Source organism: Bizionia sediminis, from assembly GCF_042684585.1.
Taxonomy (GTDB): Bacteria; Bacteroidota; Bacteroidia; order Flavobacteriales; family Flavobacteriaceae; genus Algorimicrobium; species Algorimicrobium sediminis.
The window spans coordinates 26,570-116,030 of sequence record NZ_JBHULS010000005.1; the positions used below are offsets into that span (position 1 = coordinate 26,570).

At 35.9% G+C, this 89,461-nt stretch carries 77 protein-coding genes and 2 tRNA genes; 40 read left to right on the forward strand and 39 right to left on the reverse strand.

What is annotated here, in order from left to right; all coding sequences use genetic code 11:
* The first annotated feature begins 331 nt into the window (after positions 1-331).
* The 11 genes from ACFSQP_RS11050 to ACFSQP_RS11100 all read left to right on the forward strand — a co-directional run bounded on the left by ACFSQP_RS11050 (position 332) and on the right by ACFSQP_RS11100 (position 12,945).
* Positions 332-1,543, forward strand: a complete 1,212-nt coding sequence (locus ACFSQP_RS11050) for a polysaccharide biosynthesis protein (protein WP_449252219.1) — start codon at positions 332-334, stop codon at positions 1,541-1,543.
* Between the two features lie 490 nt (positions 1,544-2,033).
* Positions 2,034-2,474, forward strand: a complete 441-nt coding sequence (locus ACFSQP_RS11055) for a four helix bundle protein (protein WP_376894401.1) — start codon at positions 2,034-2,036, stop codon at positions 2,472-2,474.
* 300 nt (positions 2,475-2,774) lie between these two features.
* On the forward strand, positions 2,775-3,497 hold the full coding sequence (locus ACFSQP_RS11060; RefSeq protein WP_376894404.1) for a sugar transferase: 723 nt from the start codon (positions 2,775-2,777) through the stop codon (positions 3,495-3,497).
* A gap of 550 nt (positions 3,498-4,047) precedes the next feature.
* Positions 4,048-4,761 carry a sugar transferase gene (locus ACFSQP_RS11065; RefSeq protein WP_376894407.1) on the forward strand — a complete coding sequence of 238 codons (714 nt, stop codon included), beginning with the start codon at positions 4,048-4,050 and terminating at the stop codon, positions 4,759-4,761.
* Between the two features lie 35 nt (positions 4,762-4,796).
* Positions 4,797-5,579 (forward strand): polysaccharide biosynthesis/export family protein, encoded by a 783-nt coding sequence (locus ACFSQP_RS11070; protein ID WP_376894410.1) that lies wholly within the window; start codon positions 4,797-4,799, stop codon positions 5,577-5,579.
* A gap of 11 nt (positions 5,580-5,590) precedes the next feature.
* Positions 5,591-7,951 (forward strand): GumC family protein, encoded by a 2,361-nt coding sequence (locus ACFSQP_RS11075; protein ID WP_376894413.1) that lies wholly within the window; start codon positions 5,591-5,593, stop codon positions 7,949-7,951.
* Positions 7,952-8,105: 154 nt separating this feature from the next.
* The gene (locus ACFSQP_RS11080) at positions 8,106-8,675 is read left to right on the forward strand and encodes an outer membrane beta-barrel protein (protein WP_376894416.1); all 570 of its coding nucleotides are present in this window, start codon (positions 8,106-8,108) and stop codon (positions 8,673-8,675) included.
* A 96-nt stretch (positions 8,676-8,771) separates the two neighbouring features.
* The gene (locus ACFSQP_RS11085; RefSeq protein WP_376894419.1) at positions 8,772-9,386 is read left to right on the forward strand and encodes a DUF3575 domain-containing protein; all 615 of its coding nucleotides are present in this window, start codon (positions 8,772-8,774) and stop codon (positions 9,384-9,386) included.
* A 189-nt stretch (positions 9,387-9,575) separates the two neighbouring features.
* A complete protein-coding gene (locus tag ACFSQP_RS11090; RefSeq protein WP_376894422.1) occupies positions 9,576-9,977 on the forward strand; it encodes an HYC_CC_PP family protein in 402 nt (133 codons plus the stop codon).
* Positions 9,978-10,288: 311 nt separating this feature from the next.
* A complete protein-coding gene (locus ACFSQP_RS11095) occupies positions 10,289-12,529 on the forward strand; it encodes a TonB-dependent receptor (protein ID WP_376894425.1) in 2,241 nt (746 codons plus the stop codon).
* A gap of 59 nt (positions 12,530-12,588) precedes the next feature.
* A complete protein-coding gene (locus tag ACFSQP_RS11100) occupies positions 12,589-12,945 on the forward strand; it encodes a heavy-metal-associated domain-containing protein (protein ID WP_376894428.1) in 357 nt (118 codons plus the stop codon).
* Between the two features lie 233 nt (positions 12,946-13,178).
* On the opposite strand, the gene groL is transcribed toward ACFSQP_RS11100, so the two are convergent.
* The 7 genes from groL to miaB form a co-directional block, all read right to left on the reverse strand.
* Positions 13,179-14,810: a chaperonin GroEL gene (groL, locus tag ACFSQP_RS11105; RefSeq protein ID WP_376894430.1), complete on the reverse strand. Its 1,632-nt coding sequence runs from the start codon at positions 14,808-14,810 to the stop codon at positions 13,179-13,181.
* Positions 14,811-14,946: 136 nt separating this feature from the next.
* Entirely contained in the window at positions 14,947-15,222 is a 276-nt protein-coding gene (locus ACFSQP_RS11110; RefSeq protein WP_376894433.1) for a co-chaperone GroES, read from the reverse strand.
* A 153-nt stretch (positions 15,223-15,375) separates the two neighbouring features.
* A complete protein-coding gene (secG, locus tag ACFSQP_RS11115; RefSeq protein ID WP_376894436.1) occupies positions 15,376-15,729 on the reverse strand; it encodes a preprotein translocase subunit SecG in 354 nt (117 codons plus the stop codon).
* A gap of 3 nt (positions 15,730-15,732) precedes the next feature.
* Positions 15,733-16,752: a hypothetical protein gene (locus ACFSQP_RS11120; RefSeq protein WP_376894439.1), complete on the reverse strand. Its 1,020-nt coding sequence runs from the start codon at positions 16,750-16,752 to the stop codon at positions 15,733-15,735.
* A gap of 4 nt (positions 16,753-16,756) precedes the next feature.
* On the reverse strand, positions 16,757-17,263 hold the full coding sequence (locus tag ACFSQP_RS11125) for an LptE family protein (protein ID WP_376894442.1): 507 nt from the start codon (positions 17,261-17,263) through the stop codon (positions 16,757-16,759).
* Between the two features lie 17 nt (positions 17,264-17,280).
* On the reverse strand, positions 17,281-18,549 hold the full coding sequence (locus ACFSQP_RS11130) for a sigma-54 interaction domain-containing protein (protein ID WP_376894444.1): 1,269 nt from the start codon (positions 18,547-18,549) through the stop codon (positions 17,281-17,283).
* A gap of 76 nt (positions 18,550-18,625) precedes the next feature.
* Positions 18,626-20,065 carry a tRNA (N6-isopentenyl adenosine(37)-C2)-methylthiotransferase MiaB gene (gene miaB / locus ACFSQP_RS11135; RefSeq protein WP_376894447.1) on the reverse strand — a complete coding sequence of 480 codons (1,440 nt, stop codon included), beginning with the start codon at positions 20,063-20,065 and terminating at the stop codon, positions 18,626-18,628.
* A gap of 149 nt (positions 20,066-20,214) precedes the next feature.
* On the opposite strand from miaB, the gene ACFSQP_RS11140 reads away from it, so the two are divergent.
* The 8 genes from ACFSQP_RS11140 (at position 20,215) to ACFSQP_RS11175 (ending at position 30,773) form a co-directional block, all read left to right on the forward strand.
* Positions 20,215-20,979, forward strand: a complete 765-nt coding sequence (locus ACFSQP_RS11140; RefSeq protein ID WP_376894450.1) for a hypothetical protein — start codon at positions 20,215-20,217, stop codon at positions 20,977-20,979.
* Between the two features lie 137 nt (positions 20,980-21,116).
* Positions 21,117-23,663 carry a type I DNA topoisomerase gene (gene topA, locus ACFSQP_RS11145; protein WP_376894453.1) on the forward strand — a complete coding sequence of 849 codons (2,547 nt, stop codon included), beginning with the start codon at positions 21,117-21,119 and terminating at the stop codon, positions 23,661-23,663.
* A 5-nt stretch (positions 23,664-23,668) separates the two neighbouring features.
* Entirely contained in the window at positions 23,669-24,835 is a 1,167-nt protein-coding gene (locus ACFSQP_RS11150; RefSeq protein ID WP_376894456.1) for a formimidoylglutamase, read from the forward strand.
* Positions 24,836-24,999: 164 nt separating this feature from the next.
* The gene (gene porK / locus ACFSQP_RS11155; protein ID WP_376894595.1) at positions 25,000-26,373 is read left to right on the forward strand and encodes a T9SS ring complex lipoprotein PorK/GldK; all 1,374 of its coding nucleotides are present in this window, start codon (positions 25,000-25,002) and stop codon (positions 26,371-26,373) included.
* A 62-nt stretch (positions 26,374-26,435) separates the two neighbouring features.
* On the forward strand, positions 26,436-27,086 hold the full coding sequence (gene porL, locus ACFSQP_RS11160; protein WP_376894458.1) for a type IX secretion system motor protein PorL/GldL: 651 nt from the start codon (positions 26,436-26,438) through the stop codon (positions 27,084-27,086).
* A gap of 51 nt (positions 27,087-27,137) precedes the next feature.
* Positions 27,138-28,688 carry a type IX secretion system motor protein PorM/GldM gene (porM, locus tag ACFSQP_RS11165; protein ID WP_376894461.1) on the forward strand — a complete coding sequence of 517 codons (1,551 nt, stop codon included), beginning with the start codon at positions 27,138-27,140 and terminating at the stop codon, positions 28,686-28,688.
* Between the two features lie 49 nt (positions 28,689-28,737).
* Positions 28,738-29,637: a type IX secretion system ring subunit PorN/GldN gene (gene porN, locus ACFSQP_RS11170; RefSeq protein ID WP_376894464.1), complete on the forward strand. Its 900-nt coding sequence runs from the start codon at positions 28,738-28,740 to the stop codon at positions 29,635-29,637.
* 98 nt (positions 29,638-29,735) lie between these two features.
* A complete protein-coding gene (locus ACFSQP_RS11175; protein WP_376894467.1) occupies positions 29,736-30,773 on the forward strand; it encodes an NAD(P)/FAD-dependent oxidoreductase in 1,038 nt (345 codons plus the stop codon).
* Here ACFSQP_RS11175 and ACFSQP_RS11180 read toward each other — a convergent pair.
* Complete coding sequence (locus ACFSQP_RS11180) at positions 30,770-31,153, reverse strand: DUF983 domain-containing protein (protein WP_376894470.1); 384 nt, start codon at positions 31,151-31,153, stop codon at positions 30,770-30,772. The genes ACFSQP_RS11175 and ACFSQP_RS11180 overlap by 4 nt on opposite strands.
* A 123-nt stretch (positions 31,154-31,276) precedes the next feature.
* Here ACFSQP_RS11180 and ACFSQP_RS11185 point away from each other — a divergent pair, with 123 nt between their 5' ends.
* From ACFSQP_RS11185 to ACFSQP_RS11225, 9 genes are all read left to right on the forward strand, one after another.
* Positions 31,277-33,196 (forward strand): ABC-F family ATP-binding cassette domain-containing protein, encoded by a 1,920-nt coding sequence (locus ACFSQP_RS11185; RefSeq protein ID WP_376894472.1) that lies wholly within the window; start codon positions 31,277-31,279, stop codon positions 33,194-33,196.
* Positions 33,197-33,296: 100 nt separating this feature from the next.
* A complete protein-coding gene (locus ACFSQP_RS11190; RefSeq protein WP_376894474.1) occupies positions 33,297-34,037 on the forward strand; it encodes a leucine-rich repeat domain-containing protein in 741 nt (246 codons plus the stop codon).
* 70 nt (positions 34,038-34,107) lie between these two features.
* The gene (locus ACFSQP_RS11195) at positions 34,108-34,290 is read left to right on the forward strand and encodes a CPXCG motif-containing cysteine-rich protein (protein ID WP_376894477.1); all 183 of its coding nucleotides are present in this window, start codon (positions 34,108-34,110) and stop codon (positions 34,288-34,290) included.
* Positions 34,291-34,411: 121 nt separating this feature from the next.
* Positions 34,412-34,484: transfer RNA gene (locus ACFSQP_RS11200), tRNA-Met, on the forward strand.
* A gap of 186 nt (positions 34,485-34,670) precedes the next feature.
* Positions 34,671-35,882 carry a site-specific integrase gene (locus ACFSQP_RS11205; RefSeq protein WP_376894479.1) on the forward strand — a complete coding sequence of 404 codons (1,212 nt, stop codon included), beginning with the start codon at positions 34,671-34,673 and terminating at the stop codon, positions 35,880-35,882.
* A 48-nt stretch (positions 35,883-35,930) separates the two neighbouring features.
* The gene (locus tag ACFSQP_RS11210) at positions 35,931-38,363 is read left to right on the forward strand and encodes a DEAD/DEAH box helicase (protein ID WP_376894482.1); all 2,433 of its coding nucleotides are present in this window, start codon (positions 35,931-35,933) and stop codon (positions 38,361-38,363) included.
* A 169-nt stretch (positions 38,364-38,532) separates the two neighbouring features.
* Positions 38,533-39,396, forward strand: a complete 864-nt coding sequence (locus ACFSQP_RS11215) for an AAA family ATPase (protein WP_376894485.1) — start codon at positions 38,533-38,535, stop codon at positions 39,394-39,396.
* Complete coding sequence (locus tag ACFSQP_RS11220; protein WP_376894487.1) at positions 39,368-40,402, forward strand: DUF3871 family protein; 1,035 nt, start codon at positions 39,368-39,370, stop codon at positions 40,400-40,402. The genes ACFSQP_RS11215 and ACFSQP_RS11220 overlap by 29 nt, the downstream gene beginning before the upstream one ends.
* 76 nt (positions 40,403-40,478) lie before the next feature.
* Positions 40,479-43,703 carry a hypothetical protein gene (locus tag ACFSQP_RS11225; protein WP_376894490.1) on the forward strand — a complete coding sequence of 1,075 codons (3,225 nt, stop codon included), beginning with the start codon at positions 40,479-40,481 and terminating at the stop codon, positions 43,701-43,703.
* A 25-nt stretch (positions 43,704-43,728) separates the two neighbouring features.
* On the opposite strand, the gene ACFSQP_RS11230 is transcribed toward ACFSQP_RS11225, so the two are convergent.
* Genes ACFSQP_RS11230 through ACFSQP_RS11245 form a run of 4 tightly spaced genes read right to left on the reverse strand, consistent with a single transcriptional unit; the run spans position 43,729 to position 49,124 of the window.
* Positions 43,729-46,410, reverse strand: coding sequence for a DEAD/DEAH box helicase (locus ACFSQP_RS11230; RefSeq protein ID WP_376894492.1), 2,682 nt, complete (start codon positions 46,408-46,410; stop codon positions 43,729-43,731).
* A gap of 9 nt (positions 46,411-46,419) precedes the next feature.
* A complete protein-coding gene (locus tag ACFSQP_RS11235) occupies positions 46,420-47,253 on the reverse strand; it encodes a hypothetical protein (RefSeq protein WP_147678667.1) in 834 nt (277 codons plus the stop codon).
* Positions 47,254-47,260: 7 nt separating this feature from the next.
* Complete coding sequence (locus ACFSQP_RS11240; protein WP_147678668.1) at positions 47,261-48,826, reverse strand: site-specific DNA-methyltransferase; 1,566 nt, start codon at positions 48,824-48,826, stop codon at positions 47,261-47,263.
* A gap of 4 nt (positions 48,827-48,830) precedes the next feature.
* On the reverse strand, positions 48,831-49,124 hold the full coding sequence (locus ACFSQP_RS11245) for a helix-turn-helix domain-containing protein (RefSeq protein ID WP_376894496.1): 294 nt from the start codon (positions 49,122-49,124) through the stop codon (positions 48,831-48,833).
* Positions 49,125-49,329: 205 nt separating this feature from the next.
* Between ACFSQP_RS11245 and ACFSQP_RS11250 the strand changes: the two genes are divergently transcribed.
* On the forward strand, positions 49,330-49,800 hold the full coding sequence (locus ACFSQP_RS11250; protein WP_376894499.1) for a hypothetical protein: 471 nt from the start codon (positions 49,330-49,332) through the stop codon (positions 49,798-49,800).
* Between the two features lie 388 nt (positions 49,801-50,188).
* Positions 50,189-50,626, forward strand: coding sequence for a JAB domain-containing protein (locus tag ACFSQP_RS11255; RefSeq protein WP_376894502.1), 438 nt, complete (start codon positions 50,189-50,191; stop codon positions 50,624-50,626).
* 147 nt (positions 50,627-50,773) lie between these two features.
* Here ACFSQP_RS11255 and ACFSQP_RS11260 read toward each other — a convergent pair whose 3' ends face one another.
* Positions 50,774-51,004 carry a helix-turn-helix domain-containing protein gene (locus ACFSQP_RS11260; protein ID WP_147678672.1) on the reverse strand — a complete coding sequence of 77 codons (231 nt, stop codon included), beginning with the start codon at positions 51,002-51,004 and terminating at the stop codon, positions 50,774-50,776.
* Positions 51,005-51,110: 106 nt separating this feature from the next.
* Between ACFSQP_RS11260 and ACFSQP_RS11265 the strand changes: the two genes are divergently transcribed.
* The 6 genes from ACFSQP_RS11265 (at position 51,111) to ACFSQP_RS11290 (ending at position 53,303) form a co-directional block, all read left to right on the forward strand.
* The gene (locus ACFSQP_RS11265; RefSeq protein ID WP_376894505.1) at positions 51,111-51,704 is read left to right on the forward strand and encodes a hypothetical protein; all 594 of its coding nucleotides are present in this window, start codon (positions 51,111-51,113) and stop codon (positions 51,702-51,704) included.
* 1 nt (position 51,705) lies between these two features.
* Positions 51,706-52,065 (forward strand): hypothetical protein, encoded by a 360-nt coding sequence (locus ACFSQP_RS11270; protein WP_376894507.1) that lies wholly within the window; start codon positions 51,706-51,708, stop codon positions 52,063-52,065.
* Positions 52,013-52,372, forward strand: a complete 360-nt coding sequence (locus ACFSQP_RS11275) for a DUF3127 domain-containing protein (RefSeq protein ID WP_376894510.1) — start codon at positions 52,013-52,015, stop codon at positions 52,370-52,372. Before ACFSQP_RS11270 ends, ACFSQP_RS11275 begins: the two co-directional genes overlap by 53 nt.
* Before the next feature lie 33 nt (positions 52,373-52,405).
* Positions 52,406-52,795, forward strand: coding sequence for a hypothetical protein (locus ACFSQP_RS11280; RefSeq protein ID WP_376894513.1), 390 nt, complete (start codon positions 52,406-52,408; stop codon positions 52,793-52,795).
* Positions 52,796-52,798: 3 nt separating this feature from the next.
* On the forward strand, positions 52,799-53,143 hold the full coding sequence (locus ACFSQP_RS11285; RefSeq protein ID WP_376894516.1) for a hypothetical protein: 345 nt from the start codon (positions 52,799-52,801) through the stop codon (positions 53,141-53,143).
* A gap of 87 nt (positions 53,144-53,230) precedes the next feature.
* Positions 53,231-53,303, forward strand: a tRNA-Met gene (locus tag ACFSQP_RS11290).
* Between the two features lie 301 nt (positions 53,304-53,604).
* Here the strand turns inward: ACFSQP_RS11290 and ACFSQP_RS11295 are convergent.
* The 15 genes from ACFSQP_RS11295 to ACFSQP_RS11365 all read right to left on the reverse strand — a co-directional run bounded on the left by ACFSQP_RS11295 (position 53,605) and on the right by ACFSQP_RS11365 (position 70,225).
* Entirely contained in the window at positions 53,605-54,537 is a 933-nt protein-coding gene (locus tag ACFSQP_RS11295) for a DsbA family protein (protein WP_376894519.1), read from the reverse strand.
* 283 nt (positions 54,538-54,820) lie between these two features.
* Complete coding sequence (locus ACFSQP_RS11300) at positions 54,821-55,639, reverse strand: universal stress protein (RefSeq protein ID WP_376894522.1); 819 nt, start codon at positions 55,637-55,639, stop codon at positions 54,821-54,823.
* Between the two features lie 95 nt (positions 55,640-55,734).
* A complete protein-coding gene (locus tag ACFSQP_RS11305; RefSeq protein ID WP_376894524.1) occupies positions 55,735-56,823 on the reverse strand; it encodes a mechanosensitive ion channel family protein in 1,089 nt (362 codons plus the stop codon).
* Between the two features lie 405 nt (positions 56,824-57,228).
* A complete protein-coding gene (locus ACFSQP_RS11310; protein WP_376894527.1) occupies positions 57,229-58,041 on the reverse strand; it encodes an SDR family oxidoreductase in 813 nt (270 codons plus the stop codon).
* Between the two features lie 22 nt (positions 58,042-58,063).
* Positions 58,064-59,143, reverse strand: coding sequence for an AOC03_06830 family ribosome hibernation factor (locus ACFSQP_RS11315; RefSeq protein ID WP_449252221.1), 1,080 nt, complete (start codon positions 59,141-59,143; stop codon positions 58,064-58,066).
* A 345-nt stretch (positions 59,144-59,488) separates the two neighbouring features.
* Positions 59,489-60,067: a 4'-phosphopantetheinyl transferase superfamily protein gene (locus ACFSQP_RS11320; protein WP_376894532.1), complete on the reverse strand. Its 579-nt coding sequence runs from the start codon at positions 60,065-60,067 to the stop codon at positions 59,489-59,491.
* The gene (locus ACFSQP_RS11325) at positions 60,064-60,318 is read right to left on the reverse strand and encodes an acyl carrier protein (RefSeq protein ID WP_376894534.1); all 255 of its coding nucleotides are present in this window, start codon (positions 60,316-60,318) and stop codon (positions 60,064-60,066) included. Before ACFSQP_RS11325 ends, ACFSQP_RS11320 begins: the two co-directional genes overlap by 4 nt.
* A 2-nt stretch (positions 60,319-60,320) precedes the next feature.
* Entirely contained in the window at positions 60,321-61,595 is a 1,275-nt protein-coding gene (locus ACFSQP_RS11330; RefSeq protein WP_376894536.1) for a beta-ketoacyl-[acyl-carrier-protein] synthase family protein, read from the reverse strand.
* Complete coding sequence (locus ACFSQP_RS11335) at positions 61,585-62,037, reverse strand: 3-hydroxyacyl-ACP dehydratase FabZ family protein (protein ID WP_376894538.1); 453 nt, start codon at positions 62,035-62,037, stop codon at positions 61,585-61,587. The genes ACFSQP_RS11330 and ACFSQP_RS11335 overlap by 11 nt, the downstream gene beginning before the upstream one ends.
* Positions 62,038-62,082: 45 nt before the next feature.
* The gene (locus tag ACFSQP_RS11340; RefSeq protein WP_376894540.1) at positions 62,083-62,880 is read right to left on the reverse strand and encodes an SDR family oxidoreductase; all 798 of its coding nucleotides are present in this window, start codon (positions 62,878-62,880) and stop codon (positions 62,083-62,085) included.
* On the reverse strand, positions 62,874-63,926 hold the full coding sequence (locus tag ACFSQP_RS11345; RefSeq protein WP_376894543.1) for a type III polyketide synthase: 1,053 nt from the start codon (positions 63,924-63,926) through the stop codon (positions 62,874-62,876). The genes ACFSQP_RS11340 and ACFSQP_RS11345 overlap by 7 nt, the downstream gene beginning before the upstream one ends.
* The gene (locus tag ACFSQP_RS11350; RefSeq protein ID WP_376894546.1) at positions 63,926-64,639 is read right to left on the reverse strand and encodes a methyltransferase domain-containing protein; all 714 of its coding nucleotides are present in this window, start codon (positions 64,637-64,639) and stop codon (positions 63,926-63,928) included. The genes ACFSQP_RS11345 and ACFSQP_RS11350 overlap by 1 nt, the downstream gene beginning before the upstream one ends.
* Positions 64,639-65,781 (reverse strand): NAD(P)/FAD-dependent oxidoreductase, encoded by a 1,143-nt coding sequence (locus ACFSQP_RS11355; protein WP_376894548.1) that lies wholly within the window; start codon positions 65,779-65,781, stop codon positions 64,639-64,641. Before ACFSQP_RS11355 ends, ACFSQP_RS11350 begins: the two co-directional genes overlap by 1 nt.
* Before the next feature lie 329 nt (positions 65,782-66,110).
* Complete coding sequence (gene katG, locus ACFSQP_RS11360; protein ID WP_376894550.1) at positions 66,111-68,366, reverse strand: catalase/peroxidase HPI; 2,256 nt, start codon at positions 68,364-68,366, stop codon at positions 66,111-66,113.
* Between the two features lie 380 nt (positions 68,367-68,746).
* The gene (locus tag ACFSQP_RS11365) at positions 68,747-70,225 is read right to left on the reverse strand and encodes an FAD-dependent oxidoreductase (protein WP_376894552.1); all 1,479 of its coding nucleotides are present in this window, start codon (positions 70,223-70,225) and stop codon (positions 68,747-68,749) included.
* A 294-nt stretch (positions 70,226-70,519) separates the two neighbouring features.
* Between ACFSQP_RS11365 and ACFSQP_RS11370 the strand changes: the two genes are divergently transcribed.
* Positions 70,520-72,292 (forward strand): ABC transporter ATP-binding protein, encoded by a 1,773-nt coding sequence (locus tag ACFSQP_RS11370; protein ID WP_376894555.1) that lies wholly within the window; start codon positions 70,520-70,522, stop codon positions 72,290-72,292.
* Between the two features lie 44 nt (positions 72,293-72,336).
* Here ACFSQP_RS11370 and ACFSQP_RS11375 read toward each other — a convergent pair whose 3' ends face one another.
* Both ACFSQP_RS11375 and ACFSQP_RS11380 read right to left on the reverse strand, forming a co-directional pair.
* On the reverse strand, positions 72,337-73,665 hold the full coding sequence (locus tag ACFSQP_RS11375) for an exonuclease domain-containing protein (protein WP_376894558.1): 1,329 nt from the start codon (positions 73,663-73,665) through the stop codon (positions 72,337-72,339).
* Positions 73,662-74,435: an XRE family transcriptional regulator gene (locus ACFSQP_RS11380; RefSeq protein ID WP_376894560.1), complete on the reverse strand. Its 774-nt coding sequence runs from the start codon at positions 74,433-74,435 to the stop codon at positions 73,662-73,664. The genes ACFSQP_RS11375 and ACFSQP_RS11380 overlap by 4 nt, the downstream gene beginning before the upstream one ends.
* Positions 74,436-74,582: 147 nt before the next feature.
* On the opposite strand from ACFSQP_RS11380, the gene dinB reads away from it, so the two are divergent.
* Together dinB and ACFSQP_RS11390 are read left to right on the forward strand one after the other, a co-directional pair.
* Positions 74,583-75,797, forward strand: coding sequence for a DNA polymerase IV (gene dinB, locus ACFSQP_RS11385; protein ID WP_376894563.1), 1,215 nt, complete (start codon positions 74,583-74,585; stop codon positions 75,795-75,797).
* Positions 75,797-78,754 carry a DNA polymerase III subunit alpha gene (locus tag ACFSQP_RS11390; protein ID WP_376894565.1) on the forward strand — a complete coding sequence of 986 codons (2,958 nt, stop codon included), beginning with the start codon at positions 75,797-75,799 and terminating at the stop codon, positions 78,752-78,754. The genes dinB and ACFSQP_RS11390 overlap by 1 nt, the downstream gene beginning before the upstream one ends.
* A 39-nt stretch (positions 78,755-78,793) precedes the next feature.
* On the opposite strand, the gene ACFSQP_RS11395 is transcribed toward ACFSQP_RS11390, so the two are convergent.
* The 4 genes from ACFSQP_RS11395 to ACFSQP_RS11410 all read right to left on the reverse strand — a co-directional run bounded on the left by ACFSQP_RS11395 (position 78,794) and on the right by ACFSQP_RS11410 (position 82,237).
* On the reverse strand, positions 78,794-79,750 hold the full coding sequence (locus tag ACFSQP_RS11395; RefSeq protein ID WP_376894567.1) for an L-threonylcarbamoyladenylate synthase: 957 nt from the start codon (positions 79,748-79,750) through the stop codon (positions 78,794-78,796).
* A 70-nt stretch (positions 79,751-79,820) separates the two neighbouring features.
* The gene (locus tag ACFSQP_RS11400; protein WP_376894569.1) at positions 79,821-80,771 is read right to left on the reverse strand and encodes a tRNA dihydrouridine synthase; all 951 of its coding nucleotides are present in this window, start codon (positions 80,769-80,771) and stop codon (positions 79,821-79,823) included.
* Positions 80,772-80,888: 117 nt separating this feature from the next.
* Positions 80,889-81,665 carry a patatin-like phospholipase family protein gene (locus tag ACFSQP_RS11405; protein WP_376894571.1) on the reverse strand — a complete coding sequence of 259 codons (777 nt, stop codon included), beginning with the start codon at positions 81,663-81,665 and terminating at the stop codon, positions 80,889-80,891.
* A 104-nt stretch (positions 81,666-81,769) separates the two neighbouring features.
* Entirely contained in the window at positions 81,770-82,237 is a 468-nt protein-coding gene (locus ACFSQP_RS11410; RefSeq protein ID WP_376894574.1) for a pyridoxamine 5'-phosphate oxidase family protein, read from the reverse strand.
* A 193-nt stretch (positions 82,238-82,430) separates the two neighbouring features.
* On the opposite strand from ACFSQP_RS11410, the gene ACFSQP_RS11415 reads away from it, so the two are divergent.
* The gene (locus ACFSQP_RS11415) at positions 82,431-83,660 is read left to right on the forward strand and encodes a metallophosphoesterase (protein WP_376894576.1); all 1,230 of its coding nucleotides are present in this window, start codon (positions 82,431-82,433) and stop codon (positions 83,658-83,660) included.
* A 263-nt stretch (positions 83,661-83,923) separates the two neighbouring features.
* Here ACFSQP_RS11415 and ACFSQP_RS11420 read toward each other — a convergent pair whose 3' ends face one another.
* The 5 genes from ACFSQP_RS11420 to ACFSQP_RS11440 all read right to left on the reverse strand — a co-directional run bounded on the left by ACFSQP_RS11420 (position 83,924) and on the right by ACFSQP_RS11440 (position 89,241).
* A complete protein-coding gene (locus ACFSQP_RS11420) occupies positions 83,924-84,937 on the reverse strand; it encodes a serine hydrolase domain-containing protein (protein WP_376894579.1) in 1,014 nt (337 codons plus the stop codon).
* 466 nt (positions 84,938-85,403) lie between these two features.
* Positions 85,404-85,940: an HD domain-containing protein gene (locus ACFSQP_RS11425; protein WP_376894582.1), complete on the reverse strand. Its 537-nt coding sequence runs from the start codon at positions 85,938-85,940 to the stop codon at positions 85,404-85,406.
* A 447-nt stretch (positions 85,941-86,387) separates the two neighbouring features.
* The gene (locus ACFSQP_RS11430) at positions 86,388-87,059 is read right to left on the reverse strand and encodes a hypothetical protein (RefSeq protein ID WP_376894584.1); all 672 of its coding nucleotides are present in this window, start codon (positions 87,057-87,059) and stop codon (positions 86,388-86,390) included.
* Positions 87,060-87,224: 165 nt separating this feature from the next.
* Complete coding sequence (locus ACFSQP_RS11435; protein WP_376894587.1) at positions 87,225-88,352, reverse strand: acyltransferase family protein; 1,128 nt, start codon at positions 88,350-88,352, stop codon at positions 87,225-87,227.
* A 163-nt stretch (positions 88,353-88,515) separates the two neighbouring features.
* On the reverse strand, positions 88,516-89,241 hold the full coding sequence (locus ACFSQP_RS11440) for a TlpA family protein disulfide reductase (RefSeq protein WP_376894589.1): 726 nt from the start codon (positions 89,239-89,241) through the stop codon (positions 88,516-88,518).
* Positions 89,242-89,461: the final 220 nt, after the last annotated feature.

Genomic DNA, 89,461 nt, shown 5'->3' on the forward strand with positions numbered 1-89,461 from the left:
CTTCGAGTGATTCCGAAGCATGAGGAATTGTATCGAGAAGCAAATTTACAATCAATCATATATGAAACTAAATCTTATAAAGGTTCTCGATACAACGCTTCTTCGTCGCGCCACTCGAACTGACATATAGCGCAAAGACTGTCACTTCGAGTGATTCCGAAGTATGAGGAATTGTATCGAGACGTATTCTAACTTAAATTAACATTTGTAAAACCATTGACAATCCCACTTAAAAATTGAAATTAAAATAAGTATTTTGCCTATGACGCAGGTAGCATACAAACAAAAGAAAACAAAACACCACACAACACAACGCACAAAACATAAAATAATGAACATCATAGATATACCAAACTTTATAAAAACCCACATTACCAAACGCCAAGAGAGTCTGTTTGCTTCAGATATTGCTGCGCATGCAGACCTATTACATCAAAAAATAGCGGGGAAATCGGTTTTAGTTATTGGTGGTGCCGGCACGATAGGCTCGTCATATATTAAGGCCATTTTACAATTTAAGCCTGGCAAACTGTATGTGGTAGATACCAATGAAAATGGGTTAACCGAGTTAACGCGCCAATTGCGCTCCGATGCCACCATGTATGTGCCCGACAATTTTAAAACCTATCCCATGAATTTTGGCGATCCGGTGTTTCAGAAACTCTTTTTGGCAGAAGAGCGGTTTCATATTGTAGCTAATTTTGCGGCACATAAACATGTGCGCAGCGAGAAGGATAAATATTCTATTGAAGCCATGCTGGATAATAACGTGTTTAAAGCCAAAGCCTTTTTAGATTTATTGCTTCAGAAAAAACCAGAACATTTCTTTTGTGTATCCACCGATAAAGCGGCGAATCCTGTAAATGTTATGGGCGCCAGTAAAAAACTAATGGAAGAAGTTATTATGGCTTATTCCGGCGCCTTGCAAATTACCACTGCCCGTTTTGCCAATGTGGCCTTTTCAAACGGGTCTTTGTTGGCGGGTTATATAGAACGTTTGTTTCAAAACCAACCTATTTCTTGTCCCTCCGATGTGAAGCGCTTTTTTGTGTCGCCCGAGGAAAGTGGCCAAATTTGTATGTTAGCCTGTATGTTAGGCCATTCGGGCGATATCTTTTTCCCGAAGTTAGCAGCCGAAGACATGACGTATTTTAAAGCGATTACAATCGATTTCTTTAAAGCATCCAACCGACCAATTTTAGAGTGCGAGTCTGAAGAGGCAGCCAAGCAAGCGGCGCTTCATACCACCGAAACAGATCCTTATCCGGTCTATTTTTTCAATACCGATACCTCTGGCGAGAAACTATACGAGGAATTTTACACGGATACAGATGAGGTAGATCAAAATACGTTTTCGAGTTTGGGTGTCATAAAAAATGCGCGAAAATTGCCACAGGAAACCATTAGTAATACCATTCAAGAATTACAAGACCTTATGGCCTCGGGTAACTACACTAAAAGCACCATAGTTGGTTTGTTAAAAAAACACCTACCAGATTTTGAGCATATTGAAACCGGAAAAAGTTTAGACCAGAAAATGTAGCAAAAACTAACAGGTTGAAAGGCCGTTAAAAGCTTCAGAATATAGCAAATACGTGACATATTAATAGGAGTTAATTGTTAAATTATTATCTTGTTAAGCAAATAAATAAGCAGTCCATGAAACCATCAATCATTAAATCCTTGAATTTTTCAATCTCACACCACACGAATCCGTCAATCATTGAGTCCTTGAATCCAAGAATCATTGAATTTTTCAATCTTTGAATCATTAAATCCTTCAATCCATGAATCTTTCAGTCCAAGAATCCTTAAATCCTTCAATCTTTCAATCTTTGAATAAAACAATCCTTGAATTTTTCAATCCTTCAATCCTTCAATCTTTGAATAACAGAATCCTTCAATCTTTGAATCATTCAATCCTTCAATCTTTGAATAACAGAATCCTTCGATCTTTGAATAACAGAATCCTTCAATCTTTCAATCTTTGAATAACAGAATCCTTCAATCATTGAATTAAAAAATCAAGTACCATGTCTAAAATAAGCACTTTCGAGGACCTGAACGTTTGGGTTATGAGTAGGGAATTAAACAAGACCATGTTTACGATGCTTGCTGATAAGGACGACAAGCTTTACGGATTTTTAATAAACCATCTTTTTAAAACAAGTGGCAGCGTTATGGATAACATTGCAGAAGGGTTTGAGCGCGGGGGCAACAAGGAATTTATACTGTTTTTATCTTATTCCAAGGGTAGTGCAGGCGAATTAAGGTCGCAGTTTTATCGTGCATTAGATATGGCTGTTATAAATAAATCGGAATTTGATATTTTACAAGCTTTAGTTTCCGATATTTCAAAACAATTAAGTTTATTTATGAACTACTTAAAAAACTCCAATTACAAAGGTTCCAAGTTTAAAGAACCATCAGCTATTTACGGTAACCGTGCACCTAAAGACAAAAATAATCCATGAATATCAGAATCATTCAATCCTTGAATCTTTGAATCTTTCAATCTTTGAATAACAGAATCCTTCAATCTTTCAATCTTTGAATAACAGAATCCTTCAATCTTTGAATCTTTCAATCCTTGAATCCTTGAATCCTTCAATCTTTGAATCTTTGAATCCTTCAATCTTTGAATATCAGAATCCTTCAATCTTTGAATATCAGAATCTTTCAATCTTTGAATCCCTCAATCCAAGAATCATTCAATCTTTGAATCCTTCAATCCTTCAATCTTTGAATAACAGAATCCTTCAATCCTTCAATCTTTGAATAACAAAATCCTTCAATCCTTAAATAAACCAACCAGTAACAACCCCATGTACAAAGCCTTTAAAAGACTCGCAGATATAGTTGTTTCTGGAATAGCGCTACTAATTTTAGCCCCTTTACTAATTCCCATTATAATTGGGCTAAAACTTACAGGCGAGGGCTATGTGTGGTACAAGCAAGAACGCGTGGGGTATAAAAACAAACCCTTTTTAATCTGGAAATTTGCGACCATGCTAAAGGACAGTCCCAATATGACAGGCGGTATCATGACCACCAAAAAAGATCCCCGAATTACACCCATGGGTGGGTTTTTACGGAAAAGTAAACTAAACGAATTACCACAACTGATAAATATTTTTAAAGGCGATATGAGTGTGGTAGGGCCGCGGCCACTTACCAAGGTGTTTTTTAAGCTATATTCAGAAACTGTACAAGCCGAAATTTATACCATTAAACCAGGTTTAACAGGTATTGGCTCCATTATTTTTCGAGATGAAGAAGACCTCATTACGCAGGTAAAAAACGCCGGAGAAGATCCCTGGGTGTTTTATGCCGAAAAAATACATCCGTTTAAAGGCGAAGTCGAAAAATGGTATCAAAAGCACGAATCGTTTTTAGTGGATGTAAAAATTATAGTATTAACAGCTTGGGTTATTGTAAATCCAACAAGTGAAGCCGTTTACAACTGGTTTAAGGACATTCCGAAGCGCCCGTTTTAGTAGCTATTATATTTACACGATTGCTTCTGACTAGTTGTTGTATGTACAAATTTATGGCAGTTGGTAAAGCGCCTTAACAGTCCAAACCCAAATTAATTCCAGTGCCATGCTAGGCGTTTTAAAGTGAATGAGCTAATTAAAACCAGCAAATCGCAATCCCTTTTTTTAAAACTTTAAAAACCCAAAAAGTCCTGCAACACGGGCAAAAAATTAAATAAAATATCAAAATTTGTGGGAACAAACAAGTCATTGCTCGTTTTCAGGTTAGCGCATACATTTAAATAAACACCGGTTGTTTTACCAAATCAACACCCTACAAATGAAACCCAAAATACCGATAGCCTACAAAACTTTGAAACAGATATCCCACACTTCCGTAGTTTTATATTCAGAAAAACCCCCAAGTACTAAATCAAATACAGAAAGCTAATAAAAAACGCGTAGAAAGGTTGTGGCATAGTAATTTGTTCTTATTTTTGCTACTTTGTGGCATACTAAAAAACCAATAAAAAAAGAATAAGCCCCTGTGCTAGAACCGAAGTCCCAAAGCATGATTACCAAAGAATTGGAGTACATAAAGCAACCTGCCAAGCAGCCTGTAAATACAGCTGCAACACCTGCCGCTGCTTTTGTGGTAAATACGCCATTGGATACTACCGCAACAGCGCTTTTAAAAGCCAGTTTTGAATGGCTTTTTGCGCTTTTGGTGTCTGTATTTGTGGTGTCGTGGTTGGTGCCTATTTTAGGTTTGTGCATTGTTATCGATTCCAAAGGCCCTATTTTTTTTAAACAGCGCAGGAGTGGTTTGCGCGGCCGTGAATTTAACTGTATCAAATTGCGTAGCATGAGGCCCCACAAACACGCTAACGATTTTAATACCGGCCCCGATAAATCGCAAATGACGCGTTTTGGTGCTTGGTTACGGCGTACCAATTTGGACGAATTGCCGCAATTTTGGCACGTATTAACCGGCCAGATGGCTGTAGTGGGTCCGCGGCCACACATGTTGGAGCACGATAAATACTATGCCCAAACCATACCAAACTACAACCTACGGTACACGGTAAAACCGGGTATAACGGGCTGGGCGCAAATTAATGGCTACCGTGGCGATATTACCATTTCTGGTGGGATGCTACCACGAATTCAGCATGATTTGTACTACATTCAAAATTACAGTTTTTGGTTAGATCTTAAAATTATGATAATGACAGCCTGCTGCAAAAATTACTATGCAACGAAACGGGCTAAAAATAAAGGCTAATAGCTGGCGCTATAGCTAAAAAAATAAAAGAGTATATGATTAAAATTTGCCTAAACAAAGGCGCACTTTGGGGGCTTATAGGCTTGCTGTTAAGCAGCTGCGTTAGTAACAAGGAAATCTTGTATTTTCAGGATGCCGATAACTACAGCGAAACGGCTATTACCTATCGCGAAAACACCTTTCAACCTAACGATATTGTGTCGGTTACCATTAGTGCGGCCATACCGGAAACCGCCATACCGTATAACCGAAATGCAGGTTCTAACGCCTTGGTAAACAACAGTAATTTAGAGGTGCTTAAATTACAAGGCTATTTAGTAAGTCCAGAGGGATTTATTTCCTTGCCTATTTTAGGTAAAGTGGCTGTAACCGGCCAAACAAGTACCGAAGTGGAAAACATGGTTGCCAATATGTTAGAAACAGGCGGCCATTTAATAGACCCGGTTGTTACCGTGCGATTACTTAATGCCAAAGTAACGGTTTTAGGAGAAGTAAGCCGACCAGGAACTTTTAGCTTCACCGAACAATATGTTACCGTGCCGCAAGCGCTTGGCTATGCAGGCGATTTAACCATAAACGGACGCCGAGACGAGGTGTTGCTAATTAGAGAGCTGGATGGTACACGCCGCATTACCCACATAAATTTAACAACAGCCGATTGGATGCAAAATCCGGAATACATGATTATGCCCAACGATGTGTTGGTTGTTCAGCCTAACAAAGCCAAAGTAAAAACAGCAGGGTATGTAGGTAACGTGTCTACTATTGTGGCCATTGCCTCGTTATTGTTAAGTGCAACCATATTAATTACGCGTTAAGTTATTTTTAAATGAACAAATCACAAATAGAATTCGATTCGGATAACGAACAAATAGATATTCAGGCAGTTGTTTACCGCTACCTGGCTTATTGGCCTTGGATTTTGGTGAGCATTGTGGTTATGGTATTAGCTGCGTTTTTGTATTTGCGATATACGCCAAATAGCTACAATACGGCCGCTAAAGTAAAAATTTTAACAGATAAAGAGGCCACCGATTTAGCCTTGGACCTTGATAAAATTTTAGGAAAGGGGAATGTTAATCTGGAAAATGAACGGGCGGTACTGAATTCCTTTCGCCTAAACCGCCAAGTGGTAGAGCGCCTAAACTTGCAGGTTAAATACTTTCAAACAGGACGCGTTAACGAGCGCCAAGTGTATTCGGCGCCATTTATAGCTAAATACATTCCCGAAACAGATACCAAAAACACCTTATTGGAATTCGATATTACCCTGCAACCACAGGGCTATAAAATGGTTAATTTGGAAACAGGGGCTACCCAAGAAACCACCACATTTTTTTGGGATACGCCAACAGCCGATTTCCCGTTTACCTTACAACCTAAAGATGCCAGCGCGCTAGAACCTGGAGATAATCCTAATTATACCCTGCGTATAGACAGCGAAACAAAGGCAACCCAAGGATTGCTTAACGCTATAAAAATTACGCCAGATGGTAAGGATAGCGATATTTTGGTGTTAAGCTTGGATGCCACAAACAAAAATGAAGCCCAAGCCATTTTAAATACGCTTATTGAGGTGTACACCGAAGATGGCATTCTAGACCGCCAGGAGGTTTCCAAACGAACCATTTCGTTTATAGACGAACGCTTTGAATTTTTGGCAACCGAATTAGATTCTATTGAAATAGCCAAAGGTGCCTACAAACAAAATAATAATTTAAGTATTTTTCAAGCCGATGCAGCGTCTATTATTGAAAAACGCTCAATTAAAGATGAACAACTTTTTGAGGCAGAAACGCAACTGCTGCTTGCTAATGAGTTGGAGAAAAGTGTTATTAAAATTGACGAATTCGAGCTGCTTCCAACTAATATAGGCTTAAATAGTGCGGCTATAAATAATTTGGTAGCCGATTATAACAAGGCGCTTTTAGAATACAATAAATGGAAAACAGGTGCCGGCGATAGCAATCCGCAAGTAAAAATATTAAAGCAAAGTATTTTAGATTTAAATGCCAATATAGCGAGTTCCCTAGCTGGATATAAAAGTCAGTTAGAACAAACTTTAAAGCAAAATGCACGCGCGCAAAGCTTGGCACAACAGTCCTTTAGTGCGTTGCCGAACAAAGAAAAAATTCTGCGTAGTATTGAACGCGAACAGTTGCTAAAAGAAAATTTATATTTGCTTTTACTCCAAAAACGCGAAGAGGCAGCTATTAATATGGCAGTAACCTCCGCCAATGTAAAAGTTATAGATTACGCCATTACAAACGCCATACCCGTGGCGCCTAAACGGCAAATTATTTTACTTGGAGCCTTTTTATTAGGCGTGCTTGTTCCTGTTGGAATATTGTATGTGAAGTTTTTACTAGACACTAAAATTTACACCCACAACGACGTGGAGGCCTTAAATCCGGATGCACCGGTATTGGGTGAAATTCCGGTAATGACTGCCACGGAAAAAGATGGCGGCGCAGCGCGTAGCAACTCACAAACGCAAGAGGCGTTTCGTACGTTGGCGCATAATTTAAACTTTATGCAGAGTTCGCAGCCCGATGGTTTGGGGCAGGTTATTGCCGTTACCTCTTCCATTAAGGGTGAAGGTAAAACAACCGTATCGTATAACACCGCCGAAACCTATTACCAACTAAAAAAACGGGTGCTGTTGGTTGGAGCCGATTTAAGAAATCCGCAGTTGCACCCCTTCATTAATGCGCCAAAAACAACAGCAGGACTTTCCAATTATTTAAGCGATCCGGACAGCAATTGGACCGATTTACTGGTGCATATCGATTCGCAAAAACAGCGATTTGATTTGTTGCTTTCTGGCGATATTCCACCAATGCCAAGCGTGTTATTAGCAAGTAATCGCTTTAAAGAGCTTATTGCCGAAGCGCGTAAGCAATACGATTATATTATTATCGATACGGCGCCAACATTGCTGGTAGCCGATACGCTTACCTTTACCAAATATGTCGATTTCACGCTGTATGTGGTGCGATCTGGCTTTACAGACAAGCAGTTAATTACCTATTCTAAAAAATTAGTCGATCAAAAGAAATTGGCTGCTATGGGGTATGTTATTAACGATATGAACCATAAAGGAACCTATGGCTATGGCTATAATTATGGCTATGGCTATGGCTATCACGCCGATGGTAAGAAAAAGCCATGGTATCAATTTTGGAACTAAAAAAAGTTTTTTATCTTGTAGGAACATACACCAGCAGGTCGCGAATAAAGCGCTGCAAAATAAACAGTTAATACCAATTAACACTTAAAATCACGCATAACCTAAATACAAACATAAAGTAGAGTAGTTTACTAATTTTTAAATCCCCATTCGTATGACACTTAAACAAACCTTTTTCATCATGGCTTTGGCCTGTCTGTTTAGCGCCCAAATACAGGCGCAAGAAACGCCTCATTTTAAAGTGGCTTTTGGCCTAAATATAATTGATAATAGTAACGAAACCACGCAAGCACCTTGGGGTATAAAAGATGCCTCGTTTTCTATGCCAATTTACATTGGTGTGGCATACCAATTTAACGAAAGGTGGGAGTTAGGCCTTAATGGTACGTTTAATGAAATGAAGGTACCTGCCTTATTGCCAGGTGCATTTGGCGATAAAATAGAATCCAATTTCTTCGCTTTAAATATTGATGCCAACTACTATATTATTGCAAGCGATTCCCGAAACTTCATAGACTTTTACGGTATTTTGGGTTCTGGTTTTTATTCAGCCTTCGATGGCACGGCCATGACCATTCAACCAGGTTTAGGTTTTAACTACTGGTTTACCGATAATTTGGGCGCTAATGTAACAGCAAAAGCGAACTTCGATTTAGGCAAAGACATACCAGAGGTGTCAAACTTTTATAAATATACCATTGGTTTAATTTACCGATTTTACTAAAATCAATTTCGTAAGGTCATGCCATGCACCTGCTTGTTAGGCTGCAGAACATGCCTATACAAATAGCTGTAAAAAAGGTGAATAAAGGATACTAATATGAATAGATCTCATCTTTTTTCGGTTTTTGGCATGGCAATATTTTTATGGAGCCAGTCCCTACAGGCCCAAACGGAACTCAAGTTTAATGTGGCCTCTGCAGCGCTTTTAATTCCTAATGTGGGTATAGAAATAGCCGTAAGCAAGCACAGCAGCGTGCAGTTGGATGTGCTGGCTTCTTTTTGGGATAGTTTTAACGGTAAGCCCTTACAAATAATACAGGTTTTTCCGGAGTATCGGTATTATTTTCAGGCCGAGCGCCAAGGTTTTTTTCTAGGGGCTCATGTAGGATTTGGCATGTTTACCATGCAAAAACCGGGTTTTGCTGTTATTTACGATCAGTACCAAGACCCAAGCACCTATACCAACCCCGATGGGAGCTACCAATCTGGTAGAGCCACCTTTTACGGCCTAACAGCAGGTTTTAAGAAACGATTTAGTAGCCGGTGGGGACTGGAACTTTTCTTGGGTGCCGGCTTGGCCCAATCCAATTACAAAGGGTATAACAAATTTCAGCGCACCGATGTTACCGAAACAAATTACCGCGATTTTAACGGCAGTGGCGAATGGCTGCTATATCGGGGCGGTTTAATGCTGGTGTATCGCTTAAACTAAATGGATGCCGTTTCTGCTTTTTTATGGGGTGGCCACGCACCTATAATATGTTTTCAGGCCCATAAGGTTCCCGTAAAAATTTGGTGGTATTAAAGGAGCCTAACTGGACACCTTACAATCCCACCTGACTTCACTGTTAATGATTCATTAAAATTGTATAAATTCTGACAGTTTTTGTATTTTTGTGTTGTGAAAAAAGCAAAATTATACAAGTTTTTGTCGGCTACAATGGCGCTTTTAGTGCTGTTTTCTACGGTTTCCTTTACGGTAGAAAAACACTTTTGTGGCGATGTACTTATTGATGCTGCTGTTTTTCACGAACCAGAAAAGTGCCAATCGGATAGCTACCTTGCGAAAGCAGCCATGGATTGCTGCACCGATACGGTAGATGTTGTTCAGGGGCAAGATGAATTAAGTTTTAAAAGTGATCAAGATGTTGTTTTTGAATCGCTCGTCTTTCTGGCCACGCTTTCAAACCTTTATGTGACACAGGTTGATAGCACGTTTACCCAAAAATTTTCACACCAACAGTATCAATCGCCCAGCCTATACCGCAATCTTCTTGTGCAGTATCAGGTATTTCTCATTTGATTTCTTCCTTAAAACAGGCCAATACAACGCTAATCACGGTTAGATTAAAACAGCGTGTATGCCCCATTTTGCGCCTAGTAAGCGTCCACTTTTGTTAAAATTATTTTATCAAACTAGTGCTTACCATAACCCGCGCCTAAAGCGACACACCTTACTAACAGTAATGTATACCGGTGCATAACCCATGTTTCGCAATACCGAAAGCGACCAAGCCTGTAAGCCACAAGCAAAAACGAGTACCTAACACAATTATGGACTAAAAGGAAGCGCACGGCTTTAACAAGGCCAGCTTCTTAAATGATAGAAATAAAATGAAAAAGATACTTTATACACTATGCATCCTGCTACCCATGGTAGGCATAGCACAAACAAATTTAAATGGGTTGGTTTTAGAAGCAACCGAAACCAATGCCGAAATCCCCATTGCAGGAGCCAACGTTTATTGGCTAAATACTACGGTTGGGGCAGTTACAGACTTTGATGGCGCGTTTTCAATTCCCTATCAACCAGATTACAAAAAACTTATTATTAGTTATGTGGGATACAAAACAGACACACTTACCGTCCAGTCTGCCAACCCCATTAAACACAGGTTGCAACCAACCAGCGCTTTGGACGAAGTGGTGTTAAGCGCCCGTAAGCAAGCCACAGCTAAATCCTATTTACAATCGCAAAACATCATGGTAGTTAGCAGCGAAGAGCTTTTAAAAGCAGCCTGTTGTAACCTGTCGGAGAGCTTTGAAACCAATCCCTCTATTGATGTTAATTTTGCCGATGCTGTATCCGGTACGCGACAAATTAAAATGTTGGGGTTAACCTCGCCCTATATTTTAATTGCCACCGAAAATGTGCCAGCAGTGCGCGGAGCCGCACAGGCCTATGGCTTAAGTTTTATTCCAGGCACTTGGGTTGAAAGTATACAAATAACCAAAGGTGCCGGTAGTGTTACCAACGGATTTGAAAGCATTGCAGGCCAAATTAACGCCGAGTTGGTTAAACCGACAACCGATTTGCCCGTGTTTGTAAATGTATATGCCGGTAGTAATGAACGTTTGGAGTTAAATACCCACTTAAATACACAAGTAAGCAGCAAATGGGATACCGGCTTGTATGTACACGGCAGCACCCAAAATAAAAAACACGATAGCAACGGCGATAGTTTTATGGATATGCCAACCTATAACCAGGTAAATATTATGAACCGTTGGCAATATACCAATCCCGAAAAAGGCTTTGTAGGCTTTGTTAATTTAAAATATTTAAATGATGACAAGCAAATGGGGCAAATAGATTTTAACCCCAAAACGGACCGCGGAACTACAAATGCTTGGGGGAGCGAAATTGATACCAGACGTTACGAAATTGCTACAAAATTAGGCTACGTAAATCCAGAAATCCCTTACAAAACAATAGGGGTGCAAACCGCTTTTAGTCGCCATGAGCAAGACTCTTACTTTGGACTAAACACGTACGATATTGCACAAAATAGCTTGTATGTAAATGCCATATACAACACCTTAATTGGCGATACCCGCCACAAGGTAAAAACAGGCTTAAGTTATACCTACGATCATTACGACGAGTTTGTAAACACGCAAGATTACGAGCGTACAGAAACCTCGGTAGGTGGTTTTTTTGAATATACCTACGATAATTTATCCAGCTTAAATGTATCGGCAGGCATTCGGGTAGATCAGCATAATTTATTTGGTTTTTTTATTACTCCAAGGTTGCATGCCCGTTATACGCCATGGCATAAATCGGCGTTTCGTGCCTCGGTAGGACGCGGTAAACGCAGTGCCAATATTTTTACTGAAAATCAGCAAATTTTTGCCACCTCCAGAACCATAAATATAGCCAATGCTAGTGGCGATATTTACGGATTAGACCCAGAAATTGCATGGAATTATGGACTGTCGTACCTACAAGGGTTTACGGTTTTTGGACGTCAAGGCGATTTTACATTGGATTATTACCGCACCGATTTTGAAAATCAAATTGTAGTAGATTATGAAAATCCACGTACTGTAAACTTCTCTAACTTACAAGGCAGTAGTTTTGCTAACAGTTTTCAGGCAGAAGTTAATTACAATGTATTGCCACTATTAGATGTGCGCTTGGCCTACAAGTATTACGATGTGCAAACAGACTACCAAACGGGTACCTTGGAAAAACCACTAACGGCAAAGCACCGGTTTTTTGCGAATGCTGGTTACCAAACACGGCCAAGCGACAAAGGTGCTTTATGGAAATTTGATGCCACTTACAATTGGTTAAGTAAACAGCGTTTTTCCAGCACACAAAATAACCCAGTGGCATTTCAGCTACCTACTTACACGCCCACTGTAGGCACTGTAAATATGCAAGTAACCAAAGTATTTTCTCCTAAATTTGAAGTATATTTAGGAGGCGAAAACGTAACCAATGTTAAACAAAACAACCCAATTTTAGCAGCAAACGATCCGTTTGGACCTAATTTTGATAGTACGTTTGTGTACGGACCCATTTTTGGTAGTATGTACTACGCGGGGTTACGTTTTAAAGTGAATTAAATTAAACAAGTATTAGAAACCAGAGGTTGCAATTTAGTAACTTCAAAAAAACAGAAATTATGAGAACAATAGGAATGATAGTCGTAATGCTTATTGGCCTGAATGCTTTTTCGCAAAACAAAAATGCCAAAGCCGTTATTGAAGTAGATGGCGTTTGTAATATGTGTAAAGAACGTATTGAAAAGGCTTGCATTAAAACAAAAGGTGTAAAATCGGCTGTTTGGAATGTGCAAACACAAGAGTTAAAACTAATTTATGACGAACGCAAAACAGACTTGCAAACCATTAACCAGAACATTGCTAATGTGGGGCACGATACCAAGGATATAAAAGCAACAGATGAAGCTTATAACAGTCTTCACGCCTGCTGTTTGTATCGCGATGCTGCCGTGGTAGACGATCATAAAACAGAATAACAAAGACCATATTCGTAACATCCAAAAAACCTTTTGCTATGCCGCGGAAGGTTTCGTTTTACCAGAAAATAGAACGGTAAAAAAATCTTGTTTTTAGGTGTACGTTAGGAGCACAAACGCGAAGGCTGGTATTTTACAGGGTGTTACTTTTTATAGTCTGTTGAATATAAAAAGCAAAAAAAAACGTTTCAAGTAATTGAAACGTTTTTTTATAACTGGGTATTTTGTAGGCATTACATCATGCCTGGCATACCGCCACCGCCCATTGGAGGCATGGCTGGTGCATCTTCTTTAATATCAATTAATGCACATTCGGTAGTTAAAATCATGCCCGCTACAGAAGCCGCATTTTCCAAGGCTACACGCGTTACTTTTTTAGGGTCTATAATACCAGCTTTAAGCATGTCTACGTAAGTTTCACTTTTTGCATCGAAGCCAAAGTCTTTTTCACCCTCTAATACTTTAGAAATAACAACGCTACCTTCGCCACCTGCGTTTTGAACAATTGTTCTTAAAGGCGCTTCAATAGCGCGTGCTACAATTTGAATACCGGTTGTTTCATCTAAATTGTTGGTAGTAATTTTTTCTAAAACCTTAATAGCGCGCACCAAAGCAACACCACCACCAGCAACAATACCTTCCTCTACGGCTGCTCTTGTAGCATGTAATGCATCGTCTACACGGTCTTTTTTCTCTTTCATTTCCACCTCACTTGCAGCACCTACGTAAAGAACGGCTACACCGCCAGCTAATTTAGCCAAACGCTCTTGTAGTTTTTCTTTGTCGTAATCGCTTGTTGTGGTTTCAATTTGTGTTTTAATTTGGTTAACACGGTTTTTAATAGCATCGGCATCGCCAGAACCATTTACAATGGTAGTATTGTCTTTATCAATAGTTACGGTTTCAGCAGTCCCTAACATGCTTAAATCGGCGTTTTCCAATGAAAAACCACGCTCTTCAGAGATTACCACACCACCTGTTAAGATAGCAATATCCTCTAACATGGCTTTACGACGGTCGCCAAAGCCTGGTGCTTTAACAGCGGCAATTTTTAAACCACCACGTAATTTGTTTACTACCAATGTAGCAAGTGCCTGACCTTCTACATCTTCAGCAATTATTAATAATGGTCTGCCAGATTGCGCTACTGGCTCTAATATTGGTAGAATTTCCTGTAGGTTGGATATTTTTTTGTCGAATAATAGAATGTATGGATTTTCTAAATCGGCAATCATTTTATCAGAATCCGTTACAAAGTAAGGCGATAAATAACCTCTATCGAATTGCATACCTTCTACAACATCCACATAAGTGTCTGTACCTTTGGCTTCTTCTACGGTAATAACCCCTTCTTTACCAACTTTATCGAAAGCCTTGGCAATTAAATCGCCAATGGTATCATCGTTGTTGGCAGAAATGGAGGCAACTTGCTTTATTTTTTCAGAGGAGTTACCCACTTGTTGTGCTTGTGTAGCTAGTTCGGCAATAATAGCTTCGACAGCCTTATCAATACCGCGCTTCAAATCCATTGGATTTGCACCAGCTGCTACGTTTCGAAGACCTTCTTTAACAATTGCTTGCGCTAACACGGTAGCGGTTGTTGTACCATCGCCCGCTAAATCGTTTGTGCGGCTGGCTACTTCTTTTACCATTTGGGCTCCCATGTTTTCTAGGGCATCCTCTAATTCTACTTCTTTAGCTACAGTTACACCGTCTTTAGTTACTTGTGGTGCACCAAAACTTTTACTAATAATAACATTACGACCTTTAGGGCCAAGTGTTACTTTTACTGCATTTGCTAAAGCATCTACACCGCGTTTTAAGCCATCGCGTGCATCAATATCAAATTTAATATCTTTTGCCATTGTTAATTTTTTTTAGTTCTGTATGTTCCGTTAATAGGTTTGTTACAAAGGAACATAACGTTGTTAATAATTTTTTTAAAACAAATAGGAATGTGTTCAGAGTAGCGCGCTATTTCGCTGCTCTGGGTAAACGTCATTAAATAATAGCTAGTATGTCGCTCTCGCGCATAATTAGGTAATCCTTACCTTCCAGTTTTAATTCGGTTCCTGCGTATTTGCCGTATAAAACGGTGTCGCCAACCTTTACGGTCATAGGTTCATCTTTTGTACCTTTACCTAAAGCCATAACCTTGCCTTGCTGTGGCTTTTCTTTGGCATTGTCTGGAATAATAATACCGGATGCTGTTTTTGTTTCAGCCGCCTCTGGTTCAATAAGAACACGATCTGCTAATGGTTTAATGTTTAGTTCCATTTTATGATGTTTTATAATTTATAAATAAGTTAATTGCTAGCTTCATTACTAAAAATGTGCCAATGCTTTCAGACTGACAAAATTTCATTTCATAAAGTAAGGGTATAAAAAAAGCCAACGTTTACGTTGGCTTTTGTATGTCATGCTGCGGTTTTAGTTTGATTCCGCTGGTGTTTCTGTATTGTTGTTGGTTGCTGGTGGCACAGCAGGAGCAACAGGCACAGTTTGTTCGGTATTAATAGCTTCAATGGCTTTAGATTCTCCTGTACCCGTTCTATTAATGGCTACATTGGAAACTAATATTAATACCAACATAATAGTGGCAAGCGTCCAGGTACTTTTGTCTAAAAAGTCTGTTGTTTTTTTAACACCTCCTAATTGTTGGGTACCACCACCGCCAAAGGAAGATGATAAGCCGCCGCCTTTTGGATTCTGCACCATAATTACTACCACTAGTAAAAAGGCCACCACGACTATTAATGCTAAAAATATCGTAAACGTACTCATATTTTATTGGTTATTTTGTTCTTGTAATTTTTTAACTGCTTTAATTTGGTCAGCAAAGAAACCACTTTTTTCTGGATATTTCAAACTTAAAATGTTGTAAGATTGAATTGCTTTTTTATAATTTTTTTGCTCCACATAAATCCGGGCTAATGTTTCGGTCATTAACGCCTCGGGTTGTATCATCTGCGCTTCGGCAATATTGGTAGTGGTAGCGCTGGTTTTGGTAGGTTTTAACTTGGGGTTTTTGCTTATAAACTGATCTATTAAATCGAATTTTTTAAGACGTTTATTTTGTTTTAAAGACGCGTTGCCAGAAGTGTTTGATGCTGTTTTTGAGGCTGTTTTTTGGGGTGGGTTTTGGCTGTCTGCTCTGTTTATAGGTTCAAACCGTGTTAGAGATAACCATTCGTTAAACGAGTGTTTTTCATTGGGATTGAACTGCAAAGGCTGGCCAAGTTTTAAAATATCTTCTGGTTTGTCTGTGTTTTCTGAACGGTTTTCAGGGGTACGACTTACGCTGTTTGCGGTATCTATGCTGTGGGCATCTGTTGGCTTATTTGCTGTTTCTGTAATTGGGGCAGCCTGTTTAGATGGGCGGTTAGGTTGCGCACCACTTATGGGTTGAAACAATTCAGGGTCCAAGGTGCCTTCGGTTTCTGTAATTTGTTTATTTAGAAGGCTGTCTATACGCTGTTTGTTGTTGGCTGCAACAATTTCGGTAGTTACCTGAACCTGATTTAGGTGGTTTTGATGTTTCTTGATGTGTTGCGAAATATCGTTCTGCAAAAACACTTCTGATGTAATAAAATCGAATAGGACACTACGGTCTGTGGTGTAAGCAGCTGTAACTTTTAAGGCGTTGTTGTATTTTACGCTACTTTTATTTTTTAAGCCTTTTAAATAGCTGGCTCTTGCTGCTTGAAAATAAGGGTATTTGGCCACAATGGCTGCCAGTTGGTTGGTTTGTTCTGGCGTAACCTGTTGCGGATTTTGAATAATACTATAAAATTCGGAAGCAGTCATTGGATTACCATTTAGCTAATGTAGCGTTAAAAATATCTTGTGTTAAGCGTTCAAAAATTTCTGCCAGGGCAGTGTCTTTTTGTGCTCCGGACAATAGGGCAGCACCGGCATAATCGTAAAAGAATGAAAACCGCTGTTCCAGGTTGTCTTCCTCGTCTTTCATATTAAAAAAGCGCACCAGCACGGTTACGGTTAGTCGGTTTTGTGCAGCCGTATTATTGGCAGTAGCGGTGGTTGGCGAAATGCGGTATTCAATTATTTCACCTTCGTAAATTAAATCGCCTCCAGATTTTACCAAATCCAAGCTGGTTTGGTTTAACAGTAAATCGGTTAACGCATTCGTAAAATCCCGATCCAATCCTGGTTCTACTAATATGGCGTTGTTTTGAAAGTAGTTAACTTGAAATGTTTTTACATCGGAGGCTATGGAGGCACCCGTAAACGAGTAACTGCCGCAGGCCAATACGGTTAGTAAAACAGCTAAAAGCGGTATTGTTTTTAAGAATTTCATAGGCTTTTGGTTCCTAATTACATGTTGTATTGTTTTATTTTACGGTATAAGGTGCGTTCGCTAATCCCTAATTCTGCTGCTGCCAATTTGCGTTTGCCATTATGGCGTTCTAAGGATTTTTTTATGAGCTCTAGCTCTTTATCGTGTAGGGATAAGGTTTCTTCTTCTTCAATTTCCTCGGCAAAATGATATTTATCGGCATGGCTATCGGTATCTTGATTTTGTGGAATATCCGAATTTTTCTCTGGAATAGATAAAATTTCTAAATCCTCGTAAGCATCTTGTGTTTCGGTGTCTACTTGACCGTAAATTTTATCGATTAAGCCTTCGTTTTCTTTCTGAACGTCTTTTACATTGCCTGTTTTCATAAGTTCCAGGGTTAGTTTTTTTAAGTCGTTCAAATCGCTTTTCATATCAAAAAGCACTTTGTATAAAATTTCACGTTCGCTACTAAAATCGCTTTCCGCTTTGCTTGTTTTAATAACGGCGGGTAATTGCGAACTTTCGGATGGTAAATAATGCTTTAAAGTGCTGGGGGTTATATCGCGGGTTTGCTCTAGTACCGAAATTTGTTCGGCCACATTGCGCAACTGACGGATATTACCGGCCCACCTAAAATTTAATAACACAGGAATGGCATCCTCGGTTAGCTTAATGGTAGGCATTTTATATTTTAAGGCAAAATCGCTCGCAAATTTTCTAAATAACAAATGAATATCGTCTTTCCTATTGCGTAGCGGTGGTAAATTTATTTCAACGGTGCTTAAGCGGTAGTATAAATCTTCGCGGAATTTATTGTTTTTAATAGCTTCAAACATATTTACGTTGGTAGCGGCCACAATACGCACATTGGTTTTTTGTACTTTGCTGCTACCTACCTTTATAAATTCGCCATTTTCTAAAACACGTAATAGTCGTACTTGTGTGGTTAAGGGAAGCTCGCCAACTTCATCTAAAAAAATAGTGCCGCCATCGGCAACTTCAAAATAGCCCAAGCGGGTTTGGGTAGCGCCGGTAAAGGCACCTTTTTCATGACCAAATAATTCTGAATCGATAGTGCCTTCTGGTATGGCGCCACAGTTTACGGCTATATATTTGCTGTGTTTGCGGTGCGATAAGGAGTGAATAATTTTAGGAATACTCTCTTTTCCAACACCAGACTCGCCGGTTACTAAAACGGAAATATCGGTTGGAGCTACTTGAATAGCTTTTTCAATGGCACGATTAAGTGCAGGGTCGTTTCCAATAATGCCAAACCGCTGTTTGGTTGCTTGTACTGATTCCATAATAAAAGATTCCCTTTAGTTGCTGCCTCCTTAACAACAGGGCAGGCAAACTAATAATTTGTTATTAACTAATAATTTATTCGGCATAGCCAACGGCCTCACCTATAAGTGTGGCGGTTGTGCAACTCGCTATTTTTACATTTACAAAATCGCCAATTTGATACTGTTCTTTTGGAAACACCACTACGGTGTTTTGCGAGGTGCGGCCCGACCAATGTTTATCGGATTTTTTGGATGCTTTTTCAATTAATACTTCGCAGATTTTGCCTATGTTGGCTTGGGTTCTAATGTGGCCATGGGCACGTTGCGCGTCAATAATTTCTTGCAGGCGGCGTTTTTTTGTGGCTTCTGGCACATCGTCTGTCATGTTTCTGCCAGCCATGGTGCCAGGTCGCTCCGAGTAGGCGTACATGTATCCGAAATCGTATTTTACAAATTCCATTAAACTTAATGTATCCTGATGGTCTGCTTCAGTTTCGGTTGGAAATCCAGCAATCATATCCTGACTAATGGCACAATCTGGTAAAATGCGTTTAATATTTGTTATTAGCGCCATGTATTCCTCCCGTGTGTGCTGCCGGTTCATGGCCTTTAAAATACGGTTGCTACCACTTTGAATAGGTAAATGAATGTGCTTGCAAATATTTTTGTATTTAGCCATGGTTTCTATCACATCTAAGGTTAAATCCTGCGGATTGGAAGTTGAAAACCGAATGCGCATTTTTGGTTGCGCTTCGGCACAGTAAGCTAATAGTTTGGCAAAGTTTACGGCCGTTGCTTTTTGCATGTCGCTAGCCTTGCTAAAATCTTTTTTAAGGCCGCCACCATACCACAAATAGCTGTCTACATTTTGGCCTAAAAGCGTAATTTCTTTATAACCTTTACGCCATAAATCGTTAATTTCTTCTATAATACTTTGTGGGTCTCTACTGCGCTCTCTGCCGCGTGTAAAAGGCACCACACAAAAAGTACACATATTATCGCAACCACGCGTAATGGACACAAAAGCAGTAATGCCATTGGAGTTTAAACGAACTGGCGATACATCGCCATAGGTTTCATCTTTGGATAAGAGGACATTAATAGCATCGCGACCGGATTCTACTTCGGCTAATAAATTAGGCAAATCTTTATACGCATCTGGACCCACCACCAAGTCGACTATTTTTTCTTCTTCTAGAAATTTGCTTTTTAAACGTTCTGCCATACAACCCAATACCCCAACTTTCATTTTCGGGTTTATCTTTTTTACAGCGTTGTATTTTTCCAAACGTTTTCTAACGGTTTGTTCGGCTTTATCCCGAATAGAGCAGGTGTTTACCAAAACCAAATCGGCTTCCTCCAGTTGTTGGGTTGTATTAAAACCCTGATCTGCTAAAATAGAAGCAACAATTTCACTATCGCTAAAATTCATGGCACAGCCATAGCTTTCTATGTAAAGCTTACGCGTATTACTGTCTTTTTGCTTTAAAACAAGGGTGTTTCCTTGCTTGCTTTCGTCTATAACTTTATCCATATGGGTTCTTGAAAATACGGGTCTTTTTATTGAAAGGCAAAGTTACAATTATTTTTTATCATTATGACAAAGTGTCAGATAATAAAAAAAATATTGCACAGGATATTTAATTAGGTTTAATTTGAAAGCACGACACACTAATTTAATTTATGATGCAAACAGTATTACAAAAAATAGCCCAAGCACCAACATTGGATTTTGGCACCCTATTTAACGAGGCTTTAAACTTATTTAAAAAAACCTGGTTGCAAGGCTTTTTACTACAAGTGTTTACGGCTATGTTGCTGCTGCCTATAATTCTTGTTTTTTACATACCGTTGTTGGGCGTGGTAATGGCTCAAGCCACAAGTGGTCATCCCGATAGCGAGGCTATGGCAGCTTATTTTGCCGGATTTAGCTTTTTTTATTTGGCGTTTTTTGGTGTGGGCTTGACGCTAATTAGCGTGTTGGTAATAGCCTTAAATGCCGGATTTTTCAGAATTATGAAACGTTTAGACCATAATGAGGCGGTGTTAACGCGCGATTTTTTCTATTATTTTAAAGCGGCCTATTTGGGTAAAATACTACTTATAATGTTGGCTACCGTTTTAATAAGTCTGTTAGCCGTGTTGCTTTGTGTGTTGCCCGTTATATATGTAGCAGTACCTATTTATTTTTTTACAATCGTGTTTGCTTTTAATCCGGAATTATCAGTGTCGCAAATTATAACGGTTAGTTTTAAATTGGGTAATAAAAAATGGTTATTAGTGTTTGGGTTAACCATAGTTGCATCCTTTTTGGCTCAAATTGTTGGGTTTTTGCTGTGTGGTGTGGGCTTGTTGTTTACAGCACCTTTTGTGTGGCACCCCATGTATTTGGTGTATAAACATGTTGTAGGGTTTCCTGAAGAGCAGCCTGTCGCCGTCATGGAATAAGGATTTATGCGGACAAAAAATTTGAGCGAGACCGTGCGTAAAAGCCCATTATTATTGCTTGGTTTGGCGTATGAAATTTTAAAAATTAGGAACATCTATTTTTTTTCATATACATTTGTAGCCTTAAAAAATATGAAATGGCAAAGAATTTAGTAATTGTGGAGTCGCCAGCAAAGGCCAAAACAATCGAAAAATTTTTAGGAAAAGATTTTAAAGTAGAATCCAGTTTTGGACATATAGCCGATTTACCTTCCAAGGAATTAGGCGTAGATGTTGACGGCGATTTTAAACCAATTTATGAGGTTTCTAAAGATAAAAAAGCAGTTGTAAAAAAGCTAAAAGATTTAGCCAAGAAAGCAGAAATTGTTTGGTTAGCTAGCGATGAAGACCGCGAGGGAGAAGCTATTGCTTGGCATTTAGCAGAGTCGTTAAATTTAGATAAAAACAAAACTAAACGCATTGTTTTTCATGAAATTACAAAATCGGCTATCCAGAAAGCCATTCAAAACCCGCGTGGTATTGATTACGATTTAGTAGATGCCCAACAAGCGCGTCGTGTATTGGACCGCATAGTAGGTTACGAATTGTCGCCTGTTTTGTGGCGTAAGGTAAAAGGCGGGTTATCGGCAGGTCGGGTACAGTCGGTATCTGTCCGCTTAATTGTAGAGCGAGAGCGCGAAATTCAAAATTTTACGCCGGAGGCCTCTTACAGAATCGATGCCGAATTTAGCAACGAAAGTGGTCAGAGTTTTAAGGCCAAGCTGCCAAAAAATTTCGATACTAAAGAAGCTGCACAAGCCTTTTTAGAAGCCAATGCCAATGCCACATTTAAAATTGGCTCCCTCGAAAAAAAACCAGCTAAAAAGTCGCCAGCCGCACCCTTTACTACGTCAACTTTACAACAAGAAGCCGCACGTAAGTTGTATTTTTCGGTAAGTAAAACCATGAATGTAGCACAGCGTTTGTACGAAGCAGGTTTAATAACCTACATGCGTACCGATAGTGTGAATCTTTCCGATGAAGCCAGACAGGGCGCACAAGCCGAAATAGAACGAGCTTACGGGTCAAAATACAGCAAGCCACGTACATACAAAGGAAAATCGAAAGGGGCACAAGAGGCGCACGAAGCTATTAGGCCAACCGATTTTTCCAATCATTCGGTTAATATAGACAGAGATCAGGCTAGGCTATACGATTTAATTTGGAAACGTGCCATTGCCTCGCAAATGAGCGATGCCCAGTTAGAGCGCACCAAAGTGAAAATAGAAGCCTCTACCCATGAAGATATTTTTACAGCGAATGGTGAAGTAATTACTTTCGACGGCTTTTTAAAAGTTTATTTAGAAGGTACCGACGACGAAGATGTAGAACAAGACGGTATGTTGCCCGCAATGAAGGCCCAGGAAACACTTTTAAACACCTACATTACGGCAACCGAACGCTACACAAGGCCACCAGCGCGATTTACGGAAGCGTCCTTGGTTAAAAAACTAGAAGAACTTGGTATTGGGCGTCCTTCAACGTACGCGCCAACTATTTCTACCATTCAAAATAGAAATTATATTGAAAAAGGGACCGTGGAAGGTGTGGAACGGAATTACACCTTGCTAACCCTAAAAGCGGGTAAGGTAACAGCCAAACAACTGTCTGAAAAAGTAGGATCGGACAAAGGGAAATTGGTACCAACCGATATTGGTATGATTGTAACCGATTTTTTGGTAAACCATTTCAATGCTATTTTAGATTATAATTTTACGGCTAAAGTAGAAGGCGATTTTGATGATATTGCCGAAGGTAAGGTAGATTGGACAAAAATGATGAAAGACTTTTATAAAGACTTTCATCCAGTGGTTGTAGATGTGCAAGAAAATGCCGACCGAGAGTCTGGTGAGCGTATTTTAGGAACCGACCCAGAAACAGGAAAACAGGTAAGTGTGCGTTTGGGTAAATTTGGCCCTATGGTGCAAATAGGCACCGTGGACGACGAAGAAAAACCACAATTTGCAAGCTTAAGTCCAGACCAACAACTAAATACCATAACTTACGAAGAGGCCATGGACCTGTTTCAACTACCTAAATCACTTGGTAGCTATGACGATTTACCGGTATCTGTAAATAACGGGCGTTATGGGCCGTACATAAAATTTGGCGAACAGTTTGTATCGCTTCCAAAGGGGACCGACCCGTTAAGTGTGGAACTAGATGAAGCCATTACGCTTATTAAGGAAAAACAAGCGGCAGACGCACCTATATATATGTACCAGGATTTGCCTGTACAAAAAGGGAAGGGTCGTTTTGGTCCCTACATTAAATGGAACAACATGTTTATTAATGTCAATAAAAAATACGATTGGGATAATTTGTCAGATGACGATATTGTTACATTAATTGAAGATAAAATTCAAAAAGAAAAGGACAAGCTTATTCATAATTGGGAAGAAGCGGGCATTCGCGTAGAAAAAGCACGTTGGGGCCGCCATCATATTATAAAAGGAAAAACCAAAGTAGAACTACCCAAAACGGAAGATGTATCAGAAATGACATTGGCAGAAGCGGAGGCTATTTTGGAAAAAAACGCGCCAAAGAAAAAAACAACCCGAAAAAAAACAGCCACTAAAAAAACAGCCACAAAAAAAACGACTAAAAAAACAACCAAAAAAGCAAGTACCGCTAAAAAGAAATAACCCGAATGAATTTTAATTTTTTAACGCCAGTACCCGACAGTGTTATTACGCATACCAATTTGTTAGCGCCGCAAGTGCTTGGAAAAAAAATTAGTATCCACTCGGCTCAAAATGGCATACCCGATTTAACAGGTGTCGAGTTAGCCATTATTGGCGTGTTAGAAAATAGAAATGCCGCCCAATATATAGGAGAAACGGTACACTTAAACGAAGTGCGCAAAGCCTTGTATGGTTTGTTTCCAGGAAATTGGCATACCCGCATAGCCGATTTGGGCGATATTGAAGCGGGCGAATCGGTAACAGATACTTACTATGCACTTAAAACGGCTGTGTCCTTATTAATACCAAAAGGCATTATTCCTATTATTATTGGTGGTAGTCAGGATTTAACCTATCCTATATATCGGGCATACGATGCCTTAATGCCCATGGTAAATATTGCCAATATCGATTCTAAATTCGATTTAGGCGATTCTACTCAAGCAATGAAAAATACGAGTTTTGTTGGTAATATAATTTTAGACGAGCCCTATAATTTATTTAATTACGCTACTATTGGGTATCAAACTTATTTTAACGCCCAAGAGGAAATAGACCTCATGGATAAACTTCATTTTGAATCCTACAGATTGGGAGCCGTAACTAATAATATGACTTTGGTGGAGCCTGCCCTTCGCGATGCCAACATTGTAACCGTAGATTTGGGCTGTATAAAAGGATCGGAAGTGAGTTTAAACCAGCAAGAATCGCCCAATGGTTTTGATGGTAAAGAAATTTGTACCATTACACGCTATGCGGGAATTAGTAATAAGGTAAGTAGTTTTGGTATTTTTGAATACAAACCTTCCTCCGAAGATCATTTAACCACTGGCCTCATAGCGCAAATGGTTTGGTACTTTATAGAAGGTGTAAATAGTAGGGTAAAGGATGACGACTTTACATCGGCGCATACGTATCAAAAATTTATCACATTAGTGGAGCACCAAGAGTTGGTGTTTTATAAAAGCATAAAAACCGGGCGTTGGTGGATAGAAATACCTTTTTCTGATGAAGTAAATAATAAATTAAAAAGACATACGTTATTACCTTGTACGCATCAAGATTACGAAGATGCCTGCAATAATAATGTGCCAGAGCGTTGGTATAAGGCTTTTCAAAAGAATTGCGTCTAAAACTTTAACGTTTTTAAGTAGGTTTTTATCGACAAAACGCACATTTTGAGCGATGAAATGTGTAATTTTTCAAAAAAAAAGTTGTTTTTTACGAATTATATAAATATGTTTACGCTCTTAAAATTTTTAAGACCAAATTAATTAACCTCGAGTTTTCTATGGATATGAAGAAACTAATTTTATTAACCGCAATTTTAGCTGTATTAACCAGCTGTGGATCTGGGGACAGAGGCCAGCTAGTAGGAGTTAAAGGAAAAAAATGGCATCCAGAAAAACCTTACGGCATGGAGTTGGTTCCTGGTGGCGCCTTTATTATGGGTAAGGCTGACGATGATTTAGCCGGTGTTCATGACGCCCCTGCCAAAACTGTAACCGTGCGTTCCTATTATATGGATGCAACAGAAATTACCAATAGCGAATACAGTCAGTTTGTGGAATGGGTACGCGATTCAATTATTAGAACCCGTTTAGCTATCCTTGCAGACGAAGAAGGATTAACCCAAGCCGATGCTGGAACTATAGGCGAGTATGCCTTTTTAGATTCAGAACCTGAAAATATGACGGTATACGAAAAGTATATGTACGATAATTATGCGGGTTTAGGGCCAACAGGCTACGAGGGTAGAAAGCTAAATAAAGATATTGATATCGAATTCGATACCGCTAACTATATTGATGAATATTACGCCGAAGTTATGGATACCATGTATTTGCCTCTAGAGGAGTCTTATAATGGTCAGCGTACTTGGGATGTTAAGAAATTTAAATTTCAATATACTTATATGGATATTGAAAAGGCGGCTAAAATGCATAACAAAGGTAAAAAGCGTTCAGAATTTTTAATTACAGAAGCGGTGGAGGTGTATCCAGATACTACTGCTTGGATTCGCGATTTTGCCTATTCTTATAACGAGCCTATGCACAACGATTATTTTTGGCATGCGGCTTACGACGATTATCCAGTTGTAGGCGTGTCTTGGAAACAAGCTAATGCGTTTTGCGAATGGCGTACGCTATACCATAATGCAGCCAGAAAACGTTCCAAAAAACACAATGTGCCAAAATACCGTTTGCCGTCTGAAGCAGAGTGGGAGTATGCAGCGCGTGGTGGTTTGCAAGCGGCAACTTACCCATGGGGTGGGCCTTATACCAAAAATGATAGAGGTTGTTTTATGGCAAACTTTAAACCGTTACGTGGCGATTATGCCGCCGATCAGGCCTTGTACACCGTAGAAGCTAAATCCTATGAAGCTAACGATTATAATTTATACAACATGTCTGGTAACGTAGCCGAATGGGTACACGCTTCTTACGATCCGTCTTCATACGAGTTTGTATCGAGTATAAACCCAAGTGTAAACGATATTAATAACAACCGTAAAGTGGTGCGCGGTGGTTCATGGAAAGATGTAGCTTATTATCTACAAGTAAGTTCACGTGATTATGAGTATGCCGATTCGGCAAGAAGTTATATTGGCTTCCGTACCGTACAGGATTATCTGGGCACAGATATTACATTAAACGGCTTAAACCGCTAAACAAACATTGTAAACTAAACTAAACTATAAACAACAATTAAACTAAACTAAAACTAAAAATTATGGCACAATCAAAAGGATTCAAGAAATTTATGGCAATGGCTTACGGATTAGGAGCATCTATTGTTATTATTGGCGCATTATTCAAAATTATTCACTTTGAAATAGGCCCATTAACAGGTAACGTGATGTTAACAATTGGTCTGGTAACCGAAGCTTTAATTTTCGCACTATCAGCTTTTGAACCAGTAGACAACGAATTAGACTGGTCTTTAGTGTATCCTGAATTAGCTGGCGGCGCAGCAAAAACTGCTAGCAAAAAGAAAGAACAACCTCAAGAAGCAGAAGGTTTATTATCTAAAAAATTAGATAACTTATTAAAAGAAGCTAAAATTGATGGCGAATTAATGGCATCATTAGGAAACAGCATTAAAAACTTTGAAGGTGCCGCTAAAGGTATTGCACCAACAGTAGATTCTATTGCTGCTACTAAAAAGTATGGCGAAGAGTTATCATTAGCAGCTGCACAAATGGAATCTTTAAACAGCTTGTACAAAGTACAATTAGAAAGTGTAAATCGTCAAGCTACAATTAACGAAGAGTCTGTAGAAAACGCACAAAAATTAAAAGAGCAAATGCAATCCTTGGCATCTAACCTGTCATCCTTAAATGGTGTATATGGTGGTATGTTATCTGCAATGAACAAAAACTAATTAAGTTTAGTAGTAACAATTTTAAGTAATTAACAAAAAACTAAATTAGAAATGGCAGGAGGAAAATTATCTGCAAGGCAGAAAATGATTAACTTGATGTATTTGATCTTCATTGCAATGTTAGCATTGAATATGTCTAAAGAGGTGCTTTCCGCTTTCGGCTTAATGAACGAAAAGTTAGTCGAATCGAACGAGACAGCAACCATACGAAACCAGCAGTTTTTTGCAGGTTTAGAGCAGCAAGCTGCGGATAACGAATTAAAGTATGGTCCTTTAAAAAATCAAGCAGATCAAATTAATAAATTATCAAACGATTTTGATGCTTACATAGGTGGCATTAAAGCACAAATGGCTGCTACCGTTGAAAATCCGCAGGATTACGAGGTAATGGACAAGTCAGATTTTTTAAATAATCTGTGGTTTAAAGGCGATAAATTAAAGCCAGAAGGACAAGAATTTGTAGATAAAATTAACGAATACCGCGAAGGTGTTACAGCAATTTTAAGAACAAACCCAGAAATGTCTGCTATTGCAGCCGATGTTGAAAAGAAATTTTCTACAGAACCGGTTACAAACAGAGATGGTAACAAAATAGATTGGTTAGATTACCACTATCGTGGGTTCCCATTAGTAGCTTCATTAACAAAAATGACAGCATTGCAAGCAGACATTAAAGCAACACAGTCTGAAGTATTATCGTCTATGTTAGCAGGAAAGTTAAAGGTAGAAGCGTCTTTAACTAATTTTGATGCCATTGTGGTACCAGACAAAACAGCTTTTTTTACAGGTGAAAATTTTACAGGTAGAATTATTTTAGGTAAAAAAGATAATACCTTAAAAGCAGATAAAGTAGTTGTTAACGGTAATGAATTATCGCAAGACGCTATGAAGGCCGGTGAAACCTTTTTAGATTTCCCTGCTGGAGCTGTAGGTGAGCAAGATATTAAAGGTCAATTTACCTTTATGGAAGGTGGTGAGCCAGTAGTTATCGATTTTGAAAGTACTTATGCAGTAGTACCTAAACCTAATTCGGCTACTATTTCTGCAGACAAAATGAACGTAGTATACCGTGGGGTTGCTAACCCAATGACTATTTCTTTTGCAGGTGTACCAGACAATAAAGTGTCTGCAACAGCACCTGGTTTACAGAAAGGTTCTGGAGCTGGTAAATATGTTATGAACCCAGGTTCTGGTCGTGAGGTTACTATAAATGTATCCGGTACGTTACCAGATGGTACATCGGTAAACGATAAAGCAACTTTCCGCATTAAGGATATTCCAAAACCAACAGGAGCTATTAGTGGTCAAACAGGAATTGTTAAATTACCACGAAATAGTGTTGAAATTTCAACTATTGGTGCTGTGTTAGACGAATTCGATTTTGAATTACCAATTCAAGTTACTTCGTTTAAGTTAAAAGTACCAGGACAACCTTCTGTAAGTGTAAACGGAACCAAGTTAAACAGTCAAGCAAAAAATGCCTTACGTAAGGCAAGACGTGGAGATCAAATATCAATTTTCGATATTTCAGCGCAAATTAAAGGGAATTCATCGTACAAGTTAAAAGGTGTTTCGCCAGTAATTGTTGAATTAGCAAATTAATATTGGTTTTAACATCTGATGTAATCCCAAATAATTAAAATTAAAACAGATGAATTATAAAAGTTTTTTATTAATCGTTTTAGGAGTGTCTTTCATGACAGCATCCTTTGCACAGGCAAATTTGTTAAGTGCTAAATCGCCAGACGAAATTGGCGTGCGCACAGAGGCACAAAAAATGGTGGACAACGATAAGCCTTTAGAGTATGGATATGTGGATGACCGTGATATCCTGTTTTCTAAAATGACTTGGGAACGCGTGATTTTAGATGAACGTGTTAACTTTCCGTTGTACTACCCAGTGGATACAAATAATATTGGAAAACACAGACGTTCCTTATTTGATGTGCTTTGGAAAAACGTAAAAAACGGTAATATAAAAACGGTTTATGACGATTCTTATTTTACCGCACAGCGAACGCTGAAGGATTTACGAACTAGCATGTCCAAGGTGGATACCCTGGATATTGGTTACGATCAATTTAATGCCGATGGTTTCGTATCTCCAGAGTACATCATTAAAAGAGACATTACGTCCTACGATGTTAGCGCATATCTTATTAAAGGTTTGTGGTACTTCGATAAGCGTCAGGCGGAGTTAAAATTCCGATTAATTGGTATTGCACCAGCGGCTCCAGACGTTAACTTTATCGATTCTGAAGACGAAGCAAACAAAGAACCAATTCCATTATTTTGGGTATTTTATCCAGATGTACGCGACATTTTGCATGAGGCAAAAGCGTTCAATAATGAAAACAGTTCAGTACCATTTTCATTCGATCACTTGTTAAATTCCAGACGTTTTAACGGCATTATTTACAAAGAAGAAAATGTTTACGGCGACCGTCAGGTAACCGAGTATATTTCGGAAAACGCCTTAATGCAACTTCTAGAATCGGATAGAATTAAAGAAAAAATTCGAAATTTCGAATTAGATATGTGGTCCTATTAACACTAGGAAACAAGCAATACAAAACGCCCACCTTACAGTGGGCGTTTTTTTATGGGGTAACCTGTAATTTGTTCTAAATCCATAGTACCTTTGCATACATGAAAGTAGATTATATTGTAGTTGGCTTGGGTTTAGCCGGTATTGCGTTTTGCGAACAATTGCGCCAAGCTAAAAAGCGATTTGTAGTTTTTAATAATGCCTCACAACAGGCTTCTTTGGTAGCTGCAGGCATGTATAATCCTGTTATTTTAAAACGGTTTACCGAGGTTTGGATGGCACAAAAGCAATTAGATATTGCACTGCCTATGTACCAAGGTTTGGAGGCACTTTTAGGCCTACAGTTGGACTATAAAATGAATGTTTATCGCCGTTTGGCATCGGTAGAAGAGCAAAATGCCTGGTTTACCGCTATGGATAAACCAAATCTAGAACCTTTTATGGCGCCAAAACTGGTAAAAAATACCAACGACCTTATAAATGCGCCTTTTCATTTAGGCGCGGTACAGCATGCGGGTAGGGTGGATACAGCTGCTTTAATCTCGGGATATAAAGCTTATTTATTAAAAAACAAGCAATTGCTTTCGGCTAGTTTCAACCATGCAGAGCTTAAACAGCGTGGTACAGAAGTTTCTTATACGGATATTCGGGCGCAACATGTGGTGTTTTGTGAAGGATTTGGCATGGCCCAAAATCCATTTTTTAACTATTTGCCCTTACAAGGCAATAAAGGCGAGGTGCTTACTGTAAGGGTTCCAAATTTACACCTTAAAGATGCCATAAAAGCCGGTGTGTTTATTATGCCTAATTCGGACACCGATTATTATGTTGGTGCTACCTACAATCGGTTTGATGTTACTAACACACCTACCCAAAAGGGTAAAGACGAGTTGTTACGGAAGTTACAAGTTTTTTTAAAGCGGTCGCCCAGTATATTAAAGCATGAGGCGGGAATACGGCCAACGGTACCAGACAGGCGTCCGCTGGTTGGAAGCCATCCGGAGTTTAAGCAGTTACACGTTTTAAACGGTATGGGCTCGCGTGGTGTTATGATTGCGCCATATGCTGCACAAGCGCTATATAATTACATAGAAAATAAGTGTCCTTTAAATCCGGAAATAGCCATTAGTCGCTTTTAACGTCTTATTTTAGTTTTATCGAACTTAACAAACATATTAATCCAAATATTTCTGGAAAGACGCATAATTACAGGCGCAAAAACGACTAGCGTACCTACTATGGCAATAAAAGCGGTTACTAAATTGCTTCCTAAAAAAAGATAACTAATTATAAAAGCAGCCACTGCAAAGGCGATGCCAACGGCATAGCTAACATACATAGAGCCATAAAAAAACGAAGGCTCGATATAAAATTTAAAGCCACAATGCGTGCAATTTTCGTGCATTTTTTGCACTGTTTTTATAGCATACGGGTTGGTATTAACATACATAGATGCCTGATGGCATTTTGGGCATGCCCCTGTAAAAATACTATAAAGCTTGGTTCCTTTTGTTATCATGTTTATTAGTTTATTTTTGTATCCGTGGCAAACACGGTGTCTAATAAAAGCCTTTCTTGTTAAAAAAGACTAGCACAAAATTAGGCAATTTATTTAATACACCCCTGTAACAATTGTAACATAATGCTTAATATTCATAATCTTTCGGTGTCTTTTCAAGGCGATTATTTATTTGAAGATATTTCTTTTAAAATTACCGCTGGAGACCGCATAGGCTTAATTGGTAAAAATGGCGCAGGCAAGTCTACCATGCTAAAAATACTAGCCAAAAACATGGAGCCCGATTCTGGCCAGATGGCAACCGATAAAAATTTGCGTATTGGGTTTTTAAAACAAGATATCGATTTTGTAGCAGGCCGAACCGTATTGGAGGAATCCTACGAGGCTTTTAAAGAACTTAAAAGCCTGGAAATGCAGTTAGAAGCTATTAACACCCAGTTAGCTACCCGCACCGATTATGACAGTGATGCGTACCATGAATTAATGGTAGGCGTTAACGATTTGCAACATCAGTACGAAATTTTGGGCGGTTATAATTACCAAGGCGAAACAGAAAAAGTGTTGCAAGGTCTCGGTTTTAAGCGAAGCGATTTTGATAAGTTAACCGATACCTTTTCGGGAGGTTGGCGCATGCGTATTGAGTTGGCAAAGCTTTTGCTTCAAAATAACGACTTACTGCTTTTAGATGAGCCTACCAACCACTTGGATATTGAATCTATTATTTGGTTAGAAGGCTTTTTAGTAAGTTATCCGGGTGCTGTTGTTATTGTTTCGCACGACAAAATGTTTTTAGATCATGTTACAAACAGAACTATTGAAATTTCATTGGGGCGTATTTACGATTTTAATAAACCGTATTCGCAGTTTTTAACATTGAGGCAAGAAATAAAGGAACAGCAGTTAGCTACTCAAAAAAATCAGCAAAAGGAAATAGAACAAACCGAAAAACTTATCGAGAAATTTAGAGCAAAAGCCTCTAAAGCAACCATGGCCCAATCCTTGATAAAAAAGTTGGAACGTATGGATAGGATTTCGGTAGATGCAGACGATAACAGTGTTATGTCCTTACAATTTCCAGTTTCTATTACACCGGGTAAGGTGGTTGTTGAGGCCGAAAATATTACCAAAACCTATGGCGATTTAACGGTTTTGAAAAACATAAACTTACATGTAGCTAGAGGGGTGAAAACAGCTTTTGTTGGTCAGAATGGTCAAGGAAAATCAACTTTAGCAAAAATTATAGTAGGCGAGTTGTCCTGTCAAGGGAGCTTAAAGCTGGGGCATAATGTGCAAATAGGTTATTTTGCCCAAAATCAATCAGATTATTTAGATGGCAATAAAACGGTATTAGATACCATGATTGACGCCGCTAATGAAACCAATAGAAGTCGTGTACGCGATATTCTTGGCTCTTTTTTGTTTCGTGGCGAAGAGGTCGATAAATACGTGCGCGTATTGTCTGGTGGCGAACGCAATAGGTTGGCTTTGGCAAAACTTATGCTACAACCGTTTAATGTTTTGGTTATGGATGAGCCCACCAACCACCTAGATATTCAATCTAAAAATGTACTAAAAGAAGCGCTTAAAAAATTTGAAGGAACGCTTATTTTAGTCTCGCACGACCGCGATTTTCTGCAAGGTCTCACCGATACGGTTTACGAATTTAAAGACCATAAAATAACCGAGTATTTAGGAAATATTGATTTTTATCTAGAACAGCGCCAAGTAGATAACTTACGCGAGGTAGAGCGCCGCGAAATAGCCAAGCAATCGCCCAAGGAAAGCAATAAACAACAGTACGAAAATCAGAAGAAACGGAAATCACTCAATAATAAATTAAGTAATATAGAATCCAAAATTCAGCAATTAGAAAAAACAATTAAAACACTAGATGTTGCTTTAGCCACTAATTACGATGAGACGGTATCCGATCCGCAATTTTTTGAAACCTATCAAGCAAAAAAAGATACACTGGACACCCTAATGATGGAATGGGAGCAGGTTCAAGAAACACTAGACGCGTTGCATGACGCGGATGCTTAACGAACTAGGGTACAAAATGATGTATTTTATCGATTAAATTTGTTTTTAATCTATATTCTGTCTAATATTGGTTTATAAAATCAAGCTAATAATCAATATTATGAAAACCTACGCATTATCAATTCTTCTTGTATTGTTAAGTCCCCTAATACAAGCGGCTGTACCCAACAGCGAAAAAGAAGCCTTATTGGCACTATATAACGCTACAAACGGAAACAACTGGACACACACCTGGCATTTGTCTAAACCCATAAATACGTGGCATGGTATTACCGTTAAAAACAATCGGGTAGTAGCAATTAATTTGGAGTTTAATAATTTGGAGGGCAGCTTACCCGATGCTTTGGGTAATTTAACCTATGTAACCAAGTTAAATTTTGGTTTAAATAATTTAAGTGGCCCTATTCCGGAATCCATTGGTCGGTTAAGTAAGTTAGAATATTTAAACCTAGCCATGAATAGTTTAACCGGGCATATTCCAGAAACTATTGGCAATCTTACAAATTTGAAGCACCTAGAATTAGGCAGTAACCAATTATCAGGAACCATTCCTAAAACTATAAGTTCCTTACAAAAGTTAGTAAAATTAAGTTTAATTGATAATAAGATAAGTGGCGAAATTCCCATAGAGATTATGGCTTTAGTACAATTAGAAGAAATTGTATTAGCCAATAATATGTTAACGGGCAATGTTCCTTTTGAACTGTCTTATTTCCCTAATTTAAAAACATTTATGGTAAACGATAACAAACTCAATCAGGAGTATATTAGCGTTATAAACGGAAATAATCCAAACTTAATAGATTTAAATTCGGGTTCTGTCATAACGGACAACGATTAGAGCAACTAAAAGTAGCAGAAAAGCCAAAGAGATTATATTACATAATCTCTTTTTTTTTTATTTTAGCTATATGGATGAACATACATTTCAGTGCCCATATTGTTGGGAAACAGTTTCCATGCTTTTAGATAGCTCCATATCTGAACAGCAGTATATTGAAGATTGCGAAGTTTGCTGCAATCCCATAGAAATTACAGTACATTTTGACGATCAAGTTTTAGTAGGTTTTCAAGCCGAAAGCATTGAACAATAATTTTTATTCAAATCTTGTTGGAATATCTAAAAAGCTTTGTATATTTGCAGTCCGAAACAACAACACCGAAAGTTATGATTTGGTTTAGTTAAAAGCTAGTTAGTTGTTTTGGAATTTAAATCGCGGGATAGAGCAGTAGGTAGCTCGTCGGGCTCATAACCCGAAGGTCACAGGTTCGAGTCCTGTTCCCGCTACTAAATAAGAGTAATCAGAAATGATTACTCTTTTTTTATGCAGTAAATTCAAGGATTTACACGCTATCTTCTATTTCTGTAAAAACCTTCATAAGCTTAATACCTTCATTTAAAGGTGCACTTTTCGGTATCAATTTTTAATGTCGAGGTATCACTTTTTTAATATACCCTAAAACACAGTAAACAATGAATACACATAAATTAAGAATCCTCTTTGTTATTGCATTGAATAGGATTAAGAAAAATAACCAAGCTCCTATATTTTGTAGAATTACATACAATCAAAAAAGGAAGCAATTTGCAACTGGAATTTCTGTAGCCCCCAAAGATTGGGACAGGAAAAAACAGATTGTAACTGCTAGTGATAGCAATTTTAAAGAGATTAACACTAAGCTAAGTCTGATTAAGCAAAAAACTAATCAGGCTTTTTTGTTGCTACAAGTTAACAATGAGAGTTTTGATGTAGAGGACATCTACTTACAATATGTAGGAAAGAATGTAAAGGCAAATAAAACGCTTTTAGAGGTGTTTGAATTGCATAACAATAGAATGAAGAAGCTAATAGGTGTTGAGTATTCAAAGTCTACTTATAACAAGTTTACAGAGGCAAGAAACCATGTTTCAAACTTTATCAGATTCCAATACAAGAAAGGAGATATACTACTGGAGTCTATCAATCAAAATTTTTTAGATGATTTTGATTTCTACCTAAAATCTGAAAAGAAACAAAAACAGATTACTATTAATAAGAGTATTCAACGTGTTAGAAAGATTATCAAATTAGCTCTAGCAAAAGGCTATTTGAAGAAAGACCCATTCATACTTTACAAACCTAAAAAATATGAAAGTAAAGTAGTTTACCTAAATCAAAAAGAATTAGATAAACTCGAAAATCATACTTTTAGACAGGCTAGATTGAATCAAGTTAAAGATATGTTTATTTTCTGTTGTTATACAGGGTTGGCATATCAAGAAATGTCAACTTTAAAGGAGGAGCATTTAATAAAAGGGTTTGATGGAGGCATCTGGATTGAAATGATGAGACAAAAAACTAAATCTAAAGTGTCAATCCCTTTGTTACCTACAGCTTCTAAAATACTGGATAAGTATAGACCTGAAGGAAGGTTACTTCCTGTGATTAGCAATCAAAAGTTTAATTCTTATCTAAAAGAAATAGCTGAGTTGGTTGAGATTGATAAAAGATTAACTCACCATATAGCTAGGAAGACTTTTGCGACTACAGTTTTGCTTTATAATGATATTCCTATTGAAACAGTATCTGAGCTTCTAGGGCATTCAAGTATCTCTATTACACAAAGGCATTATGCTAAAGTAGTTCAGCATAAAGTAAGTAGTCAAATGAGTAAGTTAAGTAAGAAATTGAAGAAAAAAAGATAATAAATTAACTGTGTTGTAATACATTTATAGCACAGTTAAATTTTCTAAATGATTTTACCTAACATATATTTTGAGGGAACACCTATTGAGTTTAAAGAAATAAATACAAAAGATTTTGATAACAACTTTTATAAGGTAAATCCAAAAGAGGTTTTAGAACCAAATGAAAAAGGATACATAAGTGATGAATTAAGTGCTAGGCTTAAAACAGACCTTGACAACCAAAATACTACTATTATTAATGCTGGTGTAGGACAAGGAAAAACTAGAGCGATAATAGAAGTTCTAACTAAGTATGCTAGTAATCCAGATTACATTATCATAATAGCGGTTCCTTATAAGAGTCTAATAGAACAATACGTTAAAGACTGCTCAAAGTATATCTCAAAAAATGAAATTTTCAACTTATCTAAATATGAAACCAATATTCAAGAAGGTGTTAATAAGACCAAAAAAGAAAGTTGGGGGTATACAAATGATGTAGACATGTTGCCTATTACAGCTAGAGTAAGAAGTAAAATACATGTTATGACTATTAATGCTTTAATAGGTAATCCAGGAGATGATAACCTGTTTACTTCTAAAGTTAGGAGTAACTACTTTAAATTATTAAAAAATTATTGTGAGGGCACTGATAAAAAGGTGATTTGGTTAATGGATGAGATACATGATAGTATTCATAACTTTAAAGAACAGTTTGTTTTCAATCTTTGGAATTTTCAAGGTTTAGTACATAAGGCATATATTATAAGTGCTACATTTAATGAAGCCTCAAAAGAGGTGATAAAGTATGTGTCTGAATTTACAGATAAAAACATATTTATTATTGAGTCTAAAAGGTTGCCCAAACCTTCAAGAGAGAGTAATCTACATCTTAACTTTTATGTAGACCAAAAACTATATCAAGATTCTAATTTGGTAAGTTTAGTTTCAAGTTTAGTTAAAGAAAAGAAGCCTTTTGATATTTTGGTTTACTCAAAGACTTTAGTTGAAAAGCTTATAAATACTAACAAAACATCAAACTCAAAAATCAAGAAAGTTAGTGATGTTTTTAAAGACCAAATCCATCAAGTTAATAGATGTTATTCAGATGCTTTTAATCGAAAAGCGAATAAAAAATACATTGATAGTAAAAATGTAATCAATATAGGAACTAACTTTAGTACAGGGGTTAATATTGAGCAAGAAAAACATACTCTAATAATACTATTTCCTAAAGACTTGTCAGTTGACTATGTAAACAATAAAGGTGTGTTTACAAATGGTTCAAATGTTATTGTACAGGCTTTAGCTAGACAAAGAAAAAATGGAGATATTCACATTTTTATACCCAATCCTAATGGTTTAAGTTTAGAGTCTTTACCATATACTGAAATTCAAAATAAAGAAATGTATGAATGTTTTGAAACTTATAAGCGAGGTAGTGATAAGTACTCAAATTACTCTTCAATTAATAGTCAATCTAAACTTTTAGAGAGTGCCTATGAGAAGTTGATTGATGATGTAAGTTATGCAGAAGAAAAGCTAAGAACAACCAACAGAGCAGGCTTAAATCGATTACTTTATCCTGCAAAAGAGATATTTATTCTTAATCAAGGAGAAAAGTATATTACAAAGGAATTTTTTGGAGGGAACTTATCTGCTTACATTCTTTGGGCAAGTATTGGTAATCAATTTCTAAACTGTAAATTAAAATCCATAAAAGCTTCAACTAAATTGAATTTTGATAAAGAAAACTTATTTGATGATGTTAAGAGCTTTTTAAATTTTGAGTTAGAAGAGCTTAATAACACATTTGAAGAGTTCAATCTTTATGATAGCTTTAGTGCTTATGAAAAGTTAGAATTTATAGAGAAACTAACAGGGCAAATGTTGGTTAATTTAGATTCTAAAAAGGCTACTCAAGCAGAAATCAATAAGATTTTGTTAATGATTTTAAGTGCTGTGTTCTTTGAATCCAATGACTTTGTTTTAAGGGAAGCTAAAGTAGAAATGTATAAGCTTTATCTAAAGTCATGCTTGTTTTATAGTAATAACCTTCATGAAGTTAATGAGAATCTTAAAACTAGAGATTTAACTAGTGTGAAGGTTTTTAAGAAATGGTATCAACTTATAGAGTTGATTGATAAATCTAAAATTGAAAAGGATGATGGTGTTTTTAGATTGCCAATAACTCCTAGTGATAAGTTTGAATCTGAGTTTTATAAGATTGATTTTAAAGAGAGTTTAGATTATCTTCTAAATAATGATTTCCTACTTGGAACAGATGTTTTTCAATTTAAGAATACAATTATTACTGCTATAAAGAATAAGACTCTAGTTGATACATTTTACAAAATTTGTATTAAAGTGTGTTATCTGCCTAAAACAAAACAAACTTCTAAAGATGGAAAAAAAGTCAACTACTATGAAGTAGCATCACTTAATTTCAAAAACTTACCTAATCTACTTTACAAACCATTACCAGAAGTAATTTTGTAATAGTCCTTCTTTTTCCAATTTACTATATAGGAATAAGGAAAAATAAGGACTTTTCTAAACCATATTAAAGACTCTCATTTTATGAGGGTCTTTTTCATTATATACTGAATCTATTCAGATTCAACTTAAAAATAATTCAAATTAATATTAACCTTCAAAAACATAAATTATGCAATTACGAAAATCAGAAAGACAACAAGCAAAAATTAAAATGGCTCTGCAAGGTTCATCAGGTTCAGGCAAGAGTTTAAGCTCTCTTTTATTGGCTAAAGGACTAACTAATGACCAATTAGATAAAGTGGCTGTAATAGATACAGAGAATGGTTCAGCAGACCTTTATGCTCATTTAGGTAACTACAATGTATTACCATTACAACCACCTTATACACCAGAGAAATTCATTCAAGCTATTTCTGTTTGTGAAGAAGCAGGGATGGAAGTGATTATATTAGATTCCATCTCTCAAGTATGGGATGAGCTTTTAGATTACCATTCTAAACTACCAGGGAATTCATTTGCTAATTGGAACAAAGTTACACCAAGACAAAAAGCATTTATCAATAAGATTTTACAATGTGATGCACATGTTATAGCTACAATGAGAACAAAGCAGGACTATGTACTGCAACAAAAAGATGGAAAATATGTTCCTGAAAAAGTTGGACTTAAAGCTGTACAAAGAGATGATGTATCTTATGAATTTACCATAGTATTTGATATAGATATAAAACACTTTGCAATAGCGAGTAAAGACAGAACTAATCTATTTTCTGGAAAGCCTGAATTTATGATTAATACTTCTACAGGTAAACGGATTTTGGAATGGTGTACTTCACCTGTAAAAGAAGAAGATGTAAAACAGCGAATAGAAGAGTGTTTGTCTGTTAGTCAGTTAATGGAACTGTATAAAGAGCATCCAAGTTTTCAGTTGTCATTAAAAGCTTTGTATCAAGCTAAAAAAGACCAGTTAGAACAATTAGTTAAACCAGAAAATTTTAGTCAAAATGGAAATAGTATCAGTAGCAGAGCTTAACAAGCAACGTAATGGAGCATTTAATAATCCTGAAGGTATTCCTGAAATTGTGCATCCTTTGCAAATACCTTCAGAAAATAAAGTGTATCCACATAACCCATTTATAGTGGCTAACACAAAAGAGGTTAGCCTTTCTACTTTAAAGCATGATTGTATTATACCTGTGTTTTCTAAAGATAATGAGAAAACATTAGCACATCAAGAGTTTATAGAGATAGCACAAGACTGTGTTGGTAAAGTGTTTTCTCATCATACAATAGAAGTGCCAGAAGTTAGAGTTTCTCATCAAATTAAAGGCAGAACTGCTGATGCTATATACAAGCCTGTAAAGGAGCTTTTAGAGCATGAGAAAACCCAGTATTTTGAAAGAATGGCATTTATCATTAGAATACCATCTATTACAGAAAACATAAATGGTCATGATGTGTCATTAACTGTTGGAGGTGTTAGAGCTTACAATCAAGAAAATCTTTATAACAGGAAAAGTTATGAGAAATTCAAGTTCTTTATTGGTTTCCAAAATATGGTGTGTTGTAACCTATGTATTTCTACAGATGGTTATCAAGATGAAATGCGAGTAGGAAACTATTCTGAATTACAGTCTAAAATTATGGACTTAATAGAGGGGTATAGTGCACAATCCCATTTACAGGATATGAAGCAGCTATCACAGCATAATTTAACTGAACAGCAATTTGCTCAGCTTATAGGTAGAGCAAGATTATATAACTTTTTACCTAAAGAGGAAAAGACTCTAATTCCAGAATTAATGCTTAATGATGGACAGATTTCTACAGTAGCTAAAGACTATTATTTAGATGATAGCTTTTGTAGAAACGAGAATGGAGATATTAACCTTTGGAATGTATATAATCTCTTCACGGGAGCTAATAAGAGCTCTTATATAGATTCTTTTCTATCAAGAAATGTCAATGCCTTTGATTTTACAAAAGGATTGGCTAATGCTATCAATGGTGATTCTAAACATCGTTGGTTTTTGAGTTGAGTAATGCCCAACTTCTTTAGTTAGAAGTTGGGTTATTTTTATTAACTTTCTAGCTTATAATAGATATTACATTTAAATGGAAATTAAAAATTTTGATATAAAAACCCCAAATGATTTTTATAAAAATTTAAGACCTGAATATTTTTCAGATTCAGAAATAATTTATAAAGTAAAATTACCAAAAGAGACTTTAGCTTATGAGATAGAAAGTATTTCAATAAACCAAAAACAAGACCAGTTTGAGTCCTTAGCAAGAAAACTTTCTGAAAGATTTATAGCCCCAAATTTAATACCTCAAGTTGGACCAACTGGAGGTGGAGATGGGAAGACTGATACTGAAACTTATCCAGTATCAGAAAGTATTTCAAGTAAATGGTATATACCAGAAAATGGATGGAAAAAAGATGAGAACTGGGCTTTTGCTATATCTAGTAAAGAAGATTGGAGAGGTAAATTAAGGAGTGATATAAAAAGTATTTTATCAACAAAAAGGGGGTACACTAAAATTTATTTCATTAGTAATCGTAAAATATCAAGTAAGAAAAAGAAAGATGTACAAGATAAATTTGGTAAAGAATTTGGTGTTGAAATTATTATTTTAGATGGCGAGTGGATTATAGAGAAGATAATTAATAATGACTTAGTTCATCTAGCGGTAGAATCCTTAGGAATGTCAAATGAATATAACGATAAAGAGTGTGTCCAAGGAGTAAATGATATTGAGAGAAAAAAAAGGATTAAAGAATTAGAGGCTAATATATTAAGTCCCAATAGATATTTTGAAATAGACTATCAGCTTATTGAAGATTGTTTAGAAAGTGCAACTTTATCAAGAGAGATTGAAGAATCTAGAGAGATTATAGATGGGAAGTTCTTGAGAGCATTAAGGTTAGCTAAAAAATTAAATAATAATAATCAACTCTGTAGAATATATTATCAACAAGCATGGACTTCATTATTCTGGTTTAATGACTTTGAAGCCTTTGTAGAGAACTTTAATCAAGTAAAAGAGCTTGTTAATAGTGATTCTAACATTAATTCAATTCAATTATATCATACTTTATTTACAGTAATAAAGCCTCATGAGAAGGAAGTAAGCAGTTTATTGAAGTTTGAGGATGAGAAAAATCACTTGTACGATTTATTATTGACAAAATCCAAAGACAGTAATCATCGTACAGCTGCTTTAACTGCTAAAACACTACTTAAACTTTCTTTGATACATGACTATTTTAAAGAAGAAAAAGATTGTGAGATAATTTTTTCTGATTTAAATAAAATTCTGTCTAGTATAGAAGGTCATTTGTCTTACCCATTTGATACTGTTTATAAATCTATAATGGTTTATGGTAAATTATTTCCTGAAAGCAAAGAGTATGATTGTTTAATTGATGAGTTAGCTAGAATCAACCAAAATAGAAATTCTGAGTTAGCTGCTAGTGATGTATTTATCAAAAGAGCAATTAATAAATATGATGCTGGTTTATATAATGAAGCAATATTTTATTTAGGCAAAGTTATAGTTAAGCTTTCTAAAGAAGAAAGCGAACAAACTCTAATTATATGCCTTAGAGTACTATCTAATTGTTACAGAAATTTAGGACTGCTTTGGGCATCTAATAACTGTTTACTTTTTGCTTCATCTATGTCTTTAAAAACATGGTTTAAAGAAGGGTATCTTAATAAGAAAACGTATAATATAGCTATGGAGTTAGCCAAAAACGAAGTTCTGTTAGGTAGAATACCTTCTTTGCTTTCTTTTTGTGAGTTAATAGATGTTATATCTAGACAAGTTGAAATTGATACTAAAAAAGAAATGGATAATACTCTATCTTTTTTAGATTTATCATTAGCTAGTCGACTATTAAATTCTAAAGTAAATATCAATGAATTTAAAAAAATCCCAAATGCCCTTGAAGGAGTAGGTTTAGAGTTTTCAGCTGACTCAATACTGTATGTATTAGGACATACAGATGAAGTGATTAATTCAGTAAATGATTCAAAGTTTAAAGAAAAAGAATTGGATGATTTTATGTCTAGTATTATAAGTCAGCCTATTAAAAAACAACTATTATATGAAACAGATTTTTTAAATGAAGAAGAGGTTACATTTAAGTCAAAAATATTAGGAGCTAGAATTGATGTTACTTTTGTTAAGGATAAAGAGTTGTTTATAATAGCTGAATCCATACTAGCCTTTTTAGAAAGTTTTTTGGCTACATCATTTGAAGGTATATTGCCTTTAACGGAGGAAATTAAAATATTATTAAAAGAAAATAAATCAATAGAAATTTTAGATACGATTCCACAAGAGCTATCCAATGAGATAATATTAGAAGTTAACAAAACCAACTTTTTCGAATTCAATTTTAGAGATGAGTTATGGAACAGAACCCTAGATTTTACTGCCAAAATTTTATATGGAAATTTTTATATTGATGACTATAAAAAAATGTTGAAAGACCTTTTTGAAAAGGAGGAAATTTATCAAAGAGTTTCTTTAGCCTTTAACCATAAGGCTTTTGTATTAGATTTTTATGGTGAAGAGCCAAAAATATTTTTTGAAGACTGGTATAAAAAAGAAAAACATAAGATTTATGATGATTTAAGAAAAGAACCAATTAATTGGATAGTAAAAGATTTCGATATTGAAGTAAAGGATAGTTCAGAGGATGAAATTAATTTTAAGAATACTCCTCATAATAAAAGGAAAGTACATTCTGTAATTGATAGTCCATTATGGGACATTGCCAAATGGAGGGCTTTTGGCTTTTTAATTGATAGAAATCAAAGGTTAGGTTTAACCATTCTGTTTGAAGATTTTGAATCTGCAAAAAAAATATTTGATGGTTGGAGGAATAGTTTAGGTGAGATTGATGAGAAAGAAAAAATTAGAATATCTATTATAAAAGGAGTTAACAAAGACAATCCTCATTGGTATAGAGTTCATATTTGTAGTAACATAATAGAGCCCAAAATAGATGGAGAGGTTTCTTTTTTTTCGTCTAGGTTTCATGAATTGAATGCAACAGATTCAAAAAATTTGGATAATCTTATTCAATTTTATAAGAAGTTTAATTCTTATATTCTATACCCGGCATATATTAATAGTGAAGGTCAGTTTACACCAGATTTAACAAGAGGGATTGAGAAAAAAGAATTAATCATAAAGAATGCTTGGGAAATTTCGTTAAATGAAATTGATAGTGTAGCAATAAGAACGGAAGATAAAATATTAATTCCTGAGAATGTGAAAAATGCACCTGTATTAGAAGTCTTAAAAAGAAAAATTAATTCTTAATAATATTAAGATAATTGCTTCTTTATTATAATCCCTTAAGAACCTCAATCACACTCCTAGCAGTATAAGTGTTCTCTACTTGCTTGGTTTCAAATACCATAAAGTATTTAAAGTTATCTCCTGCTTTTTCAGCCCAAGTCTTACCTAAAATATTTTTATTTCTACTATCATCATTATCATAGACATCTCCTTTGGTTTCTAATAGTATGATATTTCCTTTTTTGGTGTAAAGAATAAAGTCTGGATAATGGTTAGAACTAAACCCATTTAAAGCAAACCCTTTACCTCTTTCAAGGTTTCTATGCCAAAAGACTATGTTTTCAAGTGAAGCCACTTCCATAATCATATTTTGCTCATAATTGTTCATACTAGCTTCTCTATCATAAAGAGATTTGCCAATAGTGGTACTAGGGTTTAAAAAGGTTAATGTTTCAGGAAATTCAAAATTGTCTTTTACAATAATCTTATTACTATCTATAAGTACTTTAAAACGTTCTTTAGCATAATCATTAGTTAACTCGCTAATTTTATCCCTAATCTTTTTGACATAGATAAAATCATTATCAACTATGTCCCTTATTTGCTCACTAGAGAGGTTGTCAAAAACTCGACTTACATATTTTTGTAATTCTTGTTGAGATATAGGTGTCATATCTCCCAATTTGGAAACTATGATACTACTTATTTGATTTATTTGAGATTCTTTAGGTTTAGAAAGAATTGTATCTACAAGAATATCCTTAGCTCTTTTACTTACTTTTTGAGCAGTAGCAGTCTTTTTTTGCTCATTAAAATCTACTGCGTATATCTCTTTAGAAATATCATCAAAAGTAACTTGTGTGCTATAATTTGATAACTTAAAACCATCAAGTAAACTTACCTTATTAAGGTATTGGTCTTCAGAATTTAATTCCTCAAATAGGCTAACCTCTCCAAGTTCTCCTTCTTCCACTTTTTTAAAGAATTGAGGTAATTTAATAGTAGTTGCAACTTCTTTAAATTGGGAGTCTAATTTATAAACTTTAGGTGCAGTTTTCATAATATCTGTAAAAATAGAAGTGGTATCATCAATCTCAATATCATTTACTTTCTGTTCAAAAGTTTGTCCTTCAACTTTTGCCTTTTCAGTAATATGAGATACTAAAGTGTTTTGTTGACTAATAGTATCTAATGTAACTTCTTCCTCTGGATTAAACGCAATAGCTTCCACATCAAAATCTTCATCAGATTTAACATAGTCATCAGGTTTAGGTTCTTCTGCAAATAAATCTTGAGTTAATACTTCATTTGGAGTTAACTCTTCCTCTGGAGCTTCTTCTGCATAATAATCATCTTTACTAAAACCAGATTCTTGCAAACCTTTAACAATGCTATCTAAGGTCTCATTGAACTTTGCCGAAGCCGTTAACACAAAAGACATGTTTAATAAAGCCTCTTTATGTTTTACCACATAAGGCTGTCTTAAAACTCGACCTAAAATTTGTTCTACTTCCACAGGAGAAGATTTATCTGCTAATGATGCTAAAATGTATGCATTTGGGCAATCCCAACCTTCTTTTAAAGCATTTACGGTAATAATATATTTAACAGGACAGTCTTTAGCCATTAGGTCAATACCTTTTAGCTCATCAATGCCACTTGTTTTTATTTTTATTTGTTCTTCTGGAATCTTAATTTTTATTAACTGCTCTTTAATCTTCTGAAAAGTAGTGTTGTTCTTCCCTTTAATGTTAGATTGAGCTTGGAATAACACTATAGGTCTTATGTATTTTCCTGTTAGCTTTTCTTCTTCAATAGCTAGTAGTTCTAACTGTCTTTGTAGGTGCAATGCACTAGTTATAACCTCTTCTTTTTTATGATGATTATAAACCACAACAGGAAGCTTTACCATACTTTCCTTTTTAAGAGCCAATGCATTTACAAAAGAAATAATATTACTGTTTTCTTTTGGAGTAGCAGTTAAATCTAAAACTAAAGAAGGGTTTAAGTTATTCAGCATTTCAACACTTAAATCACTTTCAGCATTATGGCTTTCATCTACAATTACAATAGGGTTGAGGCTTCTTATAACATTAATTAAAGCAGTTTCATCTGTATCTGGCAACACAAGGTCTTTATCTACAATAGTGTTTCTAAAAGACTCTAATGCACCATTTTCTTGAAATACTTTTCTATCATCTTTCTTTCTCGAATTTATACGTAAACTGCTAAAATTGAAAACAAAAATGTTGAGTTGTTCTGTTACAGAAGTAGGGTTAAAATTTGCACCTTGTAAGAGTTGGTCTTTTTCATACACTTCAACTCTGTTACCAAATAGACTATTTAACTTTTCTCTATATGGGTGATTAGAGTCTGAAAGGTTTTTTACTGTTTGTTGTAATAAATTAGACCAAGGGACTAACCAAACAACTGCTTTTGCATTACCTTGATAAAAATGCTTGTTTATAGTGTGTATAGCATTACAAGCAATAAATGTTTTACCACCAGCAGTAGGCACTTTTATGGCTATATGTAATGCATTTGGAATATTATCTTTATAAGGTTTCATACCTGTAAAAGAACCATCTAATTGTGGGGTATAGGGTATACCTAACTTATCTTCCCAATATTGATTAAATGCTTTAGCAGGTGTAGCCTCTTTTTGTGTATAGGACAAAAAATGCTCTAAATCTTTTATTACTTTATGTTGGTATGGTTTTAATTCCATTTATTTGTTTTACAAATTATTAGTTTTTTTATATGTATTTAATCTAAACAGTAAATCATTTATTTTTAATAGTCTTTTTCCAAGGTCATTAATAGTATTAGAATTGTCTAATAAACTTCTTGTAGGATGTGCTATTTTATTTCTTAATTCATTAATACTACTGAAAGATTTCCAAACTTGTTTTGACAATAACAATTCATTGTGTAATCCATAACTTTTAATAATATTAAAAAAATCAACCAAAAAAAGATGCTCTGTAAGCATGTTTTCTAAACCTTGTGCTGCTAGAGTATTGTAGGTATTAACTATCTGTGAGTATTTATTCTCCTTCTCTTCTGAACCTTCAGATTTTTCATTAAGCCATTTCAAAATTTCATCGTTGTTAAGGTGAAAGTTGAGGAATATAGCTAACTCTCTTTCTAATTCACATACTAAACTAAATACATAAACTTGAACCTGTTTACAATTCAAGTTCCCAATAGTTATTAAGCCAGAAATCTCCTTATTAAAACTCAAAAAATAAAATGATTTTTTTTCTTTACAAAACTTATCAATTACAGTGTCAATTGTAGTATCTATGGGTAATACATCTTCATGAGAAATTAGCTCTTTTTCTATTTCTGTAAAATTATCTGGAGTTTTAGTTTTGTAGAATTCAGTGATAACACCATTATTTGGAATAATAGGTAAATGGTCTATCCTGTATTCAGACATTTTCTCCCTATGCTTGCCTCCATCATCTTCATCTTCAGTTATAGCAATCCATCTTTTTTTACTGATACCTACTGAAGCAGCTAGTATTTTTACTTTTCCTTCATCTTGAAAATAAATATCTTCTATCATAATTATTCTAAAATCTAGTTATATCTCTTGGTATCTTTTTAAAAACAATATTATACTTATCCATAATGCTTTGGTCTAGCAAACAATTATCTGCATAAATAATGTATTGATTAGCTTTGGTTTTTATAGACCTTAAGAAGCTTTCATCTAAAGTAGTGATACTGTCTTTTTGGTAATAGAAATAATAAGCAGTATCATTTTTAGCACCTAGTAGATAATCTTCTTTAGGTTTAGTAAAAGGAGTTTTAGCTTCACTATACCAAACATACTCTAGTATTTTATCTAAGGCAATATCTTCATTTAAAAAGCCATTATCTAAAAATAAAGGTTCTCCTAACTCATAGTATGTAAAATCTCCACCAGTACCTTCAATAGCTTTAGAGCCTTCTCCATAGCCATTAATTACTCTTTTTACACGTTCAGCAGTAATGGTATTGGCGTAGTCTTCCATTTCTACTAAAATGAATTTTCTGTTACCACCATCTTGTTGGTTCAGGTTTAGAATTGAGTGTGCAGTTGTACCTGAGCCTGCAAAAGAATCAAGAATAATTGAATTTTTATCAGTAGAAATTTCAAGAACTCTTTCAATTAATTCTATAGGTTTTGGTGTATCAAATGGAACATCATTATCAAAAATTGTTTTTAAGAGTTTATTAGCATCTCTTGTTGTTCCAACATCTTTTCCAAACCATATACTTTCAACCACTCTACCCTGTTGCTGATTTAAATAAATTTTTCTTGTTATTTTCGTTTCATCATCATTAAAAATGATTTCTCCAGTTTTAATTTTTTTTGCAATTAATTCCTTACTCCATCTCCAACCTATATCAGGTGCTTTAATCTTTTTTCCAGATGGTGTGATAATGTCATAGATTAAATTTTCTCTTAAATTAGGGCTTCTAACATCCCCAGACCTCCATTTTCCATTAGGGTCATTATCAGGGTTAGAGTAGGCTTTATTGTGCTCATCAGTTCTTTTTAATCTGCCTATTTGAAAATCTTTTTTACAATAAACAAATGTATGATTATGATGTAATGATATTTTTTTAGCATCATTTTTTCCTTGAATACTATGTTGCCATATTATATCTCCTACAAAGTTCCCAATACCAAAAATTTCATCACAGATTAATTTTAGATTTGCTTGTTCATTATCATCTAATGAAATAAAAATAGCTCCATCATCAGCCAAAAGTTTATGTAATAATTTAAGTCTTGGGTACATCATACATAACCATTTGTCATGCCTAGATAAATCTTCACTTTCTTTACCTACAACTTGCCCTAGCCACTTTTTTAACTTTGGGTCACTTACATTATCATTATACACCCAACCTTCATTTCCTGTATTGTATGGTGGGTCTATATAGATACATTTTATCTTACCTTCATATTCTGGCAATAAACTTTTTAATGCTTCTAGGTTGTCACCATGTATAATTTTATTTTGTGAGGTAGCAGCTTTACTCACTTTACCATTAGTAAAAGTATATTGGGGTTCTAATGTTTTATAGGGTACATCTTGATGATGGTTTATTACTTTTTCTTTTCCTATCCAGTTTAATGTTGGCATACAGTTAGTTCTTTTCTTCTGATTTAATTCTTTTTAAGGCTATTTTAATGGCACCTATGGCAACTTCTTCCCCTTTTACATCTTCATATACTTTCTCGCTAAGCCATAACTTTAAAAGTTTACTATGTTCAATATCTAGTGCAATAGCTAATTTATCTATTTGCTCTCTAGTAGGCTTTCTATCTCCTTTTTCAATTTTACTTATTAAAGCAGTATCTGTATCTATCATAGAAGCTACTTCTCGCAATAATAGGTTTTTAGTTTCCCTTTTAGATTTTAGTAATTCTGAGAGTATCATTTGGTAGTCAAATTAGTTCTTGTCAAATATTGTCTAAATCTAACTAGAATTATTGATATAAAAAATTTTTGAAAAATAATTTTTTGGATGCTATATGAGAGAGCTGAGTACCTTACTCAAATGACCCCTACTGATTCACAGGAGGAACTTCCCCCTACCACTTATATAGTAAAGATAATTTTCTAGCAGGATAAATAAATTCAAGTTGATAGCTGTAATTTATATTCTATGGAAGATTGATTTTCTGTGTGGTGTACTACAACTCAAAAATTTTAGAACAATGGTTAGAATCGTAAACTACAAAGAGAGACAAAAAGAGGATGGAACTTCATTCTTTGTTTTGGAACTGCAAGGAGGAATTGAAATGGTATTAAGCAAGTCTACAGGTAACTTCTACGCTACTGCAAAGCGTGCTTTTATCCCAAGTACATTTGATGAACAAACTTGTACTGGACTTATTGGCACAGAAATGCCAGGAAGCATCATTAAAGAGGACTGTGAGCCTTTTGAATATGTTGTAAAGGAAACAGGGGAGGAAATAACATTATCCCACAGATGGGTGTATGTTACAGAAGATGCTGTAAAGCCAAAACAAACTGCTGTAAAGTATGAGCAGAATGTTATTGCAAACTCTGATGTGTTTTCAAAAAATGGTATTCTTGAACATGCAGAGTAAAAATATAAGCCTAGTCTATGTAAATAGATTGGGCTTTGTTTTTTGAGTTTTAAAATACCCTTACTTTATTATACTTGTTTGCTCATACCTTCATAAATAAAAGATAGTCTAGCTGTAGTTAGTTTACACTATTACTATAAGGATATATTATTAATCTTGAAGGTAAGAATAAGATAGTATAAATAGGTTTTAATTCTGCTTAAGAAAGAAAAAGAACCAAAAAGAAAGAAACTTCATAGCTCTTCCCCTCTAACCATATTTATATACTTTTTGCGAAGAATTGTTCTGAAGTGTTTCAGAAAGAAACTTCTTTGGCAAAGGTATATGTTCCAAAATTAAGATGCAAGTAAATTGATAATTATTTTCCTAGGAAACTAAATTTAAAAATATGAAAATTTCAGAAATAAGTGTCTCATACTCAAATAACAGGAGTGATAGACTAAAAATAAGTAATAGTAAGCAGTCTTATGATATTATAAGAGCTTGTTGGAGTGATTCTACTATAGAATTACAAGAGGAGTTTAAGATTTTAATGATGAATAGGAGTAACCAAATTTTAGGTGTTTATCCGCTTTCTAAAGGAGGTGTTTCTGCTACTGTGGTAGATGCAAAATTAGTGTTTAGCGTAGCTCTTAAATGTAATGCTTCAAACATTATCATTGCTCATAATCATCCTTCAGGAAATCTTCAGCCAAGTGAAGCAGATAAAAAATTAACACAAAAGCTAAAACAGGCAGGTCAGTATTTAGATATAGTACTGTTAGACCACTTGATAGTAACTAAAGATGACTTTTATAGTTTTAGTGATAATGAAATGATAAAATAGTCCTCTTTTTTCCATTTCTATATATAGTGAATTGGAAAAAGTGGGACTTTTTGTCTTTTGTTTATGTATGAATGAGTGTGTGAGTAGTCTTTTTAGGAGGAAATTTGCAGTTTGAAAGACCTGTAGATTAGTATTAATAGCTAAATCTTACTTTTTATCCTCTAGGTTTACAATATCACATAAAGTAATTCCTAAATTATCAGCAATCCTTTTTAAAGTGTATAAAGTAGGGTTGGTTCCACCAGCTTCTAAACGACTAAAGTTAGATTTTTCAATATTACATTTAGCAGCAAGGTCTTGTTGAGCAATTCCTTGCTTTTCTCTTAACATTTTAACTCGTTTTCCAATTGCTACTTGAAGTTGGTCTTTATCATCCATTTTAAAACACTTATTATCTAGTTGTCAAAAATGATAATTAAGTGCAGTGTTTTGGTTATCATAAATGATAAAATAAGTATGTTTGTTAAATGTATAATGATACAATATGAAGCTAAATATTTCAAGAATTACAGAAAACAAAGACTCATTGAGGTCTAAAGAAAATGTTGTTTTAGACCTTTATAAGGATAAAGAAGATTCTATTAGTTATGAGTTGAAGGGCTCTAAAAACAAAGCTAATAGTTTGGTTTTTGTGAATACAAACCATAAAAACATGTTACATAAACATTTGATGTTTGAGCATTTTTATGTTGTTCTATTAGTGCTTTTAGTTGTAAGTGGATTAGCATTGTTTAGTAATAGTATTTTAATGATGCTACTGTCATTTGTGGGACTTTTTTATATCCCCTATAAAATGATTTCATCTAGTGAAGTGCCTTATAAATTAATTTTTGAAGGTCTTAATGTTTATGAATTGAATCATGCAGGTAAAAGAATACTAGAGTTCAGCCCAATTAATGTAGAAAGTTCAGATTCTGATAAGTTTGAAAATGACTTTATCTTTTTTAGTGCTTCAAATGGTAGTAATGGAAGTAAGTCGATAATGGTATATGAAGGTTATTCTTTTAAGGAGAGACAATTGTTTATAGAGTTTTATAGTAAATTCAATTTTAAAAATTCTATAAATAGAATAGGTTAGTATGAGGTTTAAAGAGGTAATGGAAGAGCTAGAAGCTTTATTAAATCTTGAAGGTCTTTGTAGTAGGGATAAAGTTGCTTGGTGGTTGCTTAAACATGAAGAAAGATATATAGCTTTAAGTAAAATTAGAGACATTTTAAGAGCAGAATTTCCTGACAGAAACTTGAGAGAGCATAAATCCTTTATAATAGAATTACTATTCACAGAGCTATATGAAGATGTAAACAAGAGTTTTGAAACCACAAAACCATCTAGTAAAGAAGAGGTATATCTTAAAGATATTATAATGAAAATTAAAACGTCAACAAATGGACTTAATAGGAAAGATAAAAATTTTAAATGGGACTCAAGTCCTAGGTGATAATGGCTTTAGAAAAAGAGAGGTTGTTATAACTACAGAAGAGCAGTATCCTCAACATATTTTAGTAGAGTTTATACAAGATAAGTGTGATTTGCTAGATAGCTTTGATGTAGGTCAAGAAGTAAAAATTGCTCTTAATTTAAGAGGTAGAGAGTGGGTTAGTCCAGAGGGAGTATCCAAATATTTTAATACAATTCAAGGTTGGAGAATAGAGCTAATAAGTAGTCAAGAACCAATTGCCAATAATTTACAAGAACAAGAATCAGCAAGCTTTATAGATGAACCAGATAATGACTTGCCATTTTAACAAAAAAATCAATTAACCAATAAATAATAAATTATGAAGAATATTTTTTTAGCATTAATAGCCATTTTTATGTTTACAGCCTGTTCAAGTGATGATGACAATCAGGAAGAAGAACAACAAATTAGTCAATCTCATATAGTAGAGTTTACAACAGGAACTCTTGAAAGTTGGGTGTCTGTAGGGTTAACAACTATAGTGACTTTAGAGGATGGTACAGAGTCAACAATTAATTCAGATTTCGATTATACTCAAAATATAGTTAGTGTAGAGATTCCAGAGAATACAGCAAGCTTTGAGTTAGAATTTTATATAGAAGATTCATCTCAAGCTGAAATGCGTTTTTATGGTTCTGTGAATGGTGTTAATGTACATCAAGAAACTATAAGCCAACAAAGTTATCAGTATCAATATACTTTTAATTAAGGTATGTGTAATTCCTTATTAAAAGAATTACCATTTAAGATTGGAGAACAATATGAGTTAAATGAATTTAATCTTAAGACTTTAGAATCAACTTTTAGTAATGGATTAGAGTATGAAAATTATGAGTATATAAAAGGAGATTTTAAAACACTACTTGGAATAGCTTTTTCTAGTAATCCAATTTTACAATATAATGGAGATATACTCTATGGCGTAATTTGCGAATTTGAGCTATCTCATTACAGTTATCTAAAATCTAAAGTTAATCAGTGTGCATTTAAAGAGGTAACTATTAAAGTTCTAATCAAAGATAAATACCATTGCCAAATAGTATTGCAGAGTAAATAAGGCACACTTTTCGGCATCACTTTATAAATGGCTATTAATATTTATGAAGGTCTATGATAAATATAGAGTGTTAAAGTGTTGATATTTATAGGGATAGAGCAGTAGGTAGCTCGTCGGGCTCATAACCCGAAGGTCACAGGTTCGAGTCCTGTTCCCGCTACTAGGCAAGAGTAATCAGCAATGGTTACTCTTTTTTTATGCGGTAAAGTCAAGGGTTTGGCAATTATTTTAGATTCTTACTTTAAGTACAGATTACCTTCATTTAACTAAAAAAAGGCACACAAAAAAGGCACACATGCTACTAGTGAGTTCCGAATTCAGCTGAAACCTAAATTTAGCTATTAGCATGTGTATGAATGTTACAGTACTCCTTGCAAGCCGGTGCGCTTGCTTTCAGCAAAACGCAATCTGGTTTACACAACTACGTAAACGCAACAATTGGGCGGCTGCAAATAAGCTTATTAAAAAGCAACATTTGGTAAATACCAAATAGAGCCATTTTTGGTGTCAAACGTTTTTAATTGGTTGCTAGCTACTAAAGCGTTTAAAAAGGGTTCAGATTCCTGTCTCGATATTCCTGAAAGTATGGCATATTCCTTGGCTGTAAGCGTTGGATAAATATGGAATAAAGCTTCCCAGCTACGCGAATATTCCTTTGCCTTTATATTCGGATTTAGTTTTAAAATAGCCGCCTCGTAATTGGCATACGGGCGAGCACCGTATACGGCTGTTTCTACTTGGTTGTTATTTATAAAAAAAACCGTTGGAAACCCCCGAACGCCTAATTGTGAGCCTAATTTTAAATCTTCTTGAAACAAGTTGTTAGCGGTATTTGACTCGAAATCAGTTTTCAATTGGTCCACATTTAATCCAGCATTTTCGGCAGCATCATGAAGGTGGGACCATTTTGTAATATTCATTTTTTTTAGAAAAACCATTTCACGCAAACGGCGCAAAAATAAAATGGCCTTGTTTTTGTCCTGAATTTGTGCAGCTTTGAAGGCAACAGACGGCGGAAAGGAAGAACTTAATGGGTCTTCCAGCCACAAATCGCCGTTTATGGGCATATCGTAATGCAGACTTACCTCATCCCAGTGTGAGGCAACGTCCGAGGGTTTGCTTATACCCCCACTATTATAACTCCAATTTGGAAGTAAACCACCCATGCGGTAGTCAATTTCTATACCATGGCCATAGGTGAGCTTTAGTTTGCGTAATTGAGGCTCTATACCCCAGCAGGAGGAACAGATAGGATCTGTATAATAAATTAATTTCAGAGGGTTTTCTTCGGGTAACGCGGTGTGCTGTAAATGACTTTCCGTATGGTTTTCTTCGGTATTACATAAACCTGTTTCGATATCGCAAATAAGTGGGTTGTTTTTATCTTCTAACATAGCGCTTAAATTTAAAAGTTATTTGTTTAAGTGGTTCTTACACGGCTTAAAATAGGATTAATCAAAAAAAAATTAGGGTTAATACACGTGGCCTTGGTCTGTTTTACTTCTGTTACCTTACAGCGTAGTTGTGTGCTTAAAAATGTACCAAAAAAGGCTTTAAAAACTAACGTAAATATTGGCAGCTTATGTTTTTGTGTTCCAGCTTAAGCCCATTTTAGTATGCGAAAACACCACCAAAAGACGGTTTTAGTGGTGTTATTATTATTAATATATGCCGTTTTTAAAGTTTAAAGGTCATTACTGGAAGTTTGGATTGGTTGGCTAAATCTTCGGATATACTACCCTTTAATAATCTGTTTAATCCTTTTCTGGCATTAGTACTTATAGCAATTAAGCTTGCATTGGTTTCTTCGGCGTATTGCATTAAGCCGTCTTCAATGGTATGCCCTGCAATAAATTTTACTTTTTCTGGTCCGCCAGCTTCTGTAAAGGCCTTTAATTTGGTGTTAAACTCTTTAGAATTTATAAAGTTATTATAAGGTCTGTTTACATAAACAGGTTGCAGTGTAGCTCCTAATTTTGAAAATAATGCGACTGCTTTTTTGTAAGTAGGAATGCTTTCCAAACGCATATCGGTACCAAAAATTACATTGTCTAGATTAAAGTTTGTTGGTGCCGATTTAACAATTAACACCGGTGTGCTACTGTTACGCACCATTTTTTCGGCATTAGATCCGGCAAAAATACCATCTTGCAGTGTAATGCCTTGGGAGCCCATTACAATTAAATCGGCGTCTACCTGACTCGCAAAAGCGTCTACTTCGTTATATACTTTATGGCGTTTTATAACAGGTTGAACGGTTACTCCTTCTAAATATGCTTTATCTAAAAAAGGCTCAAATTTCTTTTTAGTTAGGGCAATCATAAACATCATTTCATTTTTGCTTTGATTTTCTGATTGGCTAATTAGCGAGTCCGATAATTCAAGCATATGCAATACGTGTAAGGTGGCATCGTGTTTTTTAGCAATAATAGCAGCTGTTTCTAGAGCAAATTCCGATTGTTTGGAGAAGTCTACGGGAATAATTATGTTTTTCATGTTAAAAGTGTTTATTGGTTAAACATACTAATTTTATGTGTGTAAACCTTAAATTTCTACTAAAAGATTGACGCTTTTAAGTGGGGTTTTTGTTGTTAATGGCTGGTTTCTTTTTTCATTATAACGGTTCGGTATGGGAAAGGAATTTCGATGCCTTCTTTTTCAAATCGTTTTTTTATGCTATCTAAAACATCAATTTTTAACTGAAAGGCATCGTTGTAATTTCTTGCCCATGTCCATGCACGAATGGTTACAGAATAGTCGTTTAATTCTATTAATGCTGTTTTTACAATAGGCTTGCCTTGGTGAATTTCTGTTTGTGTCCGGTTGTCTAGAATAAGCGGATGGTTTTCGCATTCTTCACGCATAATTTTTTTTGCTAATTCTACATCGCTATCATAGGAAATACCTATTTCAATACGTTCAGAAATTTTTAGTTCGCCCATATCGTAATTAATAAGCTTCTCTTTGTTAATTATGGCATTGGGTATAATAATCATTTTGTTTTCGAAATTTCTAATAATGGTATGCCTTAAAGTAATATCGGTAACGCGGCCAATCATGGAATCGCTTATTTTAACTAAATCGTTAATTTTAAACGGCTTAAATAAAATAATAAATAAGCCACCAATAATATTTGCTAATGCCTCCTGTGCAGACAAACCTGTAATTATGGTTAACACACCTGCGCCACCTAAAGCGGTTTGGGCAATGGTTTTTAAAGATGGGAAGGCTAACAGGCACAGCACACCACCAAAAAAATAGATGGCTGCTAGCGCTACATATCGTAGAAATTTGTAGCTGGTAGCGTCGTAGCCACTTTCTGTTTTCTTTTCAATATCGTATAAAAACCACATATTTGCGGTTGTAGCAGCAATAATGGTTAAAGCTAAAACAACGGCTACATACACGGCTGTTTTAAAATCTTCGGATAAACTATTATGCTGGCTTTCATCTGCTATAATATAGCTTAAGGCTATTAAACCTAAAACAATCCATAGGGTGTTTAAAATATTTTTTAACACACGCAACGGCCGGGAAGGTCTGGTAGGCGATTTTAATTGCTTTTCCTTTGAAAGCCATTTGTGTAAAGTGTTCGTTATCCATCGTAAAATAATAACCCCCGTAATAATTATAAGTCCGTGAATAATATCCTTTTGGTGCGTTTGTAAAAATTCTAACATAAATAAAATTAAAGTTAAGCTTTATATGGAAACGACTTTTTGTTTAGTATTATCGTTTCATGAGTAATTTTACATTTTTTCTTTTAAACGTTTTTAGCATACTTATTTTTTATGAAAAATGCTTGTATGCCTTTTAATTATAGTGATATATGAAACGTGAAAGTTACTAAAATTTGAAGAACAATTAACTAAAAGTGAAAGCGACTTTTATAATATTGGCTTGTCTGGATTAGGTTTTATAGAATTTAAAATGCGCCATTCATACCTGTTATAAACTTAAAAAGGCATATTACCATAGCGGTTTCCTGTTTTAAAACTACAGATAGCCTTTGCTTTATTAATAAAAAAAAACACCGCAATAACCATGTTGTTTGTTACGGTGCTTTTTTTTGAAGGTGTTTTGCGCTAGCCCATTTTTTTGATGTTATGGATAACACCACCGTCCACTAAAATGTCTGTACCCGTTATAAAACTCGCAGCATTACTAGCTAAAAATTGAATAACATTGGCTACATCTTCGGGTTGGCCGTTTCGTTTTAAAGGCGTTGCCTGCTTAATTTTTTCCATGCGCTCTGGGTGTTCTTCAGCAGCTTTTAATGCCATGGCCGTTTCAATAACACCAGGTGATACAGATACTATTCGGGCGCCTTTATCGCCCCATTTGTTGGCGTTTTTTTGGGTTAATAGTAAAACGCCACGTTTGGCAAAATTATACATCGTATCCGAGTCGTCTTGAACAAATTTATTAACAATGTTAAAGGAGTCGGCTTCTTGCGGATGCGTTAAAGCCTGGTCGTAAACCTCGTTAGGTGGAACGGCATGGGCCATCATGGAGGCCAGTAATATGGCTACAGAGTTTTTAGTAGCTATGTTGTAAAAAGCGTCCACTAACAAATTGGTGGCCACCAAATCTATGGTATACACTTTTTTTACATCTTTAACGGTTCCACTAACTCCAGCGGTATGTATTAAAGCTTTTAGTTGGCCAGCTTCCGAAACATAGTTAACAAGTTTTTCAATGTCCTTTGGTGCTGTAATATCGCAGGCAATACCAGATACTTCAAAGCCCTCGTTTGCTAATTTGCTTACTGCACTGTCTACTTTTTCTTGCGAATAGTCTGTTAATATAAGCGGATCATTTTTAAAGGCGCGCGCACAGGCTTGCCCTATGCCACCGGCACCTCCCGTAATAACAACTACTTTTTTTTGTGTTTTCATGATACTATTTATTTTTGTGTTATTAATATCTTGTTATGGCAACAAAGCCGTTATAGGCCTCTAATTCACCTTTAGGCATAAATACCACATCGCCGCCGTAACGCATATTTATTTCAATCATCTCATCGTAAATATCGTCTATTACATTGGAGTCGGTACGTTGGAACTCGGATACGACAATAACTTCTAAACTATCTGGTTTTATAATGGCGGGTTGGTAAAGTCCTTTTTCAATAAAAAGTGTTTGAACCCTTCCTTTGTTTAATGCTTTCCAAATATCAGAGATGTCATTTAAAAATCGGCCGTCGGAAATAGCCTTTTGTAGCGCTTCTTTACGGGCAATTGTATTGTTGCGGTTGTATGTTTTTATAACTTCGTAAGCATCTGCAACAATGGCGTGGTCCTTTTCGGTTATTCTATTTCTGCTTAAAAAAGTGTCTATAATACTGTGTTTTTCGTCGGCTATTTTTAAGTATTCCGAATAGTTTTCTTCCACCGTACAAATTAAAACCGGTAACGGATTTTGTTGTCTAATTTTATTTACTTCCTTGTCTACTTGATTAAAAAATTCGGCAATTAATTGGCGTTGTCTGGACGATACCACGGGTTCTGTGTTGTTTCTGGTAGGAAATTGGGTATTTTCCATAGGAAATACACCAGCAAATTCTTGCACAACCTTATCGTTTAATGCCTCAATGAAACGCACTTTATCCTGACTTAAAACTAAAACGTAGTAGTTAGATTCCGTGTGCATAGCACGAACCAAATCGCGCGTGGCAAAGGTGGTATCCAACACCACACGATCGGTTACCGGTAAAGGAAGTTTAATACATTCCGATACATCTTCATTTACAAATAGCATTAAACTATCTAAATTATGGTCGTGTTCTATTTTATCTGCCAAAGCTTCCAGTTTGTTAACCAAAACGTCTGTTTGTTGTTTTGATGTAGCGGCTAAAAGCCTATTTTCTGCCTCTTTAATTAGGTTTTTAAGTGCCAAGGCATCCTTTAAGTAGCCAGGTTTGGTTCGGTGGGTGTTCATAATTATGCTAATGCAATTTTCTGAACTCATGTTTTTGAGTTTTTTTAAGACTAAATTCATTGGGTATATATTTTATTGGTTAACAGATTTTACAGCTATTTATGCCCGCTTAAGTACCAATAGCCGCTGTAGTCAAGATACAATTTTAATTAGAATTAATCTATGATAAATGCTTTTAAAAGAGATATTTAACAAATAATTTGGTTTGTGTTTTTTAGCAGAAGGAAAGCGAGTTTTCGTTGCAATATTTTGGCAGCAAATTGATTAAAAAATGCTGTTTTAAGAAGTGTATTTTGAAATGTTCTTGCCTTGTTTTCCGTTTAAAAAAAAGCTGTAAAATTGCACAAACTAACCTAGTTTGTTTATGCCATTGAGCGTAATACTGAAGCCCATAAAACGGGGCTACTACCAACAAATGCCGCAGCCACCATACAGGCCGTGGTGTGCCATAGAAATACTTATTTTTTGCTTGATACCCTTGAAAAAAAGTTGGGGTATATTGTTGGCATCCTTACAGATTTGCAAGTTATGAATAGGCACTTTTTTATACTGCGAAACCAGTTGTAAAAGTTCTTGTTTTGTTTTATCCGACTGTGCTTGGTAGCTACTGTCATTAATTTTAAAAACCTTATGAATAAATTGTTTTTGGGCTAGGGTGTGGGCTATGGTACTTATACTATTTTTAGTAACAACCGATTGTGTTTGATAGGTTTGGCCCATAAAGCGTACCCAGCCTTTTTGATTTGTAAGTATGGTGCATTGTAATTTTTTTGGAGCAAACAGGCGTCCGCCATATTGCTGAATGTTTATTTTATAAGCAGCCTCTTTCATACTCCAAAGGCGCCAAACGGTAGTTGTTTGGTTTTTTGAATTATGAATTAGTTGTTGTTCTTGTTCAGTAAAAATTTTGTTCAAAAACCGCGGGCGTTTCCAATTAGATTGCTGGGCTGCTATATTTAAATCAACAATATCGTTGCCAATCATTGTTCTGCTAATTTTTGTTCAATAATTTCCATGGCAGCTTTTACGGATAGCATTTTTTCCATGTCCTCGTTTTCAATTCTAATATCAAACTCGTCTTCTACATCCAGCACAACATCTACTAAATTTGCAGAATTAATGTGCAGATCGTTTACAAAATCGGTTTCCTCTGTTAAATTCTGAAAGGCTTCTTCGTTTTGAATATACGGTTTAACAATTTTCTTAAGTTTAGAAATTACTAGGTCTTTTTTCATAGTTATTCAGAATTTTTTTTAAAGATAACACATCCGTTAACATCGCCAAAACCAAAACTGGCTTTTGCGGCGATATTAATAGTGGTTTTTAAACTTGTTTTGGGTACTTTTTCTTCGGCAATAAGCTGCGCAATTTCAGGGTGTAAGTCTGAACAGTTAATGTTTGGGAAAATGAATTGCTCCTTTATTTGTAATACGGTGGCAACACTTTCAATACTGCCAGCAGCTGTAAGGCAGTGACCTACTAGGGATTTTAATGAGTTGATATACGGAAAATCTGTTCCTTGTCTGTTTAAAGCGTTGCTCCAATTTTTAATTTCCACACTATCTTTAGTAGTTGCTGTTAAGTGGCCGTTAATGGTATCAATAGCGCTGGAATTAATTCCTGCATTACTTATAGCGTCGGTAATACAGCGTACCACAGCTTCTTCGTTTGGAGCTGTCATGGAGCCACCTTGTCGCTGGCCTCCCGAATTTAAAGCGCCGCCTAAAACTTCGGCATAAATAGGTGCTTGGCGTTCCAAAGCGCTCTCTAAAGATTCTAATACCAAAGCTCCCGCACCACTACCAGGAACAAAGCCACTAGCAGTTGCGCTCATGGGTCTGGAGCCGGTAGTTGGTGAGTTGTTATGTTTATAGGTCATAACCCGCATGGCATCAAAACCGCCCCAAATGTAAGGGCCGTGGTCGCTACTACTACCAACTAACATGCGTTTGGCTTTTCCCGATTGTACGCGTTCCATACCTAAAATAATTGCTTCTGTACCCGTGGTGCAAGCAGAGGAGTTTGTGGTAACTTGGTTTCCTAAACCCAGTATGCCTCCTAAAAACGCACTGACACCGCTAGCCATAGTTTGCAATACGGCGGTACTACCAAGGCGTTTTACATTTTTGGCATCTATTTTATAAATGGCTTCTCTAAACTTATCGACACCAGATGTGCCCGTGCCAAAAATGGTACCGCTATTATAGTCTAATGGGCTATCTGGATTTACCTCTAAACCGGCGTCTTTCCAAGCGTCTATTCCTGCAATGCACCCATATAAAATTCCCGAACTATTAAATCCGCGTAGTTGTAAGGGTGTAAAATATTGTAATTTTAAACTTTCAGAAATCTCTGGAATACCGCCTATGCAACAAGAAAACTGAAGCGCTTTTAATTCTTGGAAATATTGTATGCCAGAAGTCCCGTTTTTTAAGGCTTCGGTAAATTTAGGTAGTCCAACACCATTGGGCGCTACAACTCCCATACCGGTAATAACAACTCTATGTTTCATTTTGGGAAGATTTTATCATGCCGGAAATAACGCCTCTGCAAACCAATTCGTTTTTTGCGTTTTTAAGACTTACTCGACATTTAAGTTTGTTAAACCTAAAATATATTTTTTCAGAATATACGGTAACCAATTCCTTTGGCATAACTGGTAGAAAAAAATCTATTTGACTGCCAGTAAGGGCTACGTTAGTATTAGTTACAGTTTCTTTTTTGCAGTGTGCTAAATAAATTCCTAAAGAAACAAGACCTATTTGTGCCATACATTCTGTTAAAATAACGCCGGGTGTTACGGGGTTATTCTTAAAATGTCCGGCGTAAAAAAAGGCATTTTCTCTAAACAGATACTGCCCAGTAATGTTATTTTCGGATACAGCTGTAATGGCATCGACAAACAAAAAAGGTTCTTGGTAGGGTAGCAGCGATATAATTTGTTTTGATGTCATGTTCTAGTTGTTTAAACGGGTAGTTTTAGTGTAATTCGTTTGAAATCAGGATATGTGTTCGCCGCCGTCTACAGGTATTATACTGCCATTTATCCAGCTTGCCTCGTCTGTGCATAACAAATAAGCCACATTGGCAACGGCTTCTGCAGTGGTTAATTGTTTAAAGGGATTTCTTTGCAGGCTGTGCTTTATAATAGTTTGAGCGTTGGGTATTTTACGTAACGACGCCGTATCTGTTACACCAGCCTGTATGCAATTAGCACGAATGCCATAGGGTGCGAATTCTAAAGCTATATGTCTGCTTATGGCTTCTAGTGCTACTTTGGCAGCCGAAACAGCCGCATAATGTTTCCATGCCTTGGTATTTCCTTCACTTGTAAAACTAATAATGCGTGTATCCTTTGCGCATAAGTTGGCGTTAAAAACATCCGAGGTCCAGTTGTATAAACTAATGGCCATGGCGTTTATGGTAATTGTAAAATCGTCCTCCTTTAAAGTTGGTTGCCTAGCATCCGTCATAGGTTTCAAGTTGCCTTTAGCAATGCTGTGTATGAGGGTTCTAATTTTGCCTTTTTCGCCTAAAATTGAGCCTAATTCTGCTATAACATCTTTTCTTTTTTCTGGGTTGGTGGCATCTAAATTAAAGGATTTGAACTGGACACCACTGGCTTTAATATCATTAAAATGTGCTGTAATTTCTGGCAGTTGCGCGCGGGAGTTTCTATGAACCACACAAATATGCATGCCATGCGCCGCCAATTTTTTAGCTGTTGCTAATCCTAATCCGCTGGAACCTCCCAAAATAAGTGCCCAGTAGTTTTTGTGTTCAAAAGTGTTTACCATTCTAATAAAATACGTTGCGCTGAAAATCCGGGACCAAAACTTAACATTAAGCCCCTGCCTCCTTGCGGTAAATTTTTATCCATAAAGCGTTCCAAAACATACAGGACAGTAGCGCTACTTAAATTGCCGTAAAGTTTTAATACTGCTTTGGTATCGTCTATATTTTTGCCTAATGCACCAAATAAATCCTCTACGGTTTGCACAATTTTTTTTCCGCCGGGATGAAAAATGAGATGCTGTATATCCTGAATTGTTAAGTTGTTTTTAGCTAAAAAAGGATGAATTATTTTGGGGAAATGTGCGGCAATGGTTTCTGGTACGGAAACATCTAAAATCATTTGTAGTCCTGTGTTTACCAACTTGAAACCCATTATTTGTTCGGTGTTATAGAAATGGTACATGGCCTCATCTTTAATAGTAGGACCTATATCGTTTTCATAAGAACTTAAAATAACGCTGGAGGCACCATCGCCAAAAATAGCCGCGCTTACAATGTTAGCCATTGAAAAATCGTCTAGCTGAAAGGTAGCTGTTGGGGCTTCAACAGCTACCACGGCAGCACGTTTGTTGGGGTTAGCTTTTAAAAAGTTTTTGGCGTAAATAATACCCGAAACGCCCGCGGCGCAACCCATTTCGGTAACTGGTAGTCGCACAATATCTTGTTTCATGTGTAATTTGTTTATTAAATACGCATCTAAAGACGGAATCATGATTCCTGTACAACTTACCGTTATTATAAAATCGATATCCTTGGGTTTTAAACGGGCTTTTTCTAAAGATTTTGCTAGCGCTTCTTCTGCTAAAGCAATAGCCGCTGTAACGTAAAGGTCATTTTTTTCTTCAAAAGATGTTTTCATGAAAACCTCGGTCGGATTCATAATAGAATACCGTTTATCTACGCCGGCATTTTCGAAAATTTTTACAACTTTTCGTTTAAATCGGCTATTCTGTCCATCTAGCCAAATATCCAGAAATGGGAGGATTTCCGCGGTTGTTTTGTTATATTTTGGTAGCTGCTTTGCTACCGATGTTATTTTTACAGCCATTATTTTTTTTGAATTATCCATTGGTACCGGAAAGCCCATTTCCAGCTTATTTTAGGCGTTGCGTTTAGTTGTTTAGAGAAGGCAATTAGTTCCTTACGCTTAAATCCGCGTAAAATGGATGTAAGGCCATCATCTATTATCATTTGGTTTTTTATGGGTATGCATACTATTTTAAACAAATAATAAGCCCAGGCATGCCTGTGTAAATCGTTAATAATTATGCCTAGCTTGGCTTTCTGGGTTAGCTTGGTTAGGAGTTTTGTAATTTGTTCGTTTTCAAAATGATGTAGGAATAATGTAGCTAGCACAATGTCGTATTCTAGCGCATCAAATTGTTCCGATAAAATATTGCAAGCCACATAGCTAATGTTGGGATAGGCTTCCGATAATTGTTGGGCATAAACAACCGCCTCTTTATTGGCATCTACACCTATTAACTGAAACGTGTAGCCTTCCTTTTGTCCGTACTTGGCTATTCGTCTTAAAATATCGCCTCCGCCACAGCCTAAATCGATAATGGTAAGTGGTCGGTTTTTTGGGTAATTTGCTAAAAGGGATTTTAAAGCATTAAGTGTTACAGCGTTGCCGCCCAGCCATTTATTAATATTAGCTAGGGTGTTTAGGGTATCGTGCAGAATTGGACCTTCTATGGAAAAATCGTCCATAATTTCGGCATCATTTGTTCGGTATGTTGTGTTTATTAATTTACGCATTATACAACCATGGGTTTGCCGTGGGTTTTAGTTATTATTTTGGGTAGTAAACCAGGGATTTGTTGGGCCAATGGCATGAGCGTGTTGGCCAGAGTGCTGTTGTTTAAAATAGAAGCGGTAATATGTCCAGCTTGTAGTCTGCTTTTAAATTCCTTGTTCCAAGCCATTTTGTACGCTTGTTCCAGACTTGCTCGCGATGTTATCTGACCATTAAAATAGGCTAACAGTAAGGTAGCAGCCATTTGAGCGCTTCTAATAGCCATACTCATGCCATTGCCACATAACGGATGAATTAAACCAGCAGAATCGCCACACATAATAATATGGTTTTCTATAGGGTTCTTATTTGAAAATGAAATCTGACTTATCGTTAGCGGTGCTTTAAACACCGATTTACCAGACTCCAAAACCGTTTTTATATGGTTGTTTTTAAATAGTATAGCTTCTTGAAAGCTGTTAACGTCTTTATAAGCTTTAAAGGTTTTAAATTGAGTAATGTAGCACAAATTAATTAAGTCATTTTCTATTTTTGATATGCCGCAATAGCCGCCATTAAAATTATGAAGCGCTACTAAACCATCGGGAAAATGACCTTCAAGATGGGTTTTTACTGCTAAAAAAGGCGATTTTCGGTTCATAAAAGGGCGGTTAAGCTTTACGTCCAGATTGGAACGCTTACCGTGAGCACCAATAACAAATAACGCCTTGTAAGTAGCTTTTTTTGTTTCTACCACAAATGTATTGTTTGTAAAGGTAATATTAGTTACCGTGTCTTTTATTAGCTCCACGCCACTGTTTGTGGCTTTTTTTGCTAAAGCATGATCCAAGGTAAATCTGCTTATACCAAATCCACCCAAAGGCAAAGCGGCTTTTATTTGCTTGTTTTTAGAAGTGGATAATTGAAGCATATCTATTTTATGAGCGCCCAAAGCAAATACATCAATATTTAAGAAAGTAAGATACGGAAGGACTTCGTTCGAAATGTATTCGCCACAAACCTTATGTTTGGGAAACTTGTTTTTTTCAATAAGTAAAACCTTCACACCAGCATTAGATAAATGTATAGCGGCAGTTAATCCTGCCAAACCACCTCCAATAATAATTACCGAAAAAGACGCATATTGTGTTTTCAAGCCGCGCACTGTTTTTAAAATTTTACTAAAGATAACGTGTTTTAACTTGAAAATGAATTAGAAGCATTATAATATTCTGTTTTATGGGCTTCATTTACGGTATTTTAATTTTAAGTAGCTTTTTTTTAGCCGATTTATGGCTGTTTGGGGCAAGCCTATATTACAGGGTGCTTTAGGAATATTTAGTTCAATTTTAGGTTTATAAATGGTTTGAAAGTGGTATCAAGCTGTTTGAAATTTTAGAATGTTGGTTTGTAAACTAAAAAAGCCCTGAAACAGGGCTTTTAGGTTTAAAAAATAAATAGTAAAAACTAGAATTATTTGATAGGCATTTGCTTCTAGCTTTGTGATAAATCGAATCTGTCCGCATTCATCACTTTGGTCCATGCGTTTACAAAATCGGTTATAAATTTTTCTTTATGATCATCTTGAGCATATACTTCGGAGTAGGCGCGTAAAATAGAATTAGAGCCAAATACCAAGTCTATGCGTGTAGCTGTCCATTTTACTTGGCCTGTTTTACGATCGCGAATGTTGTACAAGCCCTTTTCGGTTGGTTCCCAACTGTTATTCATGTCGGTTAAATTAACAAAGAAATCAGTGCTTAATACACCCGGTTTATCTGTAAAAACACCGTGTTTTGTGTTGCCGTAGTTGGTGTTTAACATTCTCATGCCACCTACAAGAACCGTCATTTCTGGAGCTGTTAATCCCATTAGCTGGGTTCTGTCTAGTAGCAACTCCTCTGGGCTTACTACATAGTCTTTTTTGCTCCAGTTTCTGTAACCATCTGCAAGTGGCTCAAGTGGTTTAAACGATTCGGCATCTGTTTGGTTGTCGGTGGCATCGCCACGACCAGGAGCAAAAGGTACCGTAATGTTGTAACCGCCAGCGCTGGCTGCTTTTTCAATACCTACATTACCAGCTAAAACAATTGTATCCGCTACGCTAATATTATATTGTTTGGCTATTGGTTCTAAAACGGCTAATACGCGCGCGAGTCTTTCAGGTTCATTGCCTTCCCAGTTTTTTTGTGGGGCTAAACGAATACGGGCGCCATTTGCACCACCACGTTTGTCCGATTGGCGGTATGTACGGGCACTATCCCATGCGGTTGCAACCATTTCTGAAATAGATAAACCAGAAGCCGCAATTGCGTCTTTTACCTCATCTACGTTGTAATTAGACGTTCCGGCAGGAACTGGATCTTGCCAAATTAAATCTTCTTGTGGGGCATCTGGGCCAACATAGCGCGTTTTTGGACCCATATCGCGGTGTGTTAATTTAAACCAAGCACGGGCAAAGGTTTCTGAAAAATAATCGTGATCCTTCATGAATTTCAATGAAATTTCTTTGTAAACAGGATCCATCTTCATGGCCATATCAGCGTCCGTCATCATGGGGTTTAGTTTGATGCTTGGGTCTTCAACATCTACTGGTTTGTCTGCTTCTTTTATAGATACAGGTTCCCATTGCCAAGCACCGGCTGGACTTTTAACAAGCTCCCAATCGTGTTTAAATAGCATATCAAAATACCCGGCATCCCACTTGGTTGGATGTGTTGTCCAAGCGCCTTCAAGTCCACTGGTAACCGTATATCTGCCTTTACCTGTTTTATGAGGGTTGTGCCAGCCTAAACCTTGTTCTTCCAAATTGGCTGCTTCTGGTTCTGGTCCTAACAAGCTAGCATCGCCATTTCCGTGGGTTTTCCCAACGGTATGGCCACCCGCTGTTAAAGCAACTGTTTCCTCGTCGTTCATAGCCATTCGTGCAAAGGTTTCGCGCACATGGGCTGCCGTTTTTAAAGGGTCAGGTACACCATTTACACCTTCTGGATTAACGTAAATTAGCCCCATTTGAACGGCAGCCAATGGGTTATCCATAGTTTTAGGGTCGTCTATATCGTCGTAACGTTCATTACTTGGTGCTAACCATTCTTTTTCTGCACCCCAGTAGGTGTCTTTTTCTGGATGCCAAATATCTTCTCTTCCAAAGCTAAATCCGAACGTTTTTAGTCCCATGTTTTCGTAGGCAATGGTGCCGGCCAAAATAATTAAATCGGCCCAACTTACTTTGTTGCCGTATTTTTTCTTAATTGGCCATAATAAACGTCTGGCTTTATCCAAACTTACGTTGTCTGGCCAAGAGTTAAGCGGGGCAAAACGCTGACTTCCAGATTCACCGCCACCACGGCCATCAGAGATTCTGTACGTACCAGCTGCATGCCATGATAAACGAATAAACAAACCGCCATAATGACCCCAGTCTGCAGGCCACCAATCCTGGCTATCCGTCATGAGTGCATGTAAATCTTTTTTTAGTTGCGGAACATCTAGTTTTTTTAGTTCTTCACGATAATTAAAATTTGGTCCTAGCGGATTGGTTTTGGTATCGTGCTGGTGCAAAATATCTAAATTTAAAGCATTTGGCCACCATGCCATTGTAGGTGTTTTTGTTGAGGTGTTACCACCGTGCATTACCGGACATTTAGCTGCAGGCGCTTCTTGGTTGGTTTCTGCCATAACTGCTTTATTACTGGCGTCTTGGTGGTAAGGGCAGCCGTTTGCGGCTTCAGAATTTTTGTTAGGTTCCATATGTTGTTAATTTTAGGGTTTCACTTATTTTAATTGGCTCAAATTTAGAGATACTTTATGCAGCAAAAACGAATTACCGATTTTTTAATACTATTTATAAATAACTAAAAACTATCGTGCTTAAAAAAACAATAGTTTTTAAGTATTAAAATATTTCTTTACTCCAGCAAGAAATTTATGGGCATCGTTTTTTAGATAAACTATTTTAAAGCAAGGCCTTTAAACTAGCGGTAATTTACGAAATAAAAAGGAGCTAGTTTAATACGCCTAATTTTTGGACGGTTTAATTAGCTGTTTCGGAAAATGCAACTGTGGTAGTTTTCTGCGATGGGCGTGTTTGTGTAATTATTATAAAAACCTGTTTGAATTTTTTAGGGAAGCTAATCTTTTTTTGTCTGATGTGTTTTCGATTCTGTCAAGCAACGTCCTCGTGGCTTATTAGCTTTATGAAGTACAATTTCAGAATGTAAAAATTCAGCAGCGGCAGCAGAGTCTTTTACTTTTATGGCGCTCCGGCTTAACATGTCTTTTTCAAAGGTTGGTAAAACGCTGTGTCTTAAACCTTGGGTACGCCAAGAAGTGCTGGTTTTACAATAAGAAAAAATTGTGCGTGCCAGCAAAAGGGCGTCTAGCAGGGCTTGATTAGCACCTTGTCCTTTAAACGGACTCATGGGGTGTGCGGCATCGCCAATTAAGGTAACGGCCTGGGCTTCTTCAAAATTGGTGGTTTTTAGAAGTGCGCGATCGTAAACAGGATAACCTGATATTTTGTTTTCATGAGTAGCGGCAATTATTTCTGGAATGGGACTGTGCCATTTGGTGCGCAAAATAGCTTCGGCTTTCAGGGCTTCCGATCCTTGTTTGCTTAATTGTTTGGCGGCTGCCTCTGTAATAGGAAAGCTTAACTGCCACATAACACTGTGCTGGGTAAACGGCATAACGTAAATCCGATCATGCCCATTGGCAGTTTGAAACACGGTTTGCGAGTCCAATAAGTTACTTGAAATATTAGTAAGCGCGGATAGCGGACAAATACCTAAAATAACCATACAGTTTAAGTACCGCAACGGCGTAATCCCTTTACGGCCAAATAAAGCCTTGCGTACGGTACTCCGTATGCCATCTGCACCCACAATTAAATTGGTTTGCACTATTTTTTCTTCACCATTAACAGAAAAGCGTAAGGTGTTTTTTCCTGTTTTAGAGCTGCTAAAATCAATTAACTGATGTCCCCAAAATACATTGTTTGTTGTGCCTAATTGCTCTAGCAAAGCCATACGCAAAGCTTGTCTGGCAATGTGGATATTAGTGCGTTTTGCTGTTTTAGTTTCCTTGGATTCCAACCATTTTCTCATACCCCATTCGCCAACAATAGTACCATTGGTGTTGTGTACAACATGCCTTGTAGATACAATGCCTTCTTCTAAAGAAAAAATGCCAAAGCCAGCAATGGCTTTACTAGCTTGTTGTAAGGTAAGGCCATAACCTTGCGAGCGAACATTAAAATGTGTGTCGCGTTCAAATAATGAAAACGGAATACCACGGTGTAAACAAGCAACTGCTAAAGCCACGCCGCCAATACCAGCGCCTATAATGGCTACGTGTGGTAGGTGTTCTGTATCTGGTTTGGTTGGAGCTTCAGCCTTAATTAATCCGGAGCCTTGGCAAGACGGGCAATTGTATAAATGGCCTTTAGGTTTTACTGGTGGCGTTCCCTGTTTGCCAGATTTTTCAAAATGATAACAAGCAGCCTTATATTGCAGACGCACTTTTTTACGCAAGCGCTGTCTCTGTTTTCCGCGACCACGGCAAGCGGGGCAAATAGTCCAGTTGGTTTTGGTTTGGTTGTTTGCTTTCACTGGTAAAATAAGGTTTGGTGTAACGTACGACGGTTATGGCTGGCTACGCATTAATACACGAATGCAAAACTAGGGTTAAAATTAAATATTTTTAAATAATTCTATTCTAAATAGCCTGCTTAGTACCATTTAAGTTTTACCGAGTATTTTATTGGGTGCGTTTCTGCTGGGTTATTTATAAACGGTATTTTAAGTACCAAATTTGTAGTCTGTAGGACGAAGCTCTTTTAAAATATATTTAAGCCATAAATCCTGTTGTAATCCGTACTTTTGCAAACATTTAGCTTTAAAAATATGCAACATTTCAATAAAACATCTAAAACTACAAACACACAAAAGCCAAAGGTAACCATGAAGCAGGCTTTTATAACCATAATTTGGCCACGCCGAAATTTGGTGTTTATAGGTCTTATATTAATTGTAATTAGAAGTCTTTCTGGCTTGGTATTACCGTGGCAAAGTAAGGTGTTATTAGATGAGGTGGTGCCTAACAAAAACTATTCGGAGTTATACACACTTATTATTTTGGTAATTAGCGCTATTTTTATTCAGGCCTTAAGTTCTTTTTTGCTAACCAGAATATTAAGTGTTCAGGCGCAATATTTAATAAGCGAACTCCGCTTAAAAGTGCAAAAGAAAGTGCTTTCATTACCAATTAGTTTTTTCGATAATACAAAATCAGGTGCTTTAGTATCCCGAATTATGACAGATGTTGAAGGTGTTCGGAATTTAATAGGTACAGGGTTGGTACAATTGGTGGGTGGGTCGTTTACGGCCGTGGTATCGTTAATTATTCTTATAAAACTAAACGCTTGGATGACACTTTTTGTATTTGTACCACTTTCCATATTTGGTTACATTGCATTGCGCGCGTTTAAGTACATCCGGCCTATTTTTAGAGCACGCGGAAAAATTAATGCCGAGGTTACCGGCCGTTTAACCGAAACACTTGCTGGCGTGCGTGTAGTGAAAGCATTTAATGCCGAGGCGCAGGAAAGCGTGGTGTTTGAAAAAGGTGTAGATAAACTGTATCAAAACGTGAAAAAAAGTTTAACAGCTACAGCTTTAATGACCAGTTCGTCGGTTTTTTTAATTGGTGTTGCTACCACCGGAATAATGGGTATTGGTGGCTATTACATGATGATTGGTGATATGACTACCGGTGATTTCCTGTTTTTTACCTTGGTATTAGGATTTATGATTGCACCTATTGTGCAAATGAGTAATATTGGAAGTCAGTTAACAGAAGCATTAGCAGGTTTAGATAGAACCGAAGAACTGATGAATATGGCTGCCGAAGCAGATAATGAACACCGCACCATACCACTAAATCGTGTAAAAGGAGCCATAGCTTTTAACGATGTGTCTTTCTTTTACGACAAAGGAAAAACGGTATTACACAATATAAACTTTAATGCACCAGCAGGATCGGTTACTGCTTTAGTGGGGAGTTCGGGCTCGGGGAAATCTACTATTGCCGGATTATCGGCCAGTTTTTTAACACCAAAATCTGGAACAGTAACTATAGATGGTTTCGATTTATCGAAGGTAAAACTAGATACGTATCGCCAGCATTTAGGCGTGGTTTTGCAAGACGAGTTTTTATTTGAAGGGACTATTCGTGAAAACATTAAATTCCCGAGGCCAGATGCCACAGAAGCCGGACTACTGCATGCCGTTAAGGCGGCTTATGTTAATGAGTTTACAGACAGGTTTGACAAAGGTTTAGATACCTTAATTGGTGAGCGTGGTGTAAAACTTTCTGGCGGGCAACGCCAACGTTTGGCAATTGCACGCGCTATTTTAGCAAATCCGAATATTATAATCTTGGATGAAGCTACCTCCAGTTTGGATACCGAAAGTGAAGCTTTAATTCAGAAAAGTTTATCTGAACTCATGAAGAACAGAACCACTATTGTTATTGCGCACCGGTTAAGTACTATTCGTAAAGCCGACCAGATTTTAGTGGTTGAAGCTGGACACATTGTGGAACGTGGCACCCACGACCAATTAATTGCAAAGCAAGGCAGGTATTACGAGTTGTATACCTACCAGGCTAAAATTTAATAGCGCTGCCGGCTAATGGACTTGTGCTGTGTTAAGCAAATTAGTTACAGTTGTGTACGCAGTATTTTTTGAATATCTAAATTATCCTTTTGCGTAATTAAAAAAGGTTCTAAATCGTCTGTACTTTGTATCTGTTCGGTTTTATCTACAAACCCGTAACCAAGATAAGTACCATTTTTAAGTAATATAAAAGCTTCCTCGTTTGCTGTACGGCCGGGCTTTTTTATTATGTTATAAGGGCTAACCTTTGTGGTAGTTTCTATGGCCAGAGTAACACGTTTATTGTAATGAGTAACCATTTCGTTGCCAGCACAAACCCCTTTACAGGTTTTAATTGCATAATGGCAACAATGCGTTACGCCTTCTTGTAAATGACAATATTTTGGACATAATTGATGTGTTTTACAAAGTGCTTCTAAAAACATGCGGCATTCGCGTATGGAATGAAATACTTTAATAGGGTTGGAGCAGGATTTTAGCGGGTTAAACGCCAAATGTAAAATACCGTTCCGATCCTGATAACTAAAAATGGCATAGCTTTTTGGTTTTCGTTTGGCTTGTTTGTTGTACTTTGGAAAGTGTTCTTTTATGGCGGCATCCTCCATTAAAAAAGCAATAAGTTCGCTACCGGCTAACTCAAAATCGATGTGTCTGGTTTCGCGACACATATCTAAAGATGCTTGGGTTTTACTGTAAAAATGACTTAATACGCGCTTTTTTAAATCTTTAGCCTTACCAATATAAATAATATCGCCAGTTTTGTTTCGGAAATAATAAATACCAGCTTTATGGGGAATGGCGTTAAAAACGGCAGTGGGCAGGTGGGCAGGCAGTGTGGCTTCGCGAGATGTTTTGTTTAAAAAGCTGCTAAAAACCTGTCCTGTTGTGTCTTTCTCTAGTAATTTTTCGAATAAAACAACGGTAGCCTCGGCGTCGCCCCGTGCCCGATGCCTGTCTGTTAGTGGTATATGAAGGCTTTTACAAAGTTTTCCAAGACTGTAAGAAGGCAATCCTTGAAATAGTTTTCTGGCTAACCGGACGGTACATAGTTTTTTCCTATTAAAATCAATAGCCAACAGTTTAAATTCATTGCGTATTACGTTATAATCGAAATTAACATTGTGAGCTACAAAAATGCTATCCTTGGTAATGTCCAGAATGTCTTGTGCAATGGTTTTAAAAGTTGGTGCATTGGCCACCATGCCATTATCTATACCAGTTAGGGCTGTAATGTAATCGGGGATTAAAATTTCTGGATTTACTAAAGATGTAAATTCTTCTAGAATTTGATGGCCGTCGTATTTAAAAATAGAAATTTCGGTTATTCTATTGGATTGTCCGGTTGTTTCAACGTCTATAACGGTATAGGTCATTTTAAATGCTGTTCTAAAGATTTAAGTTCCACGCCTAAACTATTAAACATGGTTATAATACTGCTAATTTTTAATTCTTCCTGGTCGTATTCTTGGGTGTTTATACTGCAGGTAAACTCCCAGAGTTCCAAAACATCCTCTATGGGTATTTCGTAAGGTTGGTATAAAGGGTTGTCGGATACTAATACTAGGGTGTTGGCTTCTTTTATTTTATTAATAACTCGTTTGTAAACCATGCCGTCGTTACGCGTTAGTAATACGTAGGTTTTATTGCTTGAAATATCTTGGCGGTCTTCTACAAATTTTCCTACCACATAGGCGCCATCTTTTAAAGGCAACATGGAGTCGCCTTTAATAGGAAATGCCCGGTGTTTTCCAGAAGGCAAGAAGGGGAGTTTAATGCGCTGTAATTGTTCAATATACTCGGGGTCGTCGTAACCCGATAAATATCCTGCAGTTGCTTTTATAGGAATCACTTCAATTAGGTTTTCGTTATCGGCATCCACGGTAATAGGGAATAATACCCGTTTATTGCCAATATCTATAAAGGAGGTGTCTTTGGATTTGGTTAAATCGTTTTTAATTAAAATATCTACCGGAATTTTAAAGTAATTAGATAGCTGAATAAGCATGTCAATAGAAGGTGTGGAGCGTCCCTCTTCGTACGAGCTAATCCTGGAGCGCGTAACTTGTAAATCTTCAGCAAGTACTTCTTGGGTTAGTCCCTTAAGATGCCGAAGGTGCCGAATGTTTTTTGTAATGTTTTTCATAATGCTACAAATATAAGCAATAATTGCTTAATAATGTAGCTAACTTTGTATGGTAAAATAGCGCTATTTAAAACAACAAAATAACAGCTAAAAAACAGGGCGTAAACAGCCTTGTAATTTTTAAAAAAATACAACAGACAAATACACATGAACAAACAGGTTTTACATTTGGATTTAGATACGTTTTTTGTGTCCTGCGAACGATTAATTGATAGTCGTTTACAAAAACGGCCACTGCTTGTTGGCGGCACTGGAGATCGGGGTGTGGTAGCAGCTTGTAGTTATGAAACTAGGCGTTTTGGCGTACATTCTGGCATGTCTATGAAGGTGGCTAGGCGCCTGTGTCCGGAGGCTGTTGTTATTCGTGGCGACTCATCTATTTACACAAAATATTCGCATTTAGTTACCGAAATTATTAAAGAACGGGTACCTGTTTTTGAAAAAGCAAGTATAGATGAGTTTTATGCCGATTTAAGCGGTATGGACAAATTTTTTGGGAGTTATAAATACGCTTCCGAATTGCGTCAAGAAATTATAAGAGAAACAGGTTTGCCTATTTCCTTCGGGTTGTCGGTAAATAAAATTGTATCTAAAGTAGCTACTGGCGAAGCCAAGCCAAATAATCAAATACGCATTGACCAAGGATTTGAAAAATCGTTTTTAGCACCGTTATCTATTCGTAAAATCCCATCGGTAGGCGAAAAAACGTATCAGGTTTTAAGAAATTTAGGAGTAGATAAGGTGCGTACTATTCAGCAAATGCCATTGGAAATGATGGTAAGTGTTTTGGGGGCTAATGGAAAAACTATTTGGAAACGCGCCAACGGTTTAGATAACCCTCCTTTAATTCCTTTTCACGAGCGTAAATCGATTTCTACTGAACGCACCTTTACCAAAGACACCATTGATGTAGTAAAATTGCGAACCACTATTTTTGCTATGGCAGAAAATTTAGCGTTTCAATTGCGCCGAGCCAATAAACTAACAGCTTGTATTGCAGTAAAAATTAGGTATTCAGACTTTAATACGTATACCAAACAAATTAAAATTCCGTATACCAGCGCCGATCATGTTATTGTTCCAGCAGTATTAGAACTGTTTGATAAGTTATACAAACGCCGATTGTTAATTAGGTTAGTAGGTGTAAAATGCAGTCATATTGTTGCAGGAAATTACCAAATAAACATGTTTGACGATACCGAGGATATGCTGCGTTTATACAATGCCATGGACACCATACGAAATAAGTATGGCGAATTAAGTATTCAGCGCGCGGCCTCTATGGGAGCCAAAACAATAGGACGTTTTAAAAATCCGTTTAACGGCGAACCGCCAGCCATTTTAGCACATCGTAAATACTAATGTTTCTTAATTGTCATACATACTATTCCTTGCGTTATGGTACTTTTTCGGAAATTGAACTTCTGGAATTGGCTAAACAGTATGGGGTTACACAGCTGGTGCTAACAGATATTAATAATACATCGGCCTGCCTAAATTTTATTAGAAATGCCAAGGAGTACGGTGTTACACCACTTGTAGGAATTGACTTTAGAAATGGTGCCAAACAGCAATTTGTAGGAATAGCTAAAAATAATGCGGGTTTTCAAGAGCTAAATACTTTTTTATCTGAACACCTCCATCAAAAAAAAGCAATTCCTAATACAGCGCCTAAATTCCAGAATGCCTTTGTTATGTATCCTCTGGAGCAGGTTATGCAGTTGGAAAAAACAAAGTTTGAAACTTACGAATTTATAGGTATTAGCATTAACGATCTTAAAAAATTACCTTTTACAATTTATAAAGATTACAATGAAAAATTGGTTGTACAACAGCCAGTAACTATTCGGAATAAAAAAGATTTTAATGCTCACAGACTTTTGCGAGCCATAGATAATAATACCTTATTAAGTAAATTATCGAAAACAGAGGAGTGTAGTGAAAGTGAAAAAATGTGTTCTGAAACCGATTTGGCAGAGTGTTTTCAGTTATTTCCGTTTATTCTAGAAAACACAAAACAGCTGTTAAATGCATGTGCCATTCATTTTAGTTTTGGTGCAGATAGAGAATCTCAAAACCAACGTTTGTATTTAGATTCCGAAGAAGCCGATTTTAATTACTTAAAACAACTGTGTCGGCAAAAAATACACAAGCGCTATCCAAATCCTTCTAAAAAAGTGTATGCTCGCTTAAAAACAGAGCTTAAAACTATTAAAGCCCTTAATTTTGTATCCTATTTTCTTATTAATTACGATATTATAAGCTATGCAAAAAGTAAAGGGTATGTGCATGTAGGGCGCGGAAGTGGCGCCAATAGCGTAGTGGCTTATATTATTGGTATTACTGATGTGGATCCTATTGAGTTGGATTTGTACTTTGAACGTTTTATTAACCCTTTTAGGAAATCGCCTCCCGATTTTGATATCGATTTTTCGTGGAAAGAACGCGAAGATGTTACCGAATATATTTTTAAACGCTTTAAAAATGTTGCCTTGCTAGCAGCCTACAACACCTTTAAGTTTAAAGCTGTTGTTAGAGAGTTAGGAAAGGTTTTTGGTATGCCCAAAGCGGATATAGATAAAATATGTACGGGCAAATTTCAAAAACCAGAATACGACCAAATTGGTGCATTGGTTATTAAATATGGTAAATTAATTCAAGGGTTTCCTAATTATGTTACCGTGCATTCCTGCGGTATTTTAATATTACACAAACCTATTCATTACTATTCCGCAACCAATATGCCGCCAAAAGGTTTTCCAACCGTACAATTTGATATGATTATTGCGGAAGATGTAGGTATTTTTAAGTTCGATATTTTAGGGCAACGCGGTCTGGCAAAAATAAAAGATACGCTAGATATTATAAAATACAACCAGCCCCATGCGCCAGAAATAGATATTACAGATGTCGAAAAATTTAAAAAAGATCCTAACGTAAATGCATTGCTAAAAAACGGAAAAGCCACGGGAGCCTATTATGTTGAGTCGCCTGCTATGCGCGGGCTTATGTGTAAACTTCAAACCCAGGACTATTTAGGATTGGTGGCAGCAAGCTCTATTATTAGGCCGGGAGTTTCTGGTTCTGGCATGAAACAAGAATTTATAAAACGCCACAGGCATCCAGAGCGCCGCAAGGAAGCCAATGCAAAGCTTCTAGAAATTATGCCAGAAACCTACGGTGTTATGGTGTATCAAGAAGATGTGCTAAAAGTAGCCAGCCAATTTGCGGGTTTAACATTAGGGGAAGCCGATGTGTTGCGACGCGGTATGAGTGGTAAATTTAGATCGCGTGCCGAATTTCAAGCTGTAGAAGCCAAATTTATAGCCAATTGTAAAGCAAAAGGATATTCAAATACCTTAACACAAGAGGTTTGGGAGCAGATAAAAAGTTTTGCTGGTTATGCGTTTGCAAAAGGCCATTCGGCTTCTTATGCTGTAGAGAGTTACCAAAGTTTATATTTAAAATGCTATTACCCGTTGGAATTTATGGTAGCAGTTTTAAATAATGGTGGTGGCTTTTACAGTACCGAACATTATATACACGAGGCTAAAATGTGTAATGCTACCATAAAAGCACCTTGTATAAACAACAGCGATCATCCTAATATTATAAAAGGTACTACCATTTATTTAGGATTTGGTTATTTAAAAAATTTAGAACACTACACCATAAAACGTATTTTAACAGAACGCCAATTACACGGCTTATTTAAGTCTTTAAACAATTTTATAGATCGGGTAGCAATTAGTATTGAACAACTAACTATTTTAATAAGAATAGGAGCCTTTAGTTTTACAGGCATACCCAAGTCCGAACTACTTTGGAACGCCATTTTTAAGGTCAATAACACGAAAACTAAAACGCCCCAAAGACAACTGTTTCAACCCCATCATAAAACCTTTAATTTACCAAAACTCAATTCTAATTGGTTGGAAGATGCCTACGACCAAATGGAGTTATTAGGTTTCCCGTTATGCGATTATTTCGATTTGGTTAGTGAGCCATTTCAAACGCATATAAAAGCCAAAAATATGCAGTTATATACCAACCAAGCAGTGTTGTTATACGGCAAGTTGGTAAATACGCGGTTTCATAGGGGAGCTACTGGAAATTACATGCGATTTTGCACATTTGTAGATAGCGAAGGAACTTATTTTGATACCGTACATTTTCATAACACCGTAGAAAAATACCCTATTAATGGTATAGGTGTTTATGCTTGCTATGGTAATATTACCGAAGAGTTTGGTTTTTATAGTGTTGAAATTATTTGGACACAAAAAATGGCTTTACACCCAGACCCCAGATTGGATTAAACTGTCATGTACACCTCGTAAAGTGGTGCTTTTAGTATTTTACTTTGTAGCCCGTTCTAAACGGTCGTTAACAGATTTTCCCAAACCTACATCTGGAAGCCGTTCGGCAACTATAATGTCTAAATTTAAAGTATCTAATTTATGTAGTGTTTGGTATAATTTGGCTGCAGCTTCTTTTAAATTACCAGTAGCAGAAAGTACTTCGGTATGTGCTACATGTTGGTTTGATAACGGATTTTTAAAACAGATAACACCAATGCGTTTATTGGGATGCGATTGTATAAAATCTTCCAAATTATTGGAAAGGTATGTTTTTGTTTTAGGAGCGTAGTGTTTAGCCAGCATACCAGGCGCGTTAGGTGTTGTTTTGCTGGTAGTTTTTATCTGTACTTTACCTATAACAGCTTCAATATCTTCAATAGAGATGGCACCAAATCGGTATACCACGGCGGTGTTGTTTTCAAATCCTATTATGGTAGATTCTATCCCATTTTTGCACGGACCACCATCCAAAACTAGTGGAATACAGTTATTAAAATACTCTTTTACGTGTTGCGCAGTGGTAGGGCTAATTCTATTAAAAGGATTGGCGCTTGGTGCTGCTAATGGTGTGTTTAGTGCTTTAAGCAGGCTTAATGTTGTAGGGTGATTAGGCATTCTAATGGCTACGCTGTTTTTTCCTGCTGTAATTATATCGGGAACGGTATCTTTTTTTGGTAGAATTAATGTTAACGATCCAGGCCAAAACGTTGTTGCTAATTTTTTAGCCTCCGGAGGAAATTCGCTCACCAATTCATCTACTTGAGCCATGCTATGCACATGCACAATTAACGGGTTAAAAAAGGGGCGTTGCTTTACTTCAAATATTTTTTTTATGGCTTTTTGGCTGTAAATGTTTCCAGCTAAACCATAAACCGTTTCCGTGGGTATGGCCACAACATCGTTACTTTTTAAGATAGTAACGGCTTCGGATATGTTTTTTGAAATTCGGGTCATTTTCTAAAATTCTACTAAATTTTAAAGGGTTTTAAACGCACTGGCGCTTAACATAGGGCAAAGGTATGAATTAATTGGTTTGTGCTTTTAAAATAGCAGCAACGGCTTGCCTATATTTTACGGGATTGGACGCTTTTTTAATGGCTTTATAGCTTTTTTGAGGATTGGAAGTTACTTGTGCAAAAAACTCCCAAAACCCCAACATTTTCATTTTTATGGGTGTTGGGCCAGACAGGTAATCGTCGTACTGTTTGTAAATGCTATCGTGGAACTCCGAAAAAATATCCCACCTATTTGAAGGGTATTCGGTAGTATTGTTTTTAATCATACTTGGTAAAAACGGATCTGCAATTAATCCGCGCCCTATTAAAAAATGATTAATACTAGGAAACCGCTCTTTAATAGCCTTAAATGCCGAAACACTTGTTATATCGCCGTTGTAATATAGTTTGTGTTTGGTACTTTTTACACACGCTTCAAAAGCATCCAAATCTACTGGGCCTTTGTACAGTTGTTTTCCAATTCGGGCATGAATAGCAATACTTTTAAGCGGATATTGATTTAGAATGGGGAAGGTTTCTAAAATTTCTTGTGCATTTTCGTAGCCCATTCTCATTTTCATAGAAACCACTATGTCGGTTTCATTATGTGCCCGATGTAAAATATCGTTTATTTTGGTAGGATTGCAAATTAGTCCAGAGCCCATACCAGATTTTGTTACCATAGGATAAGGGCAGCCTAAATTCCAGTTTAGTTCTTTATAGCCAAGGCTTTGAACGTATTTAGCAACAAATAAAAACTCGTCTGCATTGTTGGTAATTACTTGCGGAATAACAGGTATCGTGCTGTTGTTTTCTGGCAGCAAATCTGTTTGGTAGGATTGTTTTATTTTAAGCTTCCCATTTAACCTAATATAGGGAGCGTAAAAAGTATCTATACCGCCAAAATACTTATGGAACGCATTGCGAAACCTAAAGTCTGTAAAACCTTGTAAGGGCGATGAAAGTAATATATTGGCCATATTGCTGTTTGGTGCGCAAATATAGAATAATTAGTTTATGCTAGCTCCTACAGCATGGTATTTACATTGTTTAAAAATCGATGTTTCTTAAGGCTGTTTGTTAGGAGGTATTGGCTTTTAGTTTTGGGCGCTAAACAAACTTAAGTCTTTATTTTTTAGGGCTTTTTTCATTTGTTTATATCCAATTTCGTAAATGGCATCTACGCTTTTTTGGTTGAAAATTCCGTAGCGACTCAATTTTTTTGGTGCTATTAAAATATCACAATCTGTAAATTTCTTTTCATCGCTTCGTGCTATTCGTAAATGGATGGCACGTTCCACAACATTATAAAAATGTTTTAATTCGGCGTTTGAAACCGATTCAAAAAGGTTTAAATAAATACCAATTGTTTTTTGGCAGTCGTTTTTTACCAACTCTACGGGGAAATTATTTAGAACGCCACCATCTATATATAATTTATCGCCAATAGAAATAGGAGCAAACAAACCGGGGAAAGCAGACGAGGCTAAAACAGGTTTAATAAGTTGCCCGGAACTAAAAACTTCTAGTTTGCCGTCTGTTAAATTTGTGGCGGTAATGAACAATTTTTTTTTGAGCGCACTAAAATTGTCTTCTGGAAATTTAGCCGTAAAAAAATTAGCGTATTTTTCGGCATCTAAAAAACCAGGTTTATTAAGAGCGTATTTTTTATAGTCCAATAACTGCACGGTTTTGAAAAAAGTAAGCATTTCTTCGCAACTGTACCCATATGCATATAAGGAACCTACTATAGCACCGGCACTAGCGCCTGCTATGTGTGTTGGATAAATATGATGTTCTTCCAGCGCTTTAATGGCGCCCACATGTGCCACGCCACGCATGCCACCTCCAGAAAGTGCTAATCCAATTGTCATGTTTTGAAGTTAAAAGTTAGTAAAAAAAAAATAGTTGTAAAAAAACCGCCAATGCCCCAGGCTGGAAACTTTTAGTTATCTAGTTAATGTGTTTTAGTGCGCATTTATTCTGTGCTTTTTTGGTGTCGCATTTTACCGGTAGTTTCGTAGATATTAATTTGAAAAATAATAGGTAAATTATATTTATTAATCTGACTGGAAAACTCGTTTATAAAGTCCAATTTTCTGTGCTCTTTGTTAATAATTAAGTCTTTTACCCCTAATGAAAACTGGTGTAATTTGGCAAGCGCTTGGCTTCCTGAAAGCTCCTCATAAACGCCGTATGCCAGCACAGATTTCCAGTTATTTACCGAATCTATTTCGGTTACTAGAACCGAAACATCTTTATTTTCGCGCATAGCCGAAATTTTATGGCCTTTGGCAGAATAGCCTATTAGTGCTTTGTTTTTAAGGTCGTAAAAATAGGTTATGGGCACTATATAGGGTTTATTGTTGTGTATATAGGATAGGTTGCCAATGTAATTGTTTGCTACTATTTGTTGGCGCTCTTGAACATCTAAATCTCGTATCATAATTTGTTTGGTTTTAATAAAGGTATCTATTATTAAACCAATTTTGTATGATTAAAATCAGTTACCTTTATTTTGGGGTTAATAGCTGGTAGTTTTTGGGTTTTACCAAAAATGTAATTAAAAGTAAGAAGTATATACTATCTTTAAAAGCAAAATACGTTTTAATTTAGTGTTTTTAATGTAACCACCCAGTATGCGTAGCTATTCTTTTTTTACCATTTTACTTTTGTGTTTTGCTATTTTAGTGATAGATGTATTTGCATTTTATTGGCTTCAAATGGTTACAGAGCTCATTACCACAAAAGCTTTAGTGTGGGTAATAAATGGCGCTTTTTGGATTTTTACTATTGGTTTAATTTCTGCTATTTTATTACTTAAAATCCGGTTGGATGCCGTTAATCCTATTAAAAAACAGCTTATTATTTCTTCACTTTATGGTTTAACCATTTCGTCGTTTATTCCTAAAATTATTTTTGTTGTGGGGTCTGCTGTTTTAAGTGCAACCAATTATGTGTTTTTAGATTCCAAATCGTTAGTAGTTGTGCCATTGCTAGCTTTAGCTTCTGGTGTGTTGCCTTTTTCTGTAATTGTATTTGGGATTTTAAAAACAGTTTATCGTTTTAAGGTGCATACCACAGAGGTGTCGCTTCCATTGTTGCCAAGTGCTTTTGATGGTTTTAAAATTGTGCAAATATCAGATATTCATATTGGCAGCTTTAATTTTCGGTATGCTATTTTGGAACGGGCCGTTAGGTTAATTAATAATTTGGAGCCCGATATAATTGTTTTTACTGGCGATTTGGTTAATAATTATGCTTGGGAATTGCGCGGATGGGAAACTGTTTTTAATAAGTTGAAAGCAAAAAATGGCAAGTATGCTGTTTTGGGGAACCATGATTACGGCGATTATAGCAGTTGGGATTCCAAGGCAGCAAAGCAAGAGAATTTTTTGGCAATTAAAAACTTCTTTGCTAAAACAAATTTTACGCTGTTGTTAAATGAAGGACGGTTTATTGAAAAACAGACAGATAAGCTAGCTATTTTGGGTGTTGAAAACTGGGGCATGCCGCCCTTTAAACAATACGGTAATTTAGGTGAGGCTTTGAAAGAAGTTTCGGAGGTTTCTATTAAAATTTTACTGTCCCATGATCCTTCGCATTGGAGCCAAGAGGTTGTGCCAAAAACCGATATTGCCTTAACGCTTTCGGGCCACACACATGGTATGCAAGCAGGGATAAATGTAGGCACTAAAAAATGGAGTCCCATTCAATATAAATTTAAGCATTGGGCAGGTTTGTATAAAGAAGGAAACCAGTATTTACATGTTAATCGCGGTTTAGGGTGGTTGGGTTTTCCTGGCAGGATTGGTATGCGACCAGAAATTACGTGTATTACATTGCGCAAACACGGGCGAAAACACTAAAAAAATAGGTGTTTGGAATTGGTATTTTGAGAGCAAAAAATACTTATGGATGTTTTAAAACTAGGAAACACGAAATGGATGGCCACCTTTAAAAGGTTTCAATGAATCTTTATAAAAAGCTTTCCTAGGTAGGGTTGTTACAAAATGTGTTTTGGATATTTTGGGCGATTTTTTAATGATTTTTAAGTACTCTAAGTAATGAGCAAGATTTATAAGTGCGTAATTTTCAAATTAACATGCCTTAAAAAGGCCGGTATATTTGTTTAGGTGTTGGACGCACTGGTTTTTCGAATAATTTTAACAATACGATTAATAATAATTTCAGATAAATTCCATTGGTAACCATTAAAATCGGTTGTATTCATAAATTGAACTACTACCGTGTCAATATCCTCATGATATTCCGCTAAACTTTGGTAGCCCACAACCAAACCACCATGATTGTATTTATAAGGATACAGTTCCTGTTCATTTGCATTAAAAACGGAGCCATCGTTTAAAGCGCGTAAAAAGATACCAACATCTTGTGCCGTGGCCAACATGCCATTTTCTTCGGTTTTAAAATCTTCAGTGTAGCCAACATAATAACCGCTCATAACATCGTCTAAATTTACGTCGGTAAGTGAGAAAAATGTGTTGTGCAGGTTTAAAGGTATTAAAATTTTTTCTTTAATATATTCCTGGTGGTTATACCCTAATACCGTATCCATTATGCGCCGGAGCAGCCAATAATTTGTATTAGAATATTGGTAACTCGTGTTTGGCTTGAAGCTAGCTGGTAATTCCAGAGCAAAATCGAGAGGCGTTTTTTGAGAATCTGTTTCTTTGTTCCAAAAATTGGGATTATCTGTATAATTAGGAATACCGGACCGGTGTTGTACCATCATTTTAAGCGTTATTTCGTCTGCATTGTCAATTTTATCTTTTAGTTCTGGTAAGTAATGGGTAAGTGTTTTATTTAAGAATAGACGTTTTTCTTTAGCCAATTTGGTTATGGCTACCGCTGTGTATAATTTGCTAATACTGGCAATTTTAAACAAGGCATTTGGTTGAGCAGGAATTTGTTTGTCTCTATTGTTCCAGCCGCCAGTATAAAATGCGGGAGGTTTTCCGGCTTGATCTACAAAAACAATCATGCCATCAAAACCGTAATTAATAGCTTCGTTTACCTGATCTTGTACGGTATTTGGCAATGGAAGTATCCAAGCTTTAACCAAAATCCATGGAACAAAAAATAGCGATATAGCCGTTGCTGTTAATAAAACAACTTGTGTCATTCTTTTAATTTTTTTGTTTTTTATCATGAGTCAGTTATTTCAGAAAATTAGTGACTTGGTAAGTCGTGTTTTCAGGTTTAACGGGTGGGGTTTTTCTTTGTAACAGAACATCCTATTCACATGGAATACCTGCTTAACGGGTATAAAGTTAATTTTTTTATTTAGAAGCTATTGTTTTGCAAAGGTATGCGGCAGCAAGCTAGCTAATGGGGTTTTGGTATTAATTGCAATTTAGTAGTGGCGCTAGTTTTGTTTTTGTGGGTGTTGATACTTCTACAAGGCAATTTTTTGTGTTTGCCGACTATAAATGTACTTAAAGTAAAAGTTAGTTTTAACCGTTAAGCGTAGTAAAGAAAAAAAACTAGTCCGCCGGATATTCTAATTTTTTTTAAAATTTTATTTGATCTCCTTTATTAAGCAGCGTAGTTAATTGGCTAATGCCTTCATAAGACGCAACGCAGAAAATTTATTCAGCGTATTTTTTATAGGATTTTATTTTAGTTTTAAGTCTGGTGTTGAGGTAGTCGTTTTTATTTTTTAGCAGCGTGTTAATTAATTGCGCTTCTTTTAGGTAATTCTGTATTTTCTCCTTATTCCAGGACTTTGGTGGTTTTTGCAAGTTGGTAATTCTGTCGGCTAACTTAACGATTGCGACTTCTTTTTCTAGATGGTTAATGCGGGATAAACTATCCATCATTTTTTCTTCTTTAGTGTTTAGTTGGTTGTTTTTAGTTAGCGCTTGCACACCGCTGGCCACTTGTTGTCCAAAAAGTTCTTTAAGTTCGGAAAATTCAGTGTCGGTGTCCTCCAAAGTATCGTGAAGTAGCGCCAATTGTATGGCATAATTTAAATTAAAAACTTGGCTTGCCTTATGCGCTAAAATAACCTCCATGGCTACGTTGGATAAATGAAGTAGGTAATTAGCGCCAGTGCCTGGAACTTTTTGATTTTTATGTTTTTCTGCAGCAAACGAAATAGCTTTCTGATAAATGTCTTGTGTCATTTTAAAGGATTTTAACTGTTGTTAATTAGGTATTTATTTTTTAGCTGTAACTGGAAAAATTACGATCTGTTAAGAGCTTGGTGAGCGTGTTTGTGGTGATTATTATTTTGAGGCTACTAGGGTTTTAGTATTTGGCGGTTGTGGTTATAAATTTGTATGCATGTTTTTTGCATAGGTTATTTTTGTGGCCCCGGGTTATTTCAAATTTGCTACGGTTTAGAATATTAGTGGGTAGATGCTAAATAAAACAGTTTAATTGAATTGTTTTCTATTAGCTGTTCAATGTTTTTTATGTCCGTTTGTTCAATTTTTTTAAACTAGTAGCAAGTGGTGGTTGGGCCTTTTTTAAAAACCGAAGATAGCAAATAAAAATCGAAAAGAAAATCGGCTTTAACCCAGTGTAACCTATTGTTGCAACAACTTTTGTAAGTGTGTTAAAACCAGTTGTTAGTTATTTATGGTGTTTTTCAATGCTTTGTTTAATTTTTTGATGTAGTCTTTTTGAAGGAGCAAATCATTTATATTAGCCTCAAATGTTTTGGTTTTTTTTAATTTGGGAAACGATAGTTTGTTTTTAGCTAGTGAACTTGAAATTAAAATATTGAAGTAGTTATAATGTAGCATTATTTTTTGCACGATGTCGGTTTCAACAATGTGAAAGCCAATTTTTTCCGCTGTTCTTTTATTTAAAATGTAGCTTGTGCCTCGAATTTTAATGTTTTTATCATGTTTATGAGCTTCTATTAAATGCAATAGACCTTCCAAATACTGTTGGACTATAAAATTGGTTCTTTCTTTTCCGTTCAATTTTTTATCTATTACAAAATAGTAATCAAATAAGGTGCCGCCATGAATTTTTATAAGTCCGTTTTTAGTTTTTTCAGCAATAAATAAGGGTGAATAATAAATCATTCGTCCACTTTTTTTCAAGGACGGCATATCAAAAAAAGGTGCAACGACAGATAAGGTTATGGTAACTGTTAAAATTCCAATTAAATATATTCCGGAATAAATGGCTATAATAGCTGCAGTTAATATAATTAAAAAGGAACAAAGCGCTATGGTAATGAGGATTTTGTGTTGTTCTTTTTTAGGTTTATTATAAAATTTATGATTCAATTTTTTTTGAAAGTGTTTTTTGCAGCAGTATTAATTTTGCTGTATTAGCTTATTTTTGTGGTTTAGGCCTGTAATGTAAAAAACAAAAGCTGAATTGACACGAGCCCAGCGAACTGGAGCAAGCAAAATTCAGGAGGATTTCCGGAAGTAAGCGCGTAGAAGCAATTACTGATAGCCCTTGTTGCGCAATGGTTTTGTTTTAACAATTGGTTTAATGCTTTTTTTTCGTTTTAAATTTAAAAAGTAACTTTCGTAGTATTTATATGAAACATGAGCTATAATAATGGTTAATGCTATTACGGATAAATTTATACTAATGATATCGAATGTATTTTGAAATCCAAATTTAGAAATTACTTTTAAATAAATAAATCCTACCAATTGCATAATTATGGCATGATACATATAAATACCATAGGATATTTTACCGAGATACTCCATGGTTTTATTCTGAAGAATTTTAATGGGTTTTGTAGCTAACACTGAAATTGTTAACCCAAATACTATGAAACTAAAAAGATTGTAAAAAAAAGGATTAAAATTATTTGTGAATATGCCTGTTGTGAAATACAGGATAACTACTATAAGTATGGGGTATTGGAGTTTTTTTATTAAAGTTTGGAATAAATTATGACTGTGTATTATAGCACATAAACCAGCAGACGAAAAATAAAAAAATAGCATGTTATATTTTTTTAGAAAAACTGCATATTCTGAAAAATAGATTAAAAAATAGATGGCTGTAAAAGCAACTAAAAACAATATTATTCTTTTTAACGGTAGTAACAGAAATACTGGGGCAATGAATAAATAAAATTGCTCCTCAATACCAATGGACCATAAAATTTCTAATATTCCGCCAGGTGCGTAAGTGCTAAATATGTTTGCGAAAAAGGTGACGGATAATAATATTCCAGTTAATAAGTTATAATTATTGTCAAATTCAAAACCAAAAAATGGCAAAACAAGTTGATAGTATAAAAAGCCAATAGTTAATACCAAATAATATAAAGGAAAAATGCGTAAAATGCGTCTTTTATAGAAGCCTTTTAAGTTAATTGAATTGGTGTGTTTTTTTTCATCAAAAAGTTGTTTAATAATTAAAAAACCGCTTAAAGAAAAAAACATGTATACAGCCTCTGTTCCTTTATGAAAAATTGGAAGATCATTAAAAAATGGAAACCCTCTATTTTCACTAAATTGAGGGATATGAAATATAACTACCAATAAAGCTAAAATGAAACGAATGGGCGTTAAATTTGGGATGCGTTTAGATTCTTTTAAATTAGCCATTAATGGTTCTTTAATAAATAGTGCCTAACAGACATGTACAGCGTTTAGTTGCATATTTTAATTTATAAAATTAGCAAATAATTCCCGAGCAAAGAAAGTAGGCTAGAATTTTTGTAAGTAGGCGAGGGATAGCCAGTATTTATAAGTGGTGTAGTAGCCCCAGTTATTTTAGTTTTTCAATAATCTTAATGATGTCATTTCCTTCTCCCATTTTCAATTCTTCTCCTTCTTTGCTCTCATATGGGATTCCACCTTTTACATATTTTAAGACTCCATTTTTATCTAAAAACAAATTCATAGGATACGCTTGAATGCCTAATTGGTTAATAAATTCTTTAGCATTAATTAGATGTTCAAATTCAAATGGATGCTTTTTAAGAAACTTTTGAACAGCTTCTTTTTTCTCATATGTAATGGAAATAAAATTAAAGTCGTCTTTGTACTTTTCTTTTATTTTATTTAGGACGGGCATTTCGTCAATACAAGGCGCGCATCTTGTAAACCAAAAATTAATCATAGTTGGTTTCCCTTTTAATTTTTCTGAATCAAAGTTTTTATCCGCTAGTGTGTTTAAGTCAAATTTTGGAAATTCCTTGTTTTTGTAATCAGATAATGGTCCAGAATTTATTAGATTATCAGACTTTTTATCACTAATTGCAAAGGTTATTCTCGAAATTATAGAATCTTTTTTGATTTCTGTGTCATTTATGGTTAAACTACCATATAATTGTTTTCCCATTACGTCACTCATTTTAGCAACTTGGTCAGATAGTATTTTATTCGCTTCGGCTTTTGTAATCCGGTTTTTTCCGTCAGTTGTGTAGTAAGTTGTTTGAGAAAATGACGTAATAGAAATTAAAAAAAATAATGTTATTATTAAATGTTTCATATTTTGGGTGTATTATACTGAAATAGGTTGACCATTTTTTTGTTAATTTTTGTGTTCAAACTATTTTTTTTAGCCGTTTGGAAGGCAAAAAACAGTTTGAACTAGGTCGTTTTTTAAATTGTTAATTCAAGTAAATTTACTTTATTTTTTCGATACGATTTATATTTAATGTTAGGATTGTTATGCACCTCAAAAGGTTTTCTTAAATCAAGGCTAAAAT

Excerpts from the sequence above, each read along its gene's own strand:
- ACFSQP_RS11050 (WP_449252219.1), top strand. The coding sequence starts at position 332 with ATGAACATCATAGATATACCAAACTTTATAAAAACCCACATTACCAAA.
- ACFSQP_RS11055 (WP_376894401.1), top strand. The coding sequence starts at position 2,034 with ATGTCTAAAATAAGCACTTTCGAGGACCTGAACGTTTGGGTTATGAGT.
- ACFSQP_RS11065 (WP_376894407.1), top strand. The coding sequence starts at position 4,048 with ATGATTACCAAAGAATTGGAGTACATAAAGCAACCTGCCAAGCAGCCT.
- ACFSQP_RS11070 (WP_376894410.1), top strand. The coding sequence starts at position 4,797 with ATGATTAAAATTTGCCTAAACAAAGGCGCACTTTGGGGGCTTATAGGC.
- ACFSQP_RS11075 (WP_376894413.1), top strand. The coding sequence starts at position 5,591 with ATGAACAAATCACAAATAGAATTCGATTCGGATAACGAACAAATAGAT.
- ACFSQP_RS11080 (WP_376894416.1), top strand. The coding sequence starts at position 8,106 with ATGACACTTAAACAAACCTTTTTCATCATGGCTTTGGCCTGTCTGTTT.
- ACFSQP_RS11085 (WP_376894419.1), top strand. The coding sequence starts at position 8,772 with ATGAATAGATCTCATCTTTTTTCGGTTTTTGGCATGGCAATATTTTTA.
- ACFSQP_RS11095 (WP_376894425.1), top strand. The coding sequence starts at position 10,289 with ATGAAAAAGATACTTTATACACTATGCATCCTGCTACCCATGGTAGGC.
- ACFSQP_RS11100 (WP_376894428.1), top strand. The coding sequence starts at position 12,589 with ATGAGAACAATAGGAATGATAGTCGTAATGCTTATTGGCCTGAATGCT.
- groL (WP_376894430.1), bottom strand. The coding sequence starts at position 14,810 with ATGGCAAAAGATATTAAATTTGATATTGATGCACGCGATGGCTTAAAA.
- ACFSQP_RS11110 (WP_376894433.1), bottom strand. The coding sequence starts at position 15,222 with ATGGAACTAAACATTAAACCATTAGCAGATCGTGTTCTTATTGAACCA.
- secG (WP_376894436.1), bottom strand. The coding sequence starts at position 15,729 with ATGAGTACGTTTACGATATTTTTAGCATTAATAGTCGTGGTGGCCTTT.
- ACFSQP_RS11120 (WP_376894439.1), bottom strand. The coding sequence starts at position 16,752 with ATGACTGCTTCCGAATTTTATAGTATTATTCAAAATCCGCAACAGGTT.
- ACFSQP_RS11125 (WP_376894442.1), bottom strand. The coding sequence starts at position 17,263 with ATGAAATTCTTAAAAACAATACCGCTTTTAGCTGTTTTACTAACCGTA.
- ACFSQP_RS11130 (WP_376894444.1), bottom strand. The coding sequence starts at position 18,549 with ATGGAATCAGTACAAGCAACCAAACAGCGGTTTGGCATTATTGGAAAC.
- miaB (WP_376894447.1), bottom strand. The coding sequence starts at position 20,065 with ATGGATAAAGTTATAGACGAAAGCAAGCAAGGAAACACCCTTGTTTTA.
- ACFSQP_RS11140 (WP_376894450.1), top strand. The coding sequence starts at position 20,215 with ATGATGCAAACAGTATTACAAAAAATAGCCCAAGCACCAACATTGGAT.
- topA (WP_376894453.1), top strand. The coding sequence starts at position 21,117 with ATGGCAAAGAATTTAGTAATTGTGGAGTCGCCAGCAAAGGCCAAAACA.
- ACFSQP_RS11150 (WP_376894456.1), top strand. The coding sequence starts at position 23,669 with ATGAATTTTAATTTTTTAACGCCAGTACCCGACAGTGTTATTACGCAT.
- porK (WP_376894595.1), top strand. The coding sequence starts at position 25,000 with ATGAAGAAACTAATTTTATTAACCGCAATTTTAGCTGTATTAACCAGC.
- porL (WP_376894458.1), top strand. The coding sequence starts at position 26,436 with ATGGCACAATCAAAAGGATTCAAGAAATTTATGGCAATGGCTTACGGA.
- porM (WP_376894461.1), top strand. The coding sequence starts at position 27,138 with ATGGCAGGAGGAAAATTATCTGCAAGGCAGAAAATGATTAACTTGATG.
- porN (WP_376894464.1), top strand. The coding sequence starts at position 28,738 with ATGAATTATAAAAGTTTTTTATTAATCGTTTTAGGAGTGTCTTTCATG.
- ACFSQP_RS11175 (WP_376894467.1), top strand. The coding sequence starts at position 29,736 with ATGAAAGTAGATTATATTGTAGTTGGCTTGGGTTTAGCCGGTATTGCG.
- ACFSQP_RS11180 (WP_376894470.1), bottom strand. The coding sequence starts at position 31,153 with ATGATAACAAAAGGAACCAAGCTTTATAGTATTTTTACAGGGGCATGC.
- ACFSQP_RS11185 (WP_376894472.1), top strand. The coding sequence starts at position 31,277 with ATGCTTAATATTCATAATCTTTCGGTGTCTTTTCAAGGCGATTATTTA.
- ACFSQP_RS11190 (WP_376894474.1), top strand. The coding sequence starts at position 33,297 with ATGAAAACCTACGCATTATCAATTCTTCTTGTATTGTTAAGTCCCCTA.
- ACFSQP_RS11195 (WP_376894477.1), top strand. The coding sequence starts at position 34,108 with ATGGATGAACATACATTTCAGTGCCCATATTGTTGGGAAACAGTTTCC.
- ACFSQP_RS11205 (WP_376894479.1), top strand. The coding sequence starts at position 34,671 with ATGAATACACATAAATTAAGAATCCTCTTTGTTATTGCATTGAATAGG.
- ACFSQP_RS11210 (WP_376894482.1), top strand. The coding sequence starts at position 35,931 with ATGATTTTACCTAACATATATTTTGAGGGAACACCTATTGAGTTTAAA.
- ACFSQP_RS11215 (WP_376894485.1), top strand. The coding sequence starts at position 38,533 with ATGCAATTACGAAAATCAGAAAGACAACAAGCAAAAATTAAAATGGCT.
- ACFSQP_RS11220 (WP_376894487.1), top strand. The coding sequence starts at position 39,368 with ATGGAAATAGTATCAGTAGCAGAGCTTAACAAGCAACGTAATGGAGCA.
- ACFSQP_RS11225 (WP_376894490.1), top strand. The coding sequence starts at position 40,479 with ATGGAAATTAAAAATTTTGATATAAAAACCCCAAATGATTTTTATAAA.
- ACFSQP_RS11230 (WP_376894492.1), bottom strand. The coding sequence starts at position 46,410 with ATGGAATTAAAACCATACCAACATAAAGTAATAAAAGATTTAGAGCAT.
- ACFSQP_RS11235 (WP_147678667.1), bottom strand. The coding sequence starts at position 47,253 with ATGATAGAAGATATTTATTTTCAAGATGAAGGAAAAGTAAAAATACTA.
- ACFSQP_RS11240 (WP_147678668.1), bottom strand. The coding sequence starts at position 48,826 with ATGCCAACATTAAACTGGATAGGAAAAGAAAAAGTAATAAACCATCAT.
- ACFSQP_RS11245 (WP_376894496.1), bottom strand. The coding sequence starts at position 49,124 with ATGATACTCTCAGAATTACTAAAATCTAAAAGGGAAACTAAAAACCTA.
- ACFSQP_RS11255 (WP_376894502.1), top strand. The coding sequence starts at position 50,189 with ATGAAAATTTCAGAAATAAGTGTCTCATACTCAAATAACAGGAGTGAT.
- ACFSQP_RS11260 (WP_147678672.1), bottom strand. The coding sequence starts at position 51,004 with ATGGATGATAAAGACCAACTTCAAGTAGCAATTGGAAAACGAGTTAAA.
- ACFSQP_RS11265 (WP_376894505.1), top strand. The coding sequence starts at position 51,111 with ATGAAGCTAAATATTTCAAGAATTACAGAAAACAAAGACTCATTGAGG.
- ACFSQP_RS11270 (WP_376894507.1), top strand. The coding sequence starts at position 51,706 with ATGAGGTTTAAAGAGGTAATGGAAGAGCTAGAAGCTTTATTAAATCTT.
- ACFSQP_RS11275 (WP_376894510.1), top strand. The coding sequence starts at position 52,013 with ATGGACTTAATAGGAAAGATAAAAATTTTAAATGGGACTCAAGTCCTA.
- ACFSQP_RS11280 (WP_376894513.1), top strand. The coding sequence starts at position 52,406 with ATGAAGAATATTTTTTTAGCATTAATAGCCATTTTTATGTTTACAGCC.
- ACFSQP_RS11285 (WP_376894516.1), top strand. The coding sequence starts at position 52,799 with ATGTGTAATTCCTTATTAAAAGAATTACCATTTAAGATTGGAGAACAA.
- ACFSQP_RS11295 (WP_376894519.1), bottom strand. The coding sequence starts at position 54,537 with ATGTTAGAAGATAAAAACAACCCACTTATTTGCGATATCGAAACAGGT.
- ACFSQP_RS11300 (WP_376894522.1), bottom strand. The coding sequence starts at position 55,639 with ATGAAAAACATAATTATTCCCGTAGACTTCTCCAAACAATCGGAATTT.
- ACFSQP_RS11305 (WP_376894524.1), bottom strand. The coding sequence starts at position 56,823 with ATGTTAGAATTTTTACAAACGCACCAAAAGGATATTATTCACGGACTT.
- ACFSQP_RS11310 (WP_376894527.1), bottom strand. The coding sequence starts at position 58,041 with ATGAAAACACAAAAAAAAGTAGTTGTTATTACGGGAGGTGCCGGTGGC.
- ACFSQP_RS11315 (WP_449252221.1), bottom strand. The coding sequence starts at position 59,143 with ATGAATTTAGTCTTAAAAAAACTCAAAAACATGAGTTCAGAAAATTGC.
- ACFSQP_RS11320 (WP_376894532.1), bottom strand. The coding sequence starts at position 60,067 with ATGATTGGCAACGATATTGTTGATTTAAATATAGCAGCCCAGCAATCT.
- ACFSQP_RS11325 (WP_376894534.1), bottom strand. The coding sequence starts at position 60,318 with ATGAAAAAAGACCTAGTAATTTCTAAACTTAAGAAAATTGTTAAACCG.
- ACFSQP_RS11330 (WP_376894536.1), bottom strand. The coding sequence starts at position 61,595 with ATGAAACATAGAGTTGTTATTACCGGTATGGGAGTTGTAGCGCCCAAT.
- ACFSQP_RS11335 (WP_376894538.1), bottom strand. The coding sequence starts at position 62,037 with ATGACATCAAAACAAATTATATCGCTGCTACCCTACCAAGAACCTTTT.
- ACFSQP_RS11340 (WP_376894540.1), bottom strand. The coding sequence starts at position 62,880 with ATGGTAAACACTTTTGAACACAAAAACTACTGGGCACTTATTTTGGGA.
- ACFSQP_RS11345 (WP_376894543.1), bottom strand. The coding sequence starts at position 63,926 with ATGGCTGTAAAAATAACATCGGTAGCAAAGCAGCTACCAAAATATAAC.
- ACFSQP_RS11350 (WP_376894546.1), bottom strand. The coding sequence starts at position 64,639 with ATGCGTAAATTAATAAACACAACATACCGAACAAATGATGCCGAAATT.
- katG (WP_376894550.1), bottom strand. The coding sequence starts at position 68,366 with ATGGAACCTAACAAAAATTCTGAAGCCGCAAACGGCTGCCCTTACCAC.
- ACFSQP_RS11370 (WP_376894555.1), top strand. The coding sequence starts at position 70,520 with ATGCAACATTTCAATAAAACATCTAAAACTACAAACACACAAAAGCCA.
- ACFSQP_RS11375 (WP_376894558.1), bottom strand. The coding sequence starts at position 73,665 with ATGACCTATACCGTTATAGACGTTGAAACAACCGGACAATCCAATAGA.
- ACFSQP_RS11380 (WP_376894560.1), bottom strand. The coding sequence starts at position 74,435 with ATGAAAAACATTACAAAAAACATTCGGCACCTTCGGCATCTTAAGGGA.
- dinB (WP_376894563.1), top strand. The coding sequence starts at position 74,583 with ATGAACAAACAGGTTTTACATTTGGATTTAGATACGTTTTTTGTGTCC.
- ACFSQP_RS11390 (WP_376894565.1), top strand. The coding sequence starts at position 75,797 with ATGTTTCTTAATTGTCATACATACTATTCCTTGCGTTATGGTACTTTT.
- ACFSQP_RS11395 (WP_376894567.1), bottom strand. The coding sequence starts at position 79,750 with ATGACCCGAATTTCAAAAAACATATCCGAAGCCGTTACTATCTTAAAA.
- ACFSQP_RS11400 (WP_376894569.1), bottom strand. The coding sequence starts at position 80,771 with ATGGCCAATATATTACTTTCATCGCCCTTACAAGGTTTTACAGACTTT.
- ACFSQP_RS11405 (WP_376894571.1), bottom strand. The coding sequence starts at position 81,665 with ATGACAATTGGATTAGCACTTTCTGGAGGTGGCATGCGTGGCGTGGCA.
- ACFSQP_RS11410 (WP_376894574.1), bottom strand. The coding sequence starts at position 82,237 with ATGATACGAGATTTAGATGTTCAAGAGCGCCAACAAATAGTAGCAAAC.
- ACFSQP_RS11415 (WP_376894576.1), top strand. The coding sequence starts at position 82,431 with ATGCGTAGCTATTCTTTTTTTACCATTTTACTTTTGTGTTTTGCTATT.
- ACFSQP_RS11420 (WP_376894579.1), bottom strand. The coding sequence starts at position 84,937 with ATGACACAAGTTGTTTTATTAACAGCAACGGCTATATCGCTATTTTTT.
- ACFSQP_RS11425 (WP_376894582.1), bottom strand. The coding sequence starts at position 85,940 with ATGACACAAGACATTTATCAGAAAGCTATTTCGTTTGCTGCAGAAAAA.
- ACFSQP_RS11435 (WP_376894587.1), bottom strand. The coding sequence starts at position 88,352 with ATGGCTAATTTAAAAGAATCTAAACGCATCCCAAATTTAACGCCCATT.
- ACFSQP_RS11440 (WP_376894589.1), bottom strand. The coding sequence starts at position 89,241 with ATGAAACATTTAATAATAACATTATTTTTTTTAATTTCTATTACGTCA.